Annotated in this window: 100 protein-coding genes and 7 pseudogenes (2 of these 107 cut by a window edge); 56 read left to right on the forward strand and 51 right to left on the reverse strand. The window is 56.0% G+C overall.

The window, feature by feature from the left end:
• Positions 1-200, reverse strand: the 5' end (the start) of a protein-coding gene (locus HPS36_RS15210; RefSeq protein ID WP_173230871.1) for an NAD(P)/FAD-dependent oxidoreductase. The gene continues 829 nt to the left of window position 1, outside the view; 200 of the gene's 1029 nt are visible here — the first part of the coding sequence; the start codon lies at positions 198-200; the stop codon falls past the left edge of the window.
• A 109-nt stretch (positions 201-309) separates the two neighbouring features.
• Entirely contained in the window at positions 310-687 is a 378-nt protein-coding gene (locus HPS36_RS15215) for a hypothetical protein (protein ID WP_137717276.1), read from the reverse strand.
• Between the two features lie 478 nt (positions 688-1165).
• On the opposite strand from HPS36_RS15215, the gene HPS36_RS15220 reads away from it, so the two are divergent.
• Positions 1166-1372: a hypothetical protein gene (locus HPS36_RS15220; protein WP_137717275.1), complete on the forward strand. Its 207-nt coding sequence runs from the start codon at positions 1166-1168 to the stop codon at positions 1370-1372.
• 56 nt (positions 1373-1428) lie between these two features.
• Here the strand turns inward: HPS36_RS15220 and HPS36_RS15225 are convergent, their stop codons facing one another.
• Positions 1429-1773, reverse strand: a complete 345-nt coding sequence (locus tag HPS36_RS15225; RefSeq protein ID WP_235681777.1) for a thioredoxin family protein — start codon at positions 1771-1773, stop codon at positions 1429-1431.
• Positions 1774-1931: 158 nt separating this feature from the next.
• Between HPS36_RS15225 and HPS36_RS15230 the strand changes: the two genes are divergently transcribed.
• Complete coding sequence (locus HPS36_RS15230) at positions 1932-3986, forward strand: glycoside hydrolase family 15 protein (protein WP_137717274.1); 2055 nt, start codon at positions 1932-1934, stop codon at positions 3984-3986.
• A 39-nt stretch (positions 3987-4025) separates the two neighbouring features.
• Here the strand turns inward: HPS36_RS15230 and HPS36_RS15235 are convergent, their stop codons facing one another.
• From HPS36_RS15235 to HPS36_RS15255, 5 genes are all read right to left on the reverse strand, one after another.
• Positions 4026-4454, reverse strand: a complete 429-nt coding sequence (locus tag HPS36_RS15235) for a helix-turn-helix domain-containing protein (protein WP_235681778.1) — start codon at positions 4452-4454, stop codon at positions 4026-4028.
• Positions 4444-4872 carry a winged helix-turn-helix transcriptional regulator gene (locus HPS36_RS15240; protein WP_137717272.1) on the reverse strand — a complete coding sequence of 143 codons (429 nt, stop codon included), beginning with the start codon at positions 4870-4872 and terminating at the stop codon, positions 4444-4446. The genes HPS36_RS15235 and HPS36_RS15240 overlap by 11 nt, the downstream gene beginning before the upstream one ends.
• A gap of 99 nt (positions 4873-4971) precedes the next feature.
• Entirely contained in the window at positions 4972-7392 is a 2421-nt protein-coding gene (locus HPS36_RS15245) for a PAS domain S-box protein (protein WP_137717271.1), read from the reverse strand.
• A 177-nt stretch (positions 7393-7569) separates the two neighbouring features.
• Positions 7570-7935 (reverse strand): DsrE family protein, encoded by a 366-nt coding sequence (locus tag HPS36_RS15250; RefSeq protein WP_137717270.1) that lies wholly within the window; start codon positions 7933-7935, stop codon positions 7570-7572.
• Positions 7936-8050: 115 nt separating this feature from the next.
• Positions 8051-9619, reverse strand: a complete 1569-nt coding sequence (locus tag HPS36_RS15255; protein WP_235681779.1) for a methyl-accepting chemotaxis protein — start codon at positions 9617-9619, stop codon at positions 8051-8053.
• A 313-nt stretch (positions 9620-9932) separates the two neighbouring features.
• Between HPS36_RS15255 and HPS36_RS15260 the strand changes: the two genes are divergently transcribed.
• Entirely contained in the window at positions 9933-10238 is a 306-nt protein-coding gene (locus HPS36_RS15260) for a putative quinol monooxygenase (protein WP_137717269.1), read from the forward strand.
• A 34-nt stretch (positions 10239-10272) separates the two neighbouring features.
• On the opposite strand, the gene HPS36_RS15265 is transcribed toward HPS36_RS15260, so the two are convergent.
• A complete protein-coding gene (locus HPS36_RS15265) occupies positions 10273-11055 on the reverse strand; it encodes a methyl-accepting chemotaxis protein (RefSeq protein WP_241991825.1) in 783 nt (260 codons plus the stop codon).
• A 78-nt stretch (positions 11056-11133) separates the two neighbouring features.
• Between HPS36_RS15265 and HPS36_RS15270 the strand changes: the two genes are divergently transcribed.
• The 5 genes from HPS36_RS15270 (at position 11134) to HPS36_RS15290 (ending at position 15268) form a co-directional block, all read left to right on the forward strand.
• Positions 11134-11280: a hypothetical protein gene (locus tag HPS36_RS15270; protein ID WP_158293456.1), complete on the forward strand. Its 147-nt coding sequence runs from the start codon at positions 11134-11136 to the stop codon at positions 11278-11280.
• Between the two features lie 21 nt (positions 11281-11301).
• Complete coding sequence (locus HPS36_RS15275) at positions 11302-11448, forward strand: hypothetical protein (RefSeq protein ID WP_158293455.1); 147 nt, start codon at positions 11302-11304, stop codon at positions 11446-11448.
• Between the two features lie 253 nt (positions 11449-11701).
• Complete coding sequence (locus tag HPS36_RS15280; RefSeq protein ID WP_173230873.1) at positions 11702-12793, forward strand: sensor histidine kinase; 1092 nt, start codon at positions 11702-11704, stop codon at positions 12791-12793.
• A gap of 91 nt (positions 12794-12884) precedes the next feature.
• Complete coding sequence (locus HPS36_RS15285; protein ID WP_173230874.1) at positions 12885-14873, forward strand: thiamine pyrophosphate-binding protein; 1989 nt, start codon at positions 12885-12887, stop codon at positions 14871-14873.
• A gap of 122 nt (positions 14874-14995) precedes the next feature.
• Positions 14996-15268 (forward strand): hypothetical protein, encoded by a 273-nt coding sequence (locus tag HPS36_RS15290; RefSeq protein ID WP_137717266.1) that lies wholly within the window; start codon positions 14996-14998, stop codon positions 15266-15268.
• A gap of 16 nt (positions 15269-15284) precedes the next feature.
• Here HPS36_RS15290 and HPS36_RS15295 read toward each other — a convergent pair whose 3' ends face one another.
• Complete coding sequence (locus HPS36_RS15295) at positions 15285-15542, reverse strand: helix-turn-helix domain-containing protein (RefSeq protein WP_094552827.1); 258 nt, start codon at positions 15540-15542, stop codon at positions 15285-15287.
• An 81-nt stretch (positions 15543-15623) separates the two neighbouring features.
• The gene (locus HPS36_RS15300; RefSeq protein WP_137717265.1) at positions 15624-15968 is read right to left on the reverse strand and encodes a winged helix-turn-helix transcriptional regulator; all 345 of its coding nucleotides are present in this window, start codon (positions 15966-15968) and stop codon (positions 15624-15626) included.
• A 76-nt stretch (positions 15969-16044) separates the two neighbouring features.
• Between HPS36_RS15300 and merA the strand changes: the two genes are divergently transcribed.
• The 3 genes from merA to HPS36_RS15315 all read left to right on the forward strand — a co-directional run bounded on the left by merA (position 16045) and on the right by HPS36_RS15315 (position 18726).
• A complete protein-coding gene (gene merA / locus HPS36_RS15305) occupies positions 16045-17514 on the forward strand; it encodes a mercury(II) reductase (RefSeq protein ID WP_173230875.1) in 1470 nt (489 codons plus the stop codon).
• A gap of 135 nt (positions 17515-17649) precedes the next feature.
• Entirely contained in the window at positions 17650-17889 is a 240-nt protein-coding gene (locus tag HPS36_RS15310) for a glutathione S-transferase N-terminal domain-containing protein (RefSeq protein ID WP_094552830.1), read from the forward strand.
• A gap of 63 nt (positions 17890-17952) precedes the next feature.
• Complete coding sequence (locus HPS36_RS15315) at positions 17953-18726, forward strand: DUF63 family protein (protein WP_173230876.1); 774 nt, start codon at positions 17953-17955, stop codon at positions 18724-18726.
• Here HPS36_RS15315 and HPS36_RS15320 read toward each other — a convergent pair.
• Together HPS36_RS15320 and HPS36_RS15325 are read right to left on the reverse strand one after the other, a co-directional pair.
• Positions 18713-19369, reverse strand: coding sequence for a peroxiredoxin family protein (locus HPS36_RS15320; RefSeq protein ID WP_268898307.1), 657 nt, complete (start codon positions 19367-19369; stop codon positions 18713-18715). The two genes, HPS36_RS15315 and HPS36_RS15320, sit on opposite strands and share 14 nt — an antisense overlap.
• A gap of 110 nt (positions 19370-19479) precedes the next feature.
• On the reverse strand, positions 19480-20487 hold the full coding sequence (locus HPS36_RS15325) for an arsenic resistance protein (protein ID WP_137717185.1): 1008 nt from the start codon (positions 20485-20487) through the stop codon (positions 19480-19482).
• 244 nt (positions 20488-20731) lie between these two features.
• Between HPS36_RS15325 and HPS36_RS15330 the strand changes: the two are divergent.
• The 5 genes and pseudogenes from HPS36_RS15330 to HPS36_RS15355 form a co-directional block, all read left to right on the forward strand.
• Positions 20732-20923 (forward strand): annotated as a pseudogene (locus tag HPS36_RS15330) (DUF955 domain-containing protein); the annotation flags it as partial.
• Positions 20924-21096: 173 nt separating this feature from the next.
• A complete protein-coding gene (locus HPS36_RS15340) occupies positions 21097-21786 on the forward strand; it encodes a nucleotidyltransferase domain-containing protein (protein WP_199241203.1) in 690 nt (229 codons plus the stop codon).
• Positions 21779-22276 (forward strand): annotated as a pseudogene (locus HPS36_RS15345) (hypothetical protein). Before HPS36_RS15340 ends, HPS36_RS15345 begins: the two are co-directional and overlap by 8 nt.
• A 160-nt stretch (positions 22277-22436) precedes the next feature.
• Positions 22437-22838: a MarR family winged helix-turn-helix transcriptional regulator gene (locus tag HPS36_RS15350; RefSeq protein WP_235681782.1), complete on the forward strand. Its 402-nt coding sequence runs from the start codon at positions 22437-22439 to the stop codon at positions 22836-22838.
• 117 nt (positions 22839-22955) lie between these two features.
• Positions 22956-23279: a hypothetical protein gene (locus HPS36_RS15355; protein WP_137706893.1), complete on the forward strand. Its 324-nt coding sequence runs from the start codon at positions 22956-22958 to the stop codon at positions 23277-23279.
• Between the two features lie 642 nt (positions 23280-23921).
• Here HPS36_RS15355 and HPS36_RS15360 read toward each other — a convergent pair.
• Together HPS36_RS15360 and HPS36_RS15365 are read right to left on the reverse strand one after the other, a co-directional pair.
• On the reverse strand, positions 23922-25391 hold the full coding sequence (locus tag HPS36_RS15360; RefSeq protein WP_173230877.1) for an orc1/cdc6 family replication initiation protein: 1470 nt from the start codon (positions 25389-25391) through the stop codon (positions 23922-23924).
• An 828-nt stretch (positions 25392-26219) separates the two neighbouring features.
• The gene (locus HPS36_RS15365; RefSeq protein WP_137717184.1) at positions 26220-28382 is read right to left on the reverse strand and encodes a type B DNA-directed DNA polymerase; all 2163 of its coding nucleotides are present in this window, start codon (positions 28380-28382) and stop codon (positions 26220-26222) included.
• Positions 28383-28762: 380 nt separating this feature from the next.
• Here HPS36_RS15365 and HPS36_RS15370 point away from each other — a divergent pair, with 380 nt between their 5' ends.
• Complete coding sequence (locus tag HPS36_RS15370; protein WP_137717193.1) at positions 28763-29311, forward strand: winged helix-turn-helix domain-containing protein; 549 nt, start codon at positions 28763-28765, stop codon at positions 29309-29311.
• 525 nt (positions 29312-29836) lie between these two features.
• Here HPS36_RS15370 and HPS36_RS15375 read toward each other — a convergent pair.
• The 8 genes and pseudogenes from HPS36_RS15375 to HPS36_RS15410 all read right to left on the reverse strand — a co-directional run bounded on the left by HPS36_RS15375 (position 29837) and on the right by HPS36_RS15410 (position 36382).
• Complete coding sequence (locus HPS36_RS15375) at positions 29837-30493, reverse strand: ribonuclease H-like domain-containing protein (RefSeq protein WP_137717183.1); 657 nt, start codon at positions 30491-30493, stop codon at positions 29837-29839.
• Complete coding sequence (locus tag HPS36_RS15380; RefSeq protein WP_137717182.1) at positions 30490-30807, reverse strand: hypothetical protein; 318 nt, start codon at positions 30805-30807, stop codon at positions 30490-30492. Before HPS36_RS15380 ends, HPS36_RS15375 begins: the two co-directional genes overlap by 4 nt.
• A gap of 2 nt (positions 30808-30809) precedes the next feature.
• Positions 30810-31748 carry a P-loop NTPase family protein gene (locus HPS36_RS15385; protein WP_137717181.1) on the reverse strand — a complete coding sequence of 313 codons (939 nt, stop codon included), beginning with the start codon at positions 31746-31748 and terminating at the stop codon, positions 30810-30812.
• Positions 31749-32166: 418 nt separating this feature from the next.
• Entirely contained in the window at positions 32167-32655 is a 489-nt protein-coding gene (locus HPS36_RS15390) for a hypothetical protein (protein ID WP_137717180.1), read from the reverse strand.
• Positions 32648-33313 (reverse strand): nucleotidyltransferase domain-containing protein, encoded by a 666-nt coding sequence (locus tag HPS36_RS15395; protein ID WP_241991817.1) that lies wholly within the window; start codon positions 33311-33313, stop codon positions 32648-32650. Before HPS36_RS15395 ends, HPS36_RS15390 begins: the two co-directional genes overlap by 8 nt.
• 268 nt (positions 33314-33581) lie before the next feature.
• Positions 33582-35282: a DUF2254 family protein gene (locus HPS36_RS15400; protein WP_173230878.1), complete on the reverse strand. Its 1701-nt coding sequence runs from the start codon at positions 35280-35282 to the stop codon at positions 33582-33584.
• Between the two features lie 13 nt (positions 35283-35295).
• Positions 35296-35709, reverse strand: a pseudogene (locus HPS36_RS15405) (BlaI/MecI/CopY family transcriptional regulator); the annotation flags it as partial.
• Positions 35710-36145: 436 nt separating this feature from the next.
• Complete coding sequence (locus HPS36_RS15410) at positions 36146-36382, reverse strand: hypothetical protein (RefSeq protein WP_092563060.1); 237 nt, start codon at positions 36380-36382, stop codon at positions 36146-36148.
• 381 nt (positions 36383-36763) lie between these two features.
• Between HPS36_RS15410 and HPS36_RS15415 the strand changes: the two genes are divergently transcribed.
• Positions 36764-37138, forward strand: coding sequence for a hypothetical protein (locus HPS36_RS15415; RefSeq protein ID WP_092563063.1), 375 nt, complete (start codon positions 36764-36766; stop codon positions 37136-37138).
• A pseudogene (locus HPS36_RS15420) lies at positions 37137-37476 on the forward strand (ISH3 family transposase); the annotation flags it as partial. The gene HPS36_RS15415 and the pseudogene HPS36_RS15420, both read left to right, overlap by 2 nt.
• A gap of 215 nt (positions 37477-37691) precedes the next feature.
• On the opposite strand, the gene HPS36_RS15425 reads toward HPS36_RS15420, so the two are convergent.
• The 7 genes and pseudogenes from HPS36_RS15425 to HPS36_RS15450 all read right to left on the reverse strand — a co-directional run bounded on the left by HPS36_RS15425 (position 37692) and on the right by HPS36_RS15450 (position 48893).
• Positions 37692-41036 carry a PAS domain S-box protein gene (locus HPS36_RS15425; protein WP_173230879.1) on the reverse strand — a complete coding sequence of 1115 codons (3345 nt, stop codon included), beginning with the start codon at positions 41034-41036 and terminating at the stop codon, positions 37692-37694.
• Between the two features lie 192 nt (positions 41037-41228).
• Positions 41229-41378, reverse strand: a pseudogene (locus HPS36_RS16910) (RNA-guided endonuclease InsQ/TnpB family protein); the annotation flags it as partial.
• Between the two features lie 265 nt (positions 41379-41643).
• The gene (locus HPS36_RS15430; protein WP_173230880.1) at positions 41644-43080 is read right to left on the reverse strand and encodes an ATP-binding protein; all 1437 of its coding nucleotides are present in this window, start codon (positions 43078-43080) and stop codon (positions 41644-41646) included.
• Between the two features lie 72 nt (positions 43081-43152).
• Positions 43153-43707: a sensor histidine kinase gene (locus HPS36_RS15435; RefSeq protein WP_158294300.1), complete on the reverse strand. Its 555-nt coding sequence runs from the start codon at positions 43705-43707 to the stop codon at positions 43153-43155.
• Between the two features lie 198 nt (positions 43708-43905).
• The gene (locus HPS36_RS15440; RefSeq protein ID WP_173230881.1) at positions 43906-47325 is read right to left on the reverse strand and encodes a PAS domain S-box protein; all 3420 of its coding nucleotides are present in this window, start codon (positions 47323-47325) and stop codon (positions 43906-43908) included.
• A gap of 120 nt (positions 47326-47445) precedes the next feature.
• Positions 47446-48741, reverse strand: a complete 1296-nt coding sequence (locus tag HPS36_RS15445; protein WP_173230882.1) for an RNA-guided endonuclease TnpB family protein — start codon at positions 48739-48741, stop codon at positions 47446-47448.
• Positions 48738-48893 carry a DUF2080 family transposase-associated protein gene (locus tag HPS36_RS15450; RefSeq protein ID WP_137695126.1) on the reverse strand — a complete coding sequence of 52 codons (156 nt, stop codon included), beginning with the start codon at positions 48891-48893 and terminating at the stop codon, positions 48738-48740. Before HPS36_RS15450 ends, HPS36_RS15445 begins: the two co-directional genes overlap by 4 nt.
• Positions 48894-48946: 53 nt before the next feature.
• Here HPS36_RS15450 and tnpA point away from each other — a divergent pair, with 53 nt between their 5' ends.
• The 3 genes from tnpA (at position 48947) to HPS36_RS15465 (ending at position 54228) form a co-directional block, all read left to right on the forward strand.
• Complete coding sequence (tnpA, locus tag HPS36_RS15455; RefSeq protein ID WP_137717173.1) at positions 48947-49345, forward strand: IS200/IS605 family transposase; 399 nt, start codon at positions 48947-48949, stop codon at positions 49343-49345.
• A 162-nt stretch (positions 49346-49507) separates the two neighbouring features.
• Positions 49508-51697, forward strand: a complete 2190-nt coding sequence (locus tag HPS36_RS15460; RefSeq protein ID WP_173230883.1) for a HAMP domain-containing methyl-accepting chemotaxis protein — start codon at positions 49508-49510, stop codon at positions 51695-51697.
• A gap of 119 nt (positions 51698-51816) precedes the next feature.
• Complete coding sequence (locus HPS36_RS15465; protein WP_173230884.1) at positions 51817-54228, forward strand: PAS domain-containing protein; 2412 nt, start codon at positions 51817-51819, stop codon at positions 54226-54228.
• 61 nt (positions 54229-54289) lie between these two features.
• Here the strand turns inward: HPS36_RS15465 and HPS36_RS15470 are convergent, their stop codons facing one another.
• The 6 genes from HPS36_RS15470 to HPS36_RS15495 form a co-directional block, all read right to left on the reverse strand.
• On the reverse strand, positions 54290-55393 hold the full coding sequence (locus HPS36_RS15470; protein ID WP_137717170.1) for a sensor histidine kinase: 1104 nt from the start codon (positions 55391-55393) through the stop codon (positions 54290-54292).
• Between the two features lie 55 nt (positions 55394-55448).
• Complete coding sequence (locus HPS36_RS15475; RefSeq protein WP_137717169.1) at positions 55449-57278, reverse strand: PAS domain-containing protein; 1830 nt, start codon at positions 57276-57278, stop codon at positions 55449-55451.
• On the reverse strand, positions 57275-58816 hold the full coding sequence (locus tag HPS36_RS15480) for a PAS domain S-box protein (protein WP_173230885.1): 1542 nt from the start codon (positions 58814-58816) through the stop codon (positions 57275-57277). Before HPS36_RS15480 ends, HPS36_RS15475 begins: the two co-directional genes overlap by 4 nt.
• 48 nt (positions 58817-58864) lie before the next feature.
• On the reverse strand, positions 58865-60343 hold the full coding sequence (locus HPS36_RS15485) for an ATPase domain-containing protein (protein WP_173230886.1): 1479 nt from the start codon (positions 60341-60343) through the stop codon (positions 58865-58867).
• Between the two features lie 200 nt (positions 60344-60543).
• Positions 60544-62442, reverse strand: a complete 1899-nt coding sequence (locus tag HPS36_RS15490; RefSeq protein WP_173230887.1) for a methyl-accepting chemotaxis protein — start codon at positions 62440-62442, stop codon at positions 60544-60546.
• A gap of 145 nt (positions 62443-62587) precedes the next feature.
• Positions 62588-62800: a hypothetical protein gene (locus HPS36_RS15495; RefSeq protein WP_094520775.1), complete on the reverse strand. Its 213-nt coding sequence runs from the start codon at positions 62798-62800 to the stop codon at positions 62588-62590.
• Between the two features lie 567 nt (positions 62801-63367).
• Between HPS36_RS15495 and HPS36_RS15500 the strand changes: the two genes are divergently transcribed.
• The 10 genes from HPS36_RS15500 (at position 63368) to HPS36_RS16920 (ending at position 70155) form a co-directional block, all read left to right on the forward strand.
• A complete protein-coding gene (locus HPS36_RS15500) occupies positions 63368-64006 on the forward strand; it encodes a PepSY domain-containing protein (protein WP_137694860.1) in 639 nt (212 codons plus the stop codon).
• 97 nt (positions 64007-64103) lie between these two features.
• Positions 64104-64400 carry a hypothetical protein gene (locus HPS36_RS15505; protein WP_137694861.1) on the forward strand — a complete coding sequence of 99 codons (297 nt, stop codon included), beginning with the start codon at positions 64104-64106 and terminating at the stop codon, positions 64398-64400.
• A gap of 42 nt (positions 64401-64442) precedes the next feature.
• Positions 64443-64982, forward strand: coding sequence for a winged helix-turn-helix transcriptional regulator (locus HPS36_RS15510; protein ID WP_173230888.1), 540 nt, complete (start codon positions 64443-64445; stop codon positions 64980-64982).
• Positions 64983-66602: 1620 nt separating this feature from the next.
• Positions 66603-66884: a helix-turn-helix transcriptional regulator gene (locus HPS36_RS15515; protein ID WP_004599500.1), complete on the forward strand. Its 282-nt coding sequence runs from the start codon at positions 66603-66605 to the stop codon at positions 66882-66884.
• 402 nt (positions 66885-67286) lie between these two features.
• Positions 67287-67583 (forward strand): toxin-antitoxin system TumE family protein, encoded by a 297-nt coding sequence (locus HPS36_RS15520; protein ID WP_094557124.1) that lies wholly within the window; start codon positions 67287-67289, stop codon positions 67581-67583.
• Positions 67584-67652: 69 nt separating this feature from the next.
• Positions 67653-68048 carry an HVO_A0114 family putative DNA-binding protein gene (locus tag HPS36_RS15525; RefSeq protein ID WP_173230889.1) on the forward strand — a complete coding sequence of 132 codons (396 nt, stop codon included), beginning with the start codon at positions 67653-67655 and terminating at the stop codon, positions 68046-68048.
• Positions 68049-68063: 15 nt separating this feature from the next.
• Positions 68064-68483, forward strand: a complete 420-nt coding sequence (locus HPS36_RS16915; RefSeq protein ID WP_235681784.1) for a hypothetical protein — start codon at positions 68064-68066, stop codon at positions 68481-68483.
• A gap of 24 nt (positions 68484-68507) precedes the next feature.
• Positions 68508-68729: a hypothetical protein gene (locus HPS36_RS15530; protein WP_173230890.1), complete on the forward strand. Its 222-nt coding sequence runs from the start codon at positions 68508-68510 to the stop codon at positions 68727-68729.
• Between the two features lie 242 nt (positions 68730-68971).
• A complete protein-coding gene (locus HPS36_RS15535; RefSeq protein ID WP_173230891.1) occupies positions 68972-69598 on the forward strand; it encodes a DUF7437 domain-containing protein in 627 nt (208 codons plus the stop codon).
• The gene (locus tag HPS36_RS16920) at positions 69595-70155 is read left to right on the forward strand and encodes a hypothetical protein (protein ID WP_235681765.1); all 561 of its coding nucleotides are present in this window, start codon (positions 69595-69597) and stop codon (positions 70153-70155) included. Before HPS36_RS15535 ends, HPS36_RS16920 begins: the two co-directional genes overlap by 4 nt.
• 558 nt (positions 70156-70713) lie before the next feature.
• Here HPS36_RS16920 and HPS36_RS15545 read toward each other — a convergent pair.
• From HPS36_RS15545 to HPS36_RS15555, 4 genes are all read right to left on the reverse strand, one after another.
• Positions 70714-71748, reverse strand: coding sequence for a transcription initiation factor IIB (locus tag HPS36_RS15545; RefSeq protein WP_137717159.1), 1035 nt, complete (start codon positions 71746-71748; stop codon positions 70714-70716).
• Between the two features lie 446 nt (positions 71749-72194).
• Positions 72195-72335 (reverse strand): DUF7563 family protein, encoded by a 141-nt coding sequence (locus tag HPS36_RS17100; protein WP_432508932.1) that lies wholly within the window; start codon positions 72333-72335, stop codon positions 72195-72197.
• A gap of 4 nt (positions 72336-72339) precedes the next feature.
• Entirely contained in the window at positions 72340-73770 is a 1431-nt protein-coding gene (gene sufB, locus HPS36_RS15550; protein WP_137717158.1) for a Fe-S cluster assembly protein SufB, read from the reverse strand.
• A gap of 174 nt (positions 73771-73944) precedes the next feature.
• A complete protein-coding gene (locus HPS36_RS15555) occupies positions 73945-74241 on the reverse strand; it encodes a hypothetical protein (RefSeq protein ID WP_137717157.1) in 297 nt (98 codons plus the stop codon).
• Positions 74242-74423: 182 nt separating this feature from the next.
• Here HPS36_RS15555 and HPS36_RS15560 point away from each other — a divergent pair, with 182 nt between their 5' ends.
• The gene (locus tag HPS36_RS15560) at positions 74424-75224 is read left to right on the forward strand and encodes a sulfite exporter TauE/SafE family protein (RefSeq protein WP_137717156.1); all 801 of its coding nucleotides are present in this window, start codon (positions 74424-74426) and stop codon (positions 75222-75224) included.
• A 101-nt stretch (positions 75225-75325) separates the two neighbouring features.
• Here the strand turns inward: HPS36_RS15560 and HPS36_RS15565 are convergent, their stop codons facing one another.
• Together HPS36_RS15565 and HPS36_RS15570 are read right to left on the reverse strand one after the other, a co-directional pair.
• The gene (locus tag HPS36_RS15565) at positions 75326-76012 is read right to left on the reverse strand and encodes an SCO family protein (protein WP_137717155.1); all 687 of its coding nucleotides are present in this window, start codon (positions 76010-76012) and stop codon (positions 75326-75328) included.
• Positions 76013-76108: 96 nt separating this feature from the next.
• Positions 76109-76612: a winged helix-turn-helix transcriptional regulator gene (locus tag HPS36_RS15570; RefSeq protein ID WP_173230892.1), complete on the reverse strand. Its 504-nt coding sequence runs from the start codon at positions 76610-76612 to the stop codon at positions 76109-76111.
• Between the two features lie 114 nt (positions 76613-76726).
• Here HPS36_RS15570 and HPS36_RS15575 point away from each other — a divergent pair, with 114 nt between their 5' ends.
• The 3 genes and pseudogenes from HPS36_RS15575 to HPS36_RS15585 form a co-directional block, all read left to right on the forward strand.
• Complete coding sequence (locus HPS36_RS15575) at positions 76727-77086, forward strand: DUF7471 family protein (protein WP_094494806.1); 360 nt, start codon at positions 76727-76729, stop codon at positions 77084-77086.
• A 188-nt stretch (positions 77087-77274) separates the two neighbouring features.
• Entirely contained in the window at positions 77275-77904 is a 630-nt protein-coding gene (locus HPS36_RS15580; RefSeq protein ID WP_173230893.1) for a nitrous oxide reductase accessory protein NosL, read from the forward strand.
• Positions 77905-78052: 148 nt separating this feature from the next.
• Positions 78053-79042, forward strand: a pseudogene (locus HPS36_RS15585) (transposase); the annotation flags it as partial.
• Between the two features lie 274 nt (positions 79043-79316).
• Here HPS36_RS15585 and HPS36_RS15590 read toward each other — a convergent pair.
• A pseudogene (locus HPS36_RS15590) lies at positions 79317-79487 on the reverse strand (type II toxin-antitoxin system PemK/MazF family toxin); the annotation flags it as partial.
• Positions 79488-79634: 147 nt separating this feature from the next.
• Positions 79635-80021, reverse strand: a complete 387-nt coding sequence (locus tag HPS36_RS15595) for a hypothetical protein (RefSeq protein WP_173230964.1) — start codon at positions 80019-80021, stop codon at positions 79635-79637.
• 430 nt (positions 80022-80451) lie between these two features.
• Here HPS36_RS15595 and HPS36_RS15600 point away from each other — a divergent pair, with 430 nt between their 5' ends.
• The 5 genes from HPS36_RS15600 to HPS36_RS17055 all read left to right on the forward strand — a co-directional run bounded on the left by HPS36_RS15600 (position 80452) and on the right by HPS36_RS17055 (position 89107).
• Positions 80452-84924, forward strand: a complete 4473-nt coding sequence (locus HPS36_RS15600) for a PAS domain S-box protein (RefSeq protein ID WP_173230894.1) — start codon at positions 80452-80454, stop codon at positions 84922-84924.
• 3 nt (positions 84925-84927) lie between these two features.
• Positions 84928-87636 (forward strand): response regulator, encoded by a 2709-nt coding sequence (locus HPS36_RS15605; protein ID WP_173230895.1) that lies wholly within the window; start codon positions 84928-84930, stop codon positions 87634-87636.
• Positions 87637-87794: 158 nt separating this feature from the next.
• On the forward strand, positions 87795-88118 hold the full coding sequence (locus HPS36_RS15610) for a HalOD1 output domain-containing protein (RefSeq protein ID WP_173230896.1): 324 nt from the start codon (positions 87795-87797) through the stop codon (positions 88116-88118).
• Positions 88119-88128: 10 nt separating this feature from the next.
• Positions 88129-88722, forward strand: coding sequence for a response regulator (locus HPS36_RS15615; RefSeq protein ID WP_123124630.1), 594 nt, complete (start codon positions 88129-88131; stop codon positions 88720-88722).
• A gap of 1 nt (position 88723) precedes the next feature.
• The gene (locus tag HPS36_RS17055) at positions 88724-89107 is read left to right on the forward strand and encodes a DUF5658 family protein (RefSeq protein WP_373222140.1); all 384 of its coding nucleotides are present in this window, start codon (positions 88724-88726) and stop codon (positions 89105-89107) included.
• A 268-nt stretch (positions 89108-89375) separates the two neighbouring features.
• On the opposite strand, the gene HPS36_RS15620 is transcribed toward HPS36_RS17055, so the two are convergent.
• Complete coding sequence (locus tag HPS36_RS15620) at positions 89376-90629, reverse strand: RNA-guided endonuclease InsQ/TnpB family protein (RefSeq protein ID WP_173230897.1); 1254 nt, start codon at positions 90627-90629, stop codon at positions 89376-89378.
• Positions 90630-90992: 363 nt separating this feature from the next.
• Here HPS36_RS15620 and HPS36_RS15625 point away from each other — a divergent pair, with 363 nt between their 5' ends.
• Entirely contained in the window at positions 90993-92669 is a 1677-nt protein-coding gene (locus tag HPS36_RS15625; RefSeq protein ID WP_173230898.1) for a transposase, read from the forward strand.
• Between the two features lie 373 nt (positions 92670-93042).
• Positions 93043-94272 carry a tyrosine-type recombinase/integrase gene (locus tag HPS36_RS15630; protein WP_235681767.1) on the forward strand — a complete coding sequence of 410 codons (1230 nt, stop codon included), beginning with the start codon at positions 93043-93045 and terminating at the stop codon, positions 94270-94272.
• Between the two features lie 57 nt (positions 94273-94329).
• Here the strand turns inward: HPS36_RS15630 and HPS36_RS15635 are convergent, their stop codons facing one another.
• Positions 94330-94761 carry a hypothetical protein gene (locus HPS36_RS15635; RefSeq protein WP_173230899.1) on the reverse strand — a complete coding sequence of 144 codons (432 nt, stop codon included), beginning with the start codon at positions 94759-94761 and terminating at the stop codon, positions 94330-94332.
• A complete protein-coding gene (locus tag HPS36_RS15640; RefSeq protein ID WP_173230900.1) occupies positions 94761-95642 on the reverse strand; it encodes a ParA family protein in 882 nt (293 codons plus the stop codon). The genes HPS36_RS15635 and HPS36_RS15640 overlap by 1 nt, the downstream gene beginning before the upstream one ends.
• 388 nt (positions 95643-96030) lie before the next feature.
• Here HPS36_RS15640 and HPS36_RS15645 point away from each other — a divergent pair, with 388 nt between their 5' ends.
• Both HPS36_RS15645 and HPS36_RS15650 read left to right on the forward strand, forming a co-directional pair.
• Positions 96031-97413: a PD-(D/E)XK nuclease family protein gene (locus HPS36_RS15645; RefSeq protein WP_235681768.1), complete on the forward strand. Its 1383-nt coding sequence runs from the start codon at positions 96031-96033 to the stop codon at positions 97411-97413.
• 77 nt (positions 97414-97490) lie between these two features.
• A complete protein-coding gene (locus HPS36_RS15650; protein WP_173230901.1) occupies positions 97491-97799 on the forward strand; it encodes an AbrB/MazE/SpoVT family DNA-binding domain-containing protein in 309 nt (102 codons plus the stop codon).
• Between the two features lie 156 nt (positions 97800-97955).
• Here HPS36_RS15650 and HPS36_RS15655 read toward each other — a convergent pair whose 3' ends face one another.
• On the reverse strand, positions 97956-99749 hold the full coding sequence (locus HPS36_RS15655; RefSeq protein ID WP_173230902.1) for a glycoside hydrolase family 99-like domain-containing protein: 1794 nt from the start codon (positions 99747-99749) through the stop codon (positions 97956-97958).
• Positions 99750-99952: 203 nt separating this feature from the next.
• On the opposite strand from HPS36_RS15655, the gene HPS36_RS15660 reads away from it, so the two are divergent.
• From HPS36_RS15660 to HPS36_RS15670, 3 genes are all read left to right on the forward strand, one after another.
• Positions 99953-100762: a hypothetical protein gene (locus HPS36_RS15660; protein WP_173230903.1), complete on the forward strand. Its 810-nt coding sequence runs from the start codon at positions 99953-99955 to the stop codon at positions 100760-100762.
• A gap of 181 nt (positions 100763-100943) precedes the next feature.
• Positions 100944-101783 carry a hypothetical protein gene (locus tag HPS36_RS15665; RefSeq protein ID WP_173230904.1) on the forward strand — a complete coding sequence of 280 codons (840 nt, stop codon included), beginning with the start codon at positions 100944-100946 and terminating at the stop codon, positions 101781-101783.
• Positions 101784-101831: 48 nt separating this feature from the next.
• Complete coding sequence (locus HPS36_RS15670; protein WP_173230905.1) at positions 101832-102275, forward strand: HVO_A0114 family putative DNA-binding protein; 444 nt, start codon at positions 101832-101834, stop codon at positions 102273-102275.
• Between the two features lie 45 nt (positions 102276-102320).
• On the opposite strand, the gene HPS36_RS15675 is transcribed toward HPS36_RS15670, so the two are convergent.
• On the reverse strand, positions 102321-103583 hold the full coding sequence (locus tag HPS36_RS15675) for an RNA-guided endonuclease InsQ/TnpB family protein (protein ID WP_173230906.1): 1263 nt from the start codon (positions 103581-103583) through the stop codon (positions 102321-102323).
• Between the two features lie 160 nt (positions 103584-103743).
• A complete protein-coding gene (locus tag HPS36_RS17105; RefSeq protein ID WP_449405253.1) occupies positions 103744-103962 on the reverse strand; it encodes a DUF7837 family putative zinc-binding protein in 219 nt (72 codons plus the stop codon).
• A 393-nt stretch (positions 103963-104355) separates the two neighbouring features.
• On the opposite strand from HPS36_RS17105, the gene HPS36_RS15680 reads away from it, so the two are divergent.
• The gene (locus HPS36_RS15680; protein WP_173230907.1) at positions 104356-105828 is read left to right on the forward strand and encodes a pentapeptide repeat-containing protein; all 1473 of its coding nucleotides are present in this window, start codon (positions 104356-104358) and stop codon (positions 105826-105828) included.
• A gap of 6 nt (positions 105829-105834) precedes the next feature.
• Entirely contained in the window at positions 105835-106872 is a 1038-nt protein-coding gene (locus tag HPS36_RS15685) for a hypothetical protein (protein WP_173230908.1), read from the forward strand.
• Between the two features lie 335 nt (positions 106873-107207).
• On the opposite strand, the gene HPS36_RS15690 is transcribed toward HPS36_RS15685, so the two are convergent.
• Positions 107208-107954, reverse strand: coding sequence for a helix-turn-helix domain-containing protein (locus HPS36_RS15690; RefSeq protein WP_173230909.1), 747 nt, complete (start codon positions 107952-107954; stop codon positions 107208-107210).
• Positions 107955-108290: 336 nt separating this feature from the next.
• On the opposite strand from HPS36_RS15690, the gene HPS36_RS15695 reads away from it, so the two are divergent.
• The 6 genes from HPS36_RS15695 to HPS36_RS15720 form a co-directional block, all read left to right on the forward strand.
• Positions 108291-109868 carry an ABC transporter substrate-binding protein gene (locus HPS36_RS15695; protein ID WP_173230910.1) on the forward strand — a complete coding sequence of 526 codons (1578 nt, stop codon included), beginning with the start codon at positions 108291-108293 and terminating at the stop codon, positions 109866-109868.
• Positions 109869-109934: 66 nt separating this feature from the next.
• Complete coding sequence (locus HPS36_RS15700; RefSeq protein ID WP_268898308.1) at positions 109935-110888, forward strand: ABC transporter permease; 954 nt, start codon at positions 109935-109937, stop codon at positions 110886-110888.
• Positions 110888-111808 carry an ABC transporter permease gene (locus tag HPS36_RS15705; protein WP_173230912.1) on the forward strand — a complete coding sequence of 307 codons (921 nt, stop codon included), beginning with the start codon at positions 110888-110890 and terminating at the stop codon, positions 111806-111808. Before HPS36_RS15700 ends, HPS36_RS15705 begins: the two co-directional genes overlap by 1 nt.
• Complete coding sequence (locus HPS36_RS15710) at positions 111805-113016, forward strand: ABC transporter ATP-binding protein (RefSeq protein ID WP_173230913.1); 1212 nt, start codon at positions 111805-111807, stop codon at positions 113014-113016. Before HPS36_RS15705 ends, HPS36_RS15710 begins: the two co-directional genes overlap by 4 nt.
• Positions 113013-114128 (forward strand): ABC transporter ATP-binding protein, encoded by a 1116-nt coding sequence (locus HPS36_RS15715; protein ID WP_173230914.1) that lies wholly within the window; start codon positions 113013-113015, stop codon positions 114126-114128. Before HPS36_RS15710 ends, HPS36_RS15715 begins: the two co-directional genes overlap by 4 nt.
• Positions 114115-115343: the 5' portion of an OFA family MFS transporter gene (locus HPS36_RS15720; protein WP_173230967.1), read on the forward strand. 100 nt of this gene lie beyond the right edge of the window; only the first 1229 of its 1329 coding nucleotides appear in the window; its start codon is at positions 114115-114117; its stop codon lies beyond the right edge, outside the window. Before HPS36_RS15715 ends, HPS36_RS15720 begins: the two co-directional genes overlap by 14 nt.

Here is a 115343-nt window from a genome sequence, read left to right on the forward strand (position 1 = left end):
AGTAGCTCGTTCCCGCTCGTTTCCTCTCGCGTGCCGATCAGGTTGTGGACCTCCTGCATCATTGCTGCGCGACCGCCGCCGCGGTCAACTAAAGCGGTCCGGTGACCTAATCGGGTGCTGTACAATGCCGCGGTCTGGCCGGCGGGACCTCCGCCGACGATGACCACGTCGTACGACTCCGTCGGTAGCTCCTCAGACATATGACACCCGTCTCGCGCGAGGAGCAAAAACGTGCGTTGTTGCCGAACCGCACAGACGCCGACTATTTATAATCGGTCCACGCACTCTCCCGTTTGGTCGTCCGCCCCGCTAGTCCCGGTACGCGCAGTGGAAGCCGGCGGCGTGCCGGTAGAACGCCGGTATCACTGTTCCGCGTAGGTCGGCGTCGGGCTCGTCCGCAAACTCCACCTCTGCCCAGACGCGGGCGTCGTCTATCGCGGCCGCGACGTGCGGCGGGAGTTCGTATGCGCCAGTCGCAGTGAGGTATGCCCGCGTGAACGCGTCCGCGAGGCGGTCGAGGAACCGATCCGTCGGCTCGAACGCGTCCCGGTTGTCGGCGACCAGTCGGTAGTAGGTGCGCCGGATCAGTTCTGACCCGTCATCGATTCCGTGGTCGTCGAATGACCCCGTCGTCGTACAGTCGTTTGTCCCGTCGTCTCTGTTCGTGTGGTCTATGCTCTCGTCCATACGAATGAAGACGTGCGGTTACTATAAGTAACCATAACGGGCGTGTGCCTCCGTCGCACACGCGAGCCGATCTCATCCACGAAGCGTGTCACACACCGCTGGAAAGCCGTCGTCCCGGCCGTAATCCCGTGATAGATACGAGAAACTCGCTCGCACCGAGAACAACGTCGGCGAGCCGTCGCAGTTCATTGCCTCCCGGTCGAGAGAACCCCTGTGAGAGCGTGGGACCCTGTCAAGAATTGCTAACTTTTGTGAAGGAACCGTCCCGAGCCTGAACAATGAGGCTTCGTGGCCGTAAGGTCTCGTTCTGGCTCCTGCTCCTGCTGTTCGGTGAGCTGACGGTTCGCGCGCTTGTCGGTGGCACAGCTCTACTGATAGTACCTTCTGGCGAACTTGTGGGGTTGCTGGGCCGCTCGACAACGCGCCGATCGAGAACTTCCTCCTTCCCAGTCTCGCGTTATTTTTGTTGTTCGGTGTAGTGTCGTCGATCGTCTGTTACGGGCTCTACACGCGGCGACGGTGGGCGCGGCCGGGAGCGATAGTCGTCGCGCTGGCGCTTCTCGTTTGGGTGGCCGTCGGGTTCTCCCGGCCGACAGTCTACCTGAACGTCGCGACTGCGGTCGGCGTCCTGGGAGTTGCTCTGTCCTCGGCGGTTCGTGCCGATCTGCGGAACGAGAGCGCGTAGGCCCTCCCGATCACTCTACTGCCGTCCGGCAGGAGCGGTCCGATACTCTCCCGCCCTCACTCCAACGCGGCCCGGATCTTGTCGGCGCCTGTGACGCCGACAAACCGCTCGACCTCCTCGCCGTCGCGGTAGACCGCGACCGTGGGGATCGACCGGACGCCCGCCTCCGCGGCAAGCCCGTTGTGTTCGTCGGTGTCGACGCCGAGAACCGGCGCGTCGATCGTGCCGGACAGCTCCTCGAGGATAGGCGTCTGCTGCTTACAGGGGACACACCAGTCAGCGAAGTAGTCGACGACGACCTGGTCGTTTTCCGCGATCGCCTCGTTGAATGATTCGGTACTTTCCACGTCGATGATTCCGCCGACCGATGCGTCGTCGCCGGAAGCCGCGTCTGATGACATACTCGAACGGAGGGCTCGAAACGGCATATTCCTTCCCAAACCGCGGGGTAAGCGGGTTACCCTCGGCTCACCGCGAGCCGAGCTCGTATTGTATGCCGAATGGTAACGTGGATACATTTTCGCATCGCACTTATTCGCTCATCCGCCGTCTTTCGGCCATGCCAGTCGAGTCAAACGCGCCATCGGTACCGAGCGACAAGGACGCGATCCTCAGCGCGCCGCGCGAGGAGGGTGCGAACGTGCTGCTGACCGCGAACCGATATGACAATCCCGATCGCGGCCGTCACGGGGCGATCATCGAGGAGACCTCGGCGTTCCGGTCGGACATCGAACTGTTCTACGACCTCCACGCGCTCGCGTGGAACGCCGACGAGGGGCACACGCTGGACGCTCGCGACGACGCCATCGAGAGTGACGTCTCGTACGCGTCGAGCAAAGTCCCCGAGATCACTCTCGAGAATCGCTTCGACGAGGAGGGATCGACCGGGACGCTCACGCAGCGGGTGGTCGCGAGCGTCGACACCTGCGGCCTGCTGATCGAGATCGATGCCGAGTTCGAAACGGTCGCGGAGCGGACGTTCTACACCGTCGCCGACCTCGGGATCCACGGCCACGACCACGAGGATCCCAACGCGGTTCAAGAAGCGTTCGTTATGGAGCGCGACGGCGCCGAGCTAGTGGTCGCCACCGATGGAGACCGATGGCTGGCACTCGCACAGGGGCGCGACGGCGACCGCGGGTTCGACGGGCGCCGGATCGGTCACACCGGCGTCACGGAGGGACCCGACCGGAGCGCGTGGGCAGATATTTACAGCGGCAACGACGGCTTCGTCGACGACACCGAGCGCGGCGTGGGGAATCTCGACGTGGGCGTCGGGCAGTACGTCGGCGAGACCGACGCAGCGTCCTGGCTCACGGCAGTCGGGTTCGGCTACGGCGAGGACGCTGCGGTCGAGCATGCCCTCCGGCTCCTCGACCGCGGGTACGAGTCGGAGCGGGAGTCCTTCGCGACGGCATGGGAGGAGTGGCACGAGACGGTGTCGGACGGCCCGACTGACGACCCCGCGGTCAACGAGCTGTACGAGCGATCGCTGACAGCGATGAAATGCGCACAGGACGGCTGCTGCGGCGTCATCGCCGGCGCGTTCAAACCGAGCGACATGACGTACAAATTCATTTGGCCGCGCGATCAGGTTATCATCACGCAGGCGCTGATCGCGGCCGGGGCCGAGCACGAGGCGCGGCTCGCGCTCCGGTGGTTCGACGAGAACCAGATCACCGGTGACGTCGTCGACGACCGAGGGATCGACCGACACGGGACGTGGTGGCAGAACTACTACGTCACCGGCGAGGCTCACTGGCGGGCACTTCAACTCGACCAAATCGGCGGTCCAATATACGCCCACTGGCTCGTCTGGCAGGAGACGGGCGACGACGATCTGCTTGACGCACACTACGAGATGTCTCGCCGCGCAGCCGAGTTCCTCCTCTCGTACGACAACGGGTATGGCTTCCCAAAGAAGCACCAGGACCCGTGGGAGGAGATCTGGGGCCACAGCACGGAGGGCACCGCGGCGGCGATCGCTGGACTCCGTTCGATGGGTGAACTCGCTGACGCACACGGTGACGAGGGGTTCGCCGAGGAGTGTCGCGAGCGGGCGGCGGTGTGGGCCAATAATTTCGAAAAATACTGTTTCAAATCCACGCCGTACGGCGACGCTTTCGTCACGGCCGACAGCCCTGAAACGCCGTCTGACCCGTCGGCTGACGCTCGGCCTGACGCGGCGGCGTTCATGACCGTCTGGCCGTGGAACGTCGTCGATTCAGACAGCGATTCCGTCGCCGCGACACTCGCCGCCGCTGACGACGAGGCGTGGGTCGCGGGCGATTCCCCCTGCCTCGGGCGGTATCCCGGCGACCGCTACACGCCGACTGGCACCGTCGAAGACGGTGGCTGGCCGCTTTGTGAAGCATACGCCGACGCCGCTCGCTGGCTCGGCGGGAGGGATCCGGACGCAGTCGCCGACCACGTGTTTGAGGACGCCCACGAGTGGACGACTACCGCCGGGCTCCTGCCCGAGCGCGTGGACGGGACCGGGCAAGTGAGGTGGAACTCGAACCTCCAGTGGAGTCAGGCGACGTACCTGCTCCTTGTTGAGAACCACGTCCGCAACAAGGCTTTTGGACTGGCACCTGATGGTGGAACTGATTAAGTGATAGAAGGCTTCGGAGTGCTCCGGGGAAACGGAGCGCTATTCCGGTCCGACAGCGTCTAGCGCAGCAGACTTCCATTTATTAACCGCGTGGGTGACAGGATCCTCTGACATTTCGTCATCGACGTAGTACTGGTAGACGTGGCCGCCCTCATCGAGCAGGCGCCGGCCCCGGGTCACGAGACCAGTCTCGCGGAGCCGTTTCAGCGACCGGTTCACATTGCTGCGGTCGCGGTCGAGGTGATCGCTAAGCTCACTGGCTGTTGCTCCAGTAATCTCCACGACGGCGTCATACGTGCGAACGTCCTGTACTCCGAGGCCGAACACCGTTTGGAGCACCTCTTCGCGTGTGGGTTTTTTTACTGAAATTTCGGTCTCGTCGGCTTCTGCTGCCCGGCGCGCAATTCCGCGCTCAGCTTGGTTGTCGGGTGAAATATCTGATGACAAGTCAGTTCGACTACTCATCATTTGCCACCTCCTCGCCTGAGCGATCCGGAAGACGCGGGCCGGTCGGCTTCCGCATTTCATCGACCTCACCATTAAATAAATATTCTCGGCCCCACCTGAGCATTGGATCGAGAACCGATTCTAATTCTTTACCTCGAGGAGTTAATGTGTACTTGACTCGGACTGGCTTTTCGCTCACCACCTTCCGATCGACAAGTCCCTCGGCCTCGAGCGTCGAGAGACTATCCGAGAGCATCTTGTTCGACACGTCGTCGATGGCCGCGCTGAGTTCACTGAACGTGTGCTCCCCATTCAGCAACTGCGTGAGAATAACTGGATGCCATTTGTGACCCAGGACATCTGCGACCTCAATGAGGACGCGCTGCGTGCGTTCGTGTGAGCTGTCGAGTCGGGACAGCGGGATCTGCTCAGTGCTCATATAGGGAGAGTCACGCGCCACCAATATGATCACCCACGCTACGTGTCTCGGGGGAGGCATACCGAGACACATAGGTGGTCGGTCAACATTATATAAAACTCATTCATCGTCGACGTACGATGAGACCAGCACGTGCTCCGCCGCACGGAGGTGCTGATGGAGCGTCGATGAGGCGATATCGAGGCTCTCGGCGATTTCCTCAGCAGTGTGGTCGCGGGGCCAATCGTAGTATCCTTTCTCGTAGGCGGTCTCCAGCACCGACCGCTGCCTGTCGGTGAGGCCCGCCGCACTGTCGGGCGGGATCGGGAGGTCCGCCCCGCGGGTCGGAGTTTGGCGCTTGGCGACCAGTTCGACATTGTCCCAGTACTCTGAGAGCGCGTCAACCACGCGTGTGACATCCTCGTCGCTTGGGACTTCGGCAATCAGCCTCGTCTCGCCGTTGCTTGCGTGGAGTGACACCAGGCCGAATCCGGCCTCGGCGAGAAGCCCCGGCGGTGCGCCCGCTACCGTGACTTCGACGAGACACGTCTCGCCGCGACACTCAACGAGTCGGCACTCGCGAATTTCAGGATATTTATTGAGGAAGGCCTGAATCTCGTCGAAGTCTCCGTGCGTAATTCGTGTCTCGTACGCGTGCGTATCGTCGCCATCGACGACGCTTCCTAAATGGTCACAGCGGCAGCCGAACGCGGCGGACAGGTCGGCCAGCGGGCTCGCAAACGAGAATTCTAATTCAACAGCGTCGCTCTCGATCAATGTATTTCGGCGCCGGTCGGCGATGATGGCGAATCCGAGTGTCTCCCCGAGCAATTCGAGCCCGCTTTGTGCCGTCTCGGAGAATCCGCTCTCTTCGGTCCCAGCCACGGCGAGCACGCCAAACCGCTGTCGGCCACAGGCCACAGGGACTGCTGCGGCGATGGACTCCATGTCGTCGTTTGGCGCAGTCTCGTTTGCGGACTCAAATCGTCGCCGCTGGACGACTGCGGCGTCCTTTTCGCTGGCTTGTCGGACTAGTTGGCGCGCGAACGGTGACGTGAGCAATGACTCCGCGTTGGTTTCGCTGAACGAATCCGTCGCGACTGAGCTGGAGTCGATCGTTACGGCATCGGCGTCGTCTCCCGTCTCGACGGTCGCGATCCACGCTGCTTCGTACAGCGACGATTTGGCGAGATCCTCACAAATAGACTGTTTGACCGCTGCTCCGCTGGTCACCCGTAATACTGAACGAATCACTTCAGTGACGAGAGAATTGAACCGGTCCGCAGCGGTTAGCTCCTCGCGACGTCGCTCCAATTGATTCTGGCGAGACCGGAGCCGCTCATCGCGCTCGGCGCGGGTCAATGCCGAGCGGACGACGCCGGCAAACAGTTCGATCAGCTGGACATCTCCATCCGTCAACGGCTCCTCGCGGTCAAAGACACTCAAAACCCCGAACTCGCCAAGCGGTACATGGGCCTCGGCCCGACACGGGTCGTCGGTGTACGCGTCGTCCGCCCTCGACTCGTTTCGGACCGTCTCCTTGCTTCTGTACGCCGCACCGGCGTTCGACGATTTGAGGTCGTAGGCCACCGCCTGTTTAACGAGCGCCGCGGCTGCGTCCGATGTTGCGGTCCGCACCAGCTCGTTGGTGTCGGGGTCGTACAGCCGCACGCACGCGACCTCGTGCCCTAGCGCGTCAACGACAGTCCGGATTGCGGTTCGGCTCACGTCGTCGCGATCGGCAGCGGCGAGGAGTTCGCCGCTTGCCTCAGTCACCCCAGTAAGTCGCCGCTCTCGACGGCGCTCTGTGCTCACGTCGCGGGCGACACAGACGAACTCGCCGTCTTCAAGACTCGTCACCGACGCGCGGACTGGCAGATCGTCGCCGTTCGTTCGGGAGGCCGTCAGTTCGCCGCGCCACTCCCCTGAATCGACGACGGTCGGTCGACAATCGAGTTCGAACCGATCCGGGGCCGCGTACAACTCATCCCAGCACCTACCGACGATAGCGTCCGGATTATTGTACCCGAACAGCGAGGCATAGGCAGCATTCGCGTGGACGACAACGCCGTCCGCATCGAGTACGGCGATCCCATCATCCGCCGCGGCCATCGCTGCCGATCGGCGGCGTAGTTCTCGTTCCTGTTCCGTCCGTGTAGATGCGTCCCGCACGATCGCGAGTATCCGGTCAGCCCCACCGAACTGGACGGCCGTCGCAGTGACGTCGACGGGAACAATATCGCCGTCTCGGGTATGGCACGACAGTTCTGCGGTGAACCCGCTTCCCCTATCGTTGACGCGCTTGACGAACGATTCAAAAACATCGTAATCATGCGGGTGGATATCCGGTGGGCCGAGCGAGAGGAGGTGGTCTCGGTCGTACCCGAGCAACTCGCATGCCTGGTCGTTACACCGTAGGATACGATTCGCCTCTGTATCGATGACGAGTACCGCGTCAGGGGTGTGCTCGAACAGCTGTTCAAAAACTGCTGACTCCGGGTCATCACCCGTTACGGAACCGGATTCGGGCGCGTCGCTCATGCCGACTGGTCAAGCGGAGAATATTTATTGATCATTCGGCGTGCCACTCAGTTGCTCCGTTCGGCGCGCATACTTAAGAAACCAACCGCGAAATAATAAATTGGACCGTCGGGGTCAAGCCCCGAAGCACTCGGTCTGCTCCGTTTGTAGACCGATTCGCCCCCGACCGCGCGGCAGTCAAGACATTGTGAGCAGCTCGTAGCCGTCGGCGACGAGGGCCGCGATGTCCGGACCGTGCTCTTCGCCGGCCGTGCCGAGAAGCGGGATTTCGTTCGTTTGACAGCCCGTCGTCGCGTCGAAGGCGGCCGCACAGTACGCACAGGCGGCGATCTCAACGTCTCCAGCCACCACCCTGTCGAGCCCGTCGCGGAGCGGATGATCGGTCCGGGTCGCAAGCTCTTCCGGCCATCTAGTCGCCGCCCCGTCAAGAAACACCCGCACGTCGTGGCCACCGTCGGCGAGCCGAAGGGCGTACTCCACCCCGTTGAGCGCGCTCCCGGTCCGGTCCGGGCCCGCGCTGAGCAACACCGCGTACTTTCCCATACAGATTAGCTGAGAGTATTTATATAAACGCTATCGGGGAGCTGGGTTATGTTGTTACGTTGCGGTTACGGTGTGGGGAATCAACCGGACCTGTGAATTCGAGAGCGACGCCGCATCAGTCGTCGGCAACTGACGCCGAGCTGTCGGATTCTCCTCCGACCTCTGCCGGCTCCGTGCGGTCACGGGTCCGGAATGTCGCAAGCGACTCGCGAAGGCGTGTCGTGCGCTCGGCGAGTCCCTCGACTTTTTCGGAGACACGGTCCGAGGAAACAGCTTGTTCCTCAGCGGCAGCTGCGACCGACGAAGCGTTTGTCGAGGTCTGCTGACTGATTTCGGCGACATCGTCGACTGAGGTCGTTACGTCATTGACCGCGCGGGCCTGCTCATCCATCGCGTCAGAAATCTCCTTGACACCGTCATCTGCCTCTGTGATGCGAGCGTCGATATCGGCGAGTGCGGCCTCCGCAGCTTCCACCGTGTCTACACCCGCATCGATCCGCTCGCGGATCGCCGCCATCTCCGTCACGCTCTCGTCGGTTCGCTCTTCGAGTTCCGCGATGAGCGACTCGACCTCTGCGGCGGCCTCGCTCGTCTCTTCGGCCAGGCTCTTGACTTCATCCGCAACAACGCCGAATCCGGAGCCTGCCTCGCCGGCCCGTGCTGCCTCGATCGAGGCGTTCAGCGCCAATAGATTCGTTTGATCAGCAATCTCGGTGATCGTGTCGACAATGATGCCGATCCGCTCCATGCCGTCTTCGAGTTGGCTGACGGCCTCCGTCGCAGACCGGGACCGCTCTTCGACGGCATGGAGTTCCTCGACAGCACGTCGCGTCGCCGACCGACCCTCGTCGCTGAGTTCGGTCGCTCGTTCAGACGTCGCCGCGACTTGTTCGGCCGAAACGGCAACCTCCTCCGTCGTCGAGGACATCGTCTCCATTTCGCCGGCGATTTCGACGAGCCGGTCGTTCTGTTTCTCCGCGCCGGCTGAAATCTCGTCTATCGACCCGCTCGTTTCCTGGGCGGCCGCGGCGACCTCTTCTGCGCTCGTCGTCATCGCGTCACTTGCGTCGGCCACCTGGTCGGCGAAGCGACGCACGTCGGAGACCGTGGTCTCCAGTTCCGACAGCGCCTCGTTGAACGCGTCTGCGATCTCGTGGAGCGCTTCCGGATCGTCGCCCTCGACCGAGAGCCGAACGGTAAGGTCGCCATCTGCGGCCTCTCCCATCGTTCCCGCAAAAGCCTCAGCGCGCGTCTCGAGCGTGTCGGCAAATCTTTCTGTCTCACGTTTGGCTTCACGGGCGCGCTTCCGCTCTGCCTCCACGTCCTCGATGCGACCCTTGAGCGCGGTCCGCATCGCGTCGAACGACTCGTATAGCCGGCCGATCTCGTCGTCTGTCTTCGGTTCCAGATCGACATCGAGATCGCCGTTTTCTAGTGCTTCAGCCCGTCGGCCGAGTTCGTCGAGTTCGCGGATCGTCGGCCGTGCGAGGCCCATTCCGACGGCCCCGAGGCCGACGATGGCGACGCCGATAATCAAGAGGATATTTCGCGTCACGGCGGCGTGTGCGGCCGGGTCGACTACCCCGGCCGTCTGTCGGATAGTAAAGAGGCCTGTTACCGCAATCACAGCGATGACAAAGGCAATTGAGAGGCCGAACTTGACGAGTCGGTTCTGTTCCACCACGGCGGGGACAAGTCGACTTCGAACCATTTCGCGGCGGTTTTGATCGGACGTCACGCTCTCCACCTCCAGCGGCGGTCAAGCGAGACGCAGACAGTGATCTGTCGCGAGTCCATGTGGATGGCTGTGACAGTCTCCGATTTAATTCGTCGGTGCCGATTATCACGCACGGGTCTCATGGGTAACGGCGACGTAACGGCGTTTCTCACGGCTCACGTCGGGGGTCGCCTCGGGATCGGTTGATACCCTCCGTCTGCCCGAGTCGAATGCCCTCGCGGCGAGAGTTTATGCGTCGCAACCGACGAAAGAGAATCGCATGATTGTGTTACACGCAGTCTTTCCGCTCGATCCCGAGAAGCGCGACGAGGCGCTCGAACTGATCGCCGACCTCGCGGAGAAATCCCGCGCCGAGCCGGGGATGATCGATTACCGGCCGGCGACGGACGTGGACGACCCGAATGTAGTCCGGTTCTTCGAGCAGTACGAGGACGAGGCCGCCTTCGAGGCGCACTCACAGACCGACCACTTTCAGGAGTTCGAGGCGGCGCTGCCCGACCTGCTCGCGGGCGAGCCGGAGGTCACCCGGTTCGAAGTCGATTCGGCGGCAGAGATGGACCTCTAAACGAAGGCTCCCAGTCAGCCGCCATCAAACCGAATTACTGCTCCGCCGAAGGGTTCGTCCGCTCGTCAATCTCGTTCGCCTGACTGATCGCGTCGATTACATCCCTCGCGATGTGGTCAAGATCGTCCGCGTACGCTTGTGTCGTCTCGCTCACCTCGTCGACGTTTTCCGAGGTTCGAACTGCGCTGTCAGCGATTCCGTCGAGATCGTCGACCGCGTCTGTGATCGATTCTGCCGCAGTGTCCGTACGCGTGTCGACAGTTTCGATCTGGTCTATCGTCTCGTCCGCGGTTGAGCGCACCTCCTCGACGGTCGCTTCTATTTCAGTCGCACGCTCTTGTGCCTGTTCGGCGAGGTCTTTGACTTCGTCTGCGACGACGGCAAAGCCCGAGCCTGCCTCGCCCACACGCGCGGCCTCGATCGAGGCATTCAACGCGAGCATGTTCGTCTGGTCGGCGATCTCGTTCAGCATCGCGACGATGTCGTCGATCTCGGTGACTGTCTCGCGGAGCAACTCCAGTTTCTCCTCGGCCGCGGCGGCTGCGGCCTTGGCTTCGTCGACATCAGCGTTTGCCTCACGGGCCGACCCTCGGGCCGTCTCCGCGAGCGAGGCCGTATCGGAACTTGACTCGTTCGCCTCCGCGGCACCCCGAGACAGCGACTCGATCGCGTCGCTCGACTCGCTCAGTTCCGTCCCGATCTCCGAGAGGAGCTTCGCGTGCTCGGCTGTGAGCGTCGAGAGCGGCGTCTTTCCCTCCGGATCGGCCGCTCCGTCCGATCCGTCACGCCCGTTTCGATTGTGTGATTGTCGACTCATGAGTGTGCTCCCGCTGAGGCGGTTGCCATACACTCCCGCGGGGGCTATTTAATCGTGGTCCACATATTATCAAATGCGATGTCTGACCACGAGCATGACCACGACGACGGCGATATCCACGCGTGTGACTGCGGCGCGACGTTCGACACGCTCGACGAACTGAAAGACCACGCGAAAAAGAATCACCCTGACGCCTACGAGGAGAACTTCGGGGACGAAGCGTAGACTCAGAGGTCAGATCGAATCATGAGCGGAGACGCCACCTGTCCGACCTGCGGGGACGAGACGGAAAGCAGGCTCGCCATCATCGAGCCCTCGGAATTAAAAAAAGAGCGCGAGTACTGCCTCACCTGTGAAACGTTTGTCGACGATGACGCTCGGAAGCCGGAATAAATCGCGGTTCAGGCGGTGTCGCGGTGTAATGTGAAATTGTAGGCCAGAGACGAGAGCAGGTATCGTTTCATATCTGTAACCATCGAATAACTGTCGCGAGTGATTCGTATCTCTTGAGATTGTGAAATATTATATTATTCGGGGACAAACACGTCTCAGAGAGACGTGATAGGGTTTAGTTCGCAGCGAAGGGTGCGGTGGATCCCGGCCGTCCGCAACAGACACCAAACTCTCAGGCAGGGGTGGCTGATACATGAGTAACGAATCGACGGACGAGGGTGACATCGAGACGGGGGAAACCCACGAAATCCGGTCGTCGGTCGAGGAGCGGTACCGAAAGGTCTTCGAACACAACAACGACGCCATCATGATCGTCAACTTTGAGACCGAGTCGTTTGTCGACGTCAACCCGCGGGCGTGCGAGTTGCTGGGATACTCCCGCGAAGAGCTCCTGTCAATGGAGCCCGAAGACATCCATCCTGACGACATCGCCCGGGTTCGCGAGGAGTTTATTTCGCAGGTCAAAACGGAAGGAACCGGCTTCACCGACGACCTGACTTGCCTGACGAAGGACGGAGACGAGGTCCAGACGGAAATATCCGGAGCGGCGCTGGAGCCGGCAGACGGAGCCGATGCCGCGGCGGATGCCGAACCGAAGCAGATGGTCGCGATGCTCCGGGACGTGTCCGATCGCGTCCGGAACCGCCGGCAATTAGAAGAGAAGGTCGAACGGCTCGACCGGTTCGCCGGTATCGTCTCACACGATCTCCAGAACCCCCTTTCAATCATTCAAGGGCACGCGGAACTCGCCCGACAAACCGGCGATGTCAAGCATTTCGACGCGATCGAGGACGCCGCCGATCGCATGGAAGAGATGCTGTCGGAACTCCTCCAGCTCACCCGGGAGGGAGACTTGGTTCACGAGCGGACCGAGGTCGATCTGGCGGCGATCGCGGAGACCGTCTGGACTGACTGCGATATGGCGCCGGCGACACTCGAGATTGAGTCCTCGACGACGTTCCAAGCGGACCGAGACCGGCTTTACGAGCTTTTTGTGAACTTCTTTGAGAACGCCCGCGATCACGGAGGATCGTCGGTGACGGTCCGAGTCGGGGTGCTGGAAGGACCGGAACAGAACGGTTTCTACGTCGAAGACGACGGGGCGGGCATTCCGGCGGAAGACAGGGACGACATCTTTGAGTGGGGTCATACGACTACGGGAGACGGGACCGGATTCGGGCTCGCGATCGTCGCCGAAATCGCTGAGGCCCACGGCTGGGAAATCGGAGTCGGAGAGTCCGCGAACGGTGGAACCCGGTTCGAGGTCACCGGAATCGACTCTTGACCGCGTGAACCCACATATATTTGCCGCGAGCGGATGATGCGGTCGAACACCCGCCGCGGTTTTAATCTCTCTCGGAGCGGCTGACGAACTCATGGCCGAACGCTCGTCTCCAGACGGTTCGAGAGGCAACGTGACGTGGCACAGGGCGCTCGGTCCGGACGAACTCCCCGAGGGGCGGGTGAAGCCGGTAACCTGCGGCGACACGACAGTCGCGATGACTCACCAAGACGGCGAGTATGGGGCGCTCGACAATCGCTGTCCCCACCAAGGCGGACCGCTCGGCGAGGGATCTATCGAAACCGGGCTGCTCCGCTGTCCGTGGCACGGCTGGGACTTCGACCCGCTGACGGGGGAAACACCCGGATCCCACGACGACTGCGTCGAGACGTTCCCGGTCGAAGTGCGCGAGGACGGGATCTACGTTGGATTCCCCGACGAGGAGCCGCACGAGCGGACGGTGTCGGATGTGATCGCCGAGACGCTGGTCAACTGGGGGGTCCGGCAGGTGTGGGGGATCGTCGGGCACTCGAATCTCGGGCTCGCCGACGCGCTCCGCCGCGAAGCGGCCGGGGGAAACCTCGCTTATTACGGCGTCCGCCACGAGGGGGCCGCCGCGTTCGCCGCCTCTGCGTACGGGAAGCTCACCGGCCGTCCGGCGGCGTGCTTCTCCATCGCCGGCCCCGGTGCGACGAACATGCTCACCGGACTGTGGGACGCGAACGTCGACCGTTCGCCGACGATCGCGCTCACCGGACAGGTCGAGTCGCAGGTGCTCGGCACAGGGAACTTCCAGGAAGTCGATCTGGAGGCGGCCTACGGCGACGTTGCTGAGTTCGAGGCGACCGTCCTCCCCGACAGCGACCACGCCGAACTCGCGACTCGGGCGGCCAAGACTGCGATCCTCGAACGCGGTGTCTCACACCTCGTCTTTCCCGACGAAATCCAGACCCAGTCGGCCGAGGGCGTCGATCCCGGGGACCCGGAGGGACGTATTACAGACCGCGAGATCACACCCCCGGAGAGCGCCCTCAAGGATGCGGTAGAACTACTGGAAACTGCCGAGCGGCCGGTGATCGTCGTCGGGCACGGTGCCCGCTTCGAGATGGACGGAATTGTGGACCTCGCCGAGCGGTTCGACTGCCCGGTGCTGACGACGTTCAAGGCGAAAGGGCAGATTCCCGACTCGCACCCGCTCGCGGGGGGCGTACTCGGCCGGAGCGGGACCCCGATTGCGAGCCACTTCATGAACGAGGCGGACCTGCTGGCCGTCTTCGGCGCGAGCTTCTCGAATCACACCGGGATTGCCGAGTACAAGCCGACGATCCACGTCGATTACGACGCGATGACGCTCGGGAAATTCCACGGCATCGACGTGCCGGTGTGGGGCGAGATCGGCGTCACCGTTGACGAGCTCGAGGAACGGCTTGGGGACGACCTCGCGGCGGAAAACCAGCGCGAGGAGCTCGCCGACCGCTGGGAAATTTGGCGCGAAGAGAAGGCGACACGGCGGGAGCAGACGCCCGAGCGCGGCGTCAATTACGCCACTGCCTTCGAGGCGATGACCCGACTCGTTCCCGACGACGCGATCATCCCCGTCGACGTGGGGAACAACACCTACGCGTTCGGCCGGTACTTCGAGCCGGAACACCAGTCTGTACTCATGTCGGGGTACCTCGGTTCCATCGGATTCGCGTTCCCGGCGGCGCTGGGCGCGTGGGCAGCCACCCAAGAGCCGGAGTCGGAGTTCGCCGGTCGCAAGGTGGTCTCGGTATCCAGCGACGGTGGCTTCGGCCAGTACATGAGTGAGTTCACGACCGCGGTGAAGTACGACATGGACGTTACCCACGTCCTGTTGAACGACGACGAACTCGGGAAGATCAGCAAAGAGCAGCGGACCGGGGGCTGGGACGTCTGGCAGACCGACCTCGTCAACCCTGAGTTCGCTGCGTTCGCAGAAAATTGTGGGGGCCTCGGTCTCTTCGTCGACGACCCCGCCGACCTCAACGACGCACTCGAAAAGGCGATCGCCCATGACGGTCCCGCGCTCGTCGAAATCCTCACCGATGCCGATCCGGTGTGAACGCCAGTCTCGATGCGTAGCTGCGGTCTCCGAGACGCCTATATTCAATAAATCCACCGCTCGCGTGTCCAGCCGGTGACCGGACGCGATACGTATTAATTTTTATTGAGAGACTATCGGACATGGGAACTGACACTGCTCGGGAGAGACCCACCCCGAACCGCGACACCGCTGTCCCCGATTCTTACGCGATCTACGTCGACGATCGAGGCGTCGATGTCTGGCAGTATCGCGTCGACCTCGAGGAACCGGGCGGCGCTTGGCGGTTCGTCGAAACGCACGACGCCGAGAGCGACCTCCGAGTGTCGCTCGACCTCGCCACGCTGACGCCCCCGTCCGAGAGCGGGTACTGGGTGTACAGCAGGACCTACGACTGCGAAACCGATTGTAAATAGCGCGCGGCCGGGTCGCTCACGCCTCTATTTCGAGCGAGTAAATCCGCTTTCGGGCGTCGGCGAACGAGATTCGCGACGAAACGACCTCGGCCTCTTCGAGCTGATCGAGCGCGTACCGAACGGTCCGCGGGGGGAGAAGCGTCGACTCGGCGAGCGCCGACTGCGTGCTCTCGCCCTCGTAGTCGAGGGTCTTCGCCACCAGCTTCGCGCTGGGCGAGAGGTCGGCAAGGGCGTCCGGCGCCGACTGCGCCGAGAGCGTGAATTCGTCCGGCATTCCGTGCGGAGGTAGCGCACGAGCCGTCTTAACCACCGAGCGATCGTGTGGTCCGTCCGCACGATCGGTCGCCGCCGGGAGTCACTCGGTCGCGGCGGCCCACTCCAAGAGCGGTTCGAGCCGCGTCCGGAGTTCGTCGCCCTCCTCGGTGAGCGCGTACTCGACGCGGGGCGGGATCTCGTCGTACTGCGTTCGGGTGATCAGATCCGCCTCCTCGAACTCGTCGAGCCGCTTCGAGATGGTCGAAGTGCTGGCGCCGGGGAGGTGATCCTCGATCTCGGCGAACCGGAGCGACTCGTGCGCTCCGACGATGCTTATCAGTTGTATCGCGTACTTCCGACTCAACACGGTAATGACGCCGGTCAGCGGACAGTAGCACGTTCCGTCGACGTCGCACGCGGGCGGTGATGGTGTCGTATCTGCCATAGCTTTGGAGCCTCGGAGTTACTCTATAGCTTCGGACTTCACAGTTTAAACACTTCGTATTCTAAACCAAGATCAAATGGACGACGCAAACTCCTATGATCTGGTCATCCTCGGCGGCGGGGCGGCCGCGTTCGCCGCCGTCACCGAGGCGGACCGCCGCGGGCTGTCGACGGCGATGGTGAACGCGGGCCTCCCGATCGGCGGGACCTGCGTGAACGTCGGTTGCGTCCCCAGCAAACGGCTGCTGGCGGTCGCGGAGAGCGCCTTCGCGCCCCGCGACAATCCTTTCGACGCGGTCCGGTACGGCGACGGCGAGCCGAACGTCGACTGGGCGGCCGCGCTGGACGGCACCGACGAACTCGTCGACCGGTTCCGCCGGGAGAACTACGTCGACGTCGCCGAGCAGTTCGAGACCGACGTCTACGAGGGTTACGGCCAGCTGACCGACGACACGACTATCGAGGTCGTCGACGGTCCCGACGAAGGGGCCCGAATCACCGGAGAGAAGGCGCTCGTCGCGACCGGAAGCTCACCTCGGGCGCCGCCTATCGACGGCCTCGGCGCGGTCGACTACTGTACGAGCGAGACCATCTTGGAGGAGCACGACCTCCCGGAGCGGCTCGTGATGATCGGGGGCGGTTACATCGCGCTCGAATGGGGGCAGATCCTCCACCGCGTCGGCGTCGACGTGACGGTTCTCCAGCGCTCCGACCGCGTCCTCTCCGGAATGGAAGGCCAGCTCGGGCGAGAAGTGAAACGTGCCTTCGAGGAGGAGGGAGTCGAGGTCGTCACCGGCACCGACTTCGAGCGCGTCCGCGGCCCGGCGACCGACGGCGGGACCGACGCCGGCCCCGAGGCGACGGGGTCGGGCGTCGCCGTCGAGGTGACCGTCGACGGCGCCGAGCGCACCGTCACCGGCGACGCGCTGTTCGTAGCGACCGGCGTTCGGCCGAACAGCGAGGGGATCGGCCTCGGAACCGTGGGAATCGAAACGAACGACGACGGGACGATCCACGTCGACACCCATTTCCGGACGACGAACCCCGATATCTACGCCGCCGGCGACGTGATCGGCGAGCCCGAACTGGAGACGGCCGCCGCCAAGGAGGGCAATCACGCCGTAAAGAACGCCTTCGGCAACGAGGGCGTCAGTATCGACTACGACGCGGTCCCGTCGGTCGTGTTCACCAGCCCCGAGGTCGCCTCGGTGGGGACGACTGAACTGGAGTACACTGAGGAACACGGGACCTGTTCGTGCCGGACGGTTCAGATGGGGGATGTACCACGGGCAAAAGCCGTCAAGGACACGGATGGTCTCGTTCAAGTCGTCAAGCACCACGAGACCGACGAGATCGTCGGCGTCCACATGGTCGGCCCCCGTGCCGCCGACATGATCATGGAAGCGACGCTGGCGGTGAAGTTCGGCCTCACCGTCGACGACATCATCGATACTGTTCACCCCTTCCCGACGTTCAGCGAAGCGTTCAAGCAAGCGTGTCAGGCGTTCCGCAGGGATACGTCGACGATGAGCTGCTGTATCGAGTGAGTCGTCTCCGAAGGAATCACGAGAGATTCCGGCGGTGTTTGTCCGTTCGTCCCGCCAGCCACACGCTCGTGTGAATTCAGTTCACAGCCGCGAAGAGTGTTTAATGCGGCTGCGCTCACTATCTACCCAGTTCTAATGCTTGAACTCTACCGGCTCCCCGGTTGCCCGTACTGCGCGAAGGTCGAAACCAAACTGGACGAACTGGGCCTGGAATACGAGACGCACAACGTACTCCCATTCCGATTTCTCCGGTTCGAAGTAAAATCCGTGAGTGGACAGTCTGGGGTCCCGGTGCTCGTCGATCCGGAACACGGGATCGAGGGGCTGGCAGAGAGCGACGACATCGTCTCCTACCTCGAGGAGACGTACACCTGACGTGGTCCCAGACGACGGCCGGGAGCGGCGGTCCCCCACGTACGGTTGTCCAAACCCGTCAAAATGATCGACTCCGGCGTCGCGTTCGTCCTCGCTAGTATTTCAATTGTCTCGATAGCGTGGGCCCTTCCCCGTCGCCACGTCGCCGTGACCGGGGCCGATATCGCGGCGACGCTTCCGTGGTTCGCCGTCATCGGTGTCGCGGTTGCCGTCGGCCGTTCGGTACCCTTGTCTGGACTGACCGCTGGATTCGTTCAGAGCCCAACGGTGTACCTCGCGGTTACGGGGCTAGTTGCAGGGCTGTGGCTGATACTCGACGTCGTCGGGGTGAACGACGTCTCTCGATGGACGGCCGTGAGCGGCGTCCTCACAGCTATCGCCGTCGGCGGAGCGAGTCTCCTCGCAACTGGGGCACTCCACTGGCGGGTTCTCGTCTGGAACGCCGTTGCAATCGTGCTGGCGTTCGGTATCACCGGACCCGTCCTGCGAGGGGTTCGAGATTTACGTCTGTCCACCCACGGGTGGCTCGGTGGCGGAGTCCTCTTCGCGCACGTCCTCGACGGGACGACCACTGGGATCGGACTCCGGCACCTCGGGACGATTGAACGGAATCCGATCTCCGCGACGATCATTCAGGCAGGAGACGGCATCGGCCCATCCGGCGTCGTGCTCTTTCTGCTCGTGAAAATCGCGGCCGCCCTGCTCGTCTTGGCTGTCCTCGACAGAGACAGCGATTATGTCGGCCGAGAGACCGCCGGTCTGCTCGTCATCGCCGGTGGTGCCGGTCTCCTCCCTGCGGTTCACAATCTCACCCTGTTCGCGCTCACGATTCCCTAACCGCAAATTCGTATTCCGCTGGCCCGGGGAATCGCTCAGACGCGACGTGCCGTCGTTCCGGGTGCTCGAACTCGAACTCCTTCGACCGGATCATTTCGAGAGTCTCCTCGATGGACGGCCGATCGCCCCAGAACGTTCCGTAATACGCGAAGCGAACGGTGCCGTTCGGGTCGAGAATGATCGTCGCGGGGCGGTTGATATACTCGGCGTGGACGGCGTAGGACATCGGATCGACGCCGTATTTCGCGCCGACCGCTCCCGCGCGGTCGAGGAGGTGCGGCCACCAGATCCGCTCCGCGTACGATTCGATGAACGACTCCTCGGCGAACCAGTACTCCGGTTCGAGCTCCCGTCTGACCATCACTCGGCCGCGGTAGCCGCCGTGACACTCGATCGTCGCCACGTTGACGTCCGCCTCGTGTAGTTCGTCGCGAAGCTCGATCAGCTCGTCGAACCCGCGGTGACAGACTGGACACCAGTCGGCGAACACCCAGATCAGGACCGTCCACTCGCCGTCCCCGATCGCATCCGCGGGGTCCCATCTCCCTCCGTCGATGTCCGGCAACGCGAACAACGGCGCGGCCGCACCGACCGCCAGCTGCTCGAACGTATCCTCATCGAGGTTTCGATACGCGGCCTCCAGTTCAGGTTCGGCGAATTCCTCGAGTACCTCGTCACGGTTGGCTTCGCGGACGAACGCCACGAGCTCCGCTGACCGAAGCCTACGGTTTCGTTTGTAGGATCGAAGGTGGCTCAGTCACCTTGTCCAACATCAAGATCAAGGAGTTGGTTGGGAGCTTCTGGCACTAACCACGCCGGGACGACTCGGGTGAGGACGACCATCCCCGTCAGTTCGACGAGGGTCTGGGTGACGACGACCGCCGGTGCGAGCGCATAGCTCGACGGCAACGCGAGTGCCAGCGGAAGAATGACCAGCGAGTTCCGGGTGACGGAGGTGAACACGAGCGCCCGGCTCTCGCCAGCCCCCATCCCAAGCACTCCCGCCACGAATCGACCGAGGAGCGGCATAATGATCAAGAACGCGACGTAGATGGGGACGACTGCCGCGATCTGTTTGATCGAGTCCTGTACGCGAGGCAGCTGAGAGGCGATGACGACGAACAGCGTCGCCCCCATCATCGGGACCGGCAACCATCCCATCGTGTCCTGCCACTGGGCGCCGCGGCTGGAGCGCTCCGCCCAGTATTCGGTCGCCCATGCGAGCGTCAGTGGCAGCGCGATGATGACGACGAACGCCTCGATGAACGGCCCAGCCTCGATGAACTCGGCTACCTGCTGACCCATGAACAGCCAGAGATACAGCGGGAGCAACAACAGCTGGATGAGCATCAGCGCCGGCGTCGCGGCCGTGATCTGCTCGGCGTCACCGTCTGCGAGTTCGGTGAACGTGATGACGTAGTCGATACACGGCGTCAACAACACCATGAACGCGCCAACGAGAATCACCGGCTCCTGCGGGAGGAACCGCGTGAGCCCAAATACGACGACCGGCACGACCAAGAAGTTCATACCCAGCGCAGCCGCCATGAACCGGCCGTTTCGGAACGCACGCCGGATCCGGACGAACGGTATCTCGAGGAATGTGACGTACAACAGCACGGCCAACACGGGATTGATGAGCGGTTCCAGGACCGAGCTCGCACTTGGGAGCCCAAACCCGGCCCCAACCGAGAGGAGAGCGGCGACGGCGTAGATCGCGACCTGATTGTGCTGAATCCGCTGTTTCGAGAGTGTGGTCATAGATGAATAAAAGGGGAACCAGTAGCAACATCAAGCAATCTGCCCCCTCGTTTTGTAGAGGTGGTAGGAGCAGTCGTAAGTCCCCATCGGTGACCGATCTGTAGTATTTGTACTTTGAGTATTTCCCCCGCAGAATCGATTGAACCGGTCAGTTGCGCTGTTGCGATGTGTTTTTAGACGCCCCTGAGGGGTGCGGCACGATCTGAACAGACGCAGTCGCCGTGAACTCGATTCGGTGAACACGATGTCCACGACCAGAGACTCGTCGATCTCCTTCGAAGAGACCAACACGCGATCAGACGAAATGAACAGTACCATCAAAAAGTGGATCGACGACCTCGTCGCCGGCGTCGACGACGCGCAGACTAGTGAGGAGTTCCAGGAGTGGCTGGACATCCAGAGCCGCTTCCACGACTACTCGTATCGGACCTTGTTGGACCCCACGCGGCCCGACACCGGATCGATCGACAATACGTATCGCCTCCGAATCAATGTCGAGCCAGCCATGCTGGAGCCGACAGAGTCCTAGCCGGATCACCCGGGGAGTGGTAGAGCGTCTGTCTGCGTGTCGCCGCTATTTGTTTATATCTTGTTGCGCAATATCAGATAGTGTCTGAAATTACAAAACAGGATATAACGGTCTGTATCGATGCGTATCCCGACCAGGATACTGATGTGTTTCGTATCGGTGCCGCAGACGACATCCTCCGGCTACTCGCCGACGCTCACGAGACGGAGTTTACGATTCCTGAACTTGTCGACGCCACAGGTGTCACCCGCTCAACGGTCTGGCGAGCTGTGAACCTGCTCGACAGTATCGGGGCCATCCGAATTCGAGAGACGCCACAACGAAACCACATCGCGATCGACCCCAACCGCCTCCAGAAGGACGATCCGGTACTTGCTATTCCGCAGTCGGAGTTCCATACACCGATTCGGGCATTCGTTACCCGCGTAGAAGCTACGCTCACTAACGCCGACAACATCGACAACCTCCTCGGTATCGTTATTTTCGGGAGTGTCGCTCGGGGGGAGGCTGACCGGCAAAGTGACATCGATTGTTTTGTCGTCGTCGATGGCGACCGGACGACAGCTCGCCGACAGGTCACCGACGTCGTCGCAGAACTCCAATCAGAGCGCTTCGACGGTGACCGATTCGCGTTCGAACCGTATGTTGAATCCGCCGAGAGCGCACGGAGAGTCGGGTCAAAACTCCATAACATCTTCGCGGAGGGCATTACAGTGTATGGGAGCGACCAGCTTGACTCACTCCGAAAAGAGGTCATCGCCAATGAGTAGTACGCGAATCGACCAGCTCATCGACAACGTACAAGCCGCGTTCGACCGCCGCCCAACAGATATCGAAGCTGGGCTTGATGTCGAGGATGCCGCTCTCCTCCAGCTGCGGAAGGCCTGTCGCTTGCTGGCCGGCGCCGAGGCACTACAGGATGCCAGCTACTACACGCTCGTCATCGAAGCATCGTTCGTGGCTATCGAACGGACCGTGGAATTCCGGCTTCTCGAACGAGGCACGATACAGCCGGATTATCTCCCTGGCACACATCCTGGTGTCTACCGCGAGGCGGCAGCAGTTGGTGTGTTCGACGAATCGATAGCGGCCTTTCTCGCTGATCTCTGGCGCGACCACCGAGCAAAAACATACTAGCAGGATGGGCTCGCCTCAGCAGCGCGTACAGACGCGATGTACGAACTCGCCACCGAGATTCATGCGTACGTTATTGGGCGATCCCGACAGGGACACGAGTGTATCTGCGGGGAACCAAGGTAGTGATTGCGTCTCTATCAGTCGTGGGGAGGTGGTCGGTTCTATTAACCAACACAGGAGACAATAGGACGATATTGTTGGTTAAGCAGATTGGGATTCGTAGTTTACTCAGGGGTAAACTACTTTGACACTCACAGTCGAATACGCAGCTATCGGCGCCAGTTTGGTCGAGAAGGACGACACGACCCAACGCAAACTCGTCCACTTCGTCACCCAACAGACGCGGTTCGCGCTGATTAACAACATCCTCCAGCATCCCGACCAGCTGCCCTCGATGTACGAGCTTGAGGAGCTCAACCCCAGCGTGAGCGATGCCACCGTTTACAAGCACATCCAGAAACTCATCGACGCCGGCATCGTCACAGAGGTTGCCCTGGACGACGACCATCGCCGGCAGGGCTACCCTTGGAAGTTCTATGGCCTGACCGACGAGGGGCGGGAGTTCCTGGCAGAGCACAACCTGCTCGCTGCGGAGGAGACGCTCCAGCAGATCTACGACACCATTTCCGACAAGCCCGAGAAGATGGTCAAGTACGAGAACGCCCCCCGTCCGGACGGCGTCTAACGGCACGTCTATTTCTGAATAGTTTGCTATTCGCACTCTTTAGCGTGACGAGACGATATCTTGTTAACCAACAAATCTATGTCATTACGCGCTCTGTTGGTTAATACTAGATCGCAGATGTCTCACAAGCCACCGACGCCACCTGCTGACCTCTCAACGGAGATGGTCGACAAACTCAACAGCTACTCGCCTGAACAGCTCCGGTACGTCGCACACTACGCTGAGGCGTTGGCATCGCATAAGGCTCGTGGAGTCGACGTCGATGAAGAGTCCGGTGATGACGAAAGTGACGAGCAACCCGACGACTTCCCGGATGACGTCCCCACGAAGGCCACGATTACAATCAAGGAGATCAACGACAACCGCTACTACTACTGGCAGTGGCGGACCGGAAGCTCGGTGAAGTCAAAATATAAAGGGCCGGTTGACCCCGACGAGTGACCACTCCTGTCCCCTAATCCGGTACACATCGATAGAGGGGTGTCGACGAGGATCGGGTCGGGAGAACACATCGATACAGGCTCTGGTCGAGTAGTTCGCATGGCGATCGCTCAACTCGAGAGGGATGGTGGTGTCGGTGAGCACGTGATATTTATCTGCCGAATATGTTCGTTTTGGCGGCTCTCATGGAGAATCACACATCGATAGAGGGGTGTCTATCGGAAACAATGGAAAATAACTAAACACCCGTGGATGAGTTACTCAGATATCAAGTGAGACCTGATAACAAACTTCGGATACACATCGATAGAGGGGTGTCTATCAGACATAATGGAAAAGTCCCATAACCGGGGTGGGAGAGCACAATAGCCGACACATCGAACACATCGATAGAGGGGTGTCTATTGGAAATCATGGAAAAGGCTCATAAGCGGGATGGGTGAGTCGATAGCCGACACGATGAACACATCGATAGAGGGGTGTCTATCAGACATAATGGAAAAGTCTCATAACCGGGGTGGAAGAGCACGATAGCCCACCCATCGAACACATCGATAGAGGGGTGTCTATCAGACATAATGGAAAAGTCTCATAAAACAGGGGACACCGTGCCGCAAAAGACCACATCAATAACTGAAATGTCTACGTCTGGTTTCGGATCTGCGCTTTGACCACGGAGGTAACCTCCTCTTCAGAAATCGCTTCAATACGCGAGTCTTCACGGAGTGTCTCGAGAATTGTCCCTGGACTTTCGCCAAACTGGAACTCGAGGAACATCCCCGAGCTGGGCCCGTGGCTCCGTCGCTCGAAGTCGACCAGAGAGTACGTCGTGAGTTCTTTCATCTTATTCACGTACGTTTCCTGGTGGTACTGATCCGTGTCAATAGCATCAGTCAGATATTGATACACACGATAGCCGGTCGTACTCCTGGCGCTCCCACCGTCAGTTTGGGACGCAACCGCTGCGGTTGCGTACAGACAGAGCTTCTTTTGTGTGCTGATACCACGAACGACCTCTAACACCCGATTCTTCTCGACTTTCTCCTGTGCGGTACGGACGTGTTTTTCGCTAACGCGGTTGTCGCCTTCACGCTCAGCCAGCTCGCCGGCAACCCGCATGAGATCGATCGCCTTCCTCGCGTCACCATGCGTCTGTGCTGCGAACGCCGCTGCGAGTGGAATCACATCATCGTCGACGACGTCGTCATGGAACGCATCCTGACGCCGTCGGAGGATTGCTTGGAGTTGGTTTGCGTCGTAGTCGTCGAAATGGACGTCCTCTGGGGTGAACGAACTGACAGCGCGACTCCCAACGGATTCCATCATCTTCGTGTCGTTTGAAATAGCAACGACGGAGATGTACGCGTCCAGTTCGTCGTTTGCCCCTGCCCGGGAGAGCTGATACAGGAGCCGTGAAAACGCAGGTTCTTGTTTGTCTCGCCGGCCAACGAGCATGTCCAGTTCGTCGAGGACAAACACAACAGAGTCGAAATGCTCGTTGACGATCCGGTAGAGCTCATCCCACTTCTCTTTCGTTGCCACGCCGTGTTTTGGCACCTCAACAGGGACTCCTGCCGCATCAGCAGCCTGCTGAACGAGTTCATACACGGCGATACCAAGCGTGTCTAGATCCTGGCAGTTCACTTCAACAGTGCCAAACCGGATGTCACGGCTCTCACAGATACGGCTGATATTATGACAAACTGCCTTCGTAATTAGCGATTTCCCAGTTCCAGACGGGCCGTAGAGGAACAGGTTTGGCGGTCGGTTATCGCCGAGGGCAACCCGAAGCATCTTGGTGACTTCTTGGAGCTGCTCATCACGGCCCACGATGCGATCTTCTTCAACAACGTAATTCGGATCGAGTAGCTCTCGGTCCCGAATTAGCCCCTCCTGATCGTCAAACTCGAGGAGCATATCCTCGATTGACTGTGATGGCCCCTCGGAATCTGCCCCTTCGTCGGGCTGTGAGTCACCGTTAGTGACATGAGACGATGACGCCTGTCGCGATGACTCCGGCTGCGACGCACTCGACAGCTCAGCCTGAGCCGTCACCTCGTCCTCCGACGGTCCCGGATTCTCTGCGGGATCATCGGAGTCGTCAGTACCCATAGGCCAATTGATACACGCCTGTATGAAAAAGGTTCCCCACCTCTATCGAAGTGTGATTAGCCGTTTGAAACCTGTAATACCCGGTTAACCGCATAATTCCCGAGAGAATGGGTTAATTGGCCGTAGCCGATGACGATGTGTTTCGCAGTCCCCGGTCGAAGACACACACCCCTCTATCGATGTGTTCGAAGTCTTCACGGGGTGGGGTGTGACGGGATCTTATTTGAGCTAACTGGTCGATACAGTCCTCGTACCGGTTTAGAACAGAGAAGGAATGTCCTCGTCATCTCATAGCCACTCATTTCGAGTCGGTTCTTCTCTTCTCTTCTCTTCTTCTAATAACACAAACACACACACCCCTCTATCGATGTGTTCGATGTGTTTCGGCCAGCGACAATAAGTCCCTAGAAACCCGACACAAATACATCGGGCTTGAATACGATAATCCAGGGATAGAGAGACGCTGTCGATGTTCTTTGCCGACAGCGAGGTTTGTAGCAGAGAATCGAGTTTCTCCCTCGTTTCGCCTACTCAGTTGGAACACATCGATAGAGGGGTGTGTGTCTCATCGTGTCGGGCTCGTCGAAAGATGTCCGTCTTGCCGTCTGGTGAGGTGAAGACGTTCCCTCGTCTGGTCTTCTGCTATCAGATCCAGCCCCAAGACACTCGGCCTGTCCGTCCGTAGATCTCGCGTGTACTGATTGATACGACAGTCTTCCTTGGTGCCGTGTACTGACGGGATGGAACCCATGATGCTGTGTCTCCCCTGTCCCAAGGCATTGACTAAGTATTAACCAACAAATCCATGCTAGATGGCTCCCGTGTTGGTTAACTGTTCCTTGTGGCGAACGCCATCAACTCTGGCACCCGCGTCTCCACGAGTTCTCGCTGAATCTCCGTCCGGTCCCAGCCAAGCGGTGACAGCACACTCTCGACAGCTCTGACGAGTTGTGTCTCGTAATAGGACGCATCGTACGACTCAATCTCTTCGTGAGCCAACGCGACCCGTTCTCGCGATGTTTTCTCGTCGTCGACGACGACGTACTCGATGTCTTGCCCTGGATGGACGGCGAGGTTCTGCTCTTGAGCCCGCTTCAACGCGGCTACATTCTGTGTGTTCTGTGTATATCCCTCCAGCGGCTTGGAGACACGATTCCGTTCGACGAGCTGCTTGACCGGCACCGTTCCAGTGTGAAGGCGCTTGATTGCGTCCTGGAGACAGTCAAGTACAGCGTCTGGAGATCGAGTCGCGTCGAGTCGGTCGAGACAATCCTGCTGGACGTCCTCGATGAACGGTGGGGTTGAGCGCTGTCGGGCTTCGATACCCCGTATCTTGAACTCGTCGTCCCCCGCGACCGTCCCGAAGTACTTCGTCAACGCGCCGGCGTCACTCTCGCGCTGCGGGACGAACGCCACCCAGTCGTAGTGGGCTTCGTGTTCGAGTCGGATCTCGACCTCTTCGGTAATCTCCGTCGCGAGTGTCTTGAGATCTTTGCGGTCCTCGTCGTCGACGTCGGGGTCCGGCGTCACCCAGATGGAGTCGACGATGCCATGAATGACCCGCCACCCGCCAGCTTCAAGTCGCTGTTTCGCCGTCAGGAGAATCTCGCGCGCATACGCGTTAATTGCCTCGTGACACTCGATACGTCCGAACTTGGCGTTGCTGAACCCCTGATATCCAAAGCAGGCGACGAGGATCCACTTCAGCGCGCCTGACCGCCCTTCGAGTTCCGTCAGTCTGTCCTCGTTGGGGTCATCCCGAGCCTTCTCGTGACGGATGGCCGTCTTGATCTCGTCGCGCGCGTCGATGATCGGCTGGAGGACGTCGACGAGGTAGCCTTGGTCGTCACAAATTGAGTACCCGAGGCCGGGGACATCGTCGCGGTCGCTGTGACAATCACACCGGATGACGTCGGGCGAGACGTTCCGCGTACAGATGATGTTCGGATACAACGAGGAGAAGTCGAGTTCGTGGACATTCTCGTGGAGGCCGACCTCGGGCGCGAAGATGAAGCCGCCACGGTCGGCGTCATGAAGCGTCCCCGTCGGCTTGAAGAACTCATGCCGCCAGGAGTTCCACGGGACGAGAACACCGCGGTCGTGGGCCTCACAGATCTGGATTGCCGTGAGGACGTTCCCAATTGATGCCCACGCGAGTTCCTGGACGGGCTTTTTCGAGCGCGATACAAGGTCGAGGACACCGTCGAGGTTTGTTTCCCCGTAGAAGAACGTGTTCGACTCGTCGATGATCGCCCGCCCGGGCACGTTGTACCGCGCCGGAGAGTGGCCGACGCGACCGTAGCTCGAGTACGTTGAGTGACTCGCGAGCTGCTGGTAGTCGACATCCGGCCACCGGCTCAGCGAGAAGTCGTCGACGCCGGCGTTCGTCGCCATCTCGTGTAGCGTCGGGATGATCTCGCTCGTCGAGCAGACGAGGATGTCTGGATCATGTGTTTCGATCGCCGCTTGGACGGTGGTGAGGATGTCACCTGCTGACCCGGTAACAGTCTCGCCGGCAATCGTGAGCTCGCTGTACGTGTCTTGGCCTGTCTCGGTCACTGGAATATCGAGCCGGAGCATCGACAGTTCCGCCGCCGGCGTTGGATCGCGATTCGTCTCCAGACAGTAGCGAAACTCCCGTGAGAAATCGACGTTGAAGCAGGCGAGATCGCCAACGGGGTACGCTATCAGTTGGTGTGCCTGTCGCGCAAGCGGTGTGACGCGGTCGACGTGGTCGACATCGACAGCTAGAGCGGACTCGCCGTCACGACGAAATCCGGGCCGCCGGGATACGATCTCGGTCGCGACGACATCAGGATGGCGTTCGTATAGTGAATGAAGTTGTGTAAGATCGATGTCGGTGTCAGGGTCACGTGATGCGACGTAGAAACGGGGCGTGTAGTCGTCGTGTTCGGTCGCGGTCGCGCCGTCGTTGGTCGCCTCCCACTCGAGGACGCGACCATCGTCAAGGAAATCGATTGTGAACGGCATTTTCGTAAGTCACCCACCTTCCCGTCTTTACACCGGAGTCTCGCATAATCGCCGGCGTGTCTGTTCCGGATTTCAGGGAATGGAGATCGCCTAGACAGAAACAGCGGACTCTCGCGGATTCGCTCTGTTAACGCCACTTCCAGAATTGTTTCCGAGTTTGTTAGCTGAACCTCCGGTAGCGCGTTAACCAACAGAACGGCCGTTTCACAGATGGTTGTTGGTTAAGCCTGCTATGGACAGTCCTCCATATCTTGAATTCGGTGAACAATATACTACCCCACAGATTATTATACCGCTCTCTCGTTGGTTGGCACATAATGTCCGAAGAGCCGTCCCCGCCCCACCGACTGAGCCCGGATGGCGGTACCGAACACCGTGACGTGAACGACGTCGTCGAAGAGGAATGGATCGAGGAGACGACGCCGTTTGAACGAGTGTACGAAGTCATCTCTCGTGTGTACGATCCGCTGTCTGTAGCACAGATCGCCGAGCGTGCCCGCGTCTCACCGACCACGGCGCGAAAGCACCTGCGAACGCTCGAGAGCGCTGGTGAGGTAACGACGTCACAGGACGGTCAGACGACACACTACCGACGGTCGGAAACCGCTATCGTCACCGAACACGCCCAGTCGCTCCTCGCGGAACGGACGCCCGAAGAGATCGCGTCCGGCATCGCCGATATGAAGTCGCAGATCCAGGCGTGGCGCGAGGAATACGGTGTTGATTCACCCGAGGAATTCGCCCGAGAACTGGATATCGGGGACGCCGACAGCGATCATGGTGCGCTCCTCACAGAATGGCAAACGACGCGACGCAACCTCGCACTCGCACAGGCAACACTCGCGATCGGTGAGGTGAGTCAGACTGGTCACCTCACTGGCACGGATACGGACGACGATGGTAACGGCGATACATCCATCGTCGTATGAGTGACGACGGAGATCCCCCTCACCATATTCAGCCAGACGAACAGTCTGAGGTGTTTGGTCCTATCGACGCCGGGGCGCTACGGGAAATCCGAGACCTGATTGTGGACCTCGAGCCGCTGGTCCAGACCGCGTCATTGGACGATCCGCTGAATCCCCAGACACTTTCGGCTGAATTATCCGACGGCGTCGGAGCGGCGTCAACCGCCCGGATAGACGTCCGGTGGAGTCTCACCGGGAACTACGCCGCACACTACACAGATGATCGAGACCGAAATTTTCGGTTTGACTGTCACCCGAAACCCGACGCGCCGCGACGACACTTCCATTCACCCCCCGATGCTCTGAGCCGTCCTGTCGACCCATCTTGTATTGCCGTGTCTGAAACAAGTCTTGTGACGCGAGCGATTCTCCAACGGTGGCGATACGTCTATACGAATGGAACATTCGATGGGATCAACGACGCAGAAAATCCACCGTAATATCTTCCTCACCGTTCACGACAAGGCGGACGCCACGTTAATCGAGTCACTGGCTATCCATCACCGGATCGAGCGATTTCATCGAAAAGTCTGATTTCGAGCAGTACCGTTCCGCAACGTCCATCAGCGCTCGTGTACGCCGAATATCGGCGACGTTGTGGAGTACGACCGCTTCGAAATCACCAGTCTCCCACGCGTCGACGGCCTCGCTACTTTCCCCAAATGGATCGACTGTGCCGTGGCCGGAAGCCACGAGCTCACCATACACTCCAGTGAGGCTGTTCTCGCTCGTATTGAACCGTGAGGAGAAGACCTCCATCACGTCGATGTACGGTAGCTCGGCGAACGGCCACTCGCGTTCGTGATGGCTTAACCGCGTTCGAAGGAATGGCAGATCGAATCCGCCTTTCCAGGTTTCCCCATTATACGCTACGAGTTTGACATCTCGCTGTGCGATCGTGGTATCGACGAACGTCTTGACGGCGTCCAACAGGACGCTCTCATCGTCATGAACAGAGAGCGTCACTGGCGTGGTGAGATGGTCGTTCACGCGTTCTTCGATATCTGAGGCACACGTACTCCCGTCTGTATTGAGGAACACTCGCGAGCCGATTTCGGCGTCAAAGCCGACGACGGTCAACTGGTCAGTCGTCGAAAACCCTGTCGTCTCGATGTCGAATGCGATCGTCGCGAGTGTACTCATTGGGGTTCCTCGCTGGTTTCCCCATCGGGTCCTTGCGCATCGGTGCTCTGTTCGTTGAGCCGGTGTTCAAGCGCTTCGAGGCGTTCCCCATGGTCTTCCAATGTGGCCTCCTGTTCGAGATCGATACTGAACAGCGCCGGCACCAGTGGATTCTGATGGTTCAACAGCCCGCTCGCGTCGGCGTGTTCGCGAGCGTACTCGAACAGCCGGTCGAAGCGTGGTTGGTCGTGACGACGGAGTGCCCGACGGAACTCCGCCCAGCGCTCTTCGATGGCCCGCAGCGCATCCCGATATGTCGGGTTTGTGCGTCCCATTGTTAGCGCCCCCTAGGTGCTGTCCACGCATCGAGGAGCGGACTTGTGGTGAGCGATGTCGCCTCGCCGTCAGCGGTCACGCCTGTTCCGACACCTGGCGGACTCGACGTCGACGACGGGAGTGTCGCGGGTTCGAGGCCAACCTGTGTCGCCCGCGTAGCGAGCAGCTGTCGCCAGTAGGCGAACGTGGTCTGGTAGTACGCACCGTCATCAACGGGATAGACGAGTGTCTCGAACTCGTCACCGACGAGTCGCGGCCCCATCCGGGTTTGCTCACACTCAAGATGGTGATTGGCGGCCGTCGCGACCGGTACTGTGAACTCGTCGATCGTACTCCGAGTAACGAGTACCGGGACGTCGTAGCTGTCGGCGTACGTCGCTAGTCGAGCGAGGGTTCTCGCTTGGAGTGTTTCCGCGTGCTGTTCCCTGAGTGTGTCATCGCTGCGATACTGGGCGTCGACAGCCGGTGCGACGATGAGCGACGGGGTGTGTGGAGACGAGTTTTCGTTTTGTACCGTTGACTGTCGACCGGATGTGTCGGTGACAGCGGTCGATTTCTGGATGCTCTGGTTTACTGTCGTCGGGAGATTGTCGACAGCGCCGTAGTGCTGGTACGCGGTGAATCCACGTGCGACGTGGATCCGGTCGAGCAACCGCTGGCTCGGTGTGATCTGAGCCAGCGTCGTCGTCGTCGCGTGGCCGTTCGCGTCAACCCAGAAGGCGGGCCCATCGTGTACCAGGAGATGGTCCAGCACGAGCGACTGGAGGATTGGGACGCCTCGGCCGTCGTCAACGTCGAGCAACGTGACGCCGTCGTCGAGTGACGGTAGGAGCATCTCTTCTGTGGCTGGATCGGCTTGATCTGCCAAGGTCCGATTGCGGTCAGCCCCCCGTGTCGGCTTGTCGGCCGCCATTCGGTTCGATGGTGGGTGATCTCCCATACTCGATAACTAGTCACGCTCTCAATAAGCGACGGCGCGGCGCTTCCGGACTTCCAGAAAGGAATGTACCAGACACTAATTCGAACTCTGTCACCGGATCTTGAGGAGTGGTAGACTGTTTCCAAGACTCTTTCCGGGGTGGCCGTCGCCTTTGATCGTCAGATTAACCAACACTTCGGTATGCCCCGGCAATTTGTTGGTTAAGCTAGTTAGCATCGTTGTACCGAGCCCGTCGATGATGACATCTGTAGATATGATATTCTAGAATATGATTATTCAGAATATTTTTATTAGACACAACAGAAGCCACGGCAGCTTTGACTCGAACAGTTCGTCGAAGCTGCGGCCGACACGGTTCCTGGTCTCGAAGACATTCGTCCTGATTGTTGCCCGCGACCCAGGAAACGCATCATACCGGTCAGGCTCGACAGATACACTCGTGTGATACCCGTGTCATATCGATGAGGTGGCGGTGGATATCGTCGGCAAGCCGGTACATTGCCTCTGCCTGTTCCTTCGTTGCGATACCGAGTCTGTAATAGGTCTTCGTTCGGTTTCGGTTCCACAGCTCGGCAAGCTCCTCTCCGAACGCGTCGTCGTAGAGGCCTATCTCGGCACCACGTTGGTAGAGTCGGCGGTGGCTACTGATGACCTCCGCCGCGGACATTGCCCCATCGTGGATCAATCGGAACTGGATAGTGCGCTCGATGGCGACGAACGCCGACTCGATCACGACCGTGTAGTACCCTTGGTCGAGGAGATTTGATCCCACCTCCAGCAGCCGACAGGCACGGCGAAGTTGGACCAACTCCGCGTCGTCGACATCTAATCCCTCCTCGATCGTTCCGGGACTGCCCTCGAAGGTCCGCTCGGCTTCTCCCAACTGGTCTCGGATATCGTCATTCATCGGCATACACCTCGGTTCGGAGTTCGGAGAGTTGGTCGGAACTGACCAACGTGATCCCGCCGTCGAACTGAGGGCGAAGTTGATCACCGATTCGTTGGACGCTGTCCGTCGATTCGACAAGCGGCTGGAACGTGTACCGATTCCCTTCGAACCGTTGGTCTTCGAGATCGCTAACAACCGTCTGGACAGTCCGGCGAGCTGCCGTTTGGTCTTTGTCGACGATCACCAATAGGTCGATGTCGCTGGCCCTATCTGCCTCTCCCCGAGCGACGCTTCCGAACAGGACGACCCCGACTAATCCATCCAACTCGTCCTGAAGTCGTTGTAGAAATGCCTGAACTGGTTGGTGGAACTCGCTCTGCGGGATCGAGAGAATTGGATCTGGTTTTGTGAGCCGTTCACGGTTAATCTGGACCTGCTGAGTCCGCCCATCTGGTGCGATCTCGATGACATCAAGCTCGGAAAGCAATGTCACCGCCTTTGAGATCGTTCCCTTATTTGCCCCTGTGAGGCTTGCGAGTTCGCTCATCGAGTATGTCGCATACGGCTGATCTATGAGAACGTTGAGAACGTCCTGCATTGCCTGGTATCGGAATACCCGATCCTCCGGAAACGGATACTGTAACTCTATTGAGATCGACTCTTTCCTATTAGGCATACGATTCCTATTAGGAAACGGTGTAAAAATCTGGCGGTGAACTGGCCAAATTACGGCGTGCTAGACTGTAGCCCTCTGAGTTCGTCTTCTATGTCCGCAGGGCCTCTCCGACTCGTGCCTCGATCATCTTCGTAAGCTAGGGTTCAATAGCAGAGTAGTCGGACCATCTACTGGTTCTCATCACTTGTACTGAGAGATTCGTGAATCCCCTCTCTATGTCATGGCGGTTCCACTCTGTTATCTAATGGTGTGTCTCTAGGCGTACAATTTACTGATTAACTCCTCCATCTAAGTCTTCATCAGTAGGGGGCTCACCAACCCGTCCAAAACGTCTCCCTCGGAATATGAAGGGTTGAGTATTAATCCATTCTGTAAATGTCCGGTCGGGGTCTTGGAGTATCGGTGTTTTGTGGCCGGTGAGTGGATGTTTAATGGGATCAACCCCTCCCGGTATGAAATCAATTCGAGCAGTCGGGTCGAGGCGACCGTCCTGAATCTTTTCAACGGTTTCCTCACCGATGTCGCGAGTGACTCTGTGACGTCCATACGAGTCAAATCCAGACATGATGTCAGAAGACGACTCTCGGGCGATGTACTCCAAATAAAGCGTCGTTCCGAACCAAAGCTGTGCCATCTCGTCTAAGTTCATCTGGGTGAGAGAATCGAGACCACTAGACCAGCCACTAGCCACACTCTCCCACCTTACGATCTGCTGTCCTGTCTTGAGCTCATATCTGATTGCTGCCGATGTTAGTTCTGCCATTGAACCGTATACACTACCAATCAATTGCTCCACAGGGGTCACCGGCTCAACGTGCTCGCTGTTCTGTGCTCGGAGCCACTGATGGTAAGTTAGATCATTTACCTCCATATCGGATTCAGCAACCGTTGAGATGAGGCTTGGAAAGTGGCGAATCAACAAGGAAGTGTAACTTTGGTTTCGACCATCCTCTATATCCCGTTTCATAATGGATGAAGCGGCTGTCCAGCCAAGAAATCGAGCACTAACTGCGGAACCAGTATAGACTTGATTTTCTGCTGCCGCACTAACTAGTTCTTGAGAGGTCTCGATAACTTCCGTTCGAACTCGCTCCACATTTGTCTCGTAGGGGAGGTTATCGATTAAGCCGGCTTGCCCCCGTACTACGTGTTCAACCGCTCGATTGGAATCCTCCTTAATTGCCGCCTCCCCGATCGTCCCTGCTGTCTCAGTAGATTGTATAGCTGTTTCAGTCAGTTCCTCATTAACCGCTTGCTCCAGAATCAGGGGGAGTTGGTCTTTACATACGTATTCTATTGTCTGATCAACTGGAGAGTCTTCTTCGGCTTTCCCATTCTGCTTGATAAGCGCTGAAACTCGGTCTCCGAAGATTGAGAGGCCTAGTGCGGAACTCGCCCGATCATGCTCTTCGATTGTGGAATTGATTACAGAGATAAGCGTCTGAAATGGATCTGGGTGAGCTGCGTCGTCGGCTGATAACTCAGCTTCTTCCAGCATCGATTTTGGCGTTAGCTTGTCTTCGATGTGCGATAATATCCCCTCGGGAGTCGTTCTCTCTAGTATCTGATTCATAAATCCGTAGAGAGAAACGAATGAGCCAGCCGCTAGAATACCAGATGACGCGAGTACGACTCTAAGGGTAGCATCGGAAACTGCCCCCACAACAAAGAGACCAAAGATGTCGATCGCGATAGAAAATGCGAAAACCCCAACTGTCACTCGGTATGTGGAATCTGAGCTGAAACTCTTCGCAAGCCGTGGGGAATACCGTGAGGCAGAGAGTCGTACTCCCAAAATGACGATGGAGAATACAATCGCGAAGATACCAGCTTGTACTCTTGCCAGCGTGCTCAAAATACTACGAGCTGTCTGTTGATTTGGAGTGTGGCTGCTAAATATTGCTATTCCAATAGCAGCAATCCACAATCCAATGAAAGCAACCCAGAAAAATAGGGATCTTCGGTTCATAGCTCACCAAATTTTACGAAACCGGCGACGCAGCTGCTGAATCAACGAGTGAGTACTTGCGGTCTCGACTCGTCCCTTCTGCTTCCAAGAGATTGTACTGTGCCATCTTCGAAAGGTAGGTCCGGACGGTGCGCTTCGTCCGCGGATCGTCGACCGCCTCAGTATACCGGTCGTGAATCTCGCTGGGTCCAAGCGGGCCGTGGTCGCGAACAATATCGTAGACGACCCGCTGGTGTGGTGTGAGCGAGTCGAGACTCTTCTGCTTGATTTGGGCCCGAGCATCTTCAGCAGCGTCTCTGAGAATGTCGTTGGTGATCTCTTCGTGATTTTCGCGATCAGCTGTGCTGGCTGCGCTGCGAAGCATCCCGATCGCGAGACGAGCGTCGCCAGCGGCGGCATCAGCAATCTGATAGAGCTGCTTGTCGGTGCCGGGAGGCCCTCACCCGTGTCGACCGCGGTGAGTCGTTCGCGACTGTCGCCGACGACACCGGCATCGCTGAGTCGACGCTCCGGAGCCTCCACCAGGATCGCCGCGATCTTTACCTCGGCGGCGAGGCCGAGGACAAGCGCGTCGACGACGCACTCACCGATGTCCGCCCGCTGGAGGATGCGCGGGCCGAGGATCCCAACCTCGAAGAACTGCGCGAACGCGTCGAGCGGCTGGAGGAGGCCACCGATATCGACCCCCACTGACGCACACCCTACCTCCTCAAACCCGAGTCGTGCGTACGTGTCGAATTGGTTCTATTAAAACCCTCAACCGGCGATCTGTCGTCAACCATTTGCTGAATATAGAGTGCGAATCGGCCGTGTACTATCTATCAACCAGGTAGGTTCGCCAACAGTACGAGCACGTACCAATCCTATCCAGCGAAGTCGTCAACTGCTGGCTGTATATAATCTAACTCACGGAGCCGGTCGAGCAACTCATCGTCGGAGACTGCTTCGCTGACTGCCATACTTAGGTCTTCGTTACGCTGTTCAAGCACACTAAGAAGTTGTCTCGCAGTCCTCAGTTTGTAACTTGCGTCCGGGTTGTCCATATCTTCTTGAACCTCTCCTAACAGCTCCTCTATCGTCGTGAGCACATCCACTACCATGAGCTAACTACGAGAACGAGTATCATATAGATGACTGGCGATTCGCAAAATACCCTGTGAGACGAAGTTTCTATATTTAGCACATCCCCAGAAACCTATTATCTCTTGAGGATCTCAACAGGGCCGCTTAACCAACAAAACCGCCCTTATCTACCCCTGTTGGTTAACGTCAGAGAGTACGAATTCCTCTGTGATGGGTCTTTATACACCGATCTGTTGGTTAGAAATCATCAGTGGGTATAACACTCGAGATGATGTTTTAATCCTCGAACAATAGACACGGACGATCAACGGTGTAACCTCTCGACCGCGTGCTGATAGGCCCACGGACCGGCACTCGGCGAGCGAAGGGCTTTGTCCGGTGACGCCGAAGCGCACCACATGAGCAGAGCCGTTTCTGTCGCCACGGCGTTTCTTGTCGGTGTCTGTGTGTTCGCGTGGCTCGCAGGGCCAGTGCTGGAGGCTCGGTTCGGTGCTGAGGCGTTGTTGGCCGCCTACGGGGCCGTGGCCGCTGGAACTGCAGCCACGACGTACGTACTCGTCCGTCGGGTCGACGCCCGGCTTTCGGGAGGAGAGACTAGCGGAGACGAACCGACAACCGCCAACGAGGTCGACACGGCCGACAACGATGGGCGGAACGCGAACGCTGGTGAGGACGAGACGCTGATCGTCCGGTTCGACGATCTGGACGATCTCGACGTGGAACGGGAGGTTCGACAGCTGAAGGCCGAACGTTCTGGCAGTGGCAAGGACTGACGCGCCGTTCATCGACTCACCACGAGATGCTCGATACCACCACGCGAAACGCTTCGGTATCGACACGAGCTATCGACTCTCTAAACAAAGTATTGCGACGACCTCAACACAAAATCCGGTCGTACGGCTGCTGTACGTCGTGGTGAGCTTGTTGTTACAGAACGTCTGGCGGTATTTACACTGGGAGTACGTGGCGACGCCCCGCCGTGGGGGGGCGTCGCCTCTGGAAGTGGTCGTTCAAGGAGTTCATCAATATGGTTCAACGGGCAGCGTGGACGGCCCTCGCGACGCGTCGGGCCGTCTCCCCAAATCGACCACCAGACGATCGGTTTACTCGCTACTCTCCGACAGGGCTAGCCTTCGTCATGAGTGGCGACGCTGTCGCGTCGGCGGCAGTCGCCGCCGACAGCGACAGCTCTGCGTCAGTTCGTCGAAGATTTTCTCGTCAAGGCCACCCAGCACAACCGCTTCGCCACAGAGCTCAGGCTTCAGAAACAGCTAGCTGAGGGTGCTTTGTGAGGTTCGGCAACTACTGTTTACGACGGGGAGGAGGTCACACCTCCCCTGATGATTTCTCAAATTCGACATCCATAACCTCAAATCGAGCTCCACCGTCACTCCCGCCTGTGACACGAATCTGCCAGTCATGAGCGGCGATAATCTCTTCAACAATACTCAGCCCAAATCCGGTTCCGTCTGCCGATTTCGAGTACCCGGCCTCAAAGATGTCATCATATTCCTCGGACGAAATACCCGGACCATCGTCCTCAATATAGAATCCGTCGTCAAGTTCCCCGACCGTCACAGTCACGTCAGATCCGCCGTGTTCGATTGCGTTTCGAAACAGGTTCTCAAACACCTGCTTGAGGCGGCTTTTATCTGCAAGTATACTCCGTTCGATATTGTTGAATAATGCTGCTTGGCCTGTGTCAACGGTTTCCCAGCACCCATTAATCATCGTGGCGAGATCGAACGGCTGTGCGTCGGTTACTTCTTTTCCTTCACGGGCTAGCATCAGGAGATCGTCAATCAGCGTCTCCATCCGGTTGAGACCTTTTTTTGCCTCATCCAGATAGTCGCTGTCACACTCTATGGATGCCATTTCAATTCCCCCCGTAGCGATTTGTAGTGGATTTCTCAAGTCGTGTGAAACAACACTTGTGAACTCCTCTAGTCGTTTGTTTGTGCGTTTAACCGACTCACGTTCAGTAATGTCGATATACATTGCTACCGTTCCGATGATCTCACCGTCTGCTGTACGACGTGGAACCGAGCGCAAGAGAGCCTCTACTACCTCACTATCGTTAGCCACTAGATTGCGTTTCTCTCTAGTGAACTCACCGTTAATCGATCGACTATATCCTCCAGATTGTAATTCTTCTTCCGACTCAGGTGTGTAGAATTCTGTGAGTTTGCTGCCGGTTATTGCGTCCGCATCGTATCCAAGTGTCTCGACGAACTGGCTATTGTAGTCCTCAATAATCGGCCGGTCGTCCTCAGATCGAGTGAGAACCGTCATCACTGGGGCTTCCTCGAACAGCGTTCGGTACTGTGATTCATATTTGTTCGCCAAATGCTCCAGTTCCTCTGTTTGTTGTTCCAACTGCTGTTTGCGTTCTATTCGTCTGGTGATGTCGGTCGTGACACCGGTAATCCGAAACGGATCACCGTTCTCGTTGGTAATTACGTCGAGGCGGGCCTGTACCCAGCGTACCCCACGGTTGGGATGGTTGACACGGAACTCCTGCTCGATTGGCCACTCTACTGTTCCATCTTGTTGGGCCTCCAGATTTTTGAGCAGCTCGTCCTTGTCATCGGTATGGACGTGCCGGAGCCAAGCCGTCGGGTCATCGTAGGCCTCCTCAGGTGTAATCCCGTAGATTGTTTCCACTGCCGGATTTACGTACTTAGTTTCTGAGTAATCAGTTGGTAATAAGAAAAACGCGTCTTGGACATTGCCGGCAAATCGTTCAAACCGCTCACGGACCATCCGAAGCTCCTGCTCGCGTTCCTTGCGCTCAGTGATGTCTTGGAACGTCCCTTGCACGGCGACGATTTTATCATCTTCATACTCTGGTTCTCCAAGGGCGCTTATCCACCGCACATCACCTTCCACTGTGAGAATCCGAACCTCCAGTTCGTACGGATCGCCCTCGGTTGCGAGACCGTTAAAGGCTTTTTCGAGGGTCTCTCTATCCTCCGGATGATAAGATTCAATTGCGTCTTCGAATGTCACATTAGTCTCCCGTGACACTCCGTGAATGTGGTACATTTCATCCGACCATCGCAAAGACTCTGACTGTATAGTAAATTCCCAACCACCGACAGCTGCGACTTCCTGTGTGTCTCGCAGAAACTGACTGCTCCGTTCAAGTTCCTCCTTTCGCTGCTTGCGTTCTGTTACATCACGGTATAGCCACAGAATCGCCTCACCTTCTGGCAGGGTGTACGGCACGTAATCGCGCTCAACAACGCGATTGTCTGCGAGGGTGAGCTCCTCGTTTTGAACCGCCTCCCGGCGTTCAATCCGATCTGCTATGCCTTGGATAAACCCCTCAGGATCGGCGAACTGGTTTTTGAGCTCTTCAGCCGCCGCGGCACAGTCACGCCCAACAAGTTGGTCACTATCGATAGGTTTGCCAAGTGTTTCGCCCAGTAGGTCATTCGCCATGAGTACGTCACGTTCGGCATCTTCGACGAGCACCCCCATCGGCAGATTTTCGACGATTGTACGGAGAACAGTATTCGTCTGCTTAATCTTCTGCTCGCGCTCTTTGCGCTCAGTGATGTCCCGGTTTGTACAGATAAGACCGCCATCGTCAAGCAGTGAGAGCGTGATCTCTTGAGAGACTGTGGTCCCGTCGCGTCGCTTACCCACAGTCTCGCCTCGCCACTCACCTTTCTCTTCGACTACTGGCAAGACGTCCCGTTCGATCCGTGTGATCTCGTCGTCGCCATACAGTCGTCGCCAGGTGCTGCCGAGGAGTTCACCGGCCTCGTAATCGAAGATATCGGCATGGGCTTGGTTCATGTAGATATACTCGTGGTCCTCGTTCAGGATCGAGATACCGTCCATCGCCGCTTCCATCGCAGCGGACTGCATCTCTAGTTCGGTTTTTCTTTTTTTACGTTGGGTGATGTCTGTTGAGATCCCGAGCACAGCGTTGCTGTCGGTTTCTACCGGGTCGTAAGGGATCTTTGTCGTCTCCAAGAGCCGTGTCTCACCATCGGCGGTCGTCAACGTCTCCTTGGGAATTTGTTTAGGCTCGCCAGACGCTATAACGGCCTGATCGTCGGAGCGGAACTGGCTAACTTGCTCCTTGGAGTCTGCGAAGTCGGCGTCTGTAGCACCCTCGAGGTTATTGACGCTGGTCCCATACGCGTCGGCAGTGGCCTCGTTTGCTAGCAGAAACTCACCGGTCTCGTCTTTAGCGAAGACGAGCTGTGGGAGCATATCGATGATTTGGCGCAACTGGTCGCGAGTCGCTTGGGCACGGTCTCGATGGCGATGTCTTTCTACGGCGTTTCGAATCTGATTGGCAAGGATCGTGTACTGAGCTGTTCCAGAGTCTTTTTGTAGATAGTCTGTCACACCGGAAGCGATCGCATCGCTTGCGACCGCTTCACTACCTTTGCCTGTATAAAGAATAAACGGCAAGGCGGGATCTTCCTCGCGCACTGTTTTGAGGAACTCAATACCGTTCTGGCCGGGCATATCGTAGTCGCTCACAATACAATCGAAGTTATCTGTGGCGAGTCGATCCAGCCCTTCGCTGGCGCTTGTTACTGTTTCAACAGCAAATTGGCTCTCCTGTTCAGAGAGTATATCGGCTGTTAGTCCCGCGAGAGCGGGGTCATCATCAACGAGAAGAACCGAAACGCCTGTTGACTCAATCATGTATGATAACTAAGCGGTGACACATATAGCATTTCGGAGGAAATTTTCATTCGGGATACTCAGCCGATTTTTCCATCTACTGTGAGGTTGATACAAGACTCGTCCAGATCTAGCCGGTCCTCAGACTAATTGACATCCTCCCACGCCTGAAGACGCGGGAATCCCACGGCACCGCACCGCTGAGTTGGGATATTACGGTTCGCAGTTCACGACCTGTTCTCGCGGGGCGAAACTGCCCTCGCTGCGGTCAAACAGGTGAACCGCTGGCTGTGCCAACCAGCCGTTATCCCTATCGCCGCCATCCGTGGCGAGACTCGGGAGTACCTTTTGTCGAAAGTACTCTACCGAGCTCAAAAGGGAATCCACGAAGCTAAGAACTCGTATTTTAACCGGCGAGAATGCTAAGGTGGAATTAGGCGCTAATCCCCCTTTTTCAAGGAGCAACGCAGAAATTGAAGCGACGAAGTAGCGCAGTAGGGAGTGGGGTTAGCAGAATACAGGCGGTAAGCCCCCTTCCTCAAGGAGCGACCAGCGGGAGCGAGTAGGGTGGGGTAGTTCACCGAGTAGACGTGACACGTTCCAGCGACTGCGTCGAAGGGTCCCACAATCACACTCTGGCAAGAGATTGTTGTTGTTGACCTCTGCTTGGGAGTTGAAACTGAAGTGCGGTCCCGTTACTGAGATCATCCACAGAGATGTTGCCGCCCGCTTGCTTGACTGCCATCCGAATTTTCCAGATTCCAAGGGCGCTACCGTGCATTAATGCTGATTCTTGGCCTGTCTCTAATACCGCAGCCTCTGCTGGTGGTATTCCGGGCCCATCATCCGCAATCGTAATTTTGATCCAATTGTTATCGGTGTTAGCTACGGTCACACCTACTGTTGGCGTCTCTTCGGTGCTTGCCGCCACGGCATTATCAATTGCTTCGATGATTGCTTTCTGTACATACACTGGGATGCGTCCGGTGAATGGAGCGTCTAGTGTCAACGAGATATCTGCTTCAGGATGTTTAGATTGTTGGGACTCAACGATATCTGGTAAGAAATCACCTGGAAGCTTATGATCTGGCTTTCCGGATTCTGATTCGATCAACTTTTGGACTTCTTTCAGTTCACCTGTCATTTTTTCCCATGAATCCAAGATATTCTTAACTCTATTTGCGTGAGACATGCGCTCTTCACGAGAAACCGCTGTCGCAGCCATTTGTGTCCAGCCATTTACTTTCATCAAATCATTTCGCATGTTATGACGCATCAGACGGTGGAGAACTCGAAGGTGTTCTCTCTGCCGTTGTTTGTCAGTTATATCGTAGCCAGCCACGATGAGCTGTATGACCTCACCGTTCTCATTAGTAACTGGCTTCGCTGAAACCTCAATAGTTCGAAGACCATCAGCTCCCCTCGCTTCAGTTTCGTAACGAACAAACCCACCATCTCTTGCTTGTGCTATCGCATCTTGAATACCTTTTTTGACCTCTTCAGAGTGCGTCCACCACGAGATCTCGTCGAACTGCTCATTAACGACGTTATCACGCTCAAGACCACCAAATTCCAGTGCGGTGTCGTTGATCTCGATGATGCTTCCGTCTAATCGTAAGAGACCAGTTATCTGAATCGTGTTATTGAACAGGGTTTCGTATCGGTGATTGAGCGTTTGTTGGCGGGCTGCGTAGTATCCGGCAGTAAACAGTACTAACGCCCCACCACCCGCGGAAACTAACAGCCTAAACTGTGGTTCTACGAGCGGCCGACCCTCAATTACCTCGACTGTAAGTGTTATTCCTGCAATCGTAGCTCCTACAAGACCACCAAAAATCGTCCAAATACCAACAGACCATTCGGTAGTAGCGGTCAGATTTCTTTGACGAAGCCAGTATCCTGCGTATATTAATCCGAGACTGAGGCTCCCGTCTAAAAATAGTGCGATCATCGGTCCAAGTTGAGTAGAGAGTACAGCAATCTCTCGTACATGGTGGCTAACGGATAGGGTCAATAGCAGACCACCAAGTGTCATGACCGCGGCTGATCCTCGCAGTCTAGACATACATACTACTGTAGGCGCACCCGGATATTGCTTGTTGCTCACTCTAGAATTTGTACATGTAATACTTTTTCGTCATTTAGTAGGAATGTGGAGGTTGATTTCCGTTCCCTTCTCATTCAGTTCAACCGAGATATCTCCGCCTATCTGTGTGGTGATCATCCGAACCATCCACAGTCCAAGGCCCTGCCCATGATCAAGGTCGGTTTCGTTCCCAGTCTCGAGGGCATGAGCCTCGATTTCTGGGAGACCGGGTCCGTCGTCGCAGACACGGAGTTCAACCCACTCGTTTTCAGCCGGGGTGACCTCAACATTAATCGTAGCGTCAGTATCAGCCTTAGCTGCGTTCTCCACAAGTTCTCGGACAGCGTCAAGCAGTATCGCCGGCACTTGTGTTGACGCGTCAACTGATATGTCAGTTGAAATAGTCGCGGTGGGGTACTGTTCGTTGATTGGAGCCACAGCGTCCTCAATTAGTGACCCGGGATTAACACCAGCTACTTTGTTTGATTGTCGAGATGCTTGGCGTATCTGTTTTACACGATCAGTCATTGACTCCCACTTGTCAAATATCCGTTCGAGCGTTGCGAGGTGTTCGGCACGCGTGCTCGGCTCTGGCTCCTCACTCATTTGCTGTGCCCAGCCACGAAGTTTTGATAGGTCATTTCGCATGTTGTGCCGCATCACCCGGTGGATGACATCAATATGCTGGCGTCGGTGCTGTTGGTCGGTAATGTCGCGACCCTCTGCGACAAGCACAGAAATATCTCCTTCACCCGTTATGACCGGTTTTATCGAGAGGTCAACCGTCGCGAGACCGGACGCGTCTTACATCTCCGTTTTGAATCGAACGGTCTCACCCTTTCGGGCTTGAGTGATCGCATCCTGTACTTTATTTTGTACTGTCTCTGAGTGCACCCAGAAGGGCGTTTCGTGGAATAGATCTCCAGCTATTCCGTCACTTTGATCGCTAGCGGGTATTATTTCACTGTCGTTCACCTCGATAACCGTTCCGTCAGGTTCCAACAACCCCGCAAACTGGAACGTCTGATTGAAGATACTCTCAAATCGGCGTGCACGCTGTTTACTGTCGGTAACGTCTCGGAGGTACAGCAGCATTCCGTCGATAGCGTCGTCGTCCAACATATTCCGGCACAGTAACTCAATATTGAGCCAGTCGTCGTTACCCGATTTGAAGCGACATTCTGCCTGCTGGTCAGCATCCGTGCTTTCGACAGTAGCGAAAAACGTCTGCATCAACTGCTCGCGTTCAGTTTCATAGACGTAATCGAAGATATTCTCACCGACCATCTCATTTGGATCATACGCAAGAACTGCTTGTGCTGAGCCGCTAACGTAGCTAAACGTCCCGTCTGTCCCGACGATTGCGATCACGTCCTCAGACTCTTCAACGAACCGCTCAGTACGACGCCGCTGCTGGCGTCGCTCAGTCATGTCCCGGACAATCTGCGCGTACCCATGAGACGTCCCCTCGTCGTTCTCGAGCCGGACGTACCGTGTATCAGCATAGAACTGGTCCCCATCAGCTGTCACTCGCCATCCTTCGTGAGAGCTCTTCCCAGCGACTTTGGCCTGCTGAAGCAGTCTCTCTGGGATCTTTGACTTTCGATCAGCAGGCGGGTGGAGTGTAGCGACGTCCATCCCAAGTGCCGATTCATCAGTGTATCCGAACAGCTGTTTGGCGCTCTCGTTCCACGTCTGGATCTGCCCGTCTTCATTGATGGCGAGGAAAGCATACTCGTCAACGCTTTCAATCAATAACCGGAATCGCTCGCGCTCTGCAAGCAATTTCTGTTCGCGCTCTCTGCGTTCAGTAATATCCTGCTGGATACCGATGTAGTTCTCGACAGTACCGTGTTTGTCTGTAACGGGTGTGATCGAGAGCTGACTCCAGTACGGTGTCCCGTCTTTTCGATAGTTTTGAATGTCAAGTGAGACCGGTTCTTCTCGGCTAATCGCTTCGCGTAGCCTCTGTCTACTTTCTGGGTCGGTGTCGTCACCCTGGAGAAACCGTGGATTTTGGCCGATTACCTCCTCTGGCTCGTATCCAGTTATTTGTTCGAACCCGTCATTAACGTACACTAACGGATTGTCGTCTTTTGTTGCGTCAGCGATCTGGATGGCAACAGTGGCTTCGTCCATCGCCCGCTCTTTCAGTTCCAGTTCACGCTCGCGTTCTTTGCGGTCCGTTTCGTCCCGGACAGTACAGACGAGGCGACCATCGTCGATGATTGTCAGAGAGAGTTCAGCAGGGAACGTCGTTCCATCAGGCTGGGTACCCGTGACCGGCCCACGCCAGTGGCCGTCAGCTTCGAGAGCTGGGAAGACCTCGGTTTCGAACCGTTCGATCTCAGCGTCATCGTACAGTCTGCGCCAAGAGTCTCCAAGCAACTCCTCCTTACTCTCGAAGCCGTACATCTCAATATGTGTCTTGTCGATGTACGTGTATTTGTCATCTTTAAGAACTGCGACGCCATCAGCCGCTTGTTCAATAGCCTGCTGGAAGAGTTTGAGCTCACGCTGTTGACGTCGTTGCTCGGTCTCGTCGCGAGCAGTACACACAATCCGACCATCATCGATCAGAGTTAGGGAGATCTCAGTCGGGAAAGTCGTTCCGTCCGGACGTTGACCTGTGACCTGTCCGCGCCAGTGACCGTCGGACTCAACTGCTGGGAGGGCTTCTGCTTCGAGCCGAGAAATCTCAGAATCGTCGTACAGCGTGTGCCACGTTGACCCAATTAACTGGTCTTTGTTGTCGAATCCGTACATCTCGACATGAGTGTCATCAACATAGACGTACTCCTCGTCGTCCAGAATAGCGACGCCATCAGCACCTTGCTCAATTGCCCTTTGAAACGAGGCCAACTGCCGCTCTCGTTCTTTTCTACTGGTGACGTCTCGAAGGACACCAGCTGTCCCTCGGAATTCATTTTTGCCAATTAATCCGATACGGTTTTCGACAATCTTACGCTCGCCGTTACGCGATTTAAGTTCGAATTCCGATCGTTTTGACCGCTGATCGGTCGTAATTAGATCATCAATCTGCGATTGGATATGAGCGATGTCGTTCTCATCCATCCCGACTGATGGGTCTGCACCGATCACGTCCTCTCCGTACCCGAACTCTCGCTCTGCGGCATCGTTGACGAATGTGAATTTTCCATTAGCATCGAGCGCATATACTGGGTCATCAACTGCTTGAAGAATAGTCTCGTACCGTTCGACATCTAAAAGTTGGTTCTGGTGTTCGATTTCAATTCCAATCCGCTGTGCGAGAAGGTTGATAAACTCGTGTTCGTCGCGGTCAAACGCCTCTGACCGCGGCTCGCTACTCGTAAAGTTGATCGTTCCGTATAGTTCACTATCAACAAAGACTGGAACGCCGATATACGCGACGCTGTTCTCAGACGCTGGATGCGTTCCGTAATCCTCCACAGACGCGTCGGCGAACGATATGGATTCGAGAAGGTCTTGATTGAGTGTGGCTTCACACAGCTGATCCGAAATATCGTATGTCGTCTCTTTTTCGCGCTCGGTCGTCGAACCAACCGTGTACTCAATCTCGATTGTTGAGTTTTCTACTTTCGTAAGAATTCCAGTGTCGAGTCCAACGTAATCCTGACCAAGTGAGAGTAGTTGGGTGACGATTGTCTCGTGACTATCTGTAGTTGTTTTAGGCTGATAGACTTGATCGAGTGAGTCCGCATCAAATTCGACTGTACGCTGTTGTTCGTCCTCATCTGCTCCGTTATTTTGGATCAGTCGGTCAAGTGCTGCTGTAGCCGCAGATGTAGCCTGAGTCAGTCGCGAAAGATCACCGCTGGGGACATGGTCTTCATTCAACATTTCAACTCGTAATACGCCATGCTTACCTACAGGTAGAAAGACGTCTGCTGGGGCACATTCCTTACTTTCACTGAGGCTCTTTGTTTCCAAGTCAGTACGCCGCTGTGATTGACCTCTCTCAATAACAGAGCGTACAACTGATACTGACACGGTTTCTTCCCTAACATTTCCAAAGTTATCTGTAGTTTTTTGTGGGCTAAGTTCTGTAGCTAAATCTGATTCAGTACCATTTCTGTAGAAAGCAACCGCCGAGTTAGAAAGAAATGACTGAGCTAGCAACAGTAGGTTATCAACAACTATTTCACTCGATCTCGCGCCGCCAATAGTTTCAGCGAAGGCTAACGAATTAACCTCGCTGCTTGATTGGTCGGTAATATTCATATATAGTTATCGAAATAGGAGCACATTAACCTGTTGGATGATTTGTGATATGAGAACTACACTTTCTACAGAAGTGAACCGCCTCGGGGTCAAGCCCCGAGGCTTCTGTCTTCCCGCAGGTTAGTCTGACACTCCCACCGTCCTCGACGCCATACCCCGAGATGGGTCACGGTCGTCTCGAACGGACGAGTGGGTTGCGGTCGGGGCGTCCACGGCCCCCGATGCCTGCCGTCGCACCTTCCGAACTTGGGGAAGGCTGTTGAGAGCAGGCACATTCCAGTCCTGATGCTTCTCGATACCTTTCACGGCGATGTTGACGCTTGCACCACGGTCGCTGTGGTCTTGATGCTCACAGTCCTTGCACTTGAATCGCTTTTTGTTGCGGTTCGCTCGCTCCGTATGCCCGCACATCGGACACCGTTGGCTCGTGTACTCGGGATTAATCCAACCAGTCGGGATGCCCTCGAATGACGCCTTGTACGACGTATAGAACTGTAGGGCGCGGAACGGGAGATGGTGCAAGCGTCGGTTCATCCGCGTGCCGTAGTCGATACTGTCGCGCATCTCTTTGAGGTCTTCAAAGACGATGCACGACCTCTCGAACTGTTGGCTCCACTCCACGATGTGCCGAGACACCTTGTGGAGTCGGTCGCGGACGAACCGTTCCTCACGCCCTTCCAGCGTATCGTGCATACTGTCTTTCCCCGCGTTCTGGACGCGCTTCCGCATCGTGAAGTACCGATGGCGCTCGAACTTGATTTCGGGGAAGTCGATGACCAACGTATCTTCGACACCATCCGTTGAGAGTGCGGTGAGAGCCACGTTGTCCTCATTCACGTCCACGCCGACAACCGTCCGTGAGTCCTGCTTGTCTCGAACGGTCTGCTTGGTGTTGCGGATGTTAACGTGAAGTTCTGGCTCACCGTCACGCCACAGCGTCTCCGACGTTGAGACCTTCCACTCGTCACCAGTGAGCGCAGTCTTGAGGAGGTCAAGGTGGGCGTCACTTCCTTCGAGGACGCCCTTGACGTGCTTGTAGGGTGCCGCGCTGATGCGGAACGCCACGTCGCCGTCGTCGGTGAGTGACAGGTTGTACCCCTCCTCGTAGTTCGCTCGGAGCGGGTAGGTGCCGTCCTTGGTGTGACTGGGTTTCCCGAAGTCGTCGTACTCGTAGTAGTTCTCCATCGCCCCGAGTGCCTTGGCCACGATTCGTTGAGTCGTGTTCTTCACGAGGTCGGCGTCGTCTTCGAGGCGTGGGGAAATCGAGTTCCAGTCCACACCATCCTTAGCGAATCGGATGGTCTCGTTGTACACCCGACGGGCTTCGAGTGTGGCGTCGTACAGCAGGCCCTCGTTGTCGCTCTGGATGTCGAGTTGGAAATCCAGCGTCTTGACGAGGCCCTGCGGGTTGTTCATTCTTCGTCTTGTTCGATAGGTTCTGAGGTCCGGACAACCTTCACGTCCGCACCACGCCAGCGTTTGGGGACGGTGACGTGGGCACTATTCCCGAACGGTTTGACCTCACCGTCGAGAACTTCCTCGCCGTCGATTTCAAAGCGATTCACCATACCTGAGTATATCCTTTGGATATACTTAACTGTGTTGGTGGAGTGGGTTCGGTATGGGTGAGAAGCGGTCGAACCACACGATGTATAACGTCAACTACCACTTCGTGTGGTGTCCGAAGTACCGTCACTCGATACTCGAACCGATTGAGGACTCGTTGGAGACGAGTCTCCGGGGCGTGTGCGACGAGTACGACTACGAGATACTGTCGCTCCACATCTCACCAGACCACGTGCATCTGTTCCTCTCTGCTCACCCAAAGCACGCACCGAGCGAGATTGTTCGGACGGTCAAAAGCGTCACGGCCCGAAAGATGTGGGAACAGCACGAGTCGTTCTTGGAGGAGTATTTGTGGGGCGGTAGGTTCTGGGAGCGGTCGTACTACATTGGGACTGCGGGAACCGTCTCAACAGAGACGATTGAACGGTACATCGAACTAACAGAACACATCTAAGTGTCGGCTTCACCCTCGGGGTCAAGCCCCGAGGCACTCGCCTTGCTTATCTGTAGACACACATTTCATTGCCCCAATTTTCTTGGGAAACTACCCTTCTTGAATATCACAGACAATATCTAGGTACGTAACTACTTATCAAACAGACATACAATCTCAGATATGCTGAATAAGATTGCGATCGACCGGTTGGACCTTCGGCCGAAACTCATCATCGCATTCGTCTTAGTGGCGCTACTGGTGGGCGTCACCGGCGCAATTGGATACCAAGCCGTTGGAAACGTCGATGAAGAGGCACACGTCATCTCTGAAGACGGCGACAAAATCGATGCTTCGCTAAACATGCTCGTAGCCATCGAAGAGCAACAAGTCGCTGTACACGCCGCACTCCTCGGCGAAGAAGGAGAGCAGTCAAAATTTGAAGCAGCAGGTCGGAGATTCGACGAATACTCCGCCAAGCTACAACAGCAAGAGCTGAGCGAAGCAGAACAAGCAGAGTTCGAAGAATTACAGGGGCAACACGAACAGTACTCGACGATCGCTCAGGAACTGTTTACAGCCTTAGAAGCCGGTGATATGGAGCAAGCACAGGTCAAGAGTGATGAGTTAGACGCAATCGTCACAGATACCAAGGACTCCGCGCAGACGCTCGAGCAGGCAGCTATCGAAGACAAAGAAGCATCGGTTGTTGCAGCCGACAGTACCACACAAACCGCACAGTTGGAAGTTCTTGGGCTGACCATCGGAGCGTTCATCGTGGCGATTATGATCGGCCTGTTCGTCGCCGGGCGCATCACACCACCAATCAAGCAGCTATCGAACGGGCTCACCGCGATCAGTAACGGAGAACTCGATAAGGAGGTAGATCAGCACGTCGAGAATGATGAAATCGGGCGGATGGTCGAGGCGTACACCAAGATGCAGGAAAACCTTGAGGGGGTGTTTTCCCAGATTGGAACCGCAAGTGAAGGGCTCAAACAGGGGGACCTCAACTGGGAGTTTAAATCCCAATACCCCGGAACGTACGGTGAGACAATAACTAATCTTGAAACGGGTGCCGGCGAGCTCGCGGCAAGTTTCGAGCAAATTCAGAGCGTTAGTAGCGATCTTCAGCAGGGTGTGCTCGATGACGACGTCAACACAAACCGCCCCGGGCAGTACGGTGCCGTGCTTGATGATCTCGCGGTGGGGACGACCCAGCTGTCGAACAGTTTCGAGCAAATATCGACTGCGAGCGACCGGTTAGAGCAGGGTCAACTCGCGCAAGACATCGATACCGACTACCCAGGAGCGTACGGCGACGTGCTGTCTAACTTAGAAAATGGAATAGACCGCCTTAGTGATAGTGTTGGTAGTGTTAAAGAAATTGTTGAGAACGTCGCCACTTCAAGTGATGTTGTTGCGCAAAACACGGAAGAAGTCAAGGAAGCAAGTGAAGAGGTTGCCGGGTCGGTCGAGGAGATCTCACACGGAGCAGACACGCAGAGTGAAAATCTGCAAGAATTCGCTAACGAGATGAACGACATGTCCGCTACGGTCGAAGAGATTGCGTCTTCGGCAGATCAAGTGGCTGCAACTGCGGGGACGGCAGTTGAACAGGGGAATGAAGGGCGTGAGTACGCATCGGAGGCGACTGAAGAAATTGAGTCGATAGAGGAACAAGCCGACGAGGCGGCCGCACAAGTCGAGGCTCTCGAAGAGGATATGGACGAGATTGGAGAGATTGTAGAGATGATCTCCGGAATCGCGGAGAAAACAAACATTCTGGCCCTGAACGCGTCGATAGAGGCAGCGCGTGCTGGAGAAGCTGGAGAGGGGTTCGGTGTTGTAGCCTCTGAAGTCAAATCGCTCGCAGAGGAAGCAGGAAAAGCGACGACTGCTGTAGAAGAGCGGATTGAGACTGCGCAAGAAAGTACAACGGAAACAGTTGCGGGAATGGAGGAGATGAGCGAGCGCGTTGAGCGCGGGTCGGAAACGATCGAGAGTACAATTGAGATGTTTGATGAGATCGCGGACGCAGTACAGGAGTCTGAGAGCGGCATCCGAGAAATTAGTGACGCGACGGATGACCAGGCCGCCTCGACAGAGGAGGTCGTCTCGGTGGTAGATGAGGTGGCAAGTGTGAGTGAACAGACCGCCGCGGAGGCGAGCAACGTTTCGGCGGCGACCGAGGAGCAGACGTCGTCACTCGCGGAAACGACCGAAACGATTCAAGAACTCTCGACGCTGGCTGATGATCTCAACGATCAGGTGACTGGGTTCGAAACACAACAAGAAACGACAGTTCAGGCAAACACACAGTCTCAGATGGCCGCGGATGGAGGCAATGTGTCGTCTGAGGGAAGTAACTGATTTGACTCCTCTCCCCTACTGTTGGGAGATATTTTGAGTCGTAGAATTCCAATAGTAATGACACAAAAGAATCTTGCGACCACCATAACACATTTTATAATAGATAAAATGAGATATGTATGGAGGTAGCACGGGCGGCGTATATCGCGGTTTTCGCTTTCGCGACGCTCATTTCGGGTTATGGGGCTTGGCGAGCAACCGATATCGCCGAGCGTGATACACGCCTTGGACTTGTGTCAGTGTTCGTTCTGGCTGGTGGGTGGACAGCGACAACTGCGATACAGTTCGCGATCAGTTGGGTTTCAGCAGCCATATGGTTACGAATCATCGGGTTAATTGTTGGACTTGCTAGTATTGGCGCGTGGCTATACTTTGCGTCGGCGTACGCAGGTCACGAATACCACCGGCGCCCCGCACTGCGGCGTCTTGCGGTTGGGCTGTACCTCGTCGCTATCGCTATCAAACTCACTAACCCCACGTATAATCTCTACTTCACTACCTATGTCTCAACCGAACCGTTCGCGCACCTTGCGTTTAATCCCGGTGTTACCTATTGGTTGATCTCCGGGGCGGCATACCTGTCGGTCGGGGTTGCAACGATCTGGCTGATCGAAGCCGTGACCACCTCTCGCATCAAAGACTGGCGGCTCGGGATCGTTGTAGTCCTCACAGCCGTCCCAGCAGTAGTGGACGTCGCTATCGGACTGGGGCGCGTCCCGGCGCAGTTTGTCGAGACGAGCTATGCTCCTCTTGGAATGGCCGTTTTCGCGTTGGGAAGCTTCGTGTTTTTGAATGAGACGTTTCGCCCGATTCCACGGTTCTGGCGAAAACAGGTGCTTACACATCTCAACGAAGCAACGGTTATCGTTGACGCCGATGGAGAAATCAGACACATAAGCCCCACCGCCGCTGAGACATTCGATGAGCTCCGCGGGGCCGGTGAAACGAGTTTCGCTGACACTGCGCCGAGACTGTACGAGTGTACGGTTCGAGACGATCCGATCTTCGAGTGGGAAGCTGACGGTGAAACTCGGTATTACCGGGTGGTTGAGACGGGGTTACCGAGCGAGCGGGTGGGCGCGCACCGAGCATACGTGTATACTGAAGTGACGGCATCCGAGCGGACACGCCGCGAACTCCATCGCAAATCCAGAGTGATGGATAAAGCACCGATTGGAATCACAATATTCGATTTACATCAGGAAGACGACCCGCTCGTGTACGCAAACGATCGGTTCGACGAACTAGCGCAGAACGATCTGGAGGATCGGTCTGACCTCACAGCGCTGTTCTGTGATGGCAAAGATTCGGAAATGGCCGCAACGGTCCAGAGAGCCGTCGAAGAAGGTGAATCAGTGACCATCGAGCGCTGTGACAACCACGATGATCGACCGGAATTCTGGACAAAAGAAACGTTTGCTCCTATTACCGACACAGAGGGTACAATCAGCGAATTCGCCGGTGTTCACCGGGATATCACAGAAGACAAAGAGAAACGGGAGCGGCTCCGACAATACAAATCGGCAGTCGAGGCGTCGCCTACGTGGATTTTCTGTATTGACTCATCAGAGCGACTTATATTCGCTAACGAGGACTTTCGGCAGTTTTATGGACTTGATTCGGGCCGAGTGCGGGGGACACAAATTGATTCGATCGTTGAAAAAAGTACTGCTGAGAAGATTGAGCCCGCAATAAAACAAGCGCTGGATGGAGAATCAGTTGTTTTGGAACTCGAAACTGAGGCCAATACGGGTGAACGACAGCGCTTCGTTCGGGCTGTTCTTTCGCCGTTGTGGGACGACGATGGAGCGGTTACCGGTGTAGTGGGGTCGGTTCATGATCTTAGCGAGGTTAGACAACGTGAGCAGCAGCTTCAGGTTCTTGACCGGGTGCTCCGTCATAACATAAAGAATACGATGAACGTTGTGAAGGGGAGCGCAGAGCTGATTGAACAACAGACAACTGACCCCGAAGTTGTGAACACCGCTGAAACAGTCTCGGAGCACAGTCAGAAGTTGATTGATATGGCTGGGAAAATACGGCAGGTCACAAAAGTTCTCTCGAAGTCGCGAACGGCTGAGTCAACCGATCTTACACAGTCAGCCGAATACGCAGTATCAAACACTCAAACAGAATTCCCTGAGGCAGACATTACGCTGGAAACGTCGAATGAGCCAGTCAGCGTTCCAAACGGAACGATCGAAACAGCGGTCGAAGAACTTATCGAAAACGCGGTTATCCATTCAGACCGTGACCAAGCGTCAGTTTCGATTCGGGTCTGGTCAGATAGTGATGCATCGTATCTCGAAGTGAGTGACAGCGGGCCGGGTATTCCGGATGAGGAGCGCGATATACGGACTGGTGAAGAAACGATTCAGCCTGTTCTTCATGGGTCTGGTCTTGGACTATGGCTCGTGAAAGCGATTGTTGAACAGGCTGGTGGAGTACTCCAATTTAACGATAATGAGCCACGGGGAACGACGGTGAGAATGGTGTTCCGATCTTCTAACGATCTCAATCTCGTACGTTAAGACAATATCTTAGAGGCTCTCTCGATACGTGTCCCTTGCTGTATCACCCTGTGCGGGGGTGTCACTGAGAAATAATGTCAATCTTAGTAATCTCGAATCGTGTACCGTTGTCACTTCCTTCGGTAATACGAATGTCCCACCCATGTGCTTCAGTAACCTGCTTAACAATACTTAATCCAAATCCAGTACCTTCCGTACCCGGAGAGTATCCCGCCTCAAATACAGCCGTGCGATCTGTAGCTGGAATACCGGGGCCATCATCTTCAATATAGAAGCCATCTTCAAGTTCCCCGACCCTCACAAAAACATCTGACCCACCATACATCACTGCGTTTGACAAAATATTCTCCAACAACTGACGAAGACGCGTCCGATCTGCGCTGATATATTGCTCTGTGTCAATAGATAACGTGGCGTTCTGTTGATCAACACTCGACCAACTTTCTTCAGTGAGTTGTGCTAACTCTACAGTCTCCAGATTGAGCGCCTCTGTTCCGATTCGTGCAAAAGTTAACATGTCGTCAATCAAGTGGTCCATTCGTTCATGAGCAGCGGCGACCTTTCGAAGAGGCTCACTATCTTCCTTCTCACGAACGGTTTCGAGGTATCCTTGAGCGATATTCAGTGGGTTGCGGAGGTCGTGGCTGACTACTGAGGCAAACCGATCTAGACGTTCAATTTGCTGTTTCAGTTCTTGCTCTCTTTCGATGCGATCAAGAGCTGTTTTTGAGTGACTCACAAGTAGCTCAGCTAACTCAATATCGTCTACGGTAAACGCAGACTCAGTCGTACTAACCGCCTGAAAAACACCGTGGTCGTCGATTGGAACACTTATGCCTGACCGATAGTCCGGCTTCGCGGGGTCCGTATTGTCATCCGGTTCTATTGTGTTAACAAGCTGCGACTCTCCGGTCTGATATGTTTTGCCTGCTAATCCTTGGTCAAGACGCATCTGACGACTTCCGTCTGCTGGAGCATCTTTTGATGTGCCGCGCGGAACGAGCCACTCGCCATCGCGAATCAAGATAGTACAAAGATTAAAATCCAGAATATCTGATGCGGCACTAACCGTTAAATCACAGACACTCTCAGTCGTATCCTGAGATTGAAGTCTGGTCGCAACGTCATGTAGAGCCTCAATCGTCTCGCCAGGCGAGTTGGTCATATCAAACAAATGGGAGCACAGCCGGTAAAATTACTTGTTAAAGGAGTAGAAGAAGTCACTTCTCAGCTGCTAACGGGAGCCTAATCGTAATCTCGGTCCCACCTTGCTCGCGGTCGTCAACACGAATCTTTCCGCCAGAGTGAGTGATGGTCCAATAGACGAGCCACAATCCGAGTCCGCTGCCGTGAGAGAGTGTCTCGATAGCACCGCCCGATTCAAGAACGTTTCTGTCAAACTCCGGAATACCCGGACCATTGTCTCGCACGCGGAGGATACCCCATGAACTGTCAACAGTAAGGTCAACAGATACACGTGGTTCGTCGCTGTCGTTGTGGACTACAGCGTTAATCAGTAGCTCTTCGATAGCGGTATCAATCGAGTCAGACGCAGAGACAACAAGTTGAGCCGGGGCCGAAACATCGATACTTGCGTTAGACCATTTTTGACCCGTCTCTTCCGCAAGATTTCGAACTACCTGTCCGAGGTCTACCGGGGCCGGGTCGCGTGGATCACTGAGGCCGTCAGTAATCTTTCGTGACTTCTCGCTCGTCGTCAACAGGCCGTTAGCTCGCTCAACAATAACATCGGCAGCAGCCTTGAGGTCACCATCGAGTTCATCTTGAAGCTGCTTGCCTCGACCACGGATTACATTCACATCGTTGCGAATATTATGGCGCAAAATATTGTCGAAGACTTTCAACTGTCGCGTCCGCTTGTCGAGATTGGTGACATCCCGACAGATCGCAACTGTGCCTGTGAGTTCTCCATCCTCATAGTAGGGGTACCGGCTCGTGTAGAAGACCGCCTCCTTGTCAGTATGTGTGAACGTCGGCTCAACACTGTATTCGACTGGCTGTTCGGTCTCGATTACACGCTGTTTCTGCCGGGCAATCTCTGTGGCAGTGGCTGCGTCCATAAACTCGTATTCACCATCGCCGAGTAATTCATCCCTTGAGAGCCCGGCAAACGAGCACAGTGCGTCGTTAACCAGTCGAAACTCTCCCTCACAGCTCTGGAGCATAATTGGATCCTCAAGCCGCTCAACAATATCACGATATAAGGAGAGCCGTTGCTCAATCTCTTTGCGCTCGGTGATATCTCTTTGGACTGCGACGAAGGCTTTCGGCTCACCATCTTCGACAATTGGCGCGATAGTTTGATCTGCGACGTACTGGGAGCCGTCTCGTCGTTGGTTTGTAATTTCTTCATGCCACGTGTCGCCAGCGGTGATCGTCTCCCAAAGATCACTGTAGTAGTCGTCGGTCATCGCTCCAGAACTGATAAGCTCTGGTGACTCACCGACAGCTTCAGTCCGACTGTAACCCGTAATCGATTCGAACTCTGAGTTGACGTACTTGATCGTTCCTGTCGCGTCGGACATCCAGATGGCGTGACCAGAGGATTCAACCGCTTGTTTGAATAGTTCCAGCGTCTCCGTCCGTTTTTTGAGACGCAGTGATTGGGTTCGCAGCCTCGTAAGTGCCTCTACCCGCCATTCTAATTCAGCCTTTTTGATCGGCATCGAAACCACTTCGTCAGCGGTTTCGAACACAACGCTGTCGGCAATCTCACCACGATCGGTTTCAATAACGGAGAGGTCTGCTCCCGGAATGAGCAGAAGGCATGGCAAGAGAGCGGGCTCAGCCTTTCGTTTCCGAGCTCGGAGCGTTTCAGCATGCGTCTGTAACATCTCCCCATCAACGATACAACAATCGAATGTCGCTGTTTCGACTGGCTGGTCAGGATCGACAAGCGTGTAGCTATCGTGGGATTCAATCCACTCAACAATCAGCCGCCGATCTCCTTTATCAGAGAGTAAAGGGAACAAGGCCGCTTGGTCAGTAACATCATCAGAGAAGTCATTTACAGAAAGTGTATCGTTCATCGATCGCCCCCCTCGCTATTGTTTGTAGCCTCAGTCGTCTGTAACTCAACAACAAAGGCTACGCCAGGTTGATCCGTCTCAGTTGCTTCTCTGGGCAATTCATCCTCACTGCAATCCGCGATCCAGACTTTTCCATCGTAACTCTCAAGAAGATTATCAACGAGGAACAAACCCATTCCGGTCCCCCCGCTCTCTAGTCCCTTCTGACCTTCTTGAAACAGATCTTTTCGGACGTCGGCTGGAATTCCTGGTCCGTTGTCAGCCACTCTGACACGGACGGTGTCATCCATCTCTTCAACGGTGATGACTACCTTCGGATCTGGTCTTTGATTGTGTTGGACCGCATTGTTGACAAGGTTCCGAAACACTGACGAGAGCAACTCATTTGCCAGTACCCGCGTTTCTTGATCGGGTGGGTCTGGCATCGTAATTTCTGCGTCGGAAAACGTCTCCCGACGCTTTTCGAGTTCTTCAGTGAGGAGTTGTCGAAGTGAGATCGGCTTGAGATCTGGCGTTTCATCACCGTGAATGAGTGCTGATAGGTCACGGGCAACGTTTGTGAGTTCGATAACATGATTTCCTGCCCGGAGGACCCGGTCAAGTTTCTCTTTACCGTCCGAAGAGAGCTCATTTTCAAGCATTTCTCCCCACGAAACAATGACGTTCATATCATTTCGGATATCATGACGGAGAACTCTGTTCAACACGTCGAGTTGCTCACGTTGCTCACGAAGACGTTCTTGGAGATCTCGGAGATCAGTAATTTCGTGATTAACGGCGATGAACTGTGTGATATCACTATTTGGGTTTTCAACCGGAGCAATTGTTTGTTGGACAATATACCTCTCGCCGTCTTTGCGTCTGTTGACAACCGTGCCATGCCACGTCTCACCGGCGGTGATAGTCTTCCACAGCTCTTCATAGAACGCCTCATCATGTTCACCAGATTTGAGCATCCGCGGGGTATTTCCGACGACTTCCTCACTTGTATACCCTGATTGTGACTCAAAACCTCTATTGACGTACTCAATTGTTCCGTCGACGTCGGTGATCAATACTCCGTGACCGGCGTGTCGGTCGCGGATTTGGCGGAGTTGCTCACGTCGGTTGAACGCGACAGTCGACTGGTCTCGCAGGCGGAGAGCCATCTCTAGTTGTTCGCCAAGTCTGTGTTCTGCGAGTGGCATATCGATCAGCCCATCGATAGCATCCCACAGCTCCGGGTGTGTCTCGCGGAGACGATTACAGATCTGGCGGTGCTTTGCCTCAGGGACCAACAACAGGTACGGCAGCACAACCTGCTCATGTTGCTTTCGTGTGAGCAGTTCCGAGCGGTGCTCATTGAGGGCTGTCTTGTCGACGAGACAGCAGTCGAACGCCGCCTCAGCGATATCTACGCTCTCAACAATCGTATATTGGTCATGTTTGGTTAGCCACTCTGTGAGGACACGTCGGTTCCCTTGGTCACTAACCAGCAGCAAGACGCGCTTTGCTTCGTCGGCTGTCTCTTGATATGGCTGCTGTTCGTTCGTGGACATGAGGTTTGATCGTGTGGGCTCGTATTTGGTGCCTATATCACGCGAGGGCTACGATTGGTCGGTGTCAGCCACATCGCGACTAGTGCCGCCAGTATCCTCGTTCCAGTCAGGCGTCCCAGTGAGAATGCCCCGAAGTTGTGGGAGAGGCTCCCCGACGCGTATCCCGTCGGCCGTAATCTCAAGTTCGCGAAGGCTGCGTTCGAAGTCGCTCGTTCGCATTTTCAGTGTCCCAATCACTTTCCGCATCTCGCCACGGTACTCAACGTGGCGCAGGAACACAATATTATCGGCAAGATTGCTCGTCCGCTCTTCAGACGCTTGGAAGTCCCCGGTGATATTGTGGACTTCATTAACCAGGAGAGTGGTGACACCAGCAGCCCGCAGGAACCGGCCAATCCGCACCAACGCACCCGTCGTGTCGGCAAGTCCACGGAGATTCTCTTGGAAGCCTTGTGACCCATCAATCATTACAACCTCAGTCCCGTCGGTAACGGCCTCCCGGAGGAGTTGCTCAAATTCACCAACCGTGTACTCATCGGGAGAGACCTCAACAATAGAGAGTTCACCGCCTTCCAGCGCAGCCTGAAGTGGAAGCCCAATTGCTTTTGCGCGATCACGAATGGTCCATTCTGCTTCTTCGAACTGGAATAATACGCTCTGTTTGCCCGCAAGTGCTGCTTGAATGAGAAACTGAAGCCCAGTCGTCGTCTTGCCGACACCGGTTGGCCCACTAAGCATTGTTATCGTGCCCTGATCTAAGCCGCCATAGAGCAACTCATCGAGTTCGTCCACGCCAGACGACAGCGGTTCTGCGTCGATCGCTTGTTTCTGCGTATCGGGTACGAGCTCCGGCCAAACTTCCAGTCCCGCTGTAGAAATATCGTAGAAATGATCTCCACGTCGGAACGATGACCCTCGGAACTTAGAGACAGTGACCATCCGGCTCTCAGAAGTTACATCAAGAGAAATGACAGTATCAACAAGAAATTGGATATCATCGTCTTTGATTGGCCCCCCAGCTTGAGACGTTAACATGCCCATCGCGCCAATTTCTTTGAGATAATCAAGGAGACCAAGGATTCCAGACCGGAATTGCCGCTCGTCAGTTGTAAGATGCCTGAATTCTGTGATTGGGTCCAGTAACACGCGATCTGGTTCAATCTCATCAATCTTCTCACGGAGTTCCGCAATAAAATCCGGCTGTTCAACTTCCGCTGACTCAAAGACAGTGTAAGAGTTACGCTCTGAGAACTGTTCTTCTGTCGGCGAAATATTATGGAAGTGAATTTGCTCGGTATGAAGATCGAATGCATCAGCGGTTTCTTCAACGTACGCCTGCGGCTCACCCATGTTGACGTACAGAGATGTCTCGCCGGCGTCTATCCCCGTCGAAAGAAAATGTAAACCGAAAATTGTCTTCCCTGAACCAGGCGACCCGCGTATAAGCACGTTTCGCGGGTGAATAAGACCGCCGTCTAATATATCGTCTAACCCACTAATACCCGTGGACAATCGCTGACCTGTCATAATAGCATATTACCCTTAGTATTCAAGTAGTTTGTTGCTGTGACCGTGTTCTAGTATCACCTTTTGTGAAATACTACATGATCTACTGATCTCCGTTCTAGAGATCCACACTAGACTTATCTCGAATCTGGTGCCCGGAGGGTACAGATCTATATTATATATTTGAAAATAGAATGTCAACAGAGCCGGCAAGATGACTGTCACTCTGTATTGCCACCATCACCTACTACCTTGACCGAATTACCCACCTGCGCTCCGACATGTTCACCCGCTATATCGCTAACCCGGTTAGGGTCCGCATCAATAGTGAACCCGCTGAGGCGGTCTTGAAGCTTCCCCGCTCGTTCTTTGAGATTGTCTGCATTCTGAGAGACCTCCGCAAGCGACGACGTTTGTTCTTCGGCTGCTGCGGAAACATTATCGGACTCGCTGTTCACCTCATTTGCCGCGTTAGCGACCTCCTCGACGATGCTTACGACCTCTTCCGTAGAGGCAGCTTGGCTGTCTGTTGCGTCACTAATCTCCTGAATACCATCATTCACGCCTTCGACAGTGGTCGTGATCTCATCGAGCGCAGCGAGAGCCGACTCAACCGTGTCTGCGCCCGAACGAACCTGTTCCTGCATTAACTCCATATCCCCAACGGCTTCACCAGAGGTAGACTGTACACGTTCAATCCGCTCGGTAACGTCATCAACCGCCTCCGCTGTCTCCTCTGCAAGCTCTTTCACTTCGTCTGCCACTACAGCGAACCCGGACCCGGCCTCACCGGCACGAGCCGCTTCTATCGAGGCATTCAGCGCAAGCAGGTTCGTCTGTTCAGCAATATCCTCGATCAACTCAACAACATCTCCGATTTCCTCAAGTTCGTCCGCGAGCGTGTTGACCTGCTCGACCGTCTGCTCAGACTGCGACTCGATATCCTCCATCTCATCAATCGCCTCTGTCGCGGCCGCTTGACCGCTATTGCTGAGTTCAACGGCATCCTGAGAAGCTGTGGCAACTTCATCCGCTGAGGACGCAACCTCTTCAACGGTTCCGGAAAGATTCTGCATCTCGTCCGATGCCTCTCGGCTCTGCCCATGCTGTGTATCCGCGTCTGCCGCAATCGCTTGGATAGAGTCCGCGACTTGCTCGCTCGCACGCTGCGTCTCTGCCGTCGATGCACTCACGTCTTCACTCGCGGACGCGACCTCATCTGCGAAGTTTTGAATCTGCGCGAACGTCAGCTCAAGATCCTCTACCATATCGTTGAACGTGGTGGCGATCTTCACCATCGCCTCGTTGCTCACGTCGGTGTCGAGTCGGCGGGTGAAATCACCGGCTGCGCACTCAACCATGACCGACTGGTAGTCGGTAGCGGCCTGCTCGAGTTCCGCGTTAAGTTCCTGCATCTCTTCGCGCTGTTCGGCCGCCTCTACTTCCTTCTCTTTGGCACGATCTCTTGCTTGCTTTGCTTCTTCTAGTTTCTCTTGGACCTTCTCGCGGGCCTGTTGTCGCTGAATCGCGAGCGATTGCCAGAGGAACGTGATTGTCCCCGCAAGCATCAACACGCCAACAGCGTGTATCCCACCCCAAACGACCGGGTTGGCCATTGCTGCCGGGTGATTGTAGACGGTGAACCACTCTAAGAGCCCGAACACGCTGTGTTGGATGGCGACATAGCCGATTGTGATCGCGAACGGTACCCAGTCTTCATAGAGTGCGACAAGCCCGACTCCCACAAAGTAGAGGAAGTGTGCCTCGATGAATCCTCCAGTAAAGTAGGCCAGCACTGACGCCTGTACCATGAACGCGACAGCGCCCGTGGCGGCTCTGGTTCTGCGAGGGAGTACCGGTAGTGCGGCTATCACCACCAATCCTAAGACGATGCTAGTGCCGACAATGGAGTGTAGCATCGGAATCACTGGCAATTCAGCACCAGTGATCGACTCCATGCCGGTCATCCGACTGACGCCGAAAACAAACGGAACGAAAGCGAGCGTGAACGCCAACACACCGATGTGCCGCCGGCCGAACGTCTCGTCAGGAATCTCCGTGCCATTCGGTGTGTTCTCTATGTACTGCTGAAGTGGCGATTCTGTGTCTGTCAGGCCCATACATCGCTACGGCGCGACCTCCTATTTAATCGCTCTCGCCAAGTTATCGCTTTTGAGAAACCTCTGCGCTGTTGAAATCCTTAACCGGTGATATGTCCTCAGCGATTTGCTGAATAGGGAGCGCAAGTCTTCTACAGCGTTCCACTCAGTCCAGATACCCTAATTCACGGAGCGATTCAAGCGTTTTTTCATCTATGTCAGCTCTTTCAATCGCTTTTTGCCCCGCTACATAATGTTCTTTCATCATACCGCACAATTGACGTGCGGTACGTAATTTGAATCTTAGCTCTGGATCCGTCACGTCTTCTTGAACGCTCTTGAGCATCGTATCTATATGCTCATATGAATCTACTCCCATATTCGCATATCAGGGAATTTAATATATGAACTTTACCACATTTCTCACTATTTTTATAAGCTTTCTACCCTTCCACAACAACTGTTATTTACTTTTATTACTCCATTCGGGCCGGTGAATCCACTCTATCGGTCATGTGGTTACTGACAGCGACTGTGGAGTTAATTCCGCTCGTGCTGTATAGAGGGAGCGAATGTGGTACGAACCGAGGTTGGTCTACGGGAGAGAGTGATCGCTCAGTACAGTCCGTATATTGCCTGTGTTTGACTTACACTCGGCACCTTTTGGAATCTCTCTGGAGGCCGTTATCACGAGTTGATTTTATAACAGATTCAACAGACTCAATCTATTGATAATGCTGTCGGACCAACTTGCGCTGTGCCTCATGTACGTCCCAGATTAACAAATATGTCTATTATCGGAGAACAAGTGACTGGTAGAGCGATTACGATGATCTACAGACACCAGATGCAATAAGTTGTTAGAGGCGTGTACCACTGCTAGACTCATATACCAAACGACACTTTACACGTGGTCCCGTATAGTCGTAGTGAGGCTACGAAACTGATGAAATCTAACAGTCGGAAAATAATCGGAGGTGCCGTTGTTGCAATCGCCTTGCTCGCCGTTGTCGGCAGCGGGGTAGCATTCGCGCAAGGGAGTGGATCATCACTCGTATCGGACGTTGATGACGACGACTCAATTCCAGAGAGTAACGTCACACTTTCTGAGCAAGAAGCAATTGATATCGCAACTGCCGAAGCTAATGGGACTGTTAATGAAGTTGAACTTGAAAACGAAGACGGCGTACCTGTCTACGAAATCAAGCTCGTGACGACAAGCGGCTCAGAGACCGAAGTTGCTGTCCACGCAGACGATGGCACGGTCCTCGAAACTGAGAGCGAAGACGAGGAGATGGACGAAGACTCGATCTCGGAGAGTAACGTCACACTTTCTGAGCAAGAAGCAATTGATATCGCAACTGCCGAAGCCAACGGAACTGTTGACGAAGTTGAACTCGAAACCGAGGATGGCGCACCCGTCTACGAAGTCGAACTCGTGACGGCAAACGGCTCAGAAACTGAAGTTGCCGTCCACGCAGACGATGGTACGGTCCTCGAAACTGAGAGCGAAGCCGACGAAGATGAGCGGGAAGACGAAGAGATGGACGACGAAGATGAGTACGAAGACAGCGACGACGAATAAACTGTGATGTCGGTCAATAATATGACCGTCAGAACTAACGGTCACGTGTGACCACCGTGGCAAATAATTAGATAGCCCCCACACCCAATTTCATTATATGACGGAGATTGAATTGTTTGAACCGGAAACGTTCATCCGGGCTCTTACGCTCTTAGTGACGATGATCGTGGTTCTTATTACCGCGTTCGCCTACTATCGCACTCGGGTCCGTCGTATTCTGGTCCTTGCGCTGCTCGCAGCGCTACTCGCAACCGATCTCATGTTAGAGGTCGGTGACGAGTTCTTCGAGGAAGGTATCCCACACTTCGAGTTGCTCACGAGCCTGTTTGCACTCGGGATTGCACTCCTCTTGTTATCGACAGTAGTCTGGCGCTTCGACTGGCAGCCACGATGACATCCCCACGCGCCACACCCGGCTCACAGAGACGAAACGCAGATGGTTAGACGCCGACCTCAAGACGGCGAGGAAGACATCCTTGAGCTAGAGACGCGAAAGGAAATCTTCGAATACGTCAAAGCAAACCCGGGTGTTCACTTCAGCCAAGCGAAGCGCCAACTCGATATGGAGACCGGGCTTTTACAACACCATCTCGACACGCTCGAAAACTATGACGTGCTCATGAGCGAGGACCATCAGGGTAAACGTCGGTTGTTCGTTGCCGAGGAACTCGATAGTGAAGAGCGAGAGATACTGTCGTCCCTCCGATACGAGACGACCCGCCATGTCTTGTTGTTCTTGATACAAGAGGAGACGGCCCGAAATGGGGCAATCGCCGAAGAGGTCGGCGTGGCACCAGCGACGGTTTCTTGGCACGTGTCACGCCTCGTTGAAGAGGAGATTATCTCCGAGGTTCGAGATGGCCGAACGACGCTCTACACTGTTGCCGACGAGGAATTGACGATGCAACTCCTCGTACGATATCAGGAAAGTTTCGTTGACAGAGCAGTCGATAATGTGCTGGATTTCTGGGGTTAACTCCGCGATCTGAAGTACAAACTAATTAAAAATATACTTCATTCTTACACCACTACCTAACAGATACATGTATCCCCAGCATGGTCACCGGAACATACGTTAAAATCACAGAGCTTCCGGCAGCCAACACGCAAGCGAATTCTATCGGTTGATTTAGCATTCAGATAGAAGAGACGCAGTTCCCGTGCTGACCACACCCTCTATATTCAGCAATTAGTAGCAGCCTATGTCACATATCGAATAGTTGTTTCGCCAGGTTGGGCAAGAGCCATCTACAAATTGGCCTACGATTAGGCCTAGAAATCAGTATAGAGAACTCGATTGAACCGTCGGCTCGAAAACCGGATCTACACCCGGGTCGGACCCGACATCGCCCGTAACATACGAGATCTTCTTCCGCTCTCGCTCGGCAGCTGCTGGACTCATTTCTCCGAGGTAGTGGTTCCGGAACGTCTCCCAGTCTTCCCAGACGCCTCAACTCATCACGACGGCAGGAAGAACACCGCAGTCCCATAGCAGATGACCGCCCCAAGTACGCCGGAGGTCGTGAACGTCTAGGTAAGTCCATCCCTCGTCACCGGTCGCTGCGTAGCGTCGCTCGCCAGCTCGCTTCACCCAGCGATAGATCGAGTTCGGCTCAACGCCGACAATTGGTTCGTCGGTTGTCGCGTCTCGACTGCGGACAATTCCGGAAGATGGCGAGCCATATGGTCATGTCTCGCGAATCGGATATAGCGGCTGGTATGTGGTATCATGAGGCGTCTATATCGTTGTGTACGTGTCGATAGGGGTTGTCGGCGACCAGCGGTACCGGCTAGGCGACTCTCGCGCCACCGAAGATCAGCTGGCTCCCGATGATCGCGAGGAGGGCGTGAACGACCTCGCGCTGGAGTCGTTCGCTCACGCGTTCGCCGAGGCGCATTCCGACGGTGAGGCTGGAAACCACGAGGGTCGGTGTGGCGGCCGACGTCAGGGCAAAGCCGAGGTCTAGGAGGGTCCGAGCGCGGTCACGAGCGCGACCGTCTCCACCGGTCCGGCTGGGGGGCCGAGAAGCATACATTCGACGCGAGTGGAAGTAGAATACCGGATTCTAACACATCCAGAGACAAAGAATCAAATAGTCAATCAGAGTGGGATTTGCTATCATGCTTCCAGACGATCTCCCAGTTGATCGCCAGAAATTGCTGACGTGGGAAACAGAATGCTGGCAGTGTGGCGAGCAAACGCCTGTGGTCTGGCCACGAGGAGACCATCTTGATACTCCCCTCGGAGATATATTAGCGAATTACCAAACCCCTGTTGAACGGGTCTACAGCAATACTCTCAGCAAGAAAGTCTGGGGGAACGTCTGTCAGCACTGTGATTCTTACCAAGGAAATCATTTCATCCAGCAAGAGGCACTGGAGATTGACCCTCCACTGGTAGAATGTCCACATTGTGGGGATGAACACGAATGGAACCCGGACCAAGGGATGGGTGGGGCATTTGGACAGGGATGGGTCTCATGTCCAGAATATGGTGAAATACCGGTTGGTGACCCACGAGGAGAGTGACGAATTCCTTCGCTCTATACAGGCCCAGATCAGTAGTATTTCAAAACTCGAATGAGTAGATTGCGACATGTACGATCTCACTGGCTTTCAGCGCGATCTGCTGTACGTAGTTGCCGGACTTGATGACCCCCACGGACTTGCGATCAAAGACGAGCTCGAGGACTACTACGAAAAGGAAATCCATCATGGGCGGCTCTATCCCAACCTCGACACGCTCGTTGAGAAGGGACTCATCGAAAAGAGTCAGCGCGACCGACGGACCAACGAGTACAGCACTACTCGCCGGGGCACTAGAGAAATCGAAGCTCGGACTGAATGGGAAGCCGGGTATATTGACCACGACGGGTGAGCGAACCGCTGTGTTCGAGGACTGTTTGACTCTAGTATTTCGCGCTCTTCTCGCGAGAGATCCACTTAGGATCACTAGGCATCGTAGAAAGAGTGTTTTAGATTAATATTACAGTTAAGGTTAAGATTAACTCATATCGTTCCAATTGCCGAGCTATACTTGGAATCTGTTCGAGAAGGGCATCAGCCGGGCAGTAGCTCAGACAGGCAACGGACAGTTTTCTAGGTCTCGTCGATGACGACTCCGACGACGAGTAGTACGGCACTAGCCACATCTGAGTATAGCCTCACCGCTGACAGAGCGATCGCTCGATGTTGCCGTCATGGGTACTATCTGTTGCTTTGCTATTGTTAGGGTTTTTCCTAACACTTATCGGAACAGGGTGCGTCTACACGTGTGTGGATGAGCGATGATGTCACCGTACTTGAAGACGAGATTGAAGCCTACGCCGACGGCACCGTTGCGAGGGTACGCGTGCTTTCGGTCCCGACCTCAGACCGGTTCGAGGACGGGATCAAGTACGCCTACCACTACGGCGAAGCCGGCGCAGATGATCCGATCATCCGGTTCGACAACCACCACGGCGTCCACGAACTCCACCTCGGCGGTGAGACCTTCGAGATCGACTACCCCGGCCTTGCGGAGATCTTCCGCGCCTGGCGGGCGGCACTCCCAGAAGAGAAGCGCGACGACTGGTAGCCCGATCAACTACGGTGACCAACGTACAGACCCGCGACTAATTCCGACCCACAGCCCTACACCCCACCCATGACCCAGACACTCCACGTTCAGATCAAGTCCGCCGACCGTAGTGATCTCGAAGAGCGTCTCGAAGCGATCGACGCTGGCGAGGACGTTGACCCCAGCGAGCCGACGCTGTCGATCGAGAACCTCGAAACGTTCGGCCGCGTTTTCCGCTCGACCAACCTTGAGCTCTTGGAGGCGATCGTCGAACACGAGCCGGGGAGCATCCGCGAGCTCGCACGCCTCGTTGACCGGAACCCGCCAGAGGTCCTCGAGAACGTGAACGAACTGGCTGACTACGGCCTCGTCGAACTCGAGGAAAATGGCCGAGCAAAGCGCCCAGTTGTGTGGTACGACGAGATCGACGCGGACCTCCCGCTCACGAGTAAGTCCGGACAGGGCCCGAAGGCGAACGCCTGACCCAACGAGCACACAATAGGCGACGACGTCGATCCCGAGGATCCGCGCCCCGGTGGTCACTACCATGTCGACCGCAACGCAAAGTGGTACTACGTCGACGACGACCACGCAGGGACGATTGCCCTCGGGCCAGCGACCGACGGTGAGCCCGGTGACGACTGGGTGCTTACGCTCTCGGCTGCAACGTCGGACGAGGATCCCAATCCGGCCGAGCGTGTCGCCGTTCGTCTCACTCCGTGGGCGCTCCACGAGCTCTACACTGAGTCGCGGAATCTCTCACCAGACGCTCGTCAGGCAGGCCACACCGCCGAGTGTGGGCTCTGCGGCGAGCAGGTTCCACTCGACCGGGCATGGCCAGATAACCGCAAGCAGCCGTGTCACCCAGACTGCTACGCCGATGCGTTCGGTGCGCCTCCCTGGTACGATGGACAGTAGCTGGGTGTCGCTAGGGCGTCTAGGATGAGCGAGAGCAAGCTTCTCATCGCCGCTGGTGCGACTGTACTCTGGGCCATCTTTGGGGTGCTCTTGCTTGAATTGACGAGTTTGGTGTCGGCCTTCGAGCTCGCAGTTTCTGGCCCGATCTTTGATCTTACATCGTTACTTGATGTGTGGCTACTGGCTGGGATTATCCTCGGTGTCGTTGACGTCGCCCACCTCTGGGACATGGTCACTGGGTGGTGACCACGAAACAGCGACACCGCCCTAGTACCCGGCTAGCAGCCGTTTGTCTGGAGGAAGCTGTCTGACTAATCTTAAGATTAAGGTTAAGATTAATTCATTTGAGTGAAATACTCTCTCAGGGCGTGAATACGAATACCAGTATCTACAAATTGGTTATCTAAGAACAATTTCTCGGAGCCTCCATACAGTCCGAAACGACTGCCACAAGATATTAGTTCTCGGTTCACGTATCATGAATTACGATGGTGGTAACAAACGCCCCGGCTGCGGACGAGAACGGCTCGAAAGAGGGCACCGCACGCTCCTTTATCGCAGCCTCAGAGATACTGGTGAATCCCGACATCGCCAGAGTCTATACTGACATCCTGCTGAATCAGCCTACTACGAACAGCAGTATCGAGCGTAGACTCGATCTTGCCGGAAGTACAACCTCAATGCGGGTTGGAAAGCTCAAAAACTTAGACATTGTCGAGGATGTCAGTAGCGGGAAAGAGAGCCAGCTCCGGACTGATTCACTATTTCTCCCCGTTGGGGAGGGAGAGACGCGGATACTGTTTGACCCGCTTACGATCGCCGCTTACGGTGCAAGCGGCGAGGTCAGTGAGATCGAACTCTTCGTTGATCGGCACGGCAAGGCGAAGCTGCTGATGGCGGTTGAGCAGACACGGGCATACCTCAGTGGCGAGGTGACTCGTCGTGGAGCAGCAGACCGCCTCAATGTTGATGAGATCGAGGCTATCAGCATCACGCAGGCGCTGGAGCCGATTATTGCCCTATTTGTCAAAGCAGGGCTCATCGATGATTCCTTCGAACACGACGTACATGATCGGAAGATTCGAAACACTCCGTACGTGTTTGAGCAGGAATGAGCGATCGACCGAAATTAGTTGACTCTTCACCCCTCTACCCGCTCCCGGATGCACTCCTCGTTGACTCGAGCGTCTTGGGTGGAATCGGGCGATCTACTCCAGAACGGCGACAGCTAATCAACTACATTCAGTCGAATGATAAGCAGTTGTACGTCTCCACTGGAGTAGTCAAGGAGTTGGACAAGGAATGGGCTGGTCCCTACGGTGTCAACGATTGGCTTGATCCAATACGTAACCAGGACTGGATTGTTGCCCTTCCAGAGCCGGATTACGGTGCGCGAATCCGTGACGGCCCGACCGTGAGCGAGATGGTTGACGAAGCACACGGAGAATTAGCCAAGCTCGAACAGGAGCGAGAAGATGAACTCCCGAAAACGGACGCCAAATTCGCCGGTAATCTTGTTCAAATCCGGGTGTCTGAGGGTCACAATTCCGTGGGGCTGATCATCGACGACAGGAACGCAGAGCGCGCACTATCCCAAGTAGTCAGTGAGACGGAGTACGAGCAATTCTTCCGGATACTGAGGGGGCCAGAGGTATTAGAAGAGATACAGTAACACCCTTGTTGCTCTGCTGCCCTTCCGTTTCTGATAGTCCGTTGGATCTTCCACCGTGAGATCGTCCCGCGGTCGACCTTTCGGTACAGTTCGACAGAGAATCATAACGTTCCCTTCCCCGTTGGGGCTGCCCTCCTTGCGCGGTTATGAGATGAGATCCGTTAAGTTAACGACCTCACCATACCACCGCTCCGCATAATCTCGGAGGATAGATTTGATGCGTGCCTTCTATTTTCTACTTAAGTATCTGGAATAATATACTCACTCTAGCTTCTCTTTCTGTTTTTCATTAAATCCGCAGAATGTGTTAGGACTAGGTGAAAACAAGATCGAAACTGTATCGCCGTTGAGGGCTTCTGAAACACACATTTGGAAGAGAAGTAAGGCAGCAGATGTCGTAGGAGGTTGATCTATGCTGTCGACGGCGAAAAATGATTTTTCCGCCTTTTGTGATATCTTGGTCCGGACACAGTTATGCGATCCAACAGAGCAAAACAATCCTTGATCGATACTGTCCAATTCGAACCTACTCAAGCAAAAGTCAACTACTCACTGTGCCTATTCATCCTCGGTATCTGTTGCGGCCAAAATCTCAGGATACCGGTTCCGTATCGTCATCTCGCTTACGTCCGTAGCATGAGCGATATCTGCTTGTCGGAGAGACTCATCGCACTGTTTGGCAGCCGCGTACAGTGCCCCTGCGGCGATGCCTACCGGATGTTTCCCGCTGTGAACACCGTTTTCAACCGCTATTCCGGCGAGACGTCGTGCCTCTCGCTCTGTCGCGTCCGTACACTCCACGTCCGACGCAATCCGCCCGATGAACGAACGAGGATCTGTTGGTGGAATTTCTAACCCGAGTTCACGTGAGACGTGTCGATATGCCCGCTCAACGCGAATTTGTTCGACGCGGCTCACTGTTGAAACCTCGTCGATAGAGCGCGGGACGTCATCCATGCGACTCGCCGCGTACAGCACCGCAGTGGCGACGCTTTCAACGGCTCGACCCGGAAGGAGTCCGTCCGCAAGTGCGCGACGGTAGATGACGCCTGCCGTCTCTCGGGTGCTTTCGGGCACGCCGAGCGCGGAAGCCATGCGGTCGATCTCACCGAGCGCATGCATGAGATTCCTATCCGCCGATGAGCGTCGTCGGAAGCGCTCATCCCATCGTCGAAGGCGACGCATCTGTTGTCGCCGTTCTCCCGACAGCGCGTTCCCCTTCGCGTCGGTGTCTTGCCACCCGATCACCGTCGATAACCCCTTATCGTGTAAGAGGTTCGTGCTCGATGGCCCGACGCGAGAGTCCTGATCGCCGGTGCCGTCCGGCGTGTACAGTTTGATGTTCGTATCAAGCGTCGCGTCTGAAACGACGAGTCCACAGTCGTCACAGACCGCATCAACGTCATCATCGGCTCGACGAAGTCGTCCGTGACACTCCGGACACGTAGTCTGACTGTGCCGTTCGTCCTCATTCTCCTCCGAAACGGAGTCGGTAACAGACTGACAATCGCCGGCTGCGCTTGACGAGGGCGCATCAGTACCGCTTTTGCGGGAAACTGTGTCCGGTCGCTCTTCGTTAGTGCGCTTGTTCATCAAGTCGAATCACCTCTCGTGACCGGGGCAGAACAGACGCGTTCGACTGTGTGCCTGGCCAGTACCGTTCATTGTGGGCTCTGAGCCGGCGTCGAGTCGCTGATCCTGATACCGTGCGCGGTGACTCTCGTAGCAACGGCAGATGGAACTGACCACACTGTCTCGGTGGGTACTGTCACTCCGTCGATCGCGAGGCAGACGAGTTTCCCTCGTCCCCGCCGCGCCGCAATGACAAATTCAAACCGGCGTGATCGGTTGTCAGTCGCCGTCACGTGGACCGTTGAGAGCCCGTTCGCGCTCTCCCATGTTGTCGTGTCGACGACGCTGAGGTCGCCTGCAGGAGTGACAGCGGTCGAGCCGCAGGCTGGACAGGACCCTTCGTGCGGGGCCGTTCCGAGGTACCCGTAATCGGTCTCACACGCAAAGCAGTGTTCCATGGTCTGAGACTAGTATCGATCCACGATCGTCTCTGCGATGTGTGCCCGACCGGAACATGCTGGACAGGCAACTACGTCACCACCGTCTAACCCGAACACGGTCACAAACTGTTGTGAGACGTGTGCTCCGCAGTGGGCGCACTCCGGCATCAGATCACCCCAGCGAACCCTCCATCTCGAGCTCGACGAGCCGGTTGAGCTCGACGGCGTACTCGATCGGCAGCTCCTCCGTGATGGGCTCGATGAAGCCCGAAACGATCATCTGTTTGGCGTCGTCGTCGTCGAGACCGCGCGACTGGAGGTAGAAGATGTCCTCGTCGCCGATCTTCCCAACGGTGGCCTCGTGGGCGACGTCAACCTTCGACTCGTTGATCTCCATGTACGGCATCGTGTCCGACGTCGACTCGTTGTCGAACATCAGCGCGTCACACTCCACGGCGGTTGAGGAGTTCTCGGCGCCGTCCGCGATGTGGACGAGGCCCCGGTAGTTGGTGCGGCCGCCGTCCTTCGCGATCGACTTCGACTCGACCGTGGACTTGGTGTCCGGCGCGTTGTGGTACACCTTCGCGCCGGTGTCGATGTCCTGGCCCTCGCCCGCGAAGGCGATGGTGATGTGGTTGTCGGAGGCGCCGCGGCCCTTCAGGATCGTCGAGGGGTACAGCATCGTCGCCTTCGACCCCATCGAGCCGGAGATCCACTCCATGCGCCCGCCCTTGTCGGCGATGGCGCGCTTGGTGTTCAGGTTGTACGTGTTCTTCGACCAGTTCTGCACGGTCGAGTACTGAACGTGTGCGTCCTCGTCGACGAACACTTCGACGCCGCCGCAGTGGAGGTTGAACTTCGAGTACTTCGGGGCGGAACAGCCCTCGATGTAGTGAACTTCCGAGCCCTCCTCGGCGATGATGAGCGTGTGCTCGAACTGACCCATCCCCTCGGAGTTCATCCGGAAGTACGCCTGGACCGGCATGTCGACGGTGGTGTTTTCGGGGACGTAGACGAACGAGCCGCCCGACCAGATGGCGCCGTGAAGAGCGGCAAACTTGTTGTCGCTCGGGGGGACGCACTTCGTCATGAAGTGCTCGCGGACGAGCTCCTCGTGTTCTTGGACGGCCTCATCCATATTACAGAAGATGACGCCCTTCTCCTCCCAGCGCTCCTGCATGTTCTGGTAGACGACTTCCGACTCGTACTGGGCGCCGACACCGGAGAGCGCGTTCTTCTCGGCCTCCGGGATGCCCAGCTTGTCGAAGGTGTCCTTGATGTCGTCCGGGAGTTCCGTCCAGTCGTCGACGCCGGCACGAACGTCGACGTCCGGCCGAATGTAGGGAACGATCTCGTCGACGTCGACCTCACTCAGGTCCGGCTGGCCGGGCCAGTCGGTGGGCATCGGCATCTCTTGAAACTGTTCGAGTGCTCGCAGGCGCCGCTCCAGCATCCACTCGGGTTCGTCTTTGTCCTCCGAGATGACGCGGACCGTCTCCTCGGTGAGACCCTTCTCGCTTTTGAAGGCGGACTTCTCCTCCTTCTTGAACTCGAATCGGGCCTCAGTGTTCGTCTCTTTGAGATCGTCTTGTTTTGAACTCATCAAAGTATTCTTCAGAGACTACGAATATAAGTGTGGTGCGTTAGAACACTCGTTAGTAACTTATAGTGGTTTCTTTAACGAAAATGAATAACTTTGTGTAGTTTAATTCGGTTTCTCTACTCGGTAGAATTTAATATGTGGCGAGAGGACCATTCGGTAGAAACAGGGTCACCGTCACTCGTTAGCGAGAATGACTTGACAGCACTCGATCGCTGCTTCGATGTGGCGGTCGGCGACCACGTCGCCCGTTTCGTCAGCCGACTCAAGTAGTGTGGCAACTTGGCGGACCCGTTTCCGTCTGGTTTGCGTGTCAAGATCGTCACTAGTAGCATCGCGGGCGACGGCTTCAGCTTCTCCGAGCCATCGGTTTGTCGCTGGCGGTACCGGGCGATCTGCGGTCGCAGTTAGGTGAGTCGCTAGTGCGTCGACCGCAGCCCGCGGCTCGGTTGGGATGTCGATCTCGTCCATCATTGTTGGTATGTTAGCGCCCACTCTGAAGAATTGTTGCGCCAAGCCACACGCCAGATGCTTTCGGACGTCTCCAGCCGAGTGCGACCTCTTGTTAGCGTATAGTAGCACGTCCTCGGTATCTGTCCGGACTTGTTCGAGAGACACACCAGACGACACAAACCCGTACGCAACCGAGGATGACTATGGTCGAGTCACTCCTCCGAATTGACGTCGTCCTCTTCGTTCTCATCGGCGTGCTCGGCGGCGCACACTGTATCGGGATGTGTGGGCCGTTAGTGACGATGTACTCGAAACAAATGACGCCGCAGCCCGATGGCGGGGCGGTGACAGCCAACGACGGGCGTCCCGGTCATCTCACGACCTACGAGGTTCGCCAGCACTTCCTGTTCAACGTCGGCCGAGCGACGACATACGCAATTCTCGGGACTCTCTTCGGCGCGCTCGGAAGCGTCGTGTTCGTCACCGCTGACCAGCTGACACCGATCGCCGACCTCCTGCGAGGTGTTGTCGGTCTTGCCGTCGGAGGGTTCATTGTGGCGACCGGCGTTCGATATGTGATTGGAGGAAGCGGAGGCGATATTCGAATCCCCGGCGTCCAGCGCGTTACGTCGTGGCTCGCGACGAGAGTCCATCGGCACGTGAACAGCCCGAGTATTGTTGGGCTCGGCGCCGTTCATGCGTTTCTTCCCTGCCCGATGCTGTATCCCGCGTATCTGTTCGCCCTCGCGAGTGGCTCTCCGACTACCGGGGGAATCGCTCTCGGTGCCCTCGGTATCGGGACGATTCCAGCCGTCTTCCTCTATGGGACGATTATCCAGTCGATCGACGTTGCCCACCGTCGACGCGTTCATCGGCTGCTCGGCGTGGTGTTCGTCGTGCTGGGGTACGTGCTATTCGCGCACGGATTGATGGCACTCGGAGTTCACCTCCCACATCCGATGTTCCCGCATTACCAGCCCCTCGGGGGCGCGATGGGGCACTGACCGAGCACTGGACTTTTTTGGCTCGATATCGGCGACGGGCCCCAATCAACAACTACGATGCGGAAAACGACGGTAGCTGGCCTCCCGGAACGCAAGAACTGTCACGCGGTGGCAACTCGTCCGAGGTCGTCGACGAGCCGTTCGATGTCGGTTTGCGGGCCCCGTGGGTACGCCCGCTCGATGATCCCTTGCTTATTGGCGAGGATGATAAGCCCGTAGTGCGGGAAGCGATACTCTAAATTCTCGATGTCATCTGCCGGTTGCTTCTCGATCTTCAGACCGAAGTGCTCGTCGTGTATCTCTTGGGCCCGCTCGTAGGTCTCTGGGCGGAGGAAGTGCCAGTTCCCCGCGTCGAGGTCGACCCCCTGCTGGCCAGCGTACTCGCGGAGGGCCTCGGCGGTGTCGCGCTCGGGATCGAACGTGATGGGGAGAAACGCGACTTGGTCGCCGTATCCCTCCTCGGTGGCGGCCTCCTGTCCACGACGGAGCCGGAGAATGAGTGCGGGACACACCCCGTCCGGACAGTTGGTGTAAAATGACGTCCACAGCACCGCGCGCTCGCCCTCGAACTGGGCCGTCGATATCTCCTCGCCGTGGATCGGGTCGGGGACGGTGAACTCGGGCATGTTGTCACCGTAGCTCGGGAATGATGCCTCGCTGAGGTCTCGCTCCGGCGGTCCGAGAACGGTTCCTTCGGCGCCACTACTGCCAAGGACACCAAGACAACCGGCAGTGCCGGCGGTGACTCCCGCGACCCCGGCCGTTTTACAGAAACTCCGTCGGTCCATACGTTCGCGTATCGGTCCCGCGGTCTTGAGGTATCTGGTGTGACCTTCGAACGCGCCACTTGCGTCCGATCCGGGCGGGTCCAGCCAGTCAGCTCCTTATTCAAAGAGGCTGTCGACGCTTCGAATGAACCGGTCGACGAGCCGGTCTGGCAGCGAGGGCGACACCACCTCAAGCAACTCAGCCGTGCGGTCCGGGCGGGTCAGCGTGATCGTCATCGGGCGGTCGTCGGATTTCGTGACGATTCCAGCGTCGCTGAGGGTCGAGACGTGCCACGAGACCGTGCTCCGCGCGAGATCCAATTCTGTGGTTAGTGTTTCCGGGCGAAGAGGACCGTCCGCATGGAGCCGCAGTACGATCTCGCGGGCGGTCTCACGTCGAAGGAACGCGAGCGCGCGTCGTTCCCACGGGCCGAAGGTGGGATCGAAGTAGTGAGCCCGACCAGCGATCCGCTCGACCATCAACTCCCCGTCGTTCACTAGTCGTCGGAGATGATACTGCGCCTGTCCGGTGGCGATGCCCAGATCGCGTGTCACCTGGTTGAAGTGGACACCAGGCGTCTCGCGGACGTGTCGTCGCACCCGACCTCTGGTCGTCGCCATCGTGAGTATTCGCCTGTAATCGGCTGAGAGATAAAACCTGTCGGGGGCTTTCCTCCCATGAGAACGTTTTGCCCCGTGTCTTCTTATCACTCCCAACGCATACTGGCCAGTGTCGTGATCGCGTCGCTCATCGTTCGGGCCGTCTTCTCGGCTTTCGTGCCATTGACCGTTCAGGGGTCGCCCGTACTGCTGACCGTCATCGCGTGTGCCGGAATCGGAACCAGCGCGCTCTTCGTCGTGAGCCTCGTCGCGTATCGACGCCGCCAGACCGGCCAGTACCGACTGATCAGCGCCGCGGTTGGGGTGCTTGTTCTACGGTCACTGATTGGCGCTGGGACTGTTCTGGGAGCTGTTCCGATGCCGGTTCACCACTTCGTCGAACACAGCTTTGACTTCCTGATCGCTGCGATGATCCTCTACGCCGTGTACGCTCACGCCCCGGGTTCGCTTGGTGAGGATGTCACAAGCGACTAGCTTGGTTGAGTCCTAGCCAGCTCGATCCCAGTACATACCAATCAGCGCCAGACATCGTCCACTCCAGACCGATCTGTACGCTCGTTGATCCGGAGCGAACGCCTCCTGTGAGTGGTTTATGTCCTCTGGCAAACGCCGTTCGACAGTCACACCAGAACCGTATTGACTCTATATGAAGAACTATAGCTATGAAATCTGAACCTGACTCGCATTTGGTATCGCGTCGACAGGTCGTTCATACAGTCGGCTTGGGAGCCGTAATTGGGACGGCTGGCTGCGTTGGGGGATCCCCTGGATCAAGCTCTGAACCGGTGGATTTGTCGGGTCAAAAGACTGATTACCAAGGTGGAATGGTCATTGGAGACCATGGAGGCCCTAATGGGCAGGTGTTCTACGCCGATACAGAACCCGAGCCCAGACAGGGCCCCGTCCAAGGCTCCGAAGGAACTGAGAACCTTGCTTGGTTTCACACGCTCGCACATGGCCTCTTCCCGTACCATCTTAACCTGGTAGCTGACGGCGCGGAGGCGACCGCGGTATACGTCACGGACTACTCCCGTGTTGATTGGGAGATCCCTGAAGACACTGAGCGAAAGAAGATGCCAGCACCGACCGCCCCCGATACATTCGCCGATGCCACGGGCCTCACATACGTCATCGAATCGGATGTAATGGGTGGAATGGGGCCAGATCTCATGCCGTTCTCGGAACCCAGCGAAGCTGAATCGTTCGCTGATAATTACGGCGGACGGACGATCGAGTACGACGACATCGATCGGTCACTCGTTGATGGAATCCAGATGACTGGGATAAACTAATTGACTTTTCTCATAGTGGAGATAATGAGAACCACACAGGTTCTACTCAAAGAATCTGACACGGTTGATCAGGAGCTAGAAGCCTTTTGTCCGGCAAAATCGTAGCTATTACACACGCGATGGCAACCTCAGAAAACGAATCGAAAGAATGGTCAACTGCGGGACGCCGCAAGGAGCGGCTCGGTTTCAGTATCGACACGGCTCGGACAGCAGTCCACACGGCGATACGCATCTTAGAACGATCAAACAGTTTGCGCCAGGGGAACTGATCGATGGATTCGATAGAGTGGCCGATCGGCTGCTTTCGGTTATCGAATCCGAAGCATCGTTCCGTCGGCCGGTGACAGCTGCGATCGACATCACGACTATCCCCTATTACGGGGATGTCGAAGGGATGTCGATGGTCAGCGGTACGAAGGATAGAGACAGTCGGGCCTTCAAGTTCGCAACGCTCTCGATCATCGGACAGAATATCCCGCTCGTTCTTGCCGTGGAACCGGTTCGAGAAAGTTCTGGATGGGACGACAACCCGTCGAATCAGATCCATCGTACTGTTCGGCGACTCGTTCGACGAGCGAAAAGACACGTTCCGATCGAGACAGTACTCTGTGACCGAGAGTTCGATTCGATACAAGTGTTCCAGACGCTCTCAAACCTCGATGTGAATTACCTCATTCCCAAGCGGATCTCCAGCTCTGAACGGGATATACTCAAACAAATGGAGGAAGACGACCAAGAGGTGGCTGTTGAGTCGGCTTCTGTCCATGTGGAATCTGGATCGCATCCAATGCGGCTCCTGTACGTGCCGTCGACGAGTGGAGAGGGAACGGCCGTCTTCGCGACGAATCTTCGAATCGGTCCCGAGGAAGCCGAGACATTCTGTCAGCGCTACAGCCGCCGGTGGCAGATCGAGAGTGGGTACAAATCGATCAAAGGTGATTTTCTCGCGAAGACCTCCTCGAAAGACTACCGTGTTCGCCTGTTCTACTTCGTGTTCGCGGTCCTCTTGTACAATATCTGGCGGCTGACCGACTTCCTGCTGAAAGCAGGTGTCGACGGGGAAATGGACTACGCGCCTGTGATTGCTGCGGGTGAGTGTGTTGAGCTCGTTGCCTCGGCGTTGATCCCGCACGACTAATCGGCTGAGCTCTCGCTGGGTCCGCCGCTCAAGAGTGACAACCGTATTCAGCAGCGCTAAAATCCACACAATTTCGTACGCTCGTCCGGTAGTTCGAGAGTAAGGATTCAAAATCGATCCCCGACTGCTGAGAATCACCACGACTTGATGGCGATTCGATCCAAAACTAGCCTATCCTCCGAAACTGTGAACTTCCACACTGCGACAGAAGTTGAGACTGGTCGTCTCAATGCATACGGATCTGACACTGATTTCTTTGTACAGGATCTCTCGATCAGCCGAACCCGTGACTTAATTTGAGCGCGTCGTCGATCTCGGCCATTGTCGAGTCGTCGAGACTGCCAGCCACCGAATGGATTCGGTTCTCGACAGACACGACTCGAATTTGGTCAAGCCGCACGGAGGGGCTTTTTTCAAACAGTGAGTCCGACGCTTCCACAAGTAACGCCAATCAACCCGTCAAGAAGCGAGAACGATGATACCCGACCGAGGACTTCTTCCGTCCGACATACTACGGTCGGTAGCGGCCGAAGCTCACAATAGACACTGGATATTGAACGGAGCAGATAAAACGATATCAACACCCAGGAGTTTACGTGATGAGAATAAACGGATCGCGCTCGCGGTTGTAGTCGGCGACGTCTCCGGCGACCGCCTCGATGAGTCGGCGATGAACTTCTCTGGCTGCTCGTCCCTCGTCTGGGCTCAAGTAGTGGAGCCCGCCCAGCTCCGTCCAGAAATCACCGTCAAGCCAAAACAGTGTCTCATCGTTCGACTGGTGGACGATGTCGCCGTTATCGGTCAGTCCCTCGGTGTCGAGTTGGCGACCCGAGAGCTGGGCGCGTGCCAGCACCGCCACAAGTTGCCGGCGTGAAATGGATGCATGAACAGCAACATCGTCGATCAAACTCCCGAAGTAGGCTTCGACAGTATCAATCGTTTGGGAGAACTCATCAAGCGTAACGGAATCTAACGGTATTGTATCTCTTGGTACTTCTCGAGTTTCCCAAGATCGAGAGCCGCTAAGCAATACGTCAGATGCAAGGTTGACTTCAATACTATCCGCCGTTCGACAGTACTGTGTTCTATCCCTGCTCTCGTTCGCAGTGACCTCTTCTAAATACATATTCTCAGAGAGTTCCTTCACACGTCTGTAACAGGTGGCAATCGGGATATCTAGCTCTTGACTCAGCCAGCTAACTGATCGCGGTTCCTTCGCCGCCCGCAGTATATCTACGCTGTATTTCCGCCCGAGTACCGCAACTGCTTCCGTCGACATCTTGTTACCACGATTGATTCTCAAGGCTGAATAGCTGTACCCTATATTTATCGATCTAATTCTATTAGGGCCGATATGAAATGGTTCTCTAAGCGAAAACATAATAGAGCGGAACAACAACATCGGATGTATGAGCGATGGAGACGCGTACACGGAACATACCCCCGCGGGACTTCTCGAATTGTCTTCGGAACTGAATCAAGCTGGTTCTATTGAGGACGTCTCTGTCGTTGCGGTCCGAATGTTGGATCTCAATTTTGATGCGCCTCTTTCGGCGATCTGGGAATACGATGAGGAGGGAAACGAACTCCGCCCAATCGCCGAATCAACTGAGGCACAAGAGGTGATCGGCGATGCACCTATCCTTCCACTCGATTCTCTCGCCGGGCGTGTGTACAGACAGAACCGTCCGGAAGCGTTCGACGATGTCCACGAGGCCGACGGCACGTATAATTCAGACACCCCGATTCGGAGCGAAATTCTTGTTCCAATTTCAGATTTCGGCGTCTTGAGTGTCGGAGCTACTGAAGTAGATGCCTTTACTCAGAAAGACGCAGAACTGGCGAAACTCGTCGCCTCGAATCTCGAACCTGCAATTTCACGAATCCGACACCTCGAGGAGCTACAGGCTGAGCGTGATTGGACACACACGTTGTTTGAAGGCTCCAACGATGCCATTTTCATTAGTGATTCAGACGCGAATTTCGTCCAAGTGAATCAGGCTGCTTGCGAGTTAACTGGCTATGAGCGAGAGGAACTCCTCTCGATGCGTATTCCCGATCTTCACGAAGAGGTCGACTTACATGCCTATCAGGATTACCACGACCAAATTTTAGCTGGCGAACCAGCAACCACTGAAGCGAAACTGCTTCGGAGCGACGACAGTAAAATTGATGTGGAGTTCTCGAACCGTCGGATCGAGCGCGATGGGACGGCCTATATGCATACCGTTGCGAGAGATGTGACGGAACAGCGGGAACGCCGACGTCGTCTGGAGTCATTTCAATCAGCTATCGAGAACGCGAGTGATGGGATTGCTATTTTGGAGAACGAGGAGTACACGTACGTTGATCAAACGCATGCCGACATATACGGGTTCGAGGACAAAAACGAGTTACTCGGGCAGACCTGGCATGAGTTGTACACCGATCCCGTCGAGGTCGAGCACATAGAGGATGAGGCGCTTTCAGCCCTCTGGTCCGATGGAGAGTGGAGAGGTACTGTAACTGCATCTCCAGAAGGCAAGGGAGAATTTCCGACCGAACTATCGCTGACACGCTTGGAAGACGATCGAATCGTCTGTGTTGTCCGTGACGTGTCTGAAAAATATCGGCGTCAAGCGGAACTTCGGGAGAACGAGCGGCGCTTCGAGTCGGTGTTCGAAGATCCTGAGATGCTGGTCGGATTACTGGAAACCACTGGTGAAGTGATCAATGTGAATGAAACAGCCCTGGAGTACGTTTCGCACGCTAAAGATGAGCTGTTGGGGGAACCGATCTGGGAAGGAGACTGGTGGTCGCATTCAAAGACTCTGCAGGACGATCTAAAAGACTGGATCGAACGAGCGGCTGCTGGCGAGTACGTCAGTTTCCAGGCTGAACATCTGGATCAGGACGGTAATATGCGGTTCTTTACCGGGACTATCCGCCCTGTTACAGGGGAATCAGGCGTCGAATCGCTCGTTATTTCCAGTCGGGATATCACGCCCCGCGAGCAGCGCCGTCGCGAATTGGAGACGTTCCAACAGGCTGTCGAGGATGCGAAAGACGGCTTCGCCATCCTCGAAGATGGAGAATACACCTACATCGACGAGACACACGTGGATATGTATGGATTCGACGATACTGACCAACTCATCGGGAACTCCTGGCGGATGCTCTATGACGAAGATGAGGTAGAGCGTCTTGAGTCGGAAGCCTTCCCTGTTCTTGAGTCGGAGGGGCACTGGCGGGGCAAAGTAACCGGATCCCAACCGGGCGGAACGACCTTCCCGGCCGAGATCTCTCTGACTATCATCGATGATGGTCCCCTCGTGTGTACTGTGCGCGATGAAACTGAAAGACAGCAACGGGAGCGTGAACTCGAACTCAAGGAGCAAGCGATTGACTCCTCGAATGTTGGGGTCATGATCACCGACCCACAGCGAGAAGACAACCCGATCGAGTACGTAAATAAAGGATTCACCGACATTACTGGCTACCAGGAGGACGACGCCTTAGGTCGTAATCCACGTTTCCTCCAGGGACCCGAGACAGACCCAGACGAAATATCGAAGCTTCGGGAGGCGATTGCGGCCGGTGAACCGGTAACAGTAGAACTGAAAAACTACCGAAAAGACGGAAGTGAATACTGGAATCGATTGTCTGTCACGCCAGTCACTGATGCAGATGGGACGCTTTCGAAGTTTATTGGCATACAGCAGGACGTAACAGGTCGGAGGCAACGGACTCGGAGCCTGGCAGAACAAAACCGGAAACTCGAATTGGTTCTTTCTGGAACGGACACTGGTATTGCAGAGTGGAGTCTTGAGACGGATCAGATATCATTCGACGACACGCTTGTCGATTTACTTGGCCATGATCCGGACAACTATGAAGAGTTCGTACAGATCGTCGCGCCGGAAGATCGGGACCGTGTTCGTGAGTCACTAGAACGAGTCGGCGAGACCAACGACTTGTCTGCGGATTTCAGAGTTATTGATGCCAACGAACAAACGCGATGGATACACACAGATGCTGTTCTGATACCCGATGACGAAACTGGAGAGAGACTTGTCGCGATTGCCACGGACATAACGGAGCAAAAACGACGGATTCGGCAGATTCAACAGGAGCGGAAGCGATTCGAGATCCTCTCGGAAAGTCTCGAGGAATACGCCTTTGTACTTCTCGATGACGATGGACAGATCGACAGCTGGAATGATGGAGCAGCCGACATCTTTGGATATGACGAAGAAGCTGCAATTGGTATGCCAGCAGCAGAGTTACACCCTGAACAGGATCAAAAACGTGGGATTGCTGATCGGTTACTAAAACAGGCATCACTCGCAGGAGAAAGTACTCACGAAGGACAGCGAGTCCGTCAGGATGGATCGTCGTTTCCTGCAGAAGTCTCATACGTCCCGCTTCAAACTGAAGATGGAGTGTTCCTGGGATACGGGATGGTCATCAGAGATCTTACTAACCAGCGTCAACAGCGGCGTAGAACAGAGCGGTTCGTTGAGGAATCAGTCGACGTCGTGTCTATCTTAGATCGCGACGGGTGTTTCACCTATCTTAGTGGCTCTGCTGAACGGGTTCTCGGATATGATCCAACTCAGCTAAATCAAGAGAGTGTCTTTGATATTATCCATCCTGAGGATCGGGAACGTGTAATGGAAGCGTTTTTCGCCGCCGTGGAGGATTCCGATTCAAGCGTTCAGCTAGAGTTCCAAGCAATGGATGCGGATGAGGAGTGGATTACTGTAGAAGCACGTGGACGGAATCTCTTTGATGATGAAGCAATTGGTGGGTTTCTGTTATATATACGTGACATCAGTAATATAAAAGAACAGACGAAAAAATTCGAATCCGTATTCAATCAAACGTTCCAATTGACGGGACTGCTGACCCAGAGTGGTGAAATCCTCGAGCTAAACGACCCCCTCACGGAGTTCGGCGGCACAGGTGTCGAAGAGAGCAGAGGCACACCACTCTGGGAGTGTCCTCTGTTCGCGCATTCGTCTGAAGTGCAAACTCAAATCAGACAAGCAGTTACTGAAGCATCTTCGGGTTCATTCGTTCGGTTCAACGTGGAAGCAGAAGGCGTTGATGGACTCGCCAGCTTCGACTTCTCGGTCAAGCCGATCTCAAGCCAGCGCGGGGAGCTTAGCTTCCTGGTATTCGAGGCACGAGATGTTACAGCTCAGGAGCAGCGTCGGCGACACGTCCAGGTCTTACACCGGATTATGCGGCACAATATCCGAAATGATCTGACGAAACTGAGAGGGTATGTCGATCTGCTTGCGTCGGACACAGAGACAGACACTCGTGAACAGCGCGCTGCGACGATCCGAGACATTCTCGACAAGTGGGAAAGAATGGCAAACAAGACCCAAGAGCTCCAGAATATACTCACGAGCGAGAGCGCTCTCGCTTCCCACCAGAGTGCTCAGCAAATAGCTGAGGATATTCAAGCGAAAAAAGAAGACGAGCATGCTAATGCGAATATTACTATCACAGCCGACCACGATATAGAACCACAAATACCGAGTAACCTTGAGAAGGCGATTTCTGAGCTCGTTGAGAACGCCATCACAGCGAACGATACTGAGCATCCATCCGTACAGATCAGTGTCTCGCAACCCGATGAACGGTGGGTAGAGGTTTGTGTGTCCGATACTGGGCCTGGACTCCCGGAAATGGAGAAAAATCTCCTCGAAACTGGCGAAGAAACACCGCTAAGTCACGGTCAGGGGCTCGGATTGTGGATGGTGCGGGCACTGGTGACTCGTGCTGGGGGATCGATTTCAGTCGACACCTCGGGCGATGGGAGTGAGATCAGACTGGAAGTCCCCACCCAACCGGCTCGAGAGGACTCACAAAAACCGGGCATCGTGTCGTAAACTATGACCCAAAACGGAAACACAAAAATCCTGGTCGTCGAGGATGACCAGAGTTTGGCTGAGCTGTATGCAGAGTGGCTCTCAGACCGTTATGTTGTCGAAACCGCGTACTCTGGCGAAGAAGCCTTAGAAGCGTTTGATGCGACTGTCGATATCGTCCTTCTGGATCGGATGATGCCTGGGTTATCCGGCGGAGAGGTTCTTACGCGACTCAGACAATATGAGTCGAACTGCCAGGTGGTTATCGTCTCTGCGGTGACACCGGACTTCGATATCGTCAAAATGGGATTCGATGCGTATCTCGAAAAGCCCGTTGAAGCTGACGACCTCGAAGACGTTATCTCCCAGATGCTCACTCGAGCCGAGTACAACGAAGATCTGCAAGAGCTGTTCTCGCTGATAGAACGCCAATCGACCTTGGAAGCGGTCATGGACCCAGATACCCTCGAAACGAGCCCGAAATACCAGGCACTCACGGACCAAATCACAGAACTCGAGGATAAAGTCGAACGGTACCTCCAGAACCTGCCAGACAGGGATTTTCGAGTGGCTATTGAGCGCCTGCAACGAACAGCAGCAGAGCGCAGGGAACAGCAGCAGTACCAGTCCCTCACTGAAGACGTCCTGGACACATCAGAGGAAGGGATCGTTGTAGTAGATCGCGACGGACTGGTGGTGTGGGCAAACGAAACTACGGAAGATTTACTCGGAGTTGACAGAGACGATATCCAAGGGGCTGACTACAGTCGCATTGCTTCTGAATCGTACAAGGAATATCCCTCAGGTGAGCAAACACTGTCTGACCTCGTAACTCATTCTCTAGAGAATATGAATTCCGAAGTCGAAGCCGTCGTCCGTATCCCTGAAACGGCTTCGAAAGAGCAGCAGTGGTTGGAGTACTGGAGCGGACCGATCGAAACTGGTCTTTATGCCGGTGGGCGGATTGAACACTACCACAATATTACTGAGAGGTACGCGTATGAACAACAGCTTGAGGATCTGCATGCGGTTTCTCGCGATCTAATGACAGCGGACTCGGAACGTAGCATCGGCGAGACCGTGACAACTGCCGCAGTCGGGGAACTCGGATTCGAGTTTGCTGCGATATATACACGAGAAGAGCACACGGGACGCTTGATCCCACTCGCACACGCATCCACGGAGGATATTACTGAAATCGAACTTCCTTCCATCTCTGAAGGAGACACACCAGTCTGGACAGCCTACGTGACTCGAACAGAACAGTTGAGTCCCGAAGACGAAGACGTTACACATACCCAGTCGAGCCAGTGGTTGGCAGAGGAGTTCTCGTCGTGGCGACTCTACTCACTAGAATCAGAGGGGGTTCTGTTGGTGGGTATGACCACAACGCCAGAGATTCCCTCGAGAAAGAACAAATTGGCAAAGACGTTAGCAGCGAACGCAGCAAGCGCATTCGAACGAACAGCCCAAGAGGCGGCCCTTCGGGAACGTGACCAGCGATTAAACGAGCAAAACGAACGGCTGACACGACTGGATCGCATCAACACACTGATACGGTCGATAAGTGCCACGGTTATCAGTGCAAATACACGAGAAGAACTGGAGCAAGAGGTCTGTAATGCTTTAGCTCATCTGAATCTGATTAGCGGGGCGTGGATCGGTAAAAAAGATATTAATACGAATACGATCGAGGTCAGAGCCAAAACGGAGTCGCTCCAATATCAAAAAGTGGGGGCGAACGACACTCCAGCAGATGACAATACCCAACGGAATCACTCTAAATTGCCACCTGCTGAACGGGCATACAAGATTGAAGGTTCGGTCGTGGAGAACGACTTAATGACCGCTCGCTCCGAAACGGAGTGGGAACAAGACGCACTGAAAAATGGCACCAACTCGATTGTGGCTGTACCACTACAGAGCGAGGCTTCGATCCTTGGCGTATTAGAAGTCCACTCCAAACTGCCAAACGCCTTCGCTGAAGAAGAGGTGACAGCCCTCACAGAGCTCGGTCAAATAATAGGTCACGGGATATCAGCACTCCGGCAAAAGGCGGCGCTTCTATCCGGTGGGGGCACAATTCTCGAAATCCAGTTCGAGGACGATACTGGCCTTGCAACTCTTGTTTCGGATATGGAGACGGATCTCGAAGTGTTGAATGTAGTGACTGAGAGTCCAGATCACCTCCTGTTCGCGCGAGTGACCGGTGAAAACGTGACCCCCGAGGCGTTCGAAGCCGCTGGTTTCGATCCAGAGACGGTCATTTTGAGCGACTCTCGAAATGGTATCTACTGTAAAGTCCCGGTGCGGAACAGCAGCTTTTGCGAGAAACTGACCGACCAAGGAGTTGCGATAAATCAAATCACAAACGCTTCCGAGTCCAACGAGATCGTGGTTTCAGTAACCGTGCCATTCACCGTCGACGTCGGGGAATATCTGAGTTCACTCCGGGAAGACTACACTGATCTCACCCTGTTATCCAAACTGGATAGTGAGCGAGGAGAAACTAATACCTCTCTCTCAGCACGTCTTGATGGAGCTCTTACCGCCCGGCAAGAAGAAGTCTTACAGACGGCGCTCTACGCAGGGTATTTTAATTGGCCGCGGGATGCCGATTCGACGTCGATTGCCAAGACTCTCGATATCGCACAGTCAACGTTCAACCAACATCTTCGAGCTGCTGAGTCTAATCTGCTGACGACTCTCTATCAGGATTCAACCGAGCCGTGACCTGCCTCAGTATCACGTTCTACAGTACTCGGGCTGTCCTGCTTATCGACATTCGGAAAACTGGTTCCAAATAGTGGGCCTTTCCATATAGGCATTAAACTTGGCAACCCGATATTAGAGGGTAGAAGACGTTTTATTGTAGAATAGATGTATTCTGTATGGCCGAAAGCTCTTCGCACCGAGAGTCCAGACCCGAAGGATGGAGTACGGATTCGCTCATTATCCGGGAATTTGACAGGCCCGTTTGTGTCTCGGAGGCGGTCATTGAGACGCTTATGGAAGCTGTCGAATACTGGCCGGACTTCAATAGATCTCCTCCAGTATTCGAATTCGTGGATGCAGACAAGTTAGATGGCTTGTTCAAAACGCGTGCAGTCGACGAGACCAGCCATATGCCCTCTGTGGAGTTTCTCTTTCAGCACGCCCTTGTGACGGTTCTGTATGGATCAACAGTGCGTGTCATCGTCGAACGAGATGCGTGAGTGAGAATAGATGACCCATTCCAGTACCGTTCTGATCGTCGAAGACGAAGAGAATCTCGCTGACTTGTTTGGCATTTGGCTACAGGAGCAGTTCGAGGTTCATGTGGCCTATTCCGGGGAAGATGCACTGGAAATCTTCGCTGAGGAACCGATTGATATTGTCCTTTTAGATCGTCGAATGCCGGGCCTCTCTGGCACGGAGGTGCTACAATCAATTCGTGAAGGCGGCGATGCCCAGCAGGTGATCATGGTAACAGCTGTTCAGCCAACGGAAGACCTAGCGTCCATCGATGTGGATGACTATCTTCTCAAACCAATCGACCGGACAAAGCTTCTTCGAGCTGTGGAAGCTGCAGAGCTGATTCTAACATACGAAGATTCACTCACAGAGCTTCTCTCACTCACCGCGAGGAAAGCCACGTTAGAAGCGAACCTTGACAAAACAGAGCTGGAAAAGGACGATCGATACGGCGATCTCCTCCAGAGAATACGGGAGTTGGAGGAGGAAGCTGATACGACACTTCAGCGTCTCGAAACAGATTATCAGATCGATATGCTGGTCAGAGACCAGCGTATCGGATCCCAACCTGTAGAGCAGTTCTGATATGGTGCGAGGAGCCGTGGCATCCACTAATTGTGCTCCCAGCAGCAGTATCGAAGTACTCGCAGAAAATAAATATCCGCTGCTCATCGGATTGGTCTTCGTACGAGCTATAGATGCGAGTCTCACGTACTATGGGCTAAGCATCGGACTGCGAGAAGCCAATCCGATTGTCGTACTTATTGTTGAGACTCTCGGAATCATCCCCGGCCTATTCTTTCTCTCGTCGGTGTCACTAGTGTTATTATTCTTTCTTGGTGAATACCTGCTTCCCTGGGTCGCACAATCGAGACATAATATCGATCTGTGGAGCAATGTAGCATACCTTTCAGTTTTGGTCGTATGGAGCGCTGTGTCGCTTCATAATATGGTACTCATTTGGATATGAGATTGATCGAGTTTGTCGGTTTATTATTATATGTTTCAATTGTGTTAATTAGATCATTTGCTATGCTGCTTTCTCTGCTTTAATTTCTGTAATGAAGGTCCAAACCCTCATTTTATAAACGGTTTAGGAGGATGCCTTAGCCCTGCGGCAATTCACGGATTAAAACTGGATAGAGTATTGGCACTTATTAGCAGAGGCAATCTACGAGTTACACTATACATGACATCCTCCGCGCCGTGAACGGCGCGGTTTCCCAAGCGTTGGGATATTATGGTTCGCGGGACGCCCACTCTTGTGGGGCGACTTGCCCCGTGGATTTGTCGAACAGGCGCACCGCTGGCTGTGCCATCCAGCCGTTATCCCTATCTCCCCCGTCACAGACGAGATTCGGGAGTACCTTCTGTCGGATGTTCTCGGCTCCGTTCACGTCGGCGTTGGCGACCACCCCGCACTCGTCGCAGACGTACAGCCCACGTTCGACGCGCTGGCTGTCGTCGGTCGTCCCACAGGATGCACACGATTTGGACGTGCCGCGCTCGTCCACGAGCTCGACGCTGATGCCGCGCTCGGCGGCTTTGTATTCCAGCATCTCGATGAAGCGGTCGAACGCCCATCCGTGCAGGTCCAGATTGCCGTGGTCGCCCCAATCGGCGTCCTCGCGGATACCAGAGAGGTCTCCCACGGCAATCGTCCCGACGTTGCGGGCCGCACACTCAGCTACCACATCCTTCGAGACGGCGTCCAAGAAGTGGTCACGCCGCCCCCGGCGCTTCCGGTCTAGTCGTTGCGCTTTGTGGGAGTCGCTGTCGTCGCACGTCGCTCGCTCCTTCTGGAAGTAGTAGTCGTCCTCTTTGAGTGCGCCGCCGGGGTACAGCAGGGCCTCGTCTCCGACCGCGACGGCGGCAAAGTTGCAGATGCCGAGGTCGATACCTGCCACCCGGTCGCCGGGAGGGTCCGGGTCGCCAGTGTCGACGCGACAGACGATGTGCAACTCCCACTCCTTACCGGTCCAGACCGCCCGGACCTGCTGGACGTGCTGTACGTCCACATCCGGGTCGGTGGCGTACTCGCAGAGAACGAAGTCCGACCACGACTTTTTGAGATTCGCTCCTTTCGAGAGTCGAATCCTGTTGTGGTCGGGATCGTGTTTGAAACCGTCCTCTTTGAACGTGACCGTCGAGCGGGGATGCTCGTCGCCCTGCTTGCGGTAGCCGGGTGGGTTCGCGTCCCCGTTGCCCTTTTGACGGTGGGCGTACCACGAGTCGAACGCTTCAGCCAATTCTTCGAGAATTGCCTGACTGGATTGAGCGTTCAAATCCGCGTAGCGTTCGTGACTCTTGAGGTACGCTTTGAGCGTGCCGTGGTCTGGAATCGTGCCGGTTTCACTCCAGATACAGTCGCAGGTCCACCGGGCGACGTTCCAGAGTTTCGAGGCGGCGAACCCAAGCGAATTGAGGTCGTCGCGCACCTGCTGGTGGTTGCGAATGGACGCAACGTAGGTGCGCGTGACCAGATTCGCCATACATAGCCTGTGTCGGAGTGGCTACATAATGGCGTGCCAACCGGAGTGAAAGTGGAATATCCGGCCCGACAGACCCGCGTGGACTGTGGCACCGGGCTTACGCGATTCACGCCCGGCGTGAACGCCGGGATTCTCTCGCTGTTAGAAGATAGATAGTAAGGCCAATACTTAGACGTTGACAATATTGATCAGGTATATCTATTGGGTTCAGAATTATGTTCTTCGTCAATAATAATCGAACCGGATACCTCTCAAACTGGTATCCAGCGAAGCGTCAGAGGCACACCCACCCCACCCCACCCTTCACCCCCGTTTAATTAAATATAACACGCGTTTTGAGTTCGTTCTACTTTCTATAGACTGATGCCCTACACCAGTCAGTCCTGTCGGACTGTGTTTCGACGGATCGCCCAACGACAATATAGTGAGTGGCCGGCGTACAATTCGACACCACTGTACGATCGAACGTCGCTCGCTGGACTGGAATCTGATATCCGGACAGTCTCAGAGACGTGCTTCGATCACGATAGTCACGACTCTATCGAGGAGTTCGTCTGTACACTCCCGCTAGCCTACTTTCGATTTAGCGCCCATGATCAGTATGCGGGGTCGACACGCTACCAGATGGCCACTCTCTTCCGGGTGTTCGTCCTGCAAGAATGCCACGGGTGGGAGCACGAAACCGCACTCGTTGGCTACCTCAGGAACCACCCTGAACTCCGCGATAAACTGGGGTTCGAGACGATCCCGTACCAATCGACACTGTGGCGAAGCTGGCACGAGCGGTTCACCCCTGACCTCCGAGAGACTGTCGAGACAGCGGCTCGAACGATTCTCATCAAAGCACAGAATGCAGGTGTCGCGGTTCCGCGTGAGCCGGCACGAAAGCTCCGATACCACGGGAACGAGTCTGGTGAGTCAGACCCGAATGATCAAACTACGTTGGAGCAGGCAGAGAAGATCACCGGACACGTCAGCCGCATCGTGTTCCCGGCGTTTTCGCTGGAACGTGGCGAGGGCTGTGAGATACACGAGAACGCCTACTGGGACTTACAGACGTATCTCGGACTTCGCGAGCGGCTGGCTGCGAATGAAGGGGCTCGCAGTTTTGTCTACGAATCGACTCGGGATCGGACACCGCTGGGCCACGCCCATCGCGAGCACATCCGCGACCTCTCGGTTGACCAAGTGCGAGAGATGTACCGGCAGGCCATCACTCGGCTCCTGAACGAAGTTGCGGAGACAGAGCAGTTCTTTCGAGCGGGGATCGTCGCGATCGACATTACCGAAGCTGACCCCTTCACAGGCGATCGAACTGGCTACGAGGATGAGATCATCGGAACGAAGGAGAAGAACGACGAATACGCCTACCAGTGGGCGACAGTCCAGTTAGTCGGGAATGCCGTTCCGATCGTTCTAGACGCGCAGCCAGTTCGGAAGGGTGAGCCCCGCTTAGAAATTGTCGAGGACCTCTTGGATTCTGCCGAGGAGATGGTTCACGTCGATAACGTGCTGATGGACCGAGAGTTCGACAGCCAGCACGTCCTGGAGATGCTCAGCCAACGTGGGCTTTCATACGTCGTGCCGAAGCGGATGCAGACCAGCGAGAAAGCCCAGGCCAAGCGATTGCTCCAGCGCGACCAAGACCGCTACGAGACCGACCGGAAGCTCCATCTCGGAAAGAATGAGTGGCACGAGACGACGCTGATCTACCGCCGGAAAGAGGACTCCGAGCACGACGATCATCGGCAGTACTCGGTGTTCATGACGAACCGGGGGAGCGGACACCTCACGGAGTACGGCTACCGGTGGGAAATCGAGAGTGGCTATCGATCGATAAAGCGGTTCATGGCGGCGACGACGTCGAAGAATTTCGGGCTCCGATTCTTCTACTTCGCATTCGCGTGTCTCTTGTACTCGATTTGGCGAGCGGTCGATTTGCTCGTCCAAGTCGAGCTGACGGGTGAGTATGAACATTCGTCGATCGTAACAGCCGACAATACGCTGACGCTGCTGAAGAAGGAAACTGGAATCGGATAGAGAGATACTCTGTCCGGGGCAATCCGGGTTCCTGAGTGGCAACACTGTCGGAGATCTTGGAAATTCACCGGTTTAGTTGGTAGTACGCCACCAGAAGACTATCGAGAGTAGATCCGAAGCAGCTTCGCCTCGAAAATTCGCCCGAAACCACGCATCACAGCCCCGCTAAACCCACTGTAGTCTCAACTTCCCCACTGCGACATTTTGTATAGCGATATGTAATTTATAGCATGGGGGATCTAGCCCATTTGTCCGTAATCAGCCGCTAGACGGGTGATCGGGGCAATATTGGAAATTTTTCTATCCACTTTGGATTAGTCGAGTAGTCACAAGTAGATTTTTGAGGGTCGCCGCTGTCGGTGAAGCTGAATCGATGGCACCGCCAGTTGATGGCCCGCAACCCGGGGAAATGACCGGCGATACACCACTCGACAAGCCACTGCCTGATTTCCTCGATGCTAAGGCGAAGACGATCGAAGAGACAGATTCGCCTGACGACGAGATCCACCGCTCAGGGAACTACGTTCAAGCGCTCGAACGCGTCGTCCCGGACTGGATTGAGTGGATGGACCGTCGCGGGGTGACCACTCTGGAAGCGCTCGATAGTCGGCATCTCGCCCGATACGCTGGCCATCTTACCCGGCGCGTGAATGCTCGACGGGCGAACGGTGATGCCGAGGGGATCACACCCGCTACCGCGTGGAACTACTACTCGCTCGTCTCTGCGTACCTCCATTATTGCCAGCAGTGGGAGTACATCGCAGAGAATCCGGCAGACACCGACCGGGCGAAAGACGAAATGCCTGACCGGCCCACGACGGATTCTGGGCAACAACAGTTCTGGTCTCAGCAACAGCGTGAGACCATTGTCTCGTACGTCGACGAACGAGCACACGACGCCATTGATGCGGATCCCCGGAATCGAGAGGCACTCACAGCCGCTCGTGACCGGGCGCTTGTCTACGTGCTTGGATTTTCAGGTGTCCGTGGCGCTGAGGTTCTGGCTGCTAGTCGCGATGACCGGCGGACTGGGATTACGTGGGCAGACATCGATACTGACCAGGAAATCCTGACAGTGCTTGGAAAAAGCCAGAAAGTCGAGAAAGCACCGTTGACTGACCGTCCTGTCGGGGCTCTCAGCCGCTGGCAGACGCTCTTAGACCCGCCTGCCGATACGTGGCCCGTGTTCCCTTCGTTCCATCTCGCCTCATTGCGAGAGGCCGCACAAAGCCAGCTTCAGGATCGCGGAGTCGATCCTGTGACGATTGATACAGTCACCGGCCTCAGCACAGCTGATCTCGTCGATGTCTTCCGCGAGCGAGACCTTACGCCACCGGCGCTAACCACTGAGGGCGGCCGGTACACGCTCAAGAAGCTCTCTCAAGAAGCTGCTGTGGATTGTTCAGCCGATTCAAAGGATTATCTGACGCTCCATGGCGCCCGCCGCGGTGTTGGGGAGGCATACTACGACGAGGCAGGATTCAGTGACGCACAACGCGTCCTCCGCCACGAGGATCCGTCAACGACGTCGAAGATGTACGCCCACAAGGAAGCCAGTGAACTGTCCGACGTCGGCAGCGATATCTTTTCATCAGAAGAGTAGCGTTCGTCTTGCCGTCTAGCGATCAGCGGAAGAATGGATAAACCACTTACTGCGATATCATCCCAGATTGTACCCCCACTCTTGGAGGACGTCAACGACATCGTCTGTGTGTTGAAGTCCGACCAATAACGCTGCTTCCCGGAGATCGGCTTTTCGAACGCTCTCTCCAAGCCGGGCCTCGATGAGGGATTTCTGTTTCCGCTGGACGTTCATCGTCTCTTCTTGGAGGTGAAGCTGGACCGTCTGGTCGCGGCCGTCAGTGATGCTATTTCGCCGGAGAACCCAGGGGATCTCTCTCGCTGAAGTGCTGTTCGTACCGCTTTCGACTGTATCGTCAGCTCCGGTCTCGATCTCCACTTCGGTGGATCGCTCCTCCGGGCTGCCGTCTTCATTACCTACGGTCTCCTCCTCGAACTCAGGCCCGCTGTCATCACTTTCCTCTTCCTCATCGTCCCATCCGTTGACAGTGCCTTCTTTGAATCCCCCCATCAGACAGTCACCTCCTCAGGATCATCCAATGCGCCTGGTTCAGGCGGCGACGGCGCAGTAATTCCGCCCTGCGTCTCAAGGAACCGAGCAATTTGGTCGAACTTGGCCAGTGTCTCAACCTCGTAATCTCGACGCCGACTCCGGTGCGTTCGTACGAATTCGAACGCACTACACTGGTGTCGCCAACAGCCCTCCATCATCGATGTCCGATCGCCGATAACCTCAGGCACCTCGAACGGCACCTCTTCGACGATCTCATTCTGGTCTTTCGTCCCCTTGAACTCAATCGGGACCGCACCGAGGACGCCGACGTCAATATTCAATTCATTCGCGAAGTTCGTCGCTAGCTCTTCTAAGCCCTCAACAGATGCTTCTCCCTTCGCCGACGGCTCGAAGGGAATGAGGAGGTTTCGCGTCGCGTATATCGCGTTATAGAGGTGATCCGACTCTGTTGCTGGCGGGTCACAGATGAGAACGTCATATCGGTCAGGGATATCGTTTTCAGCCAGCACACGCCGGAGCTGCGCGTAGATGTTGTACGCATCGCCAAAGTCCTCTGCGCGGCTCTTCTCGCGTACCAGGTGGTCCGAGAGGTCTGAGAGCGTATTGTGCTCCGGAATAATATCGATACCCTCTGCTGTTCGAATTAGATCGTTGAAATCGCCACCTGGATTATCGACGAGATGACGGACAAGACTGTCGGCGGACGAATCACTCCGATCGTCGTCGACATCAAAGAGCCGACTCAGATTCCCGTCTTGCGGGTCAAGCGGGATCACGAGTACATCCAGTCCAGCCCGGGCATGCGCACACGCGATGTTCGCTGTCAACGACGTTTTGCCAACGCCGCCAGCCTCGCTGTAGACCGTGTACGAGAGCATACCTTGAGATCAGAGACTAACCACATAAACGTACGTCAGACACATGTCTATGTATGTTTTCTGTCTTAGTTTGCTAAGATAGTTATCTAAGTTAGTGATCTAAGATGGAAGTATAAGATACATATCTGAGGTGGTTTCACAACACACCGGTCCAAGAGGCTCATCTCACTCTGGCAGTGGATATCGTCTTCTGACGCGATATTGAGCACTCTTGAGTGTCACTTCGAGCCTCCCGGTCTGGTCTTAATTGTACATGTGCCTCTCCAGCGTTGCGACAGGATACCACTACGCCAATAGACGGAGTTGACTCGCGTCACGTTGTGACTTACTGAACACCCTGGTCTCGCCGGGACACAATTAACATCAATGCCAGAGATGGTGTCCGGTAGTGAGCAACGACAACCACTCAGGGTTGGCGGCGGACCTCCAGACCCTCGACCGCACATGGCGGTCAATCATCTCTAGTCCTGTTGAGCCACGCTCAACGATGGATGTTATCGAGTACGGGCTTGGCGAACAACGGCGCGCCGAAGTGTATATAAACCGGCTTCTACGGTATCTCTTGGATCCGACGGAACCACACGGGATGGATGCTGACTTCTTGAACGCGTTTCTTCAGGGACTCCCAGACACAGCTGAGTTTGATGAGGATACGCTTGACCTCTCAGACGTGCGTGTCAAAGAACAGGTCCCAACCGAAGACAAAAGCGACCCAGACGCCTCAATCGGGTACGCTGATCTTGTCCTCGATATCCCAAACGAGTGGTTCCTCCTGGTTGAGTTGAAATTCTCGGCAGCAGAAACGGGGACGGAATTCTACAGCCGAGCGACGCACGTTGATGGTGTTGCTGTTGACGATTACGAGTCGGGCCAGTACTACCTCTTCGTCCATCAACAGGACCGCCCACAGGCCAGCAGCGACAGGTTTGCCAACCAAAGCTGGCAGACCTTCGTGAGCGATGTCCTCGAGGATTTTCTCGCTGAAAACGCACTCCGCTACCCGCAACGGACGACAACGCAACTTCACGACCTCAAAGACGATCTTCAATCCATTACGAACATGACCACTCACTCAGCTGCGGACCAAGAGAAAATCGCACTGTATCTCGAGCATGTGGACGCCATCGAAGATGTCCAAGCTGCGTTCGACGATGCTTGGGAGTCGTACGCTACAACCTGGGGGCGCGACGTGGCCCAGCTATTGGTCGACACCGAAGATGGGGTCCAACGGTTAGAGGGTGAGAATTATCCGGAGGTTCGTGTCTCTCGACCCGACGGCGATGACGAGCGGTGGATATTCCGAGCCAACGGCGGCGACTGGCAACACCTGTTCAAATACGGCTGGTACAAACACGAGACATCATTTGAGGATCTCGCAGATCGCGCCGACGGCAGCAACGACCTCCGTATTGGATTCTACCACCGCATGGAACGGAACCGTGACCTCGCAACCAGAGATTACAAGCTGAAATTCAGCTTCCGGAATATGGGATCGAATCCGACTGCGTTTCGTGATATCTATGCGGACCAGTTCTACAACCACCGGGGTGAATTTGAGGAGTTGCTTGCGGACACGGAGGGACTTCTCACCGGGAACAAACTGACACTAATTGAAGCGACGTACGATATCCCGGTTGACAGTCATGAGGATTATTTCGATGCTTACACCGCCGCGCTTCGCGAGGCCTTCGTTGACCTCGTCTGTACCGCACCGGAGTTAATCGAGTTGATGGGTGAGACCTTTGAGGATGCCGTGGCGGAGTACCGGTGACTACGTGTTGATTTGAGTGTTCCACGTGCTGTCTCGAACGAGACCATATTGAAGTGTATCACCGGTACAGATAGCGTATGGACGACGGTGAATCGACTGAGACAACTGGTTTTGACCCCGACAATGCCGAGTTAGTGGAAACAGTGTCTGTCTCTGCGTCGGGGGACGTGATGCTCCCAGACCAGGTCTGTGAAACACTCGGACTCGACCCCCCTGGACTCGTCGCATTTCACGAGTCGGAGACTGGTGAGGTCTTCATCAGGCGGGTTCCATCACCGTCGGAAATGCGAGGATTTGCGTCGCGAAACGCGGCGGCGACGGATGACACTCCGGCGTCTGAACTACTCCGCGCGAAGCGCAACTCGGAGCAGCGCGATCACTCGTGAACTGCCTCAGGGGGTGGGGCCTCGAGACACTCGGCCTGCTCCTATATACATCCAGCATTCTGAGCTATCAACGTTTTTGAAGCAGTCTTCCAGCTGAGGAGGACCGGACCGAAGTGAGGACTGTCTCGTGGCTAATATACCAGCCGAAGAAGCGATCTAATTGAATGACAGGGTATACGTGTCCGTTTGCTCAGTGATCTCAGTCATATCTTGCTGTCTGTCGTCGATCTCCAAGCTAAGGCCCATCTTACCTGCTCCCTGTCCGGTGAGTTCGATACGCCCAGAGTCAGGAAGTGAAGGAACACTTACCACCGTCTGGGTCTCGCCGCCAAGCCACCGCCAACTGTCACCATCGGCCTGTTCCGGCCCGTACGACCCCAAAATGAACGAAACATTGTCGACACCGGATCCGATGTCGGCGTCCAGCACCCTCTCTCCAGCGTCATCGTAGATTGTGAGTTGGTTCAGCAGAAATGAGAGCTGGCGGCCGTTCTCGATGTCCGGGTTCAACGACGACTCTGAAATAGTCCGCCCAAACGTAAGTGTGAACACTTCATTATCAAACGTTGGCTCCTCTCTGTTACCAGTGGCGAGCGTGTCTGCTGTCCGCTCTAAGTACGTCGATCCGTGTTCCTCACTTGGCTCGACCTGCGTGTCTTCGTACCACTCGTTAAACGACGTGATGAGGATCGGGCCGTCGGCGTAGCGACGGGCCGCTGTCGCTGTCTGTTCGTAGATTTTGGGTGTTGAGGGGACTGGCTCATTATCCCGCTCAACATGGGTGATCTCGGTGTCGTCGAATCCAGGCACTGCGGTTGGGATCACGTCAACGTCGACGTACTCTGCTGCTTGGTACCACGTTCGATACGAAGAGCGGGCGTTTTCGACGAATGCGTCTCTCGTCGGATTTTGCGGGTCGTACACGGTGTAGGTTGTGACTGCGTCTGCGACATCTACAATCGGGTGGGTGTCAAGCCCGGATCCGGCAGGGATATCGACGATCAGGTACGGACGCTCACCTGCGGCCTCTACCGCCGCTTGGTATGCTTCTTGAACGTCTCCCCGGAGGTTCTGTGCCACCCAGATGTACAACACAGGACGACCGTCGATGCGCTTGTAGTTGTCCCGGTGGAAGTAGGTGTCCGCAAGATAGCTGAGGTCATTCGTCAATTGATTCTGTGAAAGGGTCGAGTCAAGTTCGACCGGATCGTCGCCGAACTGTCCGACAGTCTCGTAGAGAATCGACCACTCCAGCTCGTCGGCCCTGGGGTGGGCGAGTATATCCTCTCTGAGCCGCCTGTCGTGGCCGCTGTTTGACCCCCACCACGAAACGTTGAGCCAGGAGATGCCGGCGCGGCGGCACCAGTCGATGTGTTGTTCGATGACGGCCGACTCAGCAGAGTTGTAGTTTCCAAGAACAGGTGTCGATGGAGATTCTTCTGCCCACTGTCCGTCGTTGAAGTCGTGAAGAGGCGCCCCATACCACGGGTAGTAGTGCGCACCGATTTCGCGAACAGCATCGGGTTTTGGAGCACGAACCACGACAGTCCCAACTTCTTTTGTTCCGACTGTAATCGCCTGTGTGCCCGTCTCAGATGGTTCCACTGCTAGCTCGAGCTCTGTTGACTCGCCGGGAGCAACGGTCACCGTTTGAGACGCGACAGGCTCTCCCCCAACAGACACCGGTACTGAACTGGAGACTTCGTTTTCCCCCGTATTCTCAAGGGTCACTGTCACGGTGATCGAGTCTCCGTGAGTCAGGGTGCTCGGGTCAAGCGTTGAGTCCCCGATAGAAAGTGAATCCTCTGAGGAGTCAGATTGCTCGGTTGTCGTCTCCGGTTCCGCCTCGTCCTCTCCATCCTGCTCTTGTTGGCCACAGCCTGCCAGCAGGCCCAACCCAAGTATCGTCGATGTCGATAATACTGACCGACGGGAGGGTTCCTCGTCCATATCCTGAATCAACATGGCAAGGAGAGTAAAAGTTCAGCCTTCAAGCGGAACTGTGTCGTAGTCTGATGTACAGAGCTTACACGATTCTATAGAAGCGGTCCGCCACCCTCTTAGATACAACCGATGGCCTCGGTTTGTGTTCTCAATCAGTGGGATATCAGTAGAGATACAGTTATGTATTGGAGTGAGAAGTGTTGAATGTAATGCCAACGACTCCTGAATACATCGGGAAGGCGCATGAAAAGCTTACTCGCGACATTCTGAATGGAGTCGATCCCCAGCCTGACACAGTAGAGCAGCTCGACCATCTCCCAAGCAACCATCAGGACCGCGTCCATCTTGGTGGTGAGAAAACAGCGGAATTCATTCGCGATGACGTCTCATTTCCAATTGAGTCAGCAACTGAAGTCGGCGACGAGTTACGAGGTGTCTCTGGTGACGATACTGATCTTGTCGTTGCTGGAGCTGGCGAAGAGAAGCGATACTCGCTCAAGATGGTCGCAAGTGGCAAGGTGAATGTTCGAAATCCGACGCTCAACACAATCTGTGAAAATCTCCTTGAGCAGTCTCGTGATGATCTACTCGACCAAAGCGACCGGGATGATTATGACGGGGTGGCGGAGCGCTACGCCGAGGAAGAAATCGACTCGAATGAATTCGCTGCTGTCGTACTCCCCGTATTAGCAGAGGCATTCCGCGACAGTCGTGACCAGGATGAAGTGGCTTTTCGAGAGCGCCTCGCTGATGAGCTCCAACTAGATTCCAACACCGTTGCTTGTAAGGTCACCAAGGCTGGCAACTACCATGGTATTGTATCGACGACCCAGGGTCCAATCAGCAACCTCGACAATCTGAACACGACACTTGAAATCTATACTATTGAGGACAGTTCCACATCGATTTTCTTTGATATCGATGGCGATCGGGCGTTCCAGATCGACGTTTATGGCCAGCATAGCGGAGGCGAACGGCGCACAGGACTCAGAGCAGCATACCGGGTCCCAGTATCATGATTTCCTGTCCATCACTCTCTATAGAGCCGATTAACTCCTGATTGGAACTCTCTCTTCAGGATTTGCGCTGTAGTTAGGAACTCAATAGCAGGAGTCACAAACTTCGGACCTCTCTTCGGGGATAGAGTCCGAGCCAATAGCCTCTTGAGGGAACCACTGCGAATCAGAGAGCCACGTACCGATGACTGCGTCGGACACTCAGCTACTCTCACCAAACCAGCGCGACCACGCCGATGTCGTCGCCCTCTTCGGGGTTGCTATCGTGCTTATCAGTGTCCATCTCTGGCTTCCAAGCAAACTAGCATCGGAGTTGGTATTCACATACGGCAACCCCAGTCTGGTCACCGCTTGGACGGCAGCGACGATTCACGATAGTACCGGTCATCTCGTCTCGAATTTGGCTTGGTACGGTGTTGTGATTGGGCCCGCCTACGCGCTGTACACCATCTGGAGCCATCGTCGGTTATTCTGGCTATTGTACGGAAGTCTTCTGGTCGTCACCCCGCTCGCCACGGTCGCTGTCGACTATTGGCTTCTGTATCTACAGTGGGGGCTTGTCGGCCCTAATTCGATTGCGTTCGGATTTTCGGGCGTCGTGAGCGCTTTCGGCGGCCTGCTTGCTGTTGGGCTCGCGGGAGTCGTAGCAGAGTGGTACTCGTGGCGGATGTCGACCGTGACAACGCTCGCATTCGTACTGAGTGGGCTAACTGGGGCTGCCGTCAGGTCGCCTTTCGCTGCCTTCGAGAGTACTGGATTGGTGGCTGGTGGTGTTCTGTCTGTTGGGGTCGTTGGTATCCTCCTTAGATGGAGTTATGGACGATCCTCTCCTCAGCAGTGGTTATCGGCTCACTACGACGCGCTAGTGATTGTCGGCGCCTGTGGATTCGTTCTGGCCGCGTTGGTGATTAGCATGTTCACTGTTGAGAGTATCTCAGCTGGTCGGTTTTCTAATGTGCTCGCTCATGGAACCGGCTTTGTGATTGGCGTTAGTGTCGCAGCAGCTGGCTCCCGTCTGGTGTGAGGAGTTGTGTTACGGACTCTTTTCTCGCCTCAGTAATGTCGCGTGAATATGAGGGCGAATCGGGACGAATCAAACGACATCGAGTATCCGGGCACGCTCCGGGTTGAGGTGAGATCAACAACGGATATGTTCGACGACGCGGTTGCGACCGCAGAAGAATTTGAAACTAAATCTGAGGAACTGAGCGACGCGACAGCGTCGGTTTTGACCTTCGATAGTATCGAGCAACTTCGCGAGATGCTATCCACGCAGCGGCTCGAACTCGTGGAGAGTCTCATGACTGCGTCAGCAGTGAGTTGTGCGGAATTAGCTGACCGGCTCGATCGGGCTGCGCCCAGTGTTCTCGATGACGTCGACGTCCTGGTGAACGCGGGTATCATCCTTTGCCACCACACCGATACCGCACCCGGACTCTCCGTGCCGTATGAGCAGATCGTGGTTGAATATACTCTCCAACCTGCTCTGAGTGAGGAGTCGGACTCAGCGGCTTGACGTCCTCCTACGGCTGAAGCCGTAGGATTCCCGGGCGTTGGGATATTACGGTTTGCAGTCAGCGACCTGTTCTCGGCCGGCTACTACGCCGGTGTGTTTGTCGAACAGGCGGACTGCTGGCTGCGCCAAACAGCCGTTACTCCTATCCTTCGCAGGACTCGGAGTTACCGTCGCTCGCATGTTCTCCGCGGCATTCAGATCCGCGTTCGCCACTAATCCGCACTCATCACATGCGTACAACCCGCGTTCCACACGGTTCGATGGGGCACTCGTCCCGCATGCACAGCACGTCTTCGACGTTCGGAGCCCAGCTTCGTCAACTCGCGTCACGCTGATTCCACGTTCCTCGGCTTTGTACTCGATCATATCGATGATCGTGTCGAATGGCCAGTCGTGGATCTTCTTGTTGCCGTGGCGTCCCCACTCAGCGTCATCGCGGACGTCTTTCGGGTGTCCAACAGCGATTTCACCAACACCACGAGCAGCGCATTGTTCGACAATATCCTGAGTCAACGCGTGCAGTGAATGCTTCCGACGCCGCTGTTTCTTCTGACGTGCCCACTCTGCTTTCTTCGATGGGCCGGCTTCACCTTCCGTGTCGTATTCGACGTGACGGAAGTAGTGGACGTCCTCTTTGACGGTGTTCCCTGGGTAGAGCAGTGTTTCATCGCCTATCGACACGGCAGCAGCGTTGCTGATGCCGAGGTCGATACCAGCTGTCTTCTCACCTGGGGTGTCTGACCGTTCGAGGGCGACGTTGCAGACGAAGTGGAGTTCCCAAGCATCGCCGTTCCAGACGACTCTGACCTGCTGAACGCTCTCAAACTCTGCGAGATCAACGCCCGGCTGTGTTTCGTATGAACACAGAACGAAGTCACTCCGGTGTTCTTTGAGGTTCTGTCCTTTGCTAAGCCGGACGTAGCCGTGCTCTGTATCGAGTTTGAAACCTCGTTGTTTGAACGTGACTGTGGACCGCGGATGTTCGTCACCTCGTTTGCGATACCCTGGCGGGTTATCGTCTGGGTCGTTGCTGGCGTACCAGCCGTTGAACGCCTCAGCGAGCTCTTGGAGAACTCGCTGACTGGACTGCGAGTGCAGATCCCTGTAACGTTCGTGGCGTTTGAGGTACGACGTGAGTTCGTTGTGATCTGGGATATGACCGATCGCATCCCAAATGCGTTGGATGTGCCAACGTCCAACGTTCCAAAGTTTGGAGGCGGCGAACGCGAGCGAATCGAGATCGGCACGCACCTGTGACGGGTTTCGGATGCTCGCTTTGAAGGTGCGCGTCACTACTCGATCCGCCATGATTGAGTCGTGTACGGTGATTGTTGTAAAGAGTTGGATTTCTCGGTGAATATCTAGCCGGTAGTCATGGTGGTGGTTGGGGGAATCTTGTGTCGGCTTCATCCCACCGCTGAAGCGGGTGGGCTTTCGCCTTGCTCCGCTGTAATGAGGACCTGGCTACTTACTCAGGATTTACGACCTCATCACAGGATGGACATTCTGCGAAGACGCCCGTACTTCCGTCCGCTTGCTCATACTCGATGAGTTTCCACGCTGCGGAGATCTCGGTATCGCAACTCGGACAGTGTCCAAGTGCCGGCGGGGTGTCTGTCATAGGGGGGAAGGAGGAGCGTGTGACTCTCCTTCCAGGTGGCAGTTCCGTTTCAGATGGGTTAAACATTCGGCGGGAATGCGTGCTTGCGCCCGAACGGGGCCGCAGGCGGTAGCATACGCGCTCGCTCAGTATCTTAACCAACAACTATCCCGTTTAGCCACTGCTTGTTGGTTAAGATTCATACAGCTATTCAGTACGATTACAGTCGACTCTACCGGGCGATACGTTTCGCTGCGGGCAACACATCCATTCGCTCGGAGTTGTTTCTCAGTGGGCATCTTCAGGGTAGATCTAATTCAGTACTCGGTCGATTTGAACCTCCAGTCTCGTCACCACCTCTTCCATTGGTGACTATTCGCCGCTGAGCCACCTCGGTGTCAAACTCAGCAGTATTCGTTCTAACCGGTTTGTCGAAGACGTCGATACACATATATGAGGCCCGAAAGATGGGCAGAGCGAATGAGTGAAGGCCGGAAACAGTGTTCGTTTACACTCAGTCGGCCCGAAGACGGTGAGAGTCAGTACCGCTGTACGCAGCCAGCGATCCGGGACACGGAACTATGTGTCTGGCACTGTCCAGAGAGTGAGCGATCTTCAGATGGATTTCCGGAGACGGTTCCTCCCGATACGAAGCTGCGTGGTGCCAAACTCGCCAACGCGACACTGCGCCAGGTGGACTTCGGTGCCGGTGTCGACCTCAGCGACTCGACCTTTGCTGGAGCGACTATCCGTGAGTGCGATTTTGCTCGGACAGAACTCGACCGCTGTGATTTCACCGATGCGTCCGTCGTCGCATCGACGTTCCAACAGGCAGATCTGAGTGAGGCACACCTTGATGGATTTACTGCCGTCGATTCATCGTTTGAGGACGCGGTACTGAATCAGACGACTGCGGACGCAGGGGTTGAGTTTCGTAACAGCAACCTCGACGATGTGGTGTTTACCCGAGCGACCGTCGATAGCCTCACCCTCGATGATACCGTTGCTACGGGGATTGATTTGACGGAGACGATGTGCGGGGCTATCAGAGCCACTGACACTGATCTTTCCGACGCGATACTCATCACGACTGATGTCGCTGATATTCGAGTTGAGGGATGCCGTGTTCGGGGTGCGGTCATCCGACGGACAGCACTTGACGATGGCTCGTTCGCAATGTGTGACCTCCGCGATGCCACACTAAATGGAACATCCGCTGTGGGTGTCGAGTTTGATGCGACGCGACTCTCCGGGGCACGCTGTCGGGAATGTTTATTCGACGACGCTAGCTTCCGCGGGGCTGACCTGTCCGGTGCTGACCTCACCGATAGCGATCTTACTGGGAGTAGCCTCAAGAACGCCGATCTCTCAGATGCGGTCCTTGATGGAGCAACACTACAAGAGAGTGATCTCAGTGGCGTTCGGTTACAGGATGCGTCGATCAACCGGAGTACCCGGTTCCCCTCGCTGACAGAACTTGAACAGAGGGGTCTCGAGGTTCCAGAAATGCTCGGCTTGTACCGAACACTTGTGGGGTTGCTTGAAGATGAGGATCTTACTGACGCCGCATTTCGGCGTCGGTCGGAGTACTACGCACTCCAACGCAGACAAGCACAGCTCGACGGTCGGTACGGGCGATATTTCGGACTCCTACTGAACGGAGTGGTGACAGGACACGGACAGCGACCGACACGGGTCCTGATGACGAGCCTTCTGGTAGTCGTCTATTTTGCGGGAGCGTACACCGCCATTGGGATCGGTGTGATAGCGGGAGAGACAGACCTCATCGGGGCGCTTGTGTTCAGCCTCCAAGCGTTTAGCCCCGGCGTGACAACGAGCGTCGCTGAGGCGACCCGGATCGGGGCGATGCTCGTGACAATCGAGTCGACGATCGGCCTGGTTCTGCTCGGAGTCTTCGCCGTCCTCGTCGCCCAGCGCTTACAGACGCTCTGATCACTCATGGATGGCCCCTCTCTTCCCGACCACGCCGAAACGAGTACCTCTCTCAGAGAAACTATTGAGGTGCTGATCTTGGAGTCGGTCGACTGGCAGTCGCTCCGGGATGGGCGGGTACCCAGTCAGATTGGGATCGGGTTTGATCCCGCGACAGTAGTCACCGTTTCGCTCACTGCGCTCTCAGTCATGTTCACTGTCGTGTACACCATGTACGACCGCCGAGCGACGGAAGTGAACACCGCCCTCTCCGACGTCAGAGACGATCTCTACCAAATCGCATCTGGCTGTAAATTAATCGGGCGGGGGGCATCTGTTGAGGTGGAGTGGGAGACCATTCAGCCGTGGCAGCGAGCTCAGGTGAGCGAGGAACTACAAGCAGATATCGCTGCGTTTGAGCGCGATCTCCGCGAATTCCAGAAATTCGACGCAGAACTTGAAGGAGAGCTACGGGAAGCGATTCGGGGATCGGACGTTGACACGGGCGCACTGCTGCCAGAGCGACTCACGCGGACTAACGGGGGGCAAGCCCAATTCAAAAACGCGTGCCGTGCGGACAATCTCGATGGCCATTACATCCAGGATATCGAGTGGATCCACTTGTGCGGGCCTGCCCTGTTCTCTAGAGAATCACCGACACAACTCCGTGAGGCGATCCGGTCACAGATCGAGGCAACGGGTGCGGAGCGAGATTTCAATATCGACTTCTGGGACCAACTGAATGACTCTTGGGCCGACCACCTCTATCGGCAACTGGAGGTGGCGGACCCGGTCCAAAGGGTACTCGCCGAGTTCGAGTCAGACTTTCAGAGGCGCCGCGAATGGCGGGAGGATCTCATCTCAGAAGCGAAGCGATTACACGATCAGCTACAAGCGGAGACCTCCCGCTGGTACCCTCGGTTGCTAGCGGACATCACTAAGCCGTCCGGGGGATTCACACGCAGTACCGAAGCTTTGGTCGACACCGAGAACGACGCTGACAGTGGTGGTGAGTCAAATGGTGATGTTGAACAGGAGCCGGTCATGGAACGTGGGTCAAAATAGGTCCCACGTTTGGGAACTGTCTCCGACGGTGTCGCCTGACCGATGGACTGTTCTCCCTGCTTCGATGCGGGCTACTCATCGTAATTATCGCTTATGGCGTATCGTGAGGTGGCTGATTTGGGAGTAGTCGATACAGGGACTCAGTGTTAGGGTGATCTACGGATCCTGTGGTGCCCCGTGGATGAGTGGGAGATTCGTCCTGCCGAACTCGTCGGTGAGAAATCCATCGACACCGAGCAGGTTTGTGAGGCGATACCTCCGTTTCCCCGTCGTCGAGGCTACCGTCGGTTGGGAGGCCGGTGTATCCTCACGCTTGTAGGGGACCAGTGTAGCAATTAACACTCGGAGGGATTACTCCGTAATGTCTCAGTCTGTGTGCTCTGGTTGACCACGTCTGGGAACAGGTGCCTTCCAACTTCTGAGAGAAGCGTATTTTCTGCGCGTTTAATGTGCTCTCCCGCCGTTGAGTGGTGAACGTCGAGAAATGCTGCGATGTCGCTAATCGTGGCCTGGTTATTCTCAGCGTAATAACCCAACTCGAGCGCTGCCTCAAAAGCAGCTAACTGTTGTTTCGTCAGCTCAGATCGGAGGGCGTGATAATGAATGGCCTCTTCGTCGCTGATGGGACCGACATCGACGTTCCGGGCTAGGCGAACGTTGTTGCTCCGCTCCTCAATGGCATCGACAAGTCTCCGGAGTGATTCTTTGTGTCGCGTGTAGACGACCCAGTGTTCGACCCCGTGTTCGACTACTACTGTTGAGTACTGGAAGCAGCCGGCGTCGTCAATGAGCTTGAGAATGGAGGGATTATCAGCTGGGTAGTCCACCTCACTAATGAAGTATGCTCGATTTGCGTCACCAGCTGAGACGCGCTCGAACTCAACCGTAGCGTCGTGATCGCGATACTCATCCGCAAATGCTGTTACGTCACTCTCCGCACCGTCTACCGCAAGCAATCGCTTCGCTTCACCGCCGGTGAGCCTGACACGAGAGACGTTCTCGATTCTGACCGACGAGTGGGAGGAAGACACGTCTGAAACGGGGCAGCCGTAGTGTCTTACGGCCAGTTCTGCTTCCCACATAGTTGTGTGCCGATGGTCCGTGTATTTATAAGTTTGTGATCTGTTATCATATGTCAGGATTAACTGAGTAGATCAATAATGTTTACTGCTCAAACAGACCCAGATATATCTGGCCGAATATTTAGGGCAGTAACTCTGCTGTCATCTCCCGTCATGCGAGGAGTTGACAAGGATCAGTTAGAGGGGCCGAGTATCGACCGGCGCACGACGATGAAACTATTGAGCGCAGGCGGTTTGGCAGGTGTGGCTGGTTGTACTGGTGATAGTACTCAGCCAGGATCTGACGGCAGTGACGGTAGCAACGGCGGTGATGGCAGTAGTAGCGACTCCAGTTCGATGAGTGACTCGAACATGGGTGGCTCTATCGAGGCTGGTTGGGCATTCGACGCGGTGGAGGTGCTTGATCCCCACTACGTTGACCTCTACCAGCAGATCACAATCTTCTCGAACATCTTCTCCGGGATCGTCAAACTGGACCGTAACGGTGAGATCGTGGGCGATGCGGCAAGTGACTGGACGCTGCCTGATGACACAACCTACGAGTTCACCATTCGGGAGGGGATGACCTTCCACAATGGGGACACGCTGGATGCTCCCGCAATCAAGTGGTCTATTGAACGGCTGATGGGCCTCGACGATTCGCCCCATATTGGAAAGGTGTCCGACATCGAAAGCGTGGAGGCACCCGATGCGACGACGCTCCGGATCAATCTCTCGACGCCTGTTGCCCCGTTCATCACATTCCTCACGCGCGGACCGGGGCGGGCTGGAACTATTGTTAACCAGACGGCAGTCGAGGATGACCCTGAGCGGTACCGGCGCTATCCAGTCGGATCGGGCCCGTTCGAGCTCACTGAACGGTCTACTGGAGAGTCACTCACCCTGACAGCCTTCGATGATTATTGGGAGACCGACTCGGAGGGCAACAGTCTCCCGTACCTCGATGAGGTTGTCATCAACCTCATTCCGGAGCCCTCCACGATGTGGAGCGCAATCACGACCGATGGGATCCAGTATGCCGACGAACTCCCACCACAGAATGCCCGCCAAGCGCAGGGTGGTGGCGGAAGCGTCGATGTCGCGGGCGTCAGCTCTGGTGAGTGGTCGTGTTTAGCAATGCTGTGTAACAACCCGGCCTCCGACGAATGGGCTGAACGGCAGTCGTACGCAAGCGGGAACGACCAGCCGACGGATGTGTGGGAAGACAGTGAGATTCCTACGACGGATCCGCGAGTGCGGCAGGCTGTGACGATGGCTATCGACCGAGAAGAGCTGGTCAACACCGCTTACTTCAGCTTCGCTGAACCTGCTCACAGTCTCATCAATCCCGCTATCGCTTGGGCGCATGAGTCACAGCCGGAGAACGCCCAGATGTACAATCCTGAGCGGGCACGGGAGCTGTTGGATGAAGCGGGCTACACCGGGGAACCACGGTTCTCAGGTAGCATCCTTGGGACCCCGACAGACGAGCGTGTGATGACCGTGTTACAACAGCAGTTGTCGAACGTCGGGATCGATATTGAACTGGACGTCCAGCAGGAGTCCTCCTACTGGGATAACATCTACCGCTACAATCACATGTTCATGATGTACGGCGGTGGCGGCGACATCGACCCCTGGATGTCGTGGTGGAAACAGCTCCGGACGCCAATGGAGGAGGGCTCCTCGGGCGCGTGGCAGAAGAATCTCTACTCCAACGAGAACTTCGACGAAGCGCTCGCAGAGTCATTCAACACGCCGAACCAAGACGAACGGATCGAGTACGTCCGGGAGGCTGAACAAATCTTCCTCGAAGACGCGCCGTTCGCGATGACCACCTTCCCCCTCACTCCGAAGGGCAGTGTGTCCCAGCTCAAAAACGTCGGTAACCAGACTGGCTTGAGTAACTTCCACCGCGCCTACCTCGAGGAGTAACATGCAGTTCACACTGACAGCTCGGTCGATGGCGACCTGGCCCGTTAGAGGTGGCTCATAATGGGGATGCGTCGCTATATCGCCAAACGGGTGGCCCACGCGCTGGTGGTCATCTACATCGTTGCGACAATCGTGTTCTTTGCCGTCAGGGCTATCCCTGGCGACCCAGCGCGGGTCCTCCTCGGTGGTGATGCCAATGCTGAGGCCATTGCGGCACTCCGCGAGGAAATGGGCCTCACGGAACCACTCTACGTTCAATACATCCGGTGGATGGGTCGCATCTCACAAGGCGACCTCGGCACCTCAGTGTTGAGCGATCAGAGTGTCCTCCAGATGCTCATCGGTGTAGCTGAGCCAACACTGAGTATTGCTGCGCTCGGGATGTTGATCGCGCTGTTGATCGCCATCCCTGCTGGCATCACAAGCGCTGTCAAACAGTACCAGTGGGAAGACTACGTTGCGACGACGGTCTCGTTCGTCGGTATCAGCATGCCGGGGTTCTGGATCGGCATCGTGCTGCTGATTGTGTTCGCTGACCGGTTAGGGTTGGTTCCGGCGTTCGGGTACGTGTCGTTCCGGCAGGGGATCATCCCCTGGCTAAAACACATTATCCTGCCAGCACTGGCGGTTGGGCTCCCGTACGGTGGGATCTTGATGCGAATGACTCGGTCGTCGATGATGGAAGTGCTCAATGAAGACTACATGCGGACAGCCCGGGCCAAAGGGCTGGACGGCCGGCTGATCGTGTTTAAACACGGGTTACAGAATGCTCTCATCCCGATCGTCACTGTCGCCGGTATCCTCCTTGGCGTGCTGCTCGGTGGTGTCGTCGCTGTTGAGATCGTGTTTGGGATTCAGGGGCTCGGCAGGCTGCTGATTGCGTCGATCGAACGACGGGATTTCCCAGCGATCCAGGGAGCAGTCATCCTCATCTCGTTCGTGTTCGTGTTCATGAACTTGCTCGTAGACGTACTGTACACGTCGATTAATCCGCAGATCAAGTACGGGGGCGGTGAGTGATGTCTGTCTCCGACCTCGTCGAAAGTGCCTTCGGCGGATCGAGTGAGAGTGGGAAGACGTTTGGAATTCGGTCTGACCTGCTTGAGCGGTTCATCAAAACGATTCAGCGCGATCTTAGAGCGAAGATTGGATTCCTCATCGTTGCGCTGTTCGGACTGTCGGCTATCTTCGCTCCGATGCTGGCGCCGTACGATCCGATGTCCCAACAGTTCTCGATACTGGTGCCCCCTGACCCGTTGAGTGCCAACCCGCTGGGTACGGACTCATTTGGTCGGGACCTTCTGTCACGGCTGATGTACGGCGCCCGGATTTCGCTGGCCGTTGGCCTCGGAGCGGTTACATTTGGAGCTGTTATCGGTATCTTGATCGGCCTGTTCGCAGGCTACTACGGCGGATACATCGACGACCTGTTGATGCGGGCCGTTGACGTTATGTGGGCGTTCCCGTGGCTGCTTATCGCCATTATGTTAGTCGCGATTTTCGGCCAGGGGTTCTGGAACGTCATGGTCGCTGTCGGGTTCGCCTATATCGATGATTTCGCACGGTTAGCCCGTGGCGAGGTACTGGCGATCCGCGAAGAGGAGTATACCATGGCGGCGAAGAGCGTTGGGCTGGAAGACTATGAGATCATCTTCGAAGAAGTGTTCCCCAATACGGTCGCGCCGCTCATCGTTCAGTTCACCATCTTCACGGCGCGGGCAATTCTCGCTGAGAGCACCCTGTCGTTCCTCGGATTGGGGGTAAAACCAACGACACCCACGTGGGGGGCCCTCCTAGGACAGGGTCGCGGATTCATCACGCAGGCGTGGTGGATCTCCATCATTCCGGGAATTGCTATCATGGTGACTGTGCTCGGAATCAACCTGTTCGGCGACGCATTGCGCGACGCCTTCGACGTCAAGGAAACTGGTGAAACATGAGCTCGCAACCCCGTCCAACACAGCAGTCTGGCCCGTCTGTATCGACCACCGCCACCGAGGAACCCCCGCTGCTGGCTGTTGATGATCTCCACACGACGTTCACCACAGAGCGTGGGGATGTCCCGGCTGTTGACGGTGTTTCCTTCGCGATTAACGAGGGGGAGGTGTTCGGTATCGTCGGCGAGTCGGGTTCTGGAAAATCCGTTACCGCCCTTTCGTTGTTGGGACTTGCTGACGGTGCGACTGTCACCGCCGATCAGATGCGATTCCGCGACGAAGACCTCCTCGCCAAAGATGAGGCAGGACTCCGCGAGATCCGGGGCAACGACATCTCGATGATCTTCCAAGATCCGATGTCGTCGCTCAACCCGGTGATGACGGTTGGTGAGCAAATCGCTGAGGTCGTACGCCACCACGGTGACGTGGGTGAATCGCGGTCGCTGTTCGCAGAACTCCGCCGTAAGTATGTCACCGGCACCAGTGAGTCAAGTGCTTCGTGGCAACGAGCCGTCGAGCTATTGGACACTGTTGGCATTCCAGACCCGGCAGACCGGGCAAATGAGTATCCACACCAGTTGTCCGGTGGGATGAAACAACGGGTGATGATCGCGCAAGCGCTTGCTGGCGATCCTGATCTGATCATCGCAGACGAGCCTACCACTGCCCTCGACGTGACGATCGAAGCGCAGATCCTCAACGAATTGCTCGATCTGCGGGATGAATTCGGAGTCTCCATCATGCTCATCACGCACGACTTAGCAGTTGTCCGCGAAACGTGCGACCGCGTGGCTGTGATGTACGCGGGCGAAATGATGGAGACGGCCGACACTAAGACGCTCTTCGAGGACCCACGTCATCCGTACACACGGGGGTTGATAGATTCGATCCCCCGCACAGACGACGACCGTGAGTGGCTCGATGCCATCGAGGGGAACGTTCCCGACCCGACAGCCAAACCACAGGGCTGTCCGTTCCGAACCCGGTGTGACGCCGCATTCTCTCTCTGTGAGGAGCCGCTTGTCGCCTACTCAGCGGAGGAACCTGGCCACCGGACGTGGTGTCATCTCTATAACGATGCGGTCGCCAATGACGGCGACGAGGTCCAGCGTGTCGACGACGCTGAGGCGAAACAACTCATCAAAGAACACGAGGCCAGCGACGATCTGGTCACCCCGCAGCGGCCGAACTTCGGAGGAGAATACAGATGAGTAGTCAGTTCGACTCATCGGTAAGCGAGACGACGCATGGACAATCAGCCGAGTCAGGCGGTGAACCGCTACTGAGTGCGAAAGGTCTGAAAAAGCACTTCCCGGTTGAACAGAGCTTTCTCGACCGGCTGTTCGGTGATGATGAGTGGGTTCATGCCGTCGACGGGGTCGATGTAACGCTCGCCGAGCGGGAGACCCTCGGTGTGGTTGGTGAGTCTGGGTGTGGAAAGTCTACGCTCGGGCGGACGCTATCTCGGCTCTATGAACCGACTGCTGGGACCATCCATTTCGACGGCGAAGAGATCTCTGATGCCGACGGGGATCGGCTGAAAGCGCTCAGAAAAGACGTCCAAGTCATCTTTCAAGATCCTCTCTCGTCACTGAACCCACGAAAAACGGTCGGGGAAATTGTTGGTAAGCCGCTGGCAGTCCATGACATTGCGACCGGTGAGGCCAGAGACGAACGTGTCGCCGAGTTGTTCGAGGAGGTTGGCCTTTCCCCCGATCTTCGCGACCGCTATCCACACGAGTTTTCCGGCGGACAGCGCCAGCGTGTCGGAATTGCCCGTGCACTTGCTGTGGAACCGAAACTCATCATTGCCGACGAGCCGGTTAGTGCTCTCGACGTGAGTGTCCAGGCACAGATCATCAATCTGATGAAACGCCTCCAACAGGAGTACGGCCTCTCATACGTCTTTATCGCACACGATCTGTCGGTGGTACGGCACGTCAGTGACCGTATCGCAGTCATGTACTTGGGAAAGATCGTCGAAGAAGGGCCGACAAACGACATTTTTGAGTCGCCGGCGCACCCTTACACGCGGTCGCTGCTGGCGGCGATCCCGAGTATCACCGGTGAGATGGGACGGCGGACGGTCCATCTCGATGGGAATCCACCGAGTCCTATCGACCCGCCGTCGGGGTGTCCGTTCCATACCCGCTGTCCGGAGTACATCGACGAAGAGTGTGAGGCTGATGAGCCAGCACTCCAACCGGTCGAGCAGACTGCTGAGTCGGCTCCCCAGCGGCACCGGTCGGCGTGTCACTGGAACGACCGTGACGAGGCTGACCGCGCAGCACAAAACCCGTATGGGAACGATGTCGGGGGGTGATTCTGAGGCGTCTGCTGGGTCGACGGCTACCGATCCGGACACAGCAGCTCATGAACACCTGGGATTTTCGCGGTGGTGGCTAATCGTCGCTGCCGCGGGCTCGATGGGTGTGGTGAGCCCCTACCAATACGTATGGTCGTCAATCGAAGGGCCACTGGCGCGTGACCTTGGGATCGCATTGCCCGCGCTGGGGCTCGTGTTCACGCTGTTCGTGATATTTCAAGCTGGTTCGCAGTTTCCTGTGGGGTGGTGGCGTGATAGACACGGGCCACGAAATCTAACCGCTATCGCAGCGGTTCTCGCTGGCGGCGGATACATCGGTATCACGTACGCAACAACAGTATGGCACCTCTATGCGCTATACTCATTGGGTGCGATCGGGGTGGGCATTGTCTACACCGTCGCGGTAAACACGGCGCTGAAATGGTTCCCTGACCGCCGCGGGCTGACCACCGGTGTCGGGACAATGGCCTTCGCTGGTGGCGCAGCACTGTTTGTCCCATTCGTTCGGGCTAACGCCGCTGTTGACGAATACAGCAGAGTATTACGACTGATGGGCATTCTCATCTTTGGCGTCGTTCTCCTGACGGCAGTCTTGCTTAGGGACCCCCCAACAAATTGGGTCGAAGACACCACAGAGTTGAATGAGCCATCGCCTGATCAACCCTCAACTACGAACCATCAGTATACGTGGCGGGAGACAGCTCGGACTTGGCAGTTCTGGCTTATGTACGCAATGTTCGTTGCGGTGAGTGGGGCTGGTCTCATGGTGACTGCGAAGGTCATCTCGTTCGCCCAGGCGATGTCGTTAACCGAGAATACAGCCACGCTCTCGGCGACAGTGTTGCCCATCGCAGCCGGGATCGGGCGCTTGGTTATGGGCGACCTCTCTGATCGATTTGACCGGCGATACATTATGGCAGTCTCGTTTGTGCTGTGTGGAATCGGCGTCGGTAGCTTGGTCATTGCCGCTCAAGCTGGGTCTACGGTCTTATTTGTCGGGAGTGTCGTGTTGGCAACGTTCTTCTGGAGTCCACAGTACACGCTGTTTCCAAGCTTGGTCGGTGAGTATTATGGGGAGGCTCACTCCTCGTCGAACTATGCGCTGCTCTACTCTGGCAAAATGTGGGGTGGGATTTTCGGTGGTGCGGTCGCAGGTTGGCTTGTAACCGTTACATCCTGGACATTTGCGTTCGGTATCGGCGCCGTTCTTGC

The sequence above is a fragment of the Halorubrum salinarum genome (genome assembly GCF_013267195.1).
Classification (GTDB): Archaea; Halobacteriota; Halobacteria; order Halobacteriales; family Haloferacaceae; genus Halorubrum; species Halorubrum salinarum.

Coding starts and splice junctions, on each gene's coding strand:
- HPS36_RS15215 (WP_137717276.1), bottom strand. CDS start 687: ATGGACGAGAGCATAGACCACACGAACAGAGACGACGGGACAAACGAC.
- HPS36_RS15225 (WP_235681777.1), bottom strand. CDS start 1,773: ATGTCATCAGACGCGGCTTCCGGCGACGACGCATCGGTCGGCGGAATC.
- HPS36_RS15230 (WP_137717274.1), top strand. CDS start 1,932: ATGCCAGTCGAGTCAAACGCGCCATCGGTACCGAGCGACAAGGACGCG.
- HPS36_RS15235 (WP_235681778.1), bottom strand. CDS start 4,454: ATGATGAGTAGTCGAACTGACTTGTCATCAGATATTTCACCCGACAAC.
- HPS36_RS15240 (WP_137717272.1), bottom strand. CDS start 4,872: ATGAGCACTGAGCAGATCCCGCTGTCCCGACTCGACAGCTCACACGAA.
- HPS36_RS15245 (WP_137717271.1), bottom strand. CDS start 7,392: ATGAGCGACGCGCCCGAATCCGGTTCCGTAACGGGTGATGACCCGGAG.
- HPS36_RS15250 (WP_137717270.1), bottom strand. CDS start 7,935: ATGGGAAAGTACGCGGTGTTGCTCAGCGCGGGCCCGGACCGGACCGGG.
- HPS36_RS15260 (WP_137717269.1), top strand. CDS start 9,933: ATGATTGTGTTACACGCAGTCTTTCCGCTCGATCCCGAGAAGCGCGAC.
- HPS36_RS15265 (WP_241991825.1), bottom strand. CDS start 11,055: ATGAGTCGACAATCACACAATCGAAACGGGCGTGACGGATCGGACGGA.
- HPS36_RS15270 (WP_158293456.1), top strand. CDS start 11,134: ATGTCTGACCACGAGCATGACCACGACGACGGCGATATCCACGCGTGT.
- HPS36_RS15275 (WP_158293455.1), top strand. CDS start 11,302: ATGAGCGGAGACGCCACCTGTCCGACCTGCGGGGACGAGACGGAAAGC.
- HPS36_RS15280 (WP_173230873.1), top strand. CDS start 11,702: ATGAGTAACGAATCGACGGACGAGGGTGACATCGAGACGGGGGAAACC.
- HPS36_RS15285 (WP_173230874.1), top strand. CDS start 12,885: ATGGCCGAACGCTCGTCTCCAGACGGTTCGAGAGGCAACGTGACGTGG.
- HPS36_RS15290 (WP_137717266.1), top strand. CDS start 14,996: ATGGGAACTGACACTGCTCGGGAGAGACCCACCCCGAACCGCGACACC.
- HPS36_RS15295 (WP_094552827.1), bottom strand. CDS start 15,542: ATGCCGGACGAATTCACGCTCTCGGCGCAGTCGGCGCCGGACGCCCTT.
- HPS36_RS15300 (WP_137717265.1), bottom strand. CDS start 15,968: ATGGCAGATACGACACCATCACCGCCCGCGTGCGACGTCGACGGAACG.
- merA (WP_173230875.1), top strand. CDS start 16,045: ATGGACGACGCAAACTCCTATGATCTGGTCATCCTCGGCGGCGGGGCG.
- HPS36_RS15310 (WP_094552830.1), top strand. CDS start 17,650: ATGCTTGAACTCTACCGGCTCCCCGGTTGCCCGTACTGCGCGAAGGTC.
- HPS36_RS15315 (WP_173230876.1), top strand. CDS start 17,953: ATGATCGACTCCGGCGTCGCGTTCGTCCTCGCTAGTATTTCAATTGTC.
- HPS36_RS15325 (WP_137717185.1), bottom strand. CDS start 20,487: ATGACCACACTCTCGAAACAGCGGATTCAGCACAATCAGGTCGCGATC.
- HPS36_RS15355 (WP_137706893.1), top strand. CDS start 22,956: ATGTCTCACAAGCCACCGACGCCACCTGCTGACCTCTCAACGGAGATG.
- HPS36_RS15360 (WP_173230877.1), bottom strand. CDS start 25,391: ATGGGTACTGACGACTCCGATGATCCCGCAGAGAATCCGGGACCGTCG.
- HPS36_RS15365 (WP_137717184.1), bottom strand. CDS start 28,382: ATGCCGTTCACAATCGATTTCCTTGACGATGGTCGCGTCCTCGAGTGG.
- HPS36_RS15375 (WP_137717183.1), bottom strand. CDS start 30,493: ATGAGTACACTCGCGACGATCGCATTCGACATCGAGACGACAGGGTTT.
- HPS36_RS15380 (WP_137717182.1), bottom strand. CDS start 30,807: ATGGGACGCACAAACCCGACATATCGGGATGCGCTGCGGGCCATCGAA.
- HPS36_RS15385 (WP_137717181.1), bottom strand. CDS start 31,748: ATGGGAGATCACCCACCATCGAACCGAATGGCGGCCGACAAGCCGACA.
- HPS36_RS15390 (WP_137717180.1), bottom strand. CDS start 32,655: ATGAATGACGATATCCGAGACCAGTTGGGAGAAGCCGAGCGGACCTTC.
- HPS36_RS15395 (WP_241991817.1), bottom strand. CDS start 33,313: ATGCCTAATAGGAAAGAGTCGATCTCAATAGAGTTACAGTATCCGTTT.
- HPS36_RS15400 (WP_173230878.1), bottom strand. CDS start 35,282: ATGAACCGAAGATCCCTATTTTTCTGGGTTGCTTTCATTGGATTGTGG.
- HPS36_RS15410 (WP_092563060.1), bottom strand. CDS start 36,382: ATGGTAGTGGATGTGCTCACGACGATAGAGGAGCTGTTAGGAGAGGTT.
- HPS36_RS15415 (WP_092563063.1), top strand. CDS start 36,764: ATGAGCAGAGCCGTTTCTGTCGCCACGGCGTTTCTTGTCGGTGTCTGT.
- HPS36_RS15425 (WP_173230879.1), bottom strand. CDS start 41,036: ATGATTGAGTCAACAGGCGTTTCGGTTCTTCTCGTTGATGATGACCCC.
- HPS36_RS15430 (WP_173230880.1), bottom strand. CDS start 43,080: ATGTCTAGACTGCGAGGATCAGCCGCGGTCATGACACTTGGTGGTCTG.
- HPS36_RS15435 (WP_158294300.1), bottom strand. CDS start 43,707: ATGAGTGAGGAGCCAGAGCCGAGCACGCGTGCCGAACACCTCGCAACG.
- HPS36_RS15440 (WP_173230881.1), bottom strand. CDS start 47,325: ATGAATATTACCGACCAATCAAGCAGCGAGGTTAATTCGTTAGCCTTC.
- HPS36_RS15445 (WP_173230882.1), bottom strand. CDS start 48,741: ATGAACAACCCGCAGGGCCTCGTCAAGACGCTGGATTTCCAACTCGAC.
- HPS36_RS15450 (WP_137695126.1), bottom strand. CDS start 48,893: ATGGTGAATCGCTTTGAAATCGACGGCGAGGAAGTTCTCGACGGTGAG.
- tnpA (WP_137717173.1), top strand. CDS start 48,947: ATGGGTGAGAAGCGGTCGAACCACACGATGTATAACGTCAACTACCAC.
- HPS36_RS15460 (WP_173230883.1), top strand. CDS start 49,508: ATGCTGAATAAGATTGCGATCGACCGGTTGGACCTTCGGCCGAAACTC.
- HPS36_RS15465 (WP_173230884.1), top strand. CDS start 51,817: ATGGAGGTAGCACGGGCGGCGTATATCGCGGTTTTCGCTTTCGCGACG.
- HPS36_RS15470 (WP_137717170.1), bottom strand. CDS start 55,393: ATGACCAACTCGCCTGGCGAGACGATTGAGGCTCTACATGACGTTGCG.
- HPS36_RS15475 (WP_137717169.1), bottom strand. CDS start 57,278: ATGAACGATACACTTTCTGTAAATGACTTCTCTGATGATGTTACTGAC.
- HPS36_RS15480 (WP_173230885.1), bottom strand. CDS start 58,816: ATGTCCACGAACGAACAGCAGCCATATCAAGAGACAGCCGACGAAGCA.
- HPS36_RS15485 (WP_173230886.1), bottom strand. CDS start 60,343: ATGACAGGTCAGCGATTGTCCACGGGTATTAGTGGGTTAGACGATATA.
- HPS36_RS15490 (WP_173230887.1), bottom strand. CDS start 62,442: ATGGGCCTGACAGACACAGAATCGCCACTTCAGCAGTACATAGAGAAC.
- HPS36_RS15495 (WP_094520775.1), bottom strand. CDS start 62,800: ATGGGAGTAGATTCATATGAGCATATAGATACGATGCTCAAGAGCGTT.
- HPS36_RS15500 (WP_137694860.1), top strand. CDS start 63,368: ATGAAATCTAACAGTCGGAAAATAATCGGAGGTGCCGTTGTTGCAATC.
- HPS36_RS15505 (WP_137694861.1), top strand. CDS start 64,104: ATGACGGAGATTGAATTGTTTGAACCGGAAACGTTCATCCGGGCTCTT.
- HPS36_RS15510 (WP_173230888.1), top strand. CDS start 64,443: ATGGTTAGACGCCGACCTCAAGACGGCGAGGAAGACATCCTTGAGCTA.
- HPS36_RS15515 (WP_004599500.1), top strand. CDS start 66,603: ATGTACGATCTCACTGGCTTTCAGCGCGATCTGCTGTACGTAGTTGCC.
- HPS36_RS15520 (WP_094557124.1), top strand. CDS start 67,287: ATGAGCGATGATGTCACCGTACTTGAAGACGAGATTGAAGCCTACGCC.
- HPS36_RS15525 (WP_173230889.1), top strand. CDS start 67,653: ATGACCCAGACACTCCACGTTCAGATCAAGTCCGCCGACCGTAGTGAT.
- HPS36_RS15530 (WP_173230890.1), top strand. CDS start 68,508: ATGAGCGAGAGCAAGCTTCTCATCGCCGCTGGTGCGACTGTACTCTGG.
- HPS36_RS15535 (WP_173230891.1), top strand. CDS start 68,972: ATGGTGGTAACAAACGCCCCGGCTGCGGACGAGAACGGCTCGAAAGAG.
- HPS36_RS16920 (WP_235681765.1), top strand. CDS start 69,595: ATGAGCGATCGACCGAAATTAGTTGACTCTTCACCCCTCTACCCGCTC.
- HPS36_RS15545 (WP_137717159.1), bottom strand. CDS start 71,748: ATGAACAAGCGCACTAACGAAGAGCGACCGGACACAGTTTCCCGCAAA.
- HPS36_RS17100 (WP_432508932.1), bottom strand. CDS start 72,335: ATGCCGGAGTGCGCCCACTGCGGAGCACACGTCTCACAACAGTTTGTG.
- sufB (WP_137717158.1), bottom strand. CDS start 73,770: ATGAGTTCAAAACAAGACGATCTCAAAGAGACGAACACTGAGGCCCGA.
- HPS36_RS15555 (WP_137717157.1), bottom strand. CDS start 74,241: ATGATGGACGAGATCGACATCCCAACCGAGCCGCGGGCTGCGGTCGAC.
- HPS36_RS15560 (WP_137717156.1), top strand. CDS start 74,424: ATGGTCGAGTCACTCCTCCGAATTGACGTCGTCCTCTTCGTTCTCATC.
- HPS36_RS15565 (WP_137717155.1), bottom strand. CDS start 76,012: ATGGACCGACGGAGTTTCTGTAAAACGGCCGGGGTCGCGGGAGTCACC.
- HPS36_RS15570 (WP_173230892.1), bottom strand. CDS start 76,612: ATGGCGACGACCAGAGGTCGGGTGCGACGACACGTCCGCGAGACGCCT.
- HPS36_RS15580 (WP_173230893.1), top strand. CDS start 77,275: ATGAAATCTGAACCTGACTCGCATTTGGTATCGCGTCGACAGGTCGTT.
- HPS36_RS15600 (WP_173230894.1), top strand. CDS start 80,452: ATGAGCGATGGAGACGCGTACACGGAACATACCCCCGCGGGACTTCTC.
- HPS36_RS15605 (WP_173230895.1), top strand. CDS start 84,928: ATGACCCAAAACGGAAACACAAAAATCCTGGTCGTCGAGGATGACCAG.
- HPS36_RS15610 (WP_173230896.1), top strand. CDS start 87,795: ATGGCCGAAAGCTCTTCGCACCGAGAGTCCAGACCCGAAGGATGGAGT.
- HPS36_RS15615 (WP_123124630.1), top strand. CDS start 88,129: ATGACCCATTCCAGTACCGTTCTGATCGTCGAAGACGAAGAGAATCTC.
- HPS36_RS17055 (WP_373222140.1), top strand. CDS start 88,724: ATGGTGCGAGGAGCCGTGGCATCCACTAATTGTGCTCCCAGCAGCAGT.
- HPS36_RS15620 (WP_173230897.1), bottom strand. CDS start 90,629: ATGGCGAATCTGGTCACGCGCACCTACGTTGCGTCCATTCGCAACCAC.
- HPS36_RS15625 (WP_173230898.1), top strand. CDS start 90,993: ATGCCCTACACCAGTCAGTCCTGTCGGACTGTGTTTCGACGGATCGCC.
- HPS36_RS15630 (WP_235681767.1), top strand. CDS start 93,043: ATGGCACCGCCAGTTGATGGCCCGCAACCCGGGGAAATGACCGGCGAT.
- HPS36_RS15635 (WP_173230899.1), bottom strand. CDS start 94,761: ATGGGGGGATTCAAAGAAGGCACTGTCAACGGATGGGACGATGAGGAA.
- HPS36_RS15640 (WP_173230900.1), bottom strand. CDS start 95,642: ATGCTCTCGTACACGGTCTACAGCGAGGCTGGCGGCGTTGGCAAAACG.
- HPS36_RS15650 (WP_173230901.1), top strand. CDS start 97,491: ATGGACGACGGTGAATCGACTGAGACAACTGGTTTTGACCCCGACAAT.
- HPS36_RS15655 (WP_173230902.1), bottom strand. CDS start 99,749: ATGGACGAGGAACCCTCCCGTCGGTCAGTATTATCGACATCGACGATA.
- HPS36_RS15660 (WP_173230903.1), top strand. CDS start 99,953: ATGCCAACGACTCCTGAATACATCGGGAAGGCGCATGAAAAGCTTACT.
- HPS36_RS15665 (WP_173230904.1), top strand. CDS start 100,944: ATGACTGCGTCGGACACTCAGCTACTCTCACCAAACCAGCGCGACCAC.
- HPS36_RS15670 (WP_173230905.1), top strand. CDS start 101,832: ATGAGGGCGAATCGGGACGAATCAAACGACATCGAGTATCCGGGCACG.
- HPS36_RS15675 (WP_173230906.1), bottom strand. CDS start 103,583: ATGGCGGATCGAGTAGTGACGCGCACCTTCAAAGCGAGCATCCGAAAC.
- HPS36_RS17105 (WP_449405253.1), bottom strand. CDS start 103,962: ATGTTTAACCCATCTGAAACGGAACTGCCACCTGGAAGGAGAGTCACA.
- HPS36_RS15680 (WP_173230907.1), top strand. CDS start 104,356: ATGAGTGAAGGCCGGAAACAGTGTTCGTTTACACTCAGTCGGCCCGAA.
- HPS36_RS15685 (WP_173230908.1), top strand. CDS start 105,835: ATGGATGGCCCCTCTCTTCCCGACCACGCCGAAACGAGTACCTCTCTC.
- HPS36_RS15690 (WP_173230909.1), bottom strand. CDS start 107,954: ATGTGGGAAGCAGAACTGGCCGTAAGACACTACGGCTGCCCCGTTTCA.
- HPS36_RS15695 (WP_173230910.1), top strand. CDS start 108,291: ATGAGTGACTCGAACATGGGTGGCTCTATCGAGGCTGGTTGGGCATTC.
- HPS36_RS15700 (WP_268898308.1), top strand. CDS start 109,935: ATGCGTCGCTATATCGCCAAACGGGTGGCCCACGCGCTGGTGGTCATC.
- HPS36_RS15705 (WP_173230912.1), top strand. CDS start 110,888: ATGTCTGTCTCCGACCTCGTCGAAAGTGCCTTCGGCGGATCGAGTGAG.
- HPS36_RS15710 (WP_173230913.1), top strand. CDS start 111,805: ATGAGCTCGCAACCCCGTCCAACACAGCAGTCTGGCCCGTCTGTATCG.
- HPS36_RS15715 (WP_173230914.1), top strand. CDS start 113,013: ATGAGTAGTCAGTTCGACTCATCGGTAAGCGAGACGACGCATGGACAA.